Source organism: Xenorhabdus kozodoii (genome assembly GCF_002632875.1).
Lineage (GTDB): Bacteria > Pseudomonadota > Gammaproteobacteria > Enterobacterales > Enterobacteriaceae > Xenorhabdus > Xenorhabdus kozodoii.
Window position 1 is genome coordinate 1 of the sequence record NZ_NJCX01000019.1, and the last position, 93,463, is coordinate 93,463.

General features: G+C 43.9%; 83 protein-coding genes, 1 tRNA gene, 1 other RNA gene and 2 pseudogenes. 44 read left to right on the forward strand and 43 right to left on the reverse strand.

The genetic code is table 11. The features are described from left to right. Positions 1-630: 630 nt before the first annotated feature. Genes Xkoz_RS13130 through Xkoz_RS24100 form a run of 3 tightly spaced genes read right to left on the reverse strand, consistent with a single transcriptional unit; the run spans position 631 to position 3,561 of the window. A complete protein-coding gene (locus tag Xkoz_RS13130; RefSeq protein ID WP_099142594.1) occupies positions 631-3,033 on the reverse strand; it encodes a primase-like DNA-binding domain-containing protein in 2,403 nt (800 codons plus the stop codon). A gap of 2 nt (positions 3,034-3,035) precedes the next feature. Beyond that, positions 3,036-3,443 carry a hypothetical protein gene (locus Xkoz_RS21950; RefSeq protein ID WP_208615267.1) on the reverse strand — a complete coding sequence of 136 codons (408 nt, stop codon included), beginning with the start codon at positions 3,441-3,443 and terminating at the stop codon, positions 3,036-3,038. After that, positions 3,436-3,561 (reverse strand): hypothetical protein, encoded by a 126-nt coding sequence (locus Xkoz_RS24100; protein WP_279627410.1) that lies wholly within the window; start codon positions 3,559-3,561, stop codon positions 3,436-3,438. Before Xkoz_RS24100 ends, Xkoz_RS21950 begins: the two co-directional genes overlap by 8 nt. A 190-nt stretch (positions 3,562-3,751) precedes the next feature. On the opposite strand from Xkoz_RS24100, the gene Xkoz_RS13140 reads away from it, so the two are divergent. Then, positions 3,752-3,940, forward strand: coding sequence for a YlcI/YnfO family protein (locus Xkoz_RS13140; RefSeq protein WP_092521422.1), 189 nt, complete (start codon positions 3,752-3,754; stop codon positions 3,938-3,940). Positions 3,941-4,123: 183 nt separating this feature from the next. On the opposite strand, the gene Xkoz_RS13145 is transcribed toward Xkoz_RS13140, so the two are convergent. From Xkoz_RS13145 to Xkoz_RS13160, 4 genes are all read right to left on the reverse strand, one after another. Next, positions 4,124-4,399 (reverse strand): AlpA family phage regulatory protein, encoded by a 276-nt coding sequence (locus tag Xkoz_RS13145; protein ID WP_071880963.1) that lies wholly within the window; start codon positions 4,397-4,399, stop codon positions 4,124-4,126. Next, positions 4,399-4,614 (reverse strand): helix-turn-helix transcriptional regulator, encoded by a 216-nt coding sequence (locus tag Xkoz_RS13150; protein WP_046973901.1) that lies wholly within the window; start codon positions 4,612-4,614, stop codon positions 4,399-4,401. The genes Xkoz_RS13145 and Xkoz_RS13150 overlap by 1 nt, the downstream gene beginning before the upstream one ends. 224 nt (positions 4,615-4,838) lie before the next feature. After that, positions 4,839-6,053, reverse strand: coding sequence for a tyrosine-type recombinase/integrase (locus Xkoz_RS13155; RefSeq protein ID WP_099142595.1), 1,215 nt, complete (start codon positions 6,051-6,053; stop codon positions 4,839-4,841). A 165-nt stretch (positions 6,054-6,218) separates the two neighbouring features. Then, positions 6,219-6,295 (reverse strand) — tRNA-Arg (locus Xkoz_RS13160). Positions 6,296-6,485: 190 nt separating this feature from the next. On the opposite strand from Xkoz_RS13160, the gene folD reads away from it, so the two are divergent. The 3 genes from folD to sra all read left to right on the forward strand — a co-directional run bounded on the left by folD (position 6,486) and on the right by sra (position 8,344). After that, complete coding sequence (gene folD / locus Xkoz_RS13165; protein ID WP_099142596.1) at positions 6,486-7,361, forward strand: bifunctional methylenetetrahydrofolate dehydrogenase/methenyltetrahydrofolate cyclohydrolase FolD; 876 nt, start codon at positions 6,486-6,488, stop codon at positions 7,359-7,361. Beyond that, the gene (ybcJ, locus tag Xkoz_RS13170) at positions 7,361-7,585 is read left to right on the forward strand and encodes a ribosome-associated protein YbcJ (RefSeq protein ID WP_099142597.1); all 225 of its coding nucleotides are present in this window, start codon (positions 7,361-7,363) and stop codon (positions 7,583-7,585) included. Before folD ends, ybcJ begins: the two co-directional genes overlap by 1 nt. 522 nt (positions 7,586-8,107) lie before the next feature. After that, positions 8,108-8,344: a stationary-phase-induced ribosome-associated protein gene (gene sra / locus Xkoz_RS13175; protein WP_099142598.1), complete on the forward strand. Its 237-nt coding sequence runs from the start codon at positions 8,108-8,110 to the stop codon at positions 8,342-8,344. A 137-nt stretch (positions 8,345-8,481) separates the two neighbouring features. Here sra and cysS read toward each other — a convergent pair whose 3' ends face one another. After that, the gene (gene cysS / locus Xkoz_RS13180) at positions 8,482-9,864 is read right to left on the reverse strand and encodes a cysteine--tRNA ligase (protein ID WP_099142599.1); all 1,383 of its coding nucleotides are present in this window, start codon (positions 9,862-9,864) and stop codon (positions 8,482-8,484) included. Positions 9,865-10,138: 274 nt separating this feature from the next. Between cysS and ppiB the strand changes: the two genes are divergently transcribed. The 4 genes from ppiB to purK all read left to right on the forward strand — a co-directional run bounded on the left by ppiB (position 10,139) and on the right by purK (position 13,154). Then, positions 10,139-10,633 (forward strand): peptidylprolyl isomerase B, encoded by a 495-nt coding sequence (ppiB, locus tag Xkoz_RS13185; protein WP_099142600.1) that lies wholly within the window; start codon positions 10,139-10,141, stop codon positions 10,631-10,633. Between the two features lie 25 nt (positions 10,634-10,658). Then, on the forward strand, positions 10,659-11,381 hold the full coding sequence (gene lpxH / locus Xkoz_RS13190) for a UDP-2,3-diacylglucosamine diphosphatase (protein WP_099142601.1): 723 nt from the start codon (positions 10,659-10,661) through the stop codon (positions 11,379-11,381). A 190-nt stretch (positions 11,382-11,571) separates the two neighbouring features. Then, positions 11,572-12,084, forward strand: coding sequence for a 5-(carboxyamino)imidazole ribonucleotide mutase (gene purE / locus Xkoz_RS13195; RefSeq protein WP_422646060.1), 513 nt, complete (start codon positions 11,572-11,574; stop codon positions 12,082-12,084). Next, the gene (gene purK / locus Xkoz_RS13200) at positions 12,081-13,154 is read left to right on the forward strand and encodes a 5-(carboxyamino)imidazole ribonucleotide synthase (protein ID WP_099142602.1); all 1,074 of its coding nucleotides are present in this window, start codon (positions 12,081-12,083) and stop codon (positions 13,152-13,154) included. The genes purE and purK overlap by 4 nt, the downstream gene beginning before the upstream one ends. Before the next feature lie 66 nt (positions 13,155-13,220). Here the strand turns inward: purK and Xkoz_RS13205 are convergent, their stop codons facing one another. Next, positions 13,221-13,835, reverse strand: coding sequence for a riboflavin synthase subunit alpha (locus tag Xkoz_RS13205; RefSeq protein WP_099142603.1), 615 nt, complete (start codon positions 13,833-13,835; stop codon positions 13,221-13,223). A 211-nt stretch (positions 13,836-14,046) separates the two neighbouring features. Here Xkoz_RS13205 and Xkoz_RS13210 point away from each other — a divergent pair, with 211 nt between their 5' ends. Next, complete coding sequence (locus Xkoz_RS13210) at positions 14,047-15,324, forward strand: MFS transporter (protein ID WP_099142604.1); 1,278 nt, start codon at positions 14,047-14,049, stop codon at positions 15,322-15,324. Positions 15,325-15,481: 157 nt separating this feature from the next. On the opposite strand, the gene ybbP is transcribed toward Xkoz_RS13210, so the two are convergent. Together ybbP and ybbA are read right to left on the reverse strand one after the other, a co-directional pair. Beyond that, positions 15,482-17,914, reverse strand: coding sequence for a putative ABC transporter permease subunit YbbP (ybbP, locus tag Xkoz_RS13215; protein WP_099142605.1), 2,433 nt, complete (start codon positions 17,912-17,914; stop codon positions 15,482-15,484). Beyond that, the gene (gene ybbA, locus Xkoz_RS13220; RefSeq protein ID WP_099142606.1) at positions 17,911-18,597 is read right to left on the reverse strand and encodes a putative ABC transporter ATP-binding protein YbbA; all 687 of its coding nucleotides are present in this window, start codon (positions 18,595-18,597) and stop codon (positions 17,911-17,913) included. The genes ybbP and ybbA overlap by 4 nt, the downstream gene beginning before the upstream one ends. Between ybbA and tesA the strand changes: the two genes are divergently transcribed. The 5 genes from tesA (at position 18,568) to Xkoz_RS13245 (ending at position 22,461) form a co-directional block, all read left to right on the forward strand. Beyond that, positions 18,568-19,200 carry a multifunctional acyl-CoA thioesterase I/protease I/lysophospholipase L1 gene (tesA, locus tag Xkoz_RS13225; RefSeq protein ID WP_208615268.1) on the forward strand — a complete coding sequence of 211 codons (633 nt, stop codon included), beginning with the start codon at positions 18,568-18,570 and terminating at the stop codon, positions 19,198-19,200. The two genes, ybbA and tesA, sit on opposite strands and share 30 nt — an antisense overlap. Positions 19,201-19,266: 66 nt before the next feature. Beyond that, the gene (locus tag Xkoz_RS13230; protein WP_099142608.1) at positions 19,267-20,043 is read left to right on the forward strand and encodes an SDR family oxidoreductase; all 777 of its coding nucleotides are present in this window, start codon (positions 19,267-19,269) and stop codon (positions 20,041-20,043) included. Positions 20,044-20,117: 74 nt separating this feature from the next. Continuing rightward, positions 20,118-20,996, forward strand: a complete 879-nt coding sequence (locus Xkoz_RS13235; RefSeq protein ID WP_099142609.1) for a co-chaperone YbbN — start codon at positions 20,118-20,120, stop codon at positions 20,994-20,996. Positions 20,997-21,044: 48 nt separating this feature from the next. Beyond that, a complete protein-coding gene (locus tag Xkoz_RS13240; protein WP_099142610.1) occupies positions 21,045-21,974 on the forward strand; it encodes an SPFH domain-containing protein in 930 nt (309 codons plus the stop codon). A 25-nt stretch (positions 21,975-21,999) separates the two neighbouring features. Further along, a complete protein-coding gene (locus tag Xkoz_RS13245; protein ID WP_099142611.1) occupies positions 22,000-22,461 on the forward strand; it encodes an NfeD family protein in 462 nt (153 codons plus the stop codon). Here Xkoz_RS13245 and cueR read toward each other — a convergent pair. After that, a complete protein-coding gene (cueR, locus tag Xkoz_RS13250) occupies positions 22,449-22,856 on the reverse strand; it encodes a Cu(I)-responsive transcriptional regulator (RefSeq protein ID WP_099142612.1) in 408 nt (135 codons plus the stop codon). The genes Xkoz_RS13245 and cueR overlap by 13 nt on opposite strands. 80 nt (positions 22,857-22,936) lie before the next feature. Here cueR and copA point away from each other — a divergent pair, with 80 nt between their 5' ends. From copA to Xkoz_RS13270, 5 genes are all read left to right on the forward strand, one after another. Then, positions 22,937-25,666 carry a copper-exporting P-type ATPase CopA gene (copA, locus tag Xkoz_RS13255; protein ID WP_099142613.1) on the forward strand — a complete coding sequence of 910 codons (2,730 nt, stop codon included), beginning with the start codon at positions 22,937-22,939 and terminating at the stop codon, positions 25,664-25,666. A 140-nt stretch (positions 25,667-25,806) separates the two neighbouring features. Then, positions 25,807-26,622 carry a TraB/GumN family protein gene (locus Xkoz_RS13260; RefSeq protein ID WP_099142614.1) on the forward strand — a complete coding sequence of 272 codons (816 nt, stop codon included), beginning with the start codon at positions 25,807-25,809 and terminating at the stop codon, positions 26,620-26,622. Between the two features lie 170 nt (positions 26,623-26,792). Further along, positions 26,793-27,266: a Cys-tRNA(Pro)/Cys-tRNA(Cys) deacylase YbaK gene (gene ybaK / locus Xkoz_RS13265; protein WP_099142615.1), complete on the forward strand. Its 474-nt coding sequence runs from the start codon at positions 26,793-26,795 to the stop codon at positions 27,264-27,266. Positions 27,267-27,532: 266 nt separating this feature from the next. Next, positions 27,533-27,700: a hypothetical protein gene (locus Xkoz_RS20870; protein ID WP_167386591.1), complete on the forward strand. Its 168-nt coding sequence runs from the start codon at positions 27,533-27,535 to the stop codon at positions 27,698-27,700. A 44-nt stretch (positions 27,701-27,744) separates the two neighbouring features. Then, positions 27,745-28,224 carry an acetyltransferase gene (locus Xkoz_RS13270; RefSeq protein ID WP_244183478.1) on the forward strand — a complete coding sequence of 160 codons (480 nt, stop codon included), beginning with the start codon at positions 27,745-27,747 and terminating at the stop codon, positions 28,222-28,224. Positions 28,225-28,359: 135 nt separating this feature from the next. Here the strand turns inward: Xkoz_RS13270 and ushA are convergent, their stop codons facing one another. After that, a complete protein-coding gene (gene ushA, locus Xkoz_RS13275; protein ID WP_099142617.1) occupies positions 28,360-30,018 on the reverse strand; it encodes a bifunctional UDP-sugar hydrolase/5'-nucleotidase UshA in 1,659 nt (552 codons plus the stop codon). 404 nt (positions 30,019-30,422) lie between these two features. Here ushA and Xkoz_RS13280 point away from each other — a divergent pair, with 404 nt between their 5' ends. Next, positions 30,423-31,649, forward strand: coding sequence for an MFS transporter (locus Xkoz_RS13280; RefSeq protein ID WP_099142618.1), 1,227 nt, complete (start codon positions 30,423-30,425; stop codon positions 31,647-31,649). Positions 31,650-31,879: 230 nt separating this feature from the next. Further along, positions 31,880-33,583 (forward strand): YbaL family putative K(+) efflux transporter, encoded by a 1,704-nt coding sequence (ybaL, locus tag Xkoz_RS13285; RefSeq protein WP_099142619.1) that lies wholly within the window; start codon positions 31,880-31,882, stop codon positions 33,581-33,583. 98 nt (positions 33,584-33,681) lie between these two features. Here ybaL and Xkoz_RS13290 read toward each other — a convergent pair whose 3' ends face one another. The 9 genes from Xkoz_RS13290 to apt all read right to left on the reverse strand — a co-directional run bounded on the left by Xkoz_RS13290 (position 33,682) and on the right by apt (position 44,132). Next, complete coding sequence (locus tag Xkoz_RS13290) at positions 33,682-34,992, reverse strand: inosine/guanosine kinase (RefSeq protein WP_099142668.1); 1,311 nt, start codon at positions 34,990-34,992, stop codon at positions 33,682-33,684. Positions 34,993-35,178: 186 nt separating this feature from the next. Further along, positions 35,179-36,294: an LPS O-antigen length regulator Wzz(fepE) gene (gene wzz(fepE), locus Xkoz_RS13295; protein ID WP_099142620.1), complete on the reverse strand. Its 1,116-nt coding sequence runs from the start codon at positions 36,292-36,294 to the stop codon at positions 35,179-35,181. A gap of 165 nt (positions 36,295-36,459) precedes the next feature. Continuing rightward, positions 36,460-37,425, reverse strand: coding sequence for a ferrochelatase (gene hemH / locus Xkoz_RS13300; protein WP_099142621.1), 966 nt, complete (start codon positions 37,423-37,425; stop codon positions 36,460-36,462). Between the two features lie 202 nt (positions 37,426-37,627). Then, entirely contained in the window at positions 37,628-38,275 is a 648-nt protein-coding gene (gene adk / locus Xkoz_RS13305) for an adenylate kinase (protein ID WP_099142622.1), read from the reverse strand. A 167-nt stretch (positions 38,276-38,442) separates the two neighbouring features. Beyond that, a complete protein-coding gene (gene htpG / locus Xkoz_RS13310; protein WP_167386593.1) occupies positions 38,443-40,332 on the reverse strand; it encodes a molecular chaperone HtpG in 1,890 nt (629 codons plus the stop codon). A 190-nt stretch (positions 40,333-40,522) separates the two neighbouring features. Next, the gene (recR, locus tag Xkoz_RS13315) at positions 40,523-41,131 is read right to left on the reverse strand and encodes a recombination mediator RecR (RefSeq protein WP_099142624.1); all 609 of its coding nucleotides are present in this window, start codon (positions 41,129-41,131) and stop codon (positions 40,523-40,525) included. Continuing rightward, positions 41,131-41,460, reverse strand: a complete 330-nt coding sequence (locus Xkoz_RS13320; protein WP_099142625.1) for a YbaB/EbfC family nucleoid-associated protein — start codon at positions 41,458-41,460, stop codon at positions 41,131-41,133. Before Xkoz_RS13320 ends, recR begins: the two co-directional genes overlap by 1 nt. A gap of 50 nt (positions 41,461-41,510) precedes the next feature. Further along, positions 41,511-43,484 (reverse strand): DNA polymerase III subunit gamma/tau, encoded by a 1,974-nt coding sequence (gene dnaX, locus Xkoz_RS13325; protein WP_099142626.1) that lies wholly within the window; start codon positions 43,482-43,484, stop codon positions 41,511-41,513. A 96-nt stretch (positions 43,485-43,580) separates the two neighbouring features. Then, positions 43,581-44,132, reverse strand: a complete 552-nt coding sequence (gene apt, locus Xkoz_RS13330; RefSeq protein WP_099142627.1) for an adenine phosphoribosyltransferase — start codon at positions 44,130-44,132, stop codon at positions 43,581-43,583. Positions 44,133-44,338: 206 nt separating this feature from the next. Between apt and priC the strand changes: the two genes are divergently transcribed. Both priC and rsmS read left to right on the forward strand, forming a co-directional pair. Next, positions 44,339-44,881 carry a primosomal replication protein PriC gene (gene priC, locus Xkoz_RS13335; protein WP_099142669.1) on the forward strand — a complete coding sequence of 181 codons (543 nt, stop codon included), beginning with the start codon at positions 44,339-44,341 and terminating at the stop codon, positions 44,879-44,881. 20 nt (positions 44,882-44,901) lie between these two features. Then, positions 44,902-45,066 (forward strand): pleiotropic regulatory protein RsmS, encoded by a 165-nt coding sequence (rsmS, locus tag Xkoz_RS13340; RefSeq protein ID WP_099142628.1) that lies wholly within the window; start codon positions 44,902-44,904, stop codon positions 45,064-45,066. 66 nt (positions 45,067-45,132) lie between these two features. On the opposite strand, the gene mscK is transcribed toward rsmS, so the two are convergent. The 3 genes and pseudogenes from mscK to acrR form a co-directional block, all read right to left on the reverse strand. Further along, positions 45,133-48,555, reverse strand: coding sequence for a mechanosensitive channel MscK (gene mscK, locus Xkoz_RS13345; protein ID WP_422646061.1), 3,423 nt, complete (start codon positions 48,553-48,555; stop codon positions 45,133-45,135). Positions 48,556-48,602: 47 nt separating this feature from the next. Next, positions 48,603-48,918: pseudogene (locus tag Xkoz_RS13350) on the reverse strand (DsrE/DsrF/TusD sulfur relay family protein). Positions 48,919-48,920: 2 nt separating this feature from the next. Then, positions 48,921-49,571, reverse strand: coding sequence for a multidrug efflux transporter transcriptional repressor AcrR (acrR, locus tag Xkoz_RS13355; protein ID WP_141554421.1), 651 nt, complete (start codon positions 49,569-49,571; stop codon positions 48,921-48,923). 142 nt (positions 49,572-49,713) lie between these two features. Here acrR and Xkoz_RS13360 point away from each other — a divergent pair, with 142 nt between their 5' ends. The 4 genes from Xkoz_RS13360 to Xkoz_RS13375 all read left to right on the forward strand — a co-directional run bounded on the left by Xkoz_RS13360 (position 49,714) and on the right by Xkoz_RS13375 (position 55,323). Continuing rightward, positions 49,714-50,913, forward strand: a complete 1,200-nt coding sequence (locus Xkoz_RS13360) for an efflux RND transporter periplasmic adaptor subunit (protein WP_099142631.1) — start codon at positions 49,714-49,716, stop codon at positions 50,911-50,913. Positions 50,914-50,928: 15 nt separating this feature from the next. Next, a complete protein-coding gene (locus Xkoz_RS13365; protein ID WP_099142632.1) occupies positions 50,929-54,078 on the forward strand; it encodes an efflux RND transporter permease subunit in 3,150 nt (1,049 codons plus the stop codon). Between the two features lie 624 nt (positions 54,079-54,702). Continuing rightward, positions 54,703-55,071 (forward strand): Hha toxicity modulator TomB, encoded by a 369-nt coding sequence (tomB, locus tag Xkoz_RS13370; protein ID WP_099142633.1) that lies wholly within the window; start codon positions 54,703-54,705, stop codon positions 55,069-55,071. Between the two features lie 48 nt (positions 55,072-55,119). Then, entirely contained in the window at positions 55,120-55,323 is a 204-nt protein-coding gene (locus tag Xkoz_RS13375; protein WP_047766794.1) for an HHA domain-containing protein, read from the forward strand. A gap of 88 nt (positions 55,324-55,411) precedes the next feature. On the opposite strand, the gene ffs is transcribed toward Xkoz_RS13375, so the two are convergent. Further along, positions 55,412-55,508: signal recognition particle sRNA small type (gene ffs / locus Xkoz_RS13380), an RNA gene on the reverse strand. A 648-nt stretch (positions 55,509-56,156) separates the two neighbouring features. Between ffs and tesB the strand changes: the two genes are divergently transcribed. Further along, positions 56,157-57,011, forward strand: coding sequence for an acyl-CoA thioesterase II (gene tesB / locus Xkoz_RS13385; protein WP_099142634.1), 855 nt, complete (start codon positions 56,157-56,159; stop codon positions 57,009-57,011). Positions 57,012-57,131: 120 nt separating this feature from the next. On the opposite strand, the gene amtB is transcribed toward tesB, so the two are convergent. From amtB to Xkoz_RS13410, 5 genes are all read right to left on the reverse strand, one after another. After that, positions 57,132-58,412: an ammonium transporter AmtB gene (gene amtB, locus Xkoz_RS13390; protein WP_099142635.1), complete on the reverse strand. Its 1,281-nt coding sequence runs from the start codon at positions 58,410-58,412 to the stop codon at positions 57,132-57,134. A 14-nt stretch (positions 58,413-58,426) separates the two neighbouring features. Then, on the reverse strand, positions 58,427-58,765 hold the full coding sequence (gene glnK / locus Xkoz_RS13395) for a P-II family nitrogen regulator (RefSeq protein WP_099142636.1): 339 nt from the start codon (positions 58,763-58,765) through the stop codon (positions 58,427-58,429). Between the two features lie 167 nt (positions 58,766-58,932). Then, positions 58,933-60,711 carry a SmdB family multidrug efflux ABC transporter permease/ATP-binding protein gene (locus Xkoz_RS13400; RefSeq protein WP_099142637.1) on the reverse strand — a complete coding sequence of 593 codons (1,779 nt, stop codon included), beginning with the start codon at positions 60,709-60,711 and terminating at the stop codon, positions 58,933-58,935. Next, entirely contained in the window at positions 60,695-62,443 is a 1,749-nt protein-coding gene (locus tag Xkoz_RS13405; RefSeq protein WP_099142638.1) for a SmdA family multidrug ABC transporter permease/ATP-binding protein, read from the reverse strand. Before Xkoz_RS13405 ends, Xkoz_RS13400 begins: the two co-directional genes overlap by 17 nt. A gap of 58 nt (positions 62,444-62,501) precedes the next feature. Continuing rightward, a complete protein-coding gene (locus Xkoz_RS13410) occupies positions 62,502-62,975 on the reverse strand; it encodes an Lrp/AsnC family transcriptional regulator (RefSeq protein WP_099142639.1) in 474 nt (157 codons plus the stop codon). 122 nt (positions 62,976-63,097) lie between these two features. On the opposite strand from Xkoz_RS13410, the gene Xkoz_RS13415 reads away from it, so the two are divergent. Beyond that, positions 63,098-64,150 (forward strand): PLP-dependent cysteine synthase family protein, encoded by a 1,053-nt coding sequence (locus tag Xkoz_RS13415; RefSeq protein ID WP_099142640.1) that lies wholly within the window; start codon positions 63,098-63,100, stop codon positions 64,148-64,150. A 32-nt stretch (positions 64,151-64,182) separates the two neighbouring features. Beyond that, positions 64,183-64,881: a 7-cyano-7-deazaguanine synthase QueC gene (gene queC, locus Xkoz_RS13420; RefSeq protein WP_099142641.1), complete on the forward strand. Its 699-nt coding sequence runs from the start codon at positions 64,183-64,185 to the stop codon at positions 64,879-64,881. 72 nt (positions 64,882-64,953) lie between these two features. Here the strand turns inward: queC and Xkoz_RS13425 are convergent, their stop codons facing one another. The 9 genes from Xkoz_RS13425 to bolA all read right to left on the reverse strand — a co-directional run bounded on the left by Xkoz_RS13425 (position 64,954) and on the right by bolA (position 75,494). Next, entirely contained in the window at positions 64,954-65,361 is a 408-nt protein-coding gene (locus tag Xkoz_RS13425) for an acyl-CoA thioesterase (protein ID WP_099142642.1), read from the reverse strand. Between the two features lie 146 nt (positions 65,362-65,507). Then, complete coding sequence (locus Xkoz_RS13430; RefSeq protein WP_099142643.1) at positions 65,508-65,900, reverse strand: ComEA family DNA-binding protein; 393 nt, start codon at positions 65,898-65,900, stop codon at positions 65,508-65,510. Positions 65,901-66,048: 148 nt separating this feature from the next. Then, positions 66,049-67,929 carry a peptidylprolyl isomerase gene (gene ppiD, locus Xkoz_RS13435; RefSeq protein ID WP_099142644.1) on the reverse strand — a complete coding sequence of 627 codons (1,881 nt, stop codon included), beginning with the start codon at positions 67,927-67,929 and terminating at the stop codon, positions 66,049-66,051. A 174-nt stretch (positions 67,930-68,103) separates the two neighbouring features. Next, positions 68,104-68,379: a nucleoid-associated protein HU-beta gene (gene hupB, locus Xkoz_RS13440; protein ID WP_167386592.1), complete on the reverse strand. Its 276-nt coding sequence runs from the start codon at positions 68,377-68,379 to the stop codon at positions 68,104-68,106. Between the two features lie 232 nt (positions 68,380-68,611). Beyond that, positions 68,612-70,966 carry an endopeptidase La gene (gene lon / locus Xkoz_RS13445; protein ID WP_099142646.1) on the reverse strand — a complete coding sequence of 785 codons (2,355 nt, stop codon included), beginning with the start codon at positions 70,964-70,966 and terminating at the stop codon, positions 68,612-68,614. Between the two features lie 205 nt (positions 70,967-71,171). After that, positions 71,172-72,446: an ATP-dependent protease ATP-binding subunit ClpX gene (clpX, locus tag Xkoz_RS13450; protein WP_099142647.1), complete on the reverse strand. Its 1,275-nt coding sequence runs from the start codon at positions 72,444-72,446 to the stop codon at positions 71,172-71,174. A gap of 145 nt (positions 72,447-72,591) precedes the next feature. After that, entirely contained in the window at positions 72,592-73,215 is a 624-nt protein-coding gene (gene clpP, locus Xkoz_RS13455; RefSeq protein WP_099142648.1) for an ATP-dependent Clp endopeptidase proteolytic subunit ClpP, read from the reverse strand. Between the two features lie 273 nt (positions 73,216-73,488). After that, positions 73,489-74,793: a trigger factor gene (gene tig / locus Xkoz_RS13460; RefSeq protein ID WP_099142649.1), complete on the reverse strand. Its 1,305-nt coding sequence runs from the start codon at positions 74,791-74,793 to the stop codon at positions 73,489-73,491. Positions 74,794-75,170: 377 nt separating this feature from the next. Then, positions 75,171-75,494 (reverse strand): transcriptional regulator BolA, encoded by a 324-nt coding sequence (gene bolA / locus Xkoz_RS13465; RefSeq protein ID WP_099142650.1) that lies wholly within the window; start codon positions 75,492-75,494, stop codon positions 75,171-75,173. Between the two features lie 250 nt (positions 75,495-75,744). On the opposite strand from bolA, the gene Xkoz_RS13470 reads away from it, so the two are divergent. The 9 genes from Xkoz_RS13470 (at position 75,745) to Xkoz_RS13515 (ending at position 85,744) form a co-directional block, all read left to right on the forward strand. Next, positions 75,745-76,332 carry a lipoprotein gene (locus tag Xkoz_RS13470; RefSeq protein ID WP_099142651.1) on the forward strand — a complete coding sequence of 196 codons (588 nt, stop codon included), beginning with the start codon at positions 75,745-75,747 and terminating at the stop codon, positions 76,330-76,332. 72 nt (positions 76,333-76,404) lie between these two features. Continuing rightward, a complete protein-coding gene (gene ampG, locus Xkoz_RS13475) occupies positions 76,405-77,934 on the forward strand; it encodes a muropeptide MFS transporter AmpG (RefSeq protein ID WP_099142652.1) in 1,530 nt (509 codons plus the stop codon). A gap of 281 nt (positions 77,935-78,215) precedes the next feature. Continuing rightward, entirely contained in the window at positions 78,216-78,983 is a 768-nt protein-coding gene (locus Xkoz_RS13485) for a nucleoside-specific channel-forming Tsx family protein (RefSeq protein ID WP_099142654.1), read from the forward strand. A gap of 350 nt (positions 78,984-79,333) precedes the next feature. Then, the gene (cyoA, locus tag Xkoz_RS13490) at positions 79,334-80,299 is read left to right on the forward strand and encodes a cytochrome o ubiquinol oxidase subunit II (RefSeq protein WP_099142655.1); all 966 of its coding nucleotides are present in this window, start codon (positions 79,334-79,336) and stop codon (positions 80,297-80,299) included. Between the two features lie 4 nt (positions 80,300-80,303). Next, positions 80,304-82,286 carry a cytochrome o ubiquinol oxidase subunit I gene (cyoB, locus tag Xkoz_RS13495; RefSeq protein ID WP_099142656.1) on the forward strand — a complete coding sequence of 661 codons (1,983 nt, stop codon included), beginning with the start codon at positions 80,304-80,306 and terminating at the stop codon, positions 82,284-82,286. Further along, on the forward strand, positions 82,286-82,897 hold the full coding sequence (locus Xkoz_RS13500; protein WP_099142657.1) for a cytochrome o ubiquinol oxidase subunit III: 612 nt from the start codon (positions 82,286-82,288) through the stop codon (positions 82,895-82,897). Before cyoB ends, Xkoz_RS13500 begins: the two co-directional genes overlap by 1 nt. Next, complete coding sequence (locus tag Xkoz_RS13505) at positions 82,897-83,229, forward strand: cytochrome o ubiquinol oxidase subunit IV (protein ID WP_099142658.1); 333 nt, start codon at positions 82,897-82,899, stop codon at positions 83,227-83,229. Before Xkoz_RS13500 ends, Xkoz_RS13505 begins: the two co-directional genes overlap by 1 nt. Positions 83,230-83,241: 12 nt before the next feature. Next, the gene (gene cyoE, locus Xkoz_RS13510; RefSeq protein WP_099142659.1) at positions 83,242-84,126 is read left to right on the forward strand and encodes a heme o synthase; all 885 of its coding nucleotides are present in this window, start codon (positions 83,242-83,244) and stop codon (positions 84,124-84,126) included. Between the two features lie 244 nt (positions 84,127-84,370). Beyond that, positions 84,371-85,744, forward strand: a complete 1,374-nt coding sequence (locus Xkoz_RS13515; RefSeq protein WP_099142660.1) for an MFS transporter — start codon at positions 84,371-84,373, stop codon at positions 85,742-85,744. Positions 85,745-85,858: 114 nt separating this feature from the next. On the opposite strand, the gene Xkoz_RS13520 is transcribed toward Xkoz_RS13515, so the two are convergent. Beyond that, on the reverse strand, positions 85,859-86,350 hold the full coding sequence (locus Xkoz_RS13520) for a YajQ family cyclic di-GMP-binding protein (RefSeq protein ID WP_099142661.1): 492 nt from the start codon (positions 86,348-86,350) through the stop codon (positions 85,859-85,861). Positions 86,351-86,524: 174 nt separating this feature from the next. Between Xkoz_RS13520 and panE the strand changes: the two genes are divergently transcribed. Both panE and yajL read left to right on the forward strand, forming a co-directional pair. After that, entirely contained in the window at positions 86,525-87,439 is a 915-nt protein-coding gene (gene panE / locus Xkoz_RS13525; RefSeq protein ID WP_099142662.1) for a 2-dehydropantoate 2-reductase, read from the forward strand. Next, the gene (gene yajL / locus Xkoz_RS13530) at positions 87,399-87,995 is read left to right on the forward strand and encodes a protein deglycase YajL (RefSeq protein WP_099142663.1); all 597 of its coding nucleotides are present in this window, start codon (positions 87,399-87,401) and stop codon (positions 87,993-87,995) included. Before panE ends, yajL begins: the two co-directional genes overlap by 41 nt. Positions 87,996-88,119: 124 nt before the next feature. On the opposite strand, the gene thiI is transcribed toward yajL, so the two are convergent. Next, on the reverse strand, positions 88,120-89,568 hold the full coding sequence (thiI, locus tag Xkoz_RS13535; protein ID WP_099142664.1) for a tRNA uracil 4-sulfurtransferase ThiI: 1,449 nt from the start codon (positions 89,566-89,568) through the stop codon (positions 88,120-88,122). Between the two features lie 254 nt (positions 89,569-89,822). Between thiI and xseB the strand changes: the two genes are divergently transcribed. From xseB to dxs, 3 genes are all read left to right on the forward strand, one after another. Then, positions 89,823-90,080, forward strand: a complete 258-nt coding sequence (xseB, locus tag Xkoz_RS13540) for an exodeoxyribonuclease VII small subunit (RefSeq protein ID WP_099142665.1) — start codon at positions 89,823-89,825, stop codon at positions 90,078-90,080. 4 nt (positions 90,081-90,084) lie between these two features. Beyond that, positions 90,085-91,017 carry a (2E,6E)-farnesyl diphosphate synthase gene (gene ispA / locus Xkoz_RS13545; RefSeq protein ID WP_099142670.1) on the forward strand — a complete coding sequence of 311 codons (933 nt, stop codon included), beginning with the start codon at positions 90,085-90,087 and terminating at the stop codon, positions 91,015-91,017. 182 nt (positions 91,018-91,199) lie between these two features. After that, a complete protein-coding gene (gene dxs, locus Xkoz_RS13550) occupies positions 91,200-93,065 on the forward strand; it encodes a 1-deoxy-D-xylulose-5-phosphate synthase (protein ID WP_099142666.1) in 1,866 nt (621 codons plus the stop codon). A gap of 278 nt (positions 93,066-93,343) precedes the next feature. On the opposite strand, the pseudogene Xkoz_RS13555 reads toward dxs, so the two are convergent. Further along, a pseudogene (locus Xkoz_RS13555) lies at positions 93,344-93,463 on the reverse strand (IS982 family transposase); the annotation flags it as partial.

A 93,463-nucleotide genomic window follows, 5' to 3' on the forward strand; every position in this document is an offset into this window, starting at 1 on the left:
CTGTATCTCCTCTTCCCGGCCTGTCTGATAACGATTGCCAATGGATTCAGGCGTTGAACATCCCGCTGAAATTAATCCTTGTTTCTTGCCTTTGAGTGATAAGTAGATAACGTGTGACATCTTGTCTCCTGTGATCTGACTGCCGATAAATATCAGATGAATGAAACAGGATACAACAGGATTATTTATGGATTCCAGTCTGAATAAAAGTCCATCAATGAAATTGTGATTAACGTCTGTTCTTAAATAAAACCAGATAATTACATCATTTAAATTTCAGGTAATACCAAAAAATAAAACTGATACACTACTTATGCTTTCTCTGATTTGTCTGGCTTTTATTTACCTGCCAAAGAGAGTCCCCTAAAAATCTTTTTACGCCCTTCAACTGTGCACCCTATCCACAAATCAGTTAATAAATTGAAAATAAATGATTTTTTAAGTTGGATACCGTGTCCATCGACTATCCGTACTATGCTCCTTTAATTATTCAGAAAAATGAACAGGGTGAATAGTGGGTGTATAGTTAAAGGATAACTATTAACCCTGTTTTTATATTTAAATTCAACAAATTATGATTTTTGTTGCATAGGGTGTACAGTTAAGCATAAAAAGTTTATACAGGGCAGGTTATTTATTCGCTGGTTCAGGCACAGCCGGAAGCCATTCATTCGCCTCGTCCGTTAAATCAATATTGTAATAATAGCCTTTTTTGGTTTTGAATTTCCGGTAGTCCTTCTTATATTCCTGCATTACTTTAGGCAGGGAATCCCCGAATTTCGTTAATGTGAGTGGCCTGTCAAACCCATAGGCTTCCATAAAAGACAAGTAGGCATGGTAAAGGTATATTCTGGGTGCTCTGGGATGAATATTTTTATTCCCCATCTTCATGCCTAGCTCTTTCCCCAACGAGACCAAATAAGCACAGAAATTATACAGCGGATCGGAGTTACTTTTCACCAAGAGTGCTTCGTTAGAATCGCGTTGCGCCTGTAGCAGCTTTTTAGCCTTATTCTGGTCGGCAAATTTGTTCAATAAATGACGGATAATCACAGGCAGTTCCCGGCTGATTTTCTCCGATAATTCCGGGTCTTTTTCTGATTCTTTGACCGGAATATTAAACGGGAATATCACCCGCCGCCGTGCAATCCCGCCATTACGTTCTGTAAAGCTCATCGGTTCGTTATTGGTGGCTAATACCACGGCTTTAATAATGGTGGAAAATTGTTTTTCATATTTCCCGTCAACTTCAATCAGATCGCCGCCTGTAATTGCCTTGATGCCTGCGCCCTCACCGACATATTTAACCTGATCAGGCAATGTAATCAGGCTCTTCCCGACAAACTGATAACGCCCTCTGGCTTCATCCAGCGCTTTCATATTCCCACTGGCGGTATTGTGTTCACCTGCTAATAAAGTCGCAATATAAGTAAACACACTTTTACCGCTACCGCCTTCACCTGTGACCTCAATAAATAACTGCCAGTCATAACGGTTTGCCAGGATCATAAATAAACCCGCATTGATACGCGCCATTTTTTCATTATTATTTCCAGCCGCATGAGACAGCCATTGATAGAAATACGGAGCGTGTTGCCGGATATTTTCCCCGGCTACCGATTCTGTGAATGCTATCCCATTATGGTTCATAAGCCAATGCTCAGGGGCGTGGGGTTTAAACGCCTGTACCGATAAATCATACACACCATTACTGAATCCGATTAACTCCCGTTTCGGTTCACCAATGACAGGAATTTGTAATTTCATCGCACTGATCGCGTTATTAATGCCGTTCGGGCTGTAAGGTGTTTCGTGCTGGTCGAAGATGGCAACCATTGCGCGACGCAGTTCGCTATCCGACACGCTTTCCCATGTTGCACCGTTATAACGATAGGCCATTTCACTTTCAGGATTGACCGCAATTTTTCTGTAATATTCAACCAACAGCGCCCCGCGTTGGCTGGCTGCCATTTGTGCCAGATTGTTATTGGTCTTCTTTGGCTTCGTTTCGTGAATAACCACCGCTTCTGCTTCCATGAGTTTTTTCTCCCCAACCTGATATAACCCGTTACTGAATGCCTGCTTTGCTGCCTTAATGCCGTGATGCTGGCGATAATCGTCCCAATCAGATTTTAATTCCGTAGGCGGTAGTGTTACCCAGCCGTTAATCGCTATAGCGGTCTTTTCTGCCGCTATCTTGCCGACATTCTTTTTTAGCCTACCGTTTTTGTCCTGTTCGCCTTGCTCATGCCAGTCATTATCAGCGGCAAGAATAATTTTTGCGTCTGGCCACTGCGCTCTGACCAGTTCGGCAACCGTGAGTAAATTGCTTTCATCAATTGCCGCCAGTACCATGCCTTCATGTAACTGACTGACAGTTAACGCCGTTGCATAACCCTCAGCAATGATAAAGGTATCGGACGTTCCGGTAATCTCTGACACGGGAATAAAACTGCCTTTCTTCTGAGTCCCTGAAACAAGTCGTTTTTCACCGTTTGGCTTGATGGTCTGCGCACCCGTGATTGTGCCGTCCAGCATCTGAGTCACCAGCAATAAAGCACCATCTTTCAATAACCGTTGATTGGGGCATTGCAGCCCCTTTTTCACCAGATATTGAGATTCGCCCGTAATAGCTGTAGCGAGCATTGTTGCGATGCGTTCAGCAATAGATTTCACTGTTCGTGGTTGTGCTTTGGTGGGCTTAGGTTCAGGTAAAGGCATTACCAACACATTCGCCACCAGCTTAGCCGCTGCAAAGACCGTGATCCCTTTGGTTCTTGCCACCAAATCCAGCCCATCACCGTAACTCGGCTCATCACACTGGCGACAATGCCAATCGCCATGATGGTTATCATCCATAAAGTGAAAACGGTCTGTACCGCCGCAGATTGGGCAAGCGCCGTGTTTGCCTTTTGCCGGAATATCAACACCACAAGCAGGCAACAGGCTTTGCCAACGATTGATGGCTGATGTCTTCACTGTTCGAATAACATCTAATGGGCGGCTTTTCTGATTATTATTTCCCTGACTCATGATCACTCGTCCTCACCATTAACCGCTGCATAAAGCGAATAGTAGACTTCCTGATTAATATCACAGGCCAGTGAAAGCAAATCGTGTAACTCTTCCGAACAGTGTTGGCTGGCCTGTTCAAGAATAACCTCATATAAAGAGGTACATAATCCCGCACGAAATGAAGCCTGACCTAATGGGTCGGATTTCCTGTATACAATGCAATTTAATAATTTATTCATCGGTGGCTGCGGAGCATGTTTCAACAGGGCGCGGTGAACCTCCTGATGAATGCCGTGCGCCAATGCAATCAGATTATTTAAATTGATTTCGCATTCACCTTTGGCTTTTTTGGTAATGAACGTGAACAGTGAAATACCCAAACCTGCACGATATAGCGCCTGTTTTAGTGAGATAGGTTTATTACTCATGGTATGCCCCCTGACGTAATGCGAAGATCAAAGAGGACATATTAGCCAGCCGCTGAGTGCCGGATGCAATTAAGAATGTAAATTTAAGGCGAGTTTGGTTATGCTGTATGTCAGCCATAGCGTAAGTCTCTTTTACGTTGTGGTTAGACGCCTCGACAGTGTTCCAGCACTTCGAGGCGTTGTTATTTTCACTAATCAAATAATTCTTAGTGCACAAACACCTTACACTTTGGTGTACAAACACGTCAAGTGTTTTAATTTCAATTTTTTCGGGTATAGTGTTAGTACACCAACTATGAGAATTCACTATGGCTACGGGATATAAAAATAATCGTTCAACAACAAAAGGCATCCGCTTTCCGCATGAGTTACTTGATGAAATCAATACATATGTGGATGGTGATAAGTCTATAAATCCAAATTCTAATTTCTCAGCATGGGTTATTGATGCCTGTGAAAAAAAGATCAAATTAGAGAAGCGTAAAGTTAAAAGTTGAATCAATCTTTTCTCTTTCAAAGAGGGCAAATAGATCACACCAAGGATAGCATTCACGGTGCTATCCTTTTCCTTCCAACTAATCACTATAGAAATAATTGAAATATCACTTTTCTTATTTTTGGCGTAGGGATATCCGTAACGGTTATTATCCGTCTTTTTATTTTTCATGATTTTTCTTTATTTACTGTGCTTTTCGGCTATATGGGTTGTTTACGTTTTCTACTTTTGGAGGATTGCGTATCCACCATAAAATATCACTTAAAAGCCACGCACAGGAATTACGCCCAAAATGACAACGTGGAGGAAATAAACCCAAGGCTTCTAATTTATAGCAATGTCCTCTTGATATACTCGTTAATCTTTTTCGTTCTGTTTCCCTTATTCTTCTTTCAGATTCACCATAAGCAGAAAGAATATATTTCCTCTGTTCGTCGGTTGGTGAGATGTATTTTTTCATTACATCATCTCACCGCGAGATTCAGCGATACGTTGAGCTATCCAGCTATCAATTTCTGACTCAATAAAAGCTATTGAGCGAGTGCCAATTTTGACTTGCTTCGGAAATTTATCTTCTTCAATGAGTTTGTAAATCCACGCTTTACTGTAACCCGTTCTGCGTTGAACCTCGGACAAGCGAATAAGACTTTCTTTAGATGTGGTAATTGTTGACATATAGTTTCCCCTGTTAGTTTGTCCATATTTGATGTTTCTGGATGTTATTAGAACAGGAGTAATTAAACCGAATTTATAATGTGAGATCATCACGTTGGAATAGTAACTTGCTTCATACAAAGAATGTAATATATCTTACAGTTTACAGACATAACTACTTATGATTAAAAATAACCTTAAGTAGTTATATATTGAACGACAACTATTGTTGTTTATTCACCCAATTAAGCGCGCTTCTTAAATTCGCCATGTAATACATTTTCGCCTTGTTCGAGTACATCCATATAGTCGGCATACCATTGCAACATTTCCCTACGACCATCCAAATATTGGGCGTGATTGTATGTTCCTCTGATACTGTTCTTATCAACATGAGCAAGCTGTGTCTCAATCCATGCGGTGTTATAGCCCTGTTCATGCAAAATTGTACTCATAGTGTGGCGGAATCCGTGGCCTGTTGCCCTGCCATCATAACCAATACGCTTAAGAACCTGATTAATGGCGGCTTCACTCATTGGCTTACCCGCATCATTACGACCAGGGAAAACATATTTCCCGCGCCCTGTAATAGCGTGTAACTTAATAAGAATAGCTTTAACCTGATTTGATAGCGGTACGATGTGAGGACGGCGCATCTTCATACGTTCGGCAGGTATTTGCCAGATATCTTTATCTAAATCGAATTCAGTCCATTCTGATTCTCTCAATTCGATGGTACGCACTCCAGTAAGCATCAGCAAACATGTAGCTGATTGAGTAACCTTACTTCCACTATAATCATTCAAGGCTATCAGGAAGTCATTCATTTGATCTGCTAAAAGGTGTGGGAAGTGTTTTTGCTTTGGTGCCTTAAGCGCGCTGGCAAGATCAGTAACGGGATTGAATTCTGCTCGTCCTGTAATAACGGCATATGTGAAAATTTGCCGACATGCTTGTCTGGTTTTTTTCAATTTATCTAACACGCCGCGTTGCTCCATCTTTCGGAGAACGGCTAACATGTCAGCGGGTTTGATATCAGTAATAGCACGTTTCCCAACATAGGGAAAAATATCTTTTCGCAGGTATTCCAGAATGTCTTCGGCATATCCTTTTGACCAATTAGGGCGCTTATGTTCGTGCCACTCAATGGCGATGGACTCAAAACTATTATTGACCGCAAAAGCTCTGGCGACTTTTTCAGCTTTCTTTTCCTCAAGCGGATCACTACCACCTGATAGCGTTCTCCTTGCCTCATTTCGCTTATTTCTTGCTTCTGCGAGAGATATATCAGGATATACCCCCAATGCGAGCAATTTTTCTTTGCCTGCGATCCGATACTTTAACCGCCAATAACGAGAGCCATTTGGGTTAACCAATAGATATAATCCGCCGCCATCGGCAAGTTTGTAGGGTTTTTCTTTCGGCTTTGCAGTGTCCACCTGTCGGGCTGTTAGCTTCATTTGGGGGTATCTCACTTCATTGAACCTGAACGTACCCCTAAATATACCCCCATAAGATCGTAGATTTCAACATACCTTACTAGACTACGGGAGAACGAAGAATGGCTAATACTGCGTATTTACTGGAGTTTTGTGGACTTTGGAAGACGATAAGATATTAAAGGATGGTACGCCCTACAGGATTCGAACCTGTGACCTACGGCTTAGAAGGCCGTTGCTCTATCCAGCTGAGCTAAGGGCGCATTAGGGGATGCAGAATAAGAAACATTATTAATGCCTTAATGCAGCACCGGATTATACGGGCATAATGGAATGAGTCAATGCCCTTTTCGCTCATATGTTCATTTTATGATTATTAATAAAACTGACAGGCGGTTCATGTTCTGACAAAATAGCACCCATTCCTATACTTAATAATGGAATCTTAACTACATGTCAGCAAAAATTATTGATGGGAAAACGATTGCGCAGACAATCAGAAGCGAAGTTGCAGAAAAAGTCAGGCTGCGCGTTGCCAGCGGAAAACGAGCGCCAGGTCTTGCTGTCGTTTTAGTGGGAGAAAACCCTGCTTCCCAAATTTATGTCGCCAGCAAACGCCGCGCTTGTGAAGAAGTTGGGTTTATGTCCCGCTCTTATGATCTACCTGATACGACCAGCGAAGCTGAATTACTTTCCCTGATAGATGACCTGAATGCCGATGCGCAAATCGATGGTATTTTGGTTCAACTCCCTTTGCCTGCCGGCATTGATAATGTCAAGGTACTGGAACGTATTCGTCCCGATAAGGATGTCGATGGTTTCCACCCCTATAATATCGGCCGTCTGTGTCAACGCGCGCCCAGGCTGCGCCCTTGTACTCCCCGTGGCATTGTCACTCTGCTTGAACGCTGCAAGATTAATACCTATGGGCTAAATGCAGTTATTATCGGTGCTTCCAATATTGTTGGCCGCCCAATGAGTCTGGAATTGCTGTTGGCGGGCTGTACAACGACAGTCACCCATCGCTTTACCAAAAACTTACGTCAACATGTTGAACAGGCTGATTTACTGGTCGTGGCTGTTGGCAAGCCAAACTTTATTCCTGGTGAATGGATTAAGCCGGGTGCGATTGTCATTGATGTTGGCATTAATCGGCTGGAAAATGGCAAAGTCATTGGTGATGTGGATTTCGATAAGGCGTCCGAACACGCAGCTTGGATATCCCCTGTACCGGGTGGTGTCGGTCCGATGACTGTTGCAACATTGATTCAAAATACCTTGCAGGCTTGCGAGGAATATCATGATGTGGATACAACTGAAGGTTATTAATGGAAATTTTTTATTTAGATGGTCACCCTTATGTCGAGTTATGCGATTTACTGAAATTTCAAGGGTGGTGTGAGAGTGGTGCTGCGGCGAAAGCCATGATTGCAGAGGGTTTGGTACAGGTTGATGGTCAACTCGAAACTCGCAAACGCTGCAAGATTACCGCCGGTAAGGTGGTTACCTTTAATGGTGAATCTGTTCGCGTTGAAGAGTCACTCAGTGAATAAACATTACCACTAATACTACACTGTTCGGAAAGACAGCACCTGATGTATTTATATATTTAAGGTGCTGTTTTTTTATAAATAGAATTTAATTCTCTTTTATTTTTCATTTATATCAATCAGCACAAGGTGATATATACCCGTCGCCTTTCAAGATGCGTTTTATATCTCCCGCGCAGCGGGGAGATATAAGCACTTCCATTGGTTTGCAAACTGCAACTTGAAGTTGGATTGGTATATAAATATTTAGGCAATATGATGTCAATCATAACGCCGATGTTATTAGTAAATATCGTTACCATCCTGATTTACAACTTATTTTAATACAAAAAACCAGACAAATCCCACAAGCACATAATACAAGGGTAATAATAGGTGTCGTCGTATTAATGATTCAGGCGGCAAATTTATCTGGGTTTATCTACAGGATATGTGACATTGTCGATATATTGATAAACAATCATATCAATTTTCTAATGAGTTGCTATACTGGGGATCTTATGTACAACTGAAACGGAGTTAATTATGTTAAGTAATAGAGCTGCAAGAAGGTTGTTAGGTTTGTCTTATAAGTTAAGTAATGCTAAACGCAGAGTAAAGATTTCTCTTCTTAATCCGGCTTCCAGTGATAACACACATCAAATACCCGAGCACCTGAGTAATACTTCTTTTATTGCAATGAAACGGGATGCTGTTTCTGGAAAAGTCACCTATCACGCTGGAAATGCTTTCTATCCTGAGCATCTCAATAACCATCGATAAAACTCTCAGTTTTGATTCTGCTCACTGATACAACTCAGTATTCCAACTAAAAAATTTCGCTGTGAAAGCGCAAATACGATAAAAATTGAACCGCCCATCGAAGGGGCGGTTCTGGTGTTCAATAAAGCCAAAATCGATTACTTACGGCGCCATGTTGTTCCTTGGGAACCATCTTCCAACTCAATTCCCATTTCATTTAACTGGTCACGCGCCGCATCAGCCAATGCCCACTCTTTATTTTTACGGGCATCGTTACGCTGTTTGATGAGTGCTTCAATTTGGGCGACGTCGTCGTCCGCCTTAGCCCCACCTTGTAAAAAGTGTTCTGGATCTTGTTCCAACAGACCGAGAAGCCCCGCCAATTGACGCATGCTGGCGGCCAGACCGTTAGCCGCAGCCATGTCTTCTGTTTTCAGACGATTAAGCTCACGCGCCATATCAAACAAAACTGAATACGCTTCTGGTGTGTTGAAATCATCGTTCATCGCTTCAATGAAACGGGCTTCAAACGCTTCTCCACCAGCAGGCTGGGCGGATTTATCCATGCCACGCAGGGAAGTATACAGACGTTCAAGAGAAGTGCGGGCCTGTTTCAAGTTTTCTTCCGTATAATTCAACTGGCTGCGATAGTGACCGGACAACAGGAAATAACGTACGGTTTCAGCATCGTAGTATTCCAGCACATCACGGATGGTGAAGAAGTTGTTCAACGACTTGGACATCTTCTCTTTATCCACCATGACCATGCCGGAATGCATCCAATAATTGACGTAAGGGCCATCATGGGCACACGTTGATTGGGCGATCTCATTTTCATGGTGCGGGAACATCAAATCTGCCCCCCCGCCGTGGATATCAAAGTGGTGACCCAGCGTCTTGCCATTCATGGCGGAACATTCAATATGCCACCCCGGCCGACCGGCACCCCACGGAGAACGCCAGCTCGGCTCACCCGGCTTGGACATTTTCCATAGTACAAAATCCATTGGGTTACGTTTTACATCTGCCACTTCAACACGGGCGCCAGCCTGTAATTGATCCAAATCCTGGCGAGACAGCAGCCCATAATCAGGGTTAGTGTCAATGGAGAACATGACATCACCATTAGCGGCAACATAAGCGTGTCCACGTTTAATCAGTTCTTCCGTGATAGCAATAATCTCTGGGATATGTTGTGTTGCGCGAGGTTCTAAATCAGGACGCAGGATATTTAATGCATCAAAATCGCTGTACATTTCTGCCAACATGCGTGCAGTTAAATCGTCGCAACTTTCATTATTTTCGATTGCACGTTTGATAATTTTATCATCCACGTCCGTAACATTACGGACATACGTCAGATCGTACCCCAGATAACGCAGATAACGGGCAATAACATCAAATGCCACAAATGTCCTACCATGACCGATATGGCATAAGTCATAAATGGTAATGCCACACACGTACATGCCCACTTTTCCTGCGTGAATCGGCTTAAATTCTTCTTTTTGACGACTGAGAGTATTGAAAATTTTTAGCATCAGTGGGTTTTCCGTAAAAATGACTGTACGTGTAATAAAATCAAATGAATTGACTGATTATAGGCTTCTTTATCAGCAAGATAAATAAACGAAAATGTAGAGAAGCCAGACAAGGTATTTCACCCTGATACGCAATGCTTTGCAAGTGCCACAAGCTACCTTGTTCTGATACCGCCTCCAAGTACTGACTCGAAATCTGAGATATGATATAACAGCGGTTGTTCAGAACCCCCTAGATACAGGGTTAACCAAAACTATTATTAGGATTTCTATTATGGTGACTTTCCACACCAATTTTGGCGATATCGTAATCAAGACATTCGCTGATAAAGCGCCTGTAACTGTTGAAAACTTCCTGAGTTATTGCTCAGAAGGTTTTTATGACAACACAATTTTTCATCGTGTTATCAATGGCTTCATGATCCAAGGCGGTGGCTTTGAACCCGGCATGAAGCAGAAAATGGTTAAGTCCCCTATCAAAAACGAAGCCAACAATGGCCTGAAAAATAGCCGTGGCACCCTCGCGATGGCACGTACCAATGATCCACACTCTGCAACTGCCCAGTTCTTCATTAACGTTGTCGATAACGATTTCCTGAACTTCCGTTCAGAACGTCCAGATGGATGGGGTTATTGCGTATTTGCCGAAGTTGTTGAAGGCATGGACGTGGTTGATAAAATCAAAGGTGTTTCCACGGGTCGTAGCGGTATGCACCAAGATGTACCACATGAAGATGTGATCGTTGAACGTGTGACTGTTAGCGAATAATTGTCGTTTAGAGAATCATCGCTATATGAATACGTTGTTTATTGCAGACTTGCATCTCAGTGAACAAGAACCGGCAATTATTGCCGGTTTTCTGCGTTTTTTACGTGAAGAGGCGATTCATGCTGAGAGTCTTTATATTCTCGGTGATTTTTTTGATTACTGGATTGGTGATGATGACCCCAACCCATTACATGCTAAAATCGCCCAGGCACTTAATGAACTGAAACAAAAAGGCATCCCCTGTTATTTCATTCATGGCAATCGTGATTTTTTGCTTGGCTCCCGTTTTGCTAAAGAAAGCGGTTTGATCTTGCTACCACAGGAGAAAGTGCTGGAATTGTACGGTAAACGTATTCTGATCTTACATGGTGATACGCTATGCATCGATGATGTCGACTATCAGCAATATCGTAAACGAGTACACACTCCGTGGATACAGCGGTTATTCCTGTTTCTCCCTTTGTTTATCCGCTTAAAAATTGCCGCCAAAATGCGGGCAAATAGCCAATATGCCAACAGCCAAAAATCCGCATCAATTATGGATGTCAATCAAGAGGCTGTGATTGAGCACTTTAAAAAATACCAGGTTGGTTGGATCATTCATGGGCATACCCATCGTCCAGCAATACACGATATTCAGATTGGCGATAAAACCGTGCATCGCGGTGTATTAGGGGCATGGCATAACCAAGGTTCGATGTTCAAAGTCACAGAAGCGGCTATTGAATTGATATCCTTCCCCTTCTAAACCTGTTTACTTATTTTGTAAAAATCGACAAATCAAGCCACGCAAACGTTTTCCTTGTGCAATGAGCATGATATGATCCGCCGTCTGAAATTTCATCTTTGTTCTGGTAGACACCCAATACAGGAGCATCTGATTTATGACGTCCCGCTCTGATCCCACTACAACTATTCCCCCAACAATGACTTCCCCAATGGAAATAGAAACCCAAAACCACGCCAAAATTGCCATTGTCATGGGTTCTAAAAGTGACTGGGCCACAATGCAGCATGCCGCCGATATCTTGACCGAACTCGCTATTCCTTTTCACGTTGAAATCGTTTCGGCACACCGAACGCCGGATAAACTTTTTCATTTCGCGGAACACGCGAAGGCAAACGGTTTTGCCGTAATTATCGCGGGCGCCGGCGGGGCGGCACATTTACCCGGCATGTTGGCAGCCAAAACGCTGGTGCCTGTGTTTGGGGTTCCTGTACAAAGCGCTGCGCTTAGCGGTGTCGATAGCCTGTATTCTATCGTCCAAATGCCAAAGGGCATCCCCGTTGGTACGCTGGCTATCGGCAAAGCAGGCGCAGCAAATGCCGCATTGCTGGCCGCCCAAGTGCTGGCTTTGCATGATAATGCGCTGTTACAGCGTCTGTCAGACTGGCGCAGTACCCAAACCCAAGCCGTTTTGGATAACCCAGATCCGCGGGAGGGTGCATGAAGCCGGTTTGTGTATTGGGAAATGGACAGTTGGGCAGAATGTTGCGTCAAGCTGGAGAGCCATTAGGGATTGCTGTTTATCCCGTTGGGTTGGATGCCGAACCGGAAGCCGTGCCTTATCAAAGCAGCATTATCACCGCAGAAATTGAGCGTTGGCCCGAAACCGCATTAACCCGCGAACTGGCTCATCATCAGGCTTTTATCAATCGCGATATTTTTCCGCAACTGGCGGATCGTTTGCCGCAAAAGCAGCTTATGGATACGTTAGGTCTGGCGACCGCGCCGTGGAAACTGCTTTCAGCCCCTGACCAATGGCCACAGCTCTTTGCGGAATTAGGCAATTTCATCATCGTTAAACGACGGACAGGAGGCTATGACGGGCGTGGCCAATGGCGTATCCGGCCGGGTGATGAAACAACGCTGCCACCGGAAATTTATGGTGAATGTATTGTCGAACAGGGGATACCGTTTTCGGGTGAAGTCTCGCTGGTGGGTGCCCGCAATGCCAAAGGGGAATCCGTATTCTATACCTTGACCCACAATTTGCATCAGGAAGGTATTTTGCGTACCAGCGTTGCGTTACCTGATAATTGCGCCGATAAGCCATTTCAGCAGCAAGCAGAGCAGATGCTGTCTGCCATCATGAATCACCTGAACTATATTGGCGTGATGGCGATGGAATGCTTTATTGTTGGCGATAAGTTGTTGATCAATGAATTGGCTCCACGAGTTCATAATAGCGGTCACTGGACGCAAAACGGCGCCTCTATCAGCCAGTTTGAACTTCATCTACGGGCGATCTTGAATCTCCCCATGCCACAACCCGAAATCTTCGCCCCCTCCGTCATGATCAATCTGATCGGCACAGAGGTGAATCCCGCCTGGCTGAGTTTGCCACTGGTTCGTTTGCATTGGTATGAAAAAGATGTTCGTCCAGTGCGTAAGGTTGGCCACTTAAATGTGGTTCATGCGGATAAGGGAATATTGAAAACAACGTTGCAAACGTTAGCCTCGCTATTACCAACAGAATATCAAAGCAGCCTTAAGTGGGCACAAGATACATTAAACTGAGTTCACTCTAGAAAGTGGTCATGATGAAAATCAACGACCACTTCCTATTTCCAGTTCGATTAAAGATTACTGCATTCTTGATAATGTTCGGGATAGTGTATCGACAATGGTTCTTGTCGTTTGATCTATTTCATAATTGAGGAAATCACCGACTTTTATCTTGCTGAGATTGGTTATTCTTAATGTTTCTGGGATCAAGTTTAATGCAATGGTCTTGTTTTCTTCATCAATACCGTTGATGGTTAAACTACAACCCTGCAAGCCAATAAAACCTTTCAGGAAAAAATACTTAATGTTGTCCTGAGGAAGCCGAAGAACCAACCGATAAGTTTCACCCGTTGCCGTAAACTCGACGACTTCTGCCATGCCCTCTATATGCCCATAAAGATTGTGCCCGCCATTTTCTTTATGCATCAGATGTGAGCGTTCGATGTTGACTTCATCCCCAATGGAGAGGAACTTTAACGTGGTGGTATCGGCAGTAAAGTCAGAGATATCAAAAAAAACGCTATCGCCACTAAATTGGGTAACCGTCAGGCATGTGCCATCAATGGCGACACTGGCTCCGACCGTAACATCATCAAAAAAATGATTGTGATTGCTAATAATGAGTGTGCTAAATCCATTCTTTTTATTAAGTGATAATACCCTTTCTTTACCTTGTACAATGCCTGTATACATCACTATCCCCTTTTCTGAAGTAAGAATAATCTTGTTGAATAACAAACCTTATGTTCATTAGAACAATACTTATCATCAAGTAAAATAAAAGATACGCCCGGCTTTCGCACGAATCAATTTAGCTATGGTGTGTTTATTCGGTACAGCTTTTTCTCATAAACACATAAAATAGAGCCGTTTTTAATGGTTTATATCCTTCAATGGGGTCACAATGTCCATTCAACACGACAAATTCGGGCGTACTTATCAGTGGGTTTTGCTGATACTTTTAGGCATGGTCTATTTTCTATCCACAGCAACAACCTTTACGTCATTGGGTGTTGTCCTGCCGAGTATGATTCATGAACTGGGCTGGAGTTGGACAAATGCAGGGTTAGGGTTCACGCTGCTTGGCCTGACTTGCGGGCTATCCAGTTTTCTGCCAACGGTATTTATTCGTAAAATTGGCGTGCGTTTCACCCTGTTTATCGGCCTGCTGATTTTTCTGGCAGGTTTCTACAACCTTTATCATACATACGCTATTTCATCCTATTTTATCGGTACGGCTTTAATGGGTGTCGGTTTTACTTTTCTGGCGACAGTGCCGGGCACTTATGTGATTTCACGGCTATATGAGAAACAATCCCTTGCTTTTGGTTTTTACTTCACGATAGGCGGATTGGGGGGAGTCATTGGCCCGTGGATCTATTTTCTGGCGACCCGTGTTTGGGGAACCTGGCGCATGCACTGGATGATTTCCGCCATTATCCTCTCGGTTTTCGTTATCCTGACGATAATGACGCTGCGGGAGGGAAAACGGGAAATTGCCCACGCCAAGGCGGTAAACCAGAAACATAACAATCAGGATACGCCCAGCATTTATCGCACCAGGCAACGTTGGACTGCACATCAGGCATTACGGACATGGCAGTTCTATGTGATTGCTGCAACTTACACTGCCTTTTTATGGTGTGGCATTACCGTCAATAGTTTTGCCGTTGCCCATATGATTGAAAATGGTTTCAGCGAAGCTATCGCCGCGGGGTTATTGAGTATAATGGCTTTTATCAATGCGTTTTCCCGCTTAGCCGGCGGCGCAGTTGGGGAATGGGTAGAACCGAAAAAGTTACTGGTTAGTAGCCTGTCCGTTATTATACTTGGCCTGATTGCCCTGAGTCTCGCCTCTTCATGGCCGTTCCTGATTGCATTTACGCTGTGTGTCGGGATGGGGTATGGCATGACCTTCCTCGCATCCAGTGTGTTGTTGGCTAACTATTTTGGCCGCAAGCCTTATCTGGAGCTGTTTTCTATCATGAACCTGATATCGACGTTGGCTTGTCTGGCGCCTTTTTTGGCAGGTGTCATCAAGGATTATTCAGGCAGTTTTACCGCTGCGTTCTTGATGATGGCTATCCCCGTATTTGTTGTACTTGTCGTCACATTAATGATGAAGCCCCCCGCCCATAAAATAAGAAAACCGCTAGTTGGAAACGCCCCATTTACTGAATAGGAAAAAATGAACTGAGCAAGAATCGCCACTGAATGCGCCTTATCGACAAAATCGGGCGCTTGACTGCCAACATTCAGGGAAGCATTTGCCTGATCATCGCGGGCGGGGGATTGATAAACCTCGTTTAAACCAACGAGGTTTATCAAAGATGTGGGAATTAGTCAGGCAAGCGTCGATATTGCCCTTGTCCGCGTAATAACCTAATTCCTAACCAGCCACCACACAGGGAGAGCAGTAAGCTACTGATGACAGGCAGCAGCAACCACATCTGCCATTGCGGTTGCCACGGAAAGTCAAAGACCTGGGTCTGCAACAACCCAAGCGCCATTTCCGCACCCAATGCCGCCGCTAAACCTGCCATAAAACCAAGCAGGGCAAATTCACTCCACAATGTACGACGCAAAAGTTTTTTGCTTGCCCCCAATGTGCGGTATACCACCAATTCAAGTTGTCGTTGGCTCATACCGACCTGAATTTGTGCCAATAGCAGCAATCCGCCACAAACCATCACTAAAATAACCATAATTTCCAAAGCCTTGCTAACTTGCTGCAAGATGCCTTGTACTTGTTTAAGTATCGAACCAATATCCAGAATACTGATGGTCGGGAAATGGCGGTTAATTTCCGTTAACAAACCGCCATCTCCTGTATAATGGAAACTGGTCAGCCACATTTTGGGCTGATTTTCCAATGTCTCTTTGGCAAAAATAAAAATGAAATTCGGGTTTATACTCTCCCAATCCACCTTGCGAATACTGCTGACCGTCACCTGAAACGTTCGGGTATCTCCGGTGAAGGTGAGCCTATCGCCCAGATTAATTTGCAACCGCTCAGCGACACTTTGTTCCATCGAAACTTCGTTTGGTTTGGGTGGCCAGCTTCCCGCCATCAGGGTATTGAAAGGGGGCAGTTCTGTTTTCCAGGTTAAGTTCAGCTCGCGACGTACTGTCGTGCTATTAGGCTGTTTTTCATTCGCCCAGTCCAGCGCAGATTGCCCGTTCACTTCGGTCAAACGCGCCAACACCACGGGATAAAAATCGGTAGGTTTTACCTGATATTTGGCCAGCAAGTCGTTAACTTGGGCGATTTGCGGTTGGGCGATATTGAGCAGGAAATAATTGGGACTGTCCGGGGGTAATTGCTGCCGCCATTGATTCAATAAATCGCCCCTGACCATGATAAGCAAAGCCAGCAACATGAATGACAGGGAAAATGCCGCCAATTGGGTCATGGTCTGAAAGGGTCGGCATAGTAACCGATTGACCGCCAGACGCAGGCTTAACTGACGGAATGTCACACGACGCAGCAACCATAATCCCCCCCAGCCCAATAACGCCAAAAACAACGCGACAATCGGCACTCCCGCTAATAATGACCATAACAAAGGGTGAGTGCCTGCCAGTAATACCAATCCTCCCGTTATTATTAATGCCACTGCGGGCAAATAATAACGTAATGGCCAGATGGATGCTGTTACATCACTTCTCAATACCCGTGAAGGCTGAGTCGCCATAAGCTGGCGATAAGGGCGAATACCGACCAACACCGCAATACCAAACAAAGCACCTATCGCCCATACCCACGGCCACATGCCCGCCGCCGGTAACAGCTTAGGTAACATCCCGGCCAAAATTCGAATCAATGCGGATTCAAAAGCCAAACCTAAAAGGGAGCCGACCACCATGGCAGCAAGCAAGATGACCAGCCATTGCCCAATGATCCACTGACGCAAGCCCCAACGCCCTGCCCCTAATGTTTTCAGGATGGCAATCAGGTTATGTCGGCTGCGGCAGTAATGCGCCATAGAAACTGCCATAGCCGCAACAGCAAGGAGTAACGTCAACAAAGCTGACAGCAGTAAAAATTGCTGGGCACGTTCAATGGATTGAGCCATGACGCCATTATCCTGTTTCAACGTCAACCAGCGTTGATCGGCCTTTAATTGCGGTTCAACAAATTGTTGGAATGATTGGATGGCGGCGAGAGATCCCGCAAACATATAGCGGTAAGTTAAGCGACTGCCGGGTTGAATCGCCCCGGTTGCCTGGGCATCATCGATATTAATCAAAATTCGGGGGGAAATCTGGAAGGGATTGAAACCACTGTCAGGCTCTTGCAGCAATTCACCGCTAATTTTTAAGGTAGTATCCCCCACGTCAATATTATCCCCAACCTTAACGCCCAATAGTGTCAACAATCGTGGCGCCACCAACACCGAACCTTTTTCCGGTTTTAATCCGTGTGGATGGGTTTCCAGCTCGCCATACAGCGGATAACGCGCATCTGCGGCTTTCACCTGAGCCAGTTGCGGAATATCCCCCGCATACGTCATGGTCGAAAATGAGATTTGGCGACTCAGTGACAACCCTAGCTCTTGTGCCCTTTGTAGCCAGGTTTCATCAACGGGATACGAGGCTCTTAAGACAAGATCACCGGCCAGAAAATCACGGCTTTGGTAATGTACACTTTGATCAATGCGATCCCCGATACGCCCCAATGCCAGTACACAGGCCACCGCTAAGGTCAGGGATAACCAAACAATCAGGAGAGAAGGCGTACGCCATTCACGCCAAAACCAGCGCCAGATCATGCTTCCTCCCGCAATGTTCCATCGACCAAACGTAAACGACGCTGGCAACGTGCAGCCAGTTGGCTGTCGTGCGTCACTAAAATCAATGTCGTGGCGTAATCATGGTTCAGGGAAAACAGCAAGTCGGCGATACGCTCCCCGGTCTGGCGATCAAGGTTACCCGTTGGCTCATCAGCAAACAGGATCTTGGGACGGGTACAGAACGCCCGTGCCAACGCTACCCGCTGCTGTTCCCCGCCCGAAAGCTGGGCTGGCATGTGTTTCAGGCGTTTTCCCAAGCCTAGCTGTTCGAGTAATTCAACGGCTTGTTTGCGGCTTTGGTTTTCCGATCCCCCACGTAATAGTGCCGGAAGCTGGACGTTTTCCAATGCATTCAAGGTGGGGATCAACATAAATGACTGAAAAACAAAACCCACATTCTCTGCCCTTAACTGCGCACGTTGCTCTTCATTCATGCGACTGATATTCTGCCCCAACAGATGAACTTCTCCTGCGCTGCCATCATCCAAGCCAGCAATAATTCCCAGCAGCGTTGATTTACCCGAACCTGATTCACCAATTAATGCAATTGTCTGGGCTGGCTCGACAACTAACTCAATACCCTGCAATATATTAATTACCTGTTCCCCTTGACCGACATGTTTAGTGAGATGATGAACGTTAAGAATACTTTCTACAGCCATGTATTTTTCCTTTTGTTGTTGGTGCTATGCAGTGCAAGAGCAGCGGCGGCGAATACTTTGTTGATATTAGGTGATAGCCTCAGTGCCGGATACCGTTTGCCCATTGAGCAGTCATGGCCTGCCCTCATGGCAAAACAGTGGCAACAATCCGGCAAAAAAACAGCCCTTGTTAACGGCAGTATAAGTGGCAATACCGTTGCACAGGGCCTTGAGCGTTTGCCGGAATTATTGCAACAGCACAATCCAAAATGGGTTTTAATCGAGCTTGGTGCAAATGATGGATTGCGGGGTTTTCCTATTCAAAACATAGAACAAGATTTGCAACAGAGTATTACTTTGATCAAACAAGCCGGCGCACAACCGTTGTTAATGCAAATCCAAATTTCACCTAATTATGGAAAGCGATATACCGAATCCTTTGCCAAAATTTATCCAGCGCTTGCTGAAAGCAACCACATTCCTCTGCTACCCTTTTTCATGGAGCACGTTGCTATCAAACCAGAATGGATGCAAGATGATGGGCTACATCCCAATCAGGCTGCCCAACCTTTCATTGCCGATTGGATGTCCAAAAAGTTGTCGATATACATCAATTCTCCTTAAGTCAATATATTTCTCAATAGTAAATCATTTATTTCCATAAATTGATGCAGATGAACAGGTAAAGTTATGCAAAAAGCGGTTTTTATTACTGGGTGCTCTAGCGGGATCGGTTTAGTTGCAGCCAAGACACTCCATCAACGTGGGTATCGCGTGCTTGCCGCTTGCCGCAAGCCCTCTGATTTGGCTCATATGCGTGAGTTGGGGTTCGAACCCATTGAATTGGATTTAGATGATAAAGAAAGCGTGGAGCGAGCAGCCAGAAAAGTGATCGAATTAACCAACGGTCGTTTGTTTGGGCTATTCAATAATGGGGGATTTGGTGTCTACGGTTCATTGGAAAGTATCTCCCGCGAACAGATGGAAAAACAGTTTTCCACCAATTTCTTTGGCACGCATCAACTGACGTGCCAGTTACTGCCCGCCATACGCGCTTATGGTGCAGGGAGAATTGTCCAGACCAGCTCTGTGATGGGATTGATCTCAACACCAGGTCGTGGAGCCTATGCTGCCAGTAAATATGCGCTTGAAGCCTGGTCAGATGCTTTACGTGGTGAATTAGCTAAAACAGGCATTAAAGTCAGCCTGATAGAACCGGGGCCAATCCATACCCATTTCACGAAGAATGTCAATCAAACCCAGCAAGATCATCCGGTTGAGAATCCAGGCCTTGTTCGACGTTTCACGCTGATGCCTGAGGATGTCGTTTCTAAACTCATTCATGCGTTAGAAAGCCCTAACCCGAAATTACGTTATTCCGTTACGTTATTGACTCATACAGTAAAAGTGTTGCGCCGCTTACTGCCGGAGAAATGGCTCGATAGGATTGTGCGCGGGCAAAGTTAATAGGCATTGAAAAACGGACAAACAAGTCTTATTTATTCATATAATCACCTTACAACGACTCAGAGAAAAATTCCATGGAACCAACCGCGAATACAAACAATAATATTGCTCATATCATTAATATTGATGAATCGAATATTGCCCAAGTTGTGCAACACTCCCTTAACCAGCTTGTCGTATTCTACTTCTGGTCTCCACAAGACCTACATTGCCATGAATTAGAAACTACGCTTGACAAAATAGCTCATGAATACACAGGGCAATTCACGCTGGCTAAAGTCAATTGTGACCCATTTTCCCATCTTGCTGCACAATTTGGTGTGCGTAGCCTGCCTACCGTCATGTTTGTAAAAGAAGCGCGTCCTGTTCAGGGTTTTGAAGGTATCCAGACAGATGACGCCATCAGAAAAATTTTTTCCACGCTTCTTCCCCAAATGGAAAAATCACCATTAGAGCAAGTCAATGAGCTACTGATTGAAGGCAAAGATCAAGAAGCCTTGCCTTTACTGAAAGAAATCCATCAAGAAAACCCGCAAGATACAGAGATTACCCTATTGCTAGCCCAAGTGAACCTGTCACTCAATCATCTTGAAGAAGCCCAAAAAATACTGGATACCATTCCATTAGAAGCACAAGATGAAGGTTATTATGAATTACTCGAACATCTTAAATCCCAGAAAGAGGCTGCTGACTCACCTGAGATTCGACAACTGCAACAAGCGTTGGTAACTCAACCAGAGAATGCAGAATTAGCCGTGCAACTGGCATTGAAATTACATGAAGTTGGCCGTAATGAAGAGGCTCTGGAATGGTTATTGAGCTTTTTGAAAAAGGATCTTTCTGCTGCCGAGGGTGCGGTGAAAAAAACAATGATGGATATTCTCTCTGCTCTGGGCACTGGAGATGTTCTGGCCTCTAAATACCGTCGTCATGTATACTCTTTGCTCTATTAAGTAAAGAAAACTTATAGACGCCATAATTAACTTAATAAGGGAATTGTTATGGATTTACTCTCTTTTGGTGCTGTACCGATTTTAATCGTGGTTGCTGTTGTTATTGTCTTTACCTGTGTCAAGACCGTTCCACAAGGCTACCAATGGACTGTTGAGCGCTTTGGGCGCTATACCCGTACATTAACGCCTGGCCTGCATATCATCATGCCATTTGTTGATCGTATCGGCCGCAGAATCAATATGATGGAACAGGTTCTGGATATCCCATCGCAGGAAGTCATTTCCCGCGATAACGCCAATGTCACCATTGATGCTGTCTGCTTTATTCAGGTTGTCGATCCTGTCCGCGCGGCTTATGAAGTCAGTAATCTGGAGCTGTCCATCATCAATCTGACGATGACCAATTTCCGTACTGTATTGGGTTCGATGGAGCTGGATGAAATGCTGTCCCAACGCGATTCCATCAACAGCCGGTTACTGACAATCGTCGATGAAGCCACTAACCCATGGGGCGTCAAGATCACGCGTATTGAGATCCGCGATGTGCGCCCACCGAAGGAGTTGATCTCCGCAATGAACGCTCAGATGAAAGCAGAGCGTACTAAACGGGCAGACATTCTTGAGGCGGAAGGTATTCGTCAGGCAGCTATCCTGAAAGCGGAAGGGGAAAAACAGTCGCAAATCCTGAAAGCAGAGGGTGAACGCCAGTCAGCTTTCCTTCAAGCGGAAGCCCGTGAACGCGCCGCAGAAGCGGAAGCGCGTGCAACCAAAATGGTTTCTGACGCTATTGCTAATGGTGATATGCAAGCAATTAACTATTTTATTGCCCAAAAATATACTGATGCCCTCACCAACATTGGTGCCTCAAATAACAGCAAGGTCATTATGATGCCACTGGAAGCCAGCAATTTGATGGGCGCCATTGGCGGTATTGCTGAATTAATTAGCGAAAGTAAGAAAAGCAAGCAGGATAAATAACCACAGATAAACAGGATAAATTGTCATGATTGAACAGATCGCTGCTCAGCCGGCCTGGTTCTGGCTCTGTTTTGGTGGCCTGCTTCTGATTGCGGAATTGCTAGGAACAGGTGGATATCTGTTGTGGACAGGAAGCGCCGCCGTTGTTGTCGCGCTGATCACATGGATTTTTCCTAATATGGGCTGGGAATTGCAAGGTATTCTGTTTGCTGTGCTGACCTTGCTTTCTGTTATTGCATGGCGTAGCTGGCTACGCCATCGCCCACGCAAGCCTAGTGATAAGGTTCTCAATCAGAAAAACCACCAGTTAATTGGGATGCATGCCCGTTTAATCACGGATACCGAAAACGGTTTTGGGCGAATCAAGCTAGCCGATGGCAGTTGGCGCGTTCATTGTGACCGTGAGCTTCCGGCCAACACCGAAGTGGAGGTCATCGCGGTCGACGGGATCACATTAAAAGTACGCCCAATCCCTCATCGCGGGTAATGCTTGCAGCAACCCGATAAATGCTCAATGATGGGGCAATCAGCTCCATCATCTCCAGGACATTCAGCCACCAAGGCCAGTAATTTTTCCTTTATCTTCTGCAATTCTAAAATCGTTTTTTCTATTTCTGCCACTTTTTGCAGGGTCGCGGTTTTTACGTCTGCGCTGTGGCGGTAAGGATTGCGAAGTAATCGCAACAATTCACGACACTCTTCCAACGTAAACCCCACCTCTTTCGCCTGACGCAAGAGTATCAGTTCATCAATATGCTTTTGCTGGTAATAACGATAGCCATTATCTCCCCGCCCCGGCGCAGTAATGAGATCTTTTTCTTCATAAAACCGAATGGCCTTGCTGCTTAAACCTGTTTTACGGGCAATTTCACTGATATTCATCATTTCCCCCTTGACCTTCCCCTTGCAGGAAGGTTTAGCTTTAATAATCAGTATATCACTCTGTATCAGGAGATAGTGTTATGTCCACAACCACCATTCTCGCACTTCAAGGCTTAACTTGTATGCATTGCGTCGGCAGGGTCAAAAAAGCACTGGAAAAAATATCCGGCGTTGAACTGACGGAGGTGAATCTCAATTATGCCAAAGTGATCGGTGACGTTTCATCTGATAAATTGATCGCCGCCATTGTTGCCGAAAATTACAAAGCCACGATCGCCACTCAACCTGATGTTGTCTTGCGGTTATCAGGTTTAAACTGCATGAAATGTGCCAATAAGACCCAAAAAGCATTAGATGCAGTGGAAGGGGTTATCGCGACAGAAGTTGATACCCAATCAGCAAAAATCTATGGCAAAGCAGAGAGCAGCGCTTTAATTCATGCCGTCGAACAAGCCGGCTATCACGCCGAATTAGCGGCAGAGGCCGATTTCCCAAAAACGGAGCCGCTGCCACAGACCCCGGCGTCTTTGGCAGCGGCAAGCCCTTCGACGCCGGTAGTAGCAGCGACTAACCAAAATGAAGCGAGTGATAATAATGAAGGCAGTATTCAGCTTTTGCTGGATGGTATGAGCTGTGCAAGCTGTGTCAGCAAGGTACAAAAAGCGCTGCAATCCGTTGATGGTGTGGAGCATGCCAGAGTCAATCTCGCAGACAGAAGTGCATTGGTCACCGGTCATGTATCACCAAACGCCTTAGTTGAAGCCGTGACCAAAGCAGGTTACGGCGCGGAAGTCATTCAGGATGAAGCAGAACGCCGTGAGCGCCAGCAACAAGTGGCACAAACGAATATGCGCCGCTTTCGCTGGCAATCAGCCCTTGCGTTAGTGCTGGGGGTGCCTGTCATGGTGTGGGGAATGATAGGCGATAACATGATACTCACACCCGAAAATCACACTATCTGGCTCACTATTGGGTTGTTGACGCTATTTGTCATGGTCTTTGCCGGCGGGCATTTTTACCGCAATGCCTGGCAAAGCCTAAAAAACGGCAGCGCAACAATGGATACCCTCGTCGCGCTGGGTACAGGTGTCGCGTGGCTCTATTCAATTAGCGTCAATTTGTGGCCAGAGATTTTTCCGTCCCAAGCCCGCCATCTTTATTATGAAGCCAGCGCCATGATCATTGGTTTGGTCAATCTCGGCCATGCGTTAGAACAACGTGCCCGTCAACGCTCTTCCAAAGCCCTTGAGCGATTATTGGATCTCACACCACCAACAGCACGGGTAGTTACCCATGAAGGCGAAAAAACGCTGCCATTGGCCGATGTTATACCCGATATGATATTGCGCCTGACAACAGGAGATCGCGTTCCGGTCGATGGCGAAATTATACAGGGCACAGTTTGGCTAGATGAAGCTATGCTGACAGGTGAACCTCTTCCCCAACAAAAATCAACCGGTGATACTGTCCACGCTGGTACGGTAGTCCAGGATGGTACAGTACTGTTTAAAGCCAATGCGGTGGGTAGCCAAACGACATTGGCACGCATCATCAAATTAGTTCGCCAGGCACAAAGCAGTAAACCGGAAATCGGCCAATTGGCCGATAAAATATCATCAATATTCGTGCCTGTTGTCGTTGCTATCGCCCTGCTGGCTGGCGCCATCTGGTATTTTGTTGGCCCTGCCCCACAAATCATGTACGCACTGGTTATCATGACAACCGTCTTGATTATTGCCTGCCCTTGCGCTCTTGGGCTGGCAACCCCCATGTCCATCATCTCAGGGGTGGGTCGGGCAGCCGAACTAGGTGTCTTGGTGCGTGACGCAGATGCCCTGCAACATGCCAGCCAACTGGATACGATTGTCTTCGACAAAACCGGCACCTTAACTGAAGGCATGCCACAAGTGACAGAGATCCACACCTTTAATGGTTTCACCGAAGAACAGGTATTGCTCTGGGCTGGTGCATTGGAAAGTGGCTCAAATCACCCCTTGGCAAAAGCCATTTTGATGAAGGTTGAAGGGCAAACATTACCCGAAGTCCAAACATTCCGCACCCTCGCAGGGCTGGGGATTAAAGGGGAAATTGGCGACATCACGCTGTTATTGGGTAATCAAAAATTACTTGAGCACCACCAGATCAAAACCGCAGAATTAAGTCCACGCATTGCAGCACAGGCAGAAAAAGGCACAACTCCGGTTATTCTGTCAGCCAATGGGAAAATCGCCGCTCTCTTTTCAATCCGCGATCCCTTACGCCAGGATACTGTCTCTGCCCTGCAACGCTTACATCACCAAGGCTACCGTTTGGTCATGTTGACCGGGGACAATCCCACCACGGCGAATGCGATCGCCCAAGAAGCGGGCATTGACCAAGTTATTGCTGGCGTTTTGCCTGATGGCAAGGCCGCAGCCATTCAGTCGCTTCAATCAGAAGGCCGGAAAGTGGCGATGGTCGGTGATGGCATTAATGATGCGCCGGCATTGGCACAAGCGGATGTCGGCATCGCAATGGGCGGTGGCAGTGATATCGCCATAGAAACCGCAACCCTCACCCTGATGCGCCCTAGCCTGCATGGGGTTGCTGATGCTGTTGAGTTATCCAGAGGCACATTGCGTAATATGAAACAAAACCTATTTGGCGCATTTGTCTACAATACCTTGGGTATTCCAATTGCCGCCGGTATTTTATACCCTTTCACCGGCACCTTATTAAACCCTGTCGTGGCAGGTGCAGCTATGGCATTGTCTTCAATTACCGTGGTCAGTAACGCTAATCGCTTATTACGTTTTAAGCCTAAATCCTGATCTAGCATCCTGGAAATCTGATATCCCCCATGAAAAGCTAAACATATTCGTTTAGCTTTTTATCCCGCACTTTTCTCCCTTTCTTGTTAGCCATTAACCGGTTAGCATACCGCTCAATGCCAACGATGGGAGTATGCAATATGGAAAAATTAATGACATATTTCAGTAATATATTAGGACTCAATTCCCAGCGGCATTATCCCTATCCTGCGTTCGACATCAATTTAAATAAAAATAAACAATTACATCTTGTTGGCAGCATTCATATGGGTGCAAAAAGTATGTACCCACTTTCTGAAATATTGTTGGAACAACTGGAACAAGCGGATGCACTGATTGTTGAAGCCGATATCACTCAAACCGATTCCCCTTTCAGGGAAACGTTTCCTCAGCAAATCGAACTGTCACAACGTTTATCCCCCGAACATTTTGACTGCTTACAACACTATTGCCGGGAAATTCAACATCCTGTCACACGGCTGGACCCGTTGCCATCGTGGCAAGTTGCATTGATATTGCAAGCTGCCCAAGCCCAATATTTGGGATTACATCCTCAATATGGTATCGATTACCAATTACTAAACAGCGCAAAGGCCATCAATAAACCGATTATCGAGTTAGAAGGGACTGATGCGCAGGTTAACCTTCTCGCTAATCTACCAAATGGTGGGCTTTCTTTGCTGGAAGATACAATCGTCCATTGGCACACCAATGCCCGCGCGTTACAGACCATGATTAGCTGGTGGATGAATTACCAGCCTGATGAGAAACAAAATCCGCTATTACCAATGACATTTTGCGAAGAAATTTATCAAACCTTAATGGCTGAGCGTAACTGCCAGTGGAGTGAGCAATTACATCATTTACCGGCAGGAAAATATTTGGTTACGGTGGGAGCCTTGCATCTTCATGGCGAGAACAACTTACGGCAGATGCTGGCGAGACGACAAGCATAGTACTATGTTCATTTATCTTATTCTGAAAAACCCTTATTACGGACAATATACCAGTCGCCTTTCAAGATGCGTCTTATATCTCCCCGCGCAGCGGGGAGATATAAACACTCTCATTGGCTTACAAACTGCAACTTGAAGTTGGATTGGTATAGATCGTTACAGGAAAAAATATGACGCCTGCTATTATTTTGTTGGAAAAACAACAAATCAATTTCAAAATTCACGCTTATGATCATGATGTCAATGAACATAATTTTGGTGATGAAGTGGTTAAAAAACTGGGTCTAGATGCCAACCAGGTTTTTAAGACGCTGCTGGTTGCACTAAATGGTGATCCTAAAAATCTGGTTGTCGCCGTTACGCCGGTCTCTGGGCAACTCGATCTGAAAAAAGTCGCTAAAGTTTTCAAGGCCAAGAAAGCAGATATGGCCGACCCCCAACTTGCACAAAAAGTAACAGGTTATTTAGTGGGTGGCATTAGCCCGCTGGGGCAGAAAAAACGTCTACCTAGCGTTATTGATAGTCAGGCCCAAACCTTACCAACCCTATTTATTTCTGGTGGCAAACGTGGATTAGATGTTGAATTGTCCCCTACAGATTTATGCCAACTACTTAATTGTTCATTTGCTGATATCGCTAAATAGGCTCCCCAAATTATAGCCCACTTTACTGACTCCTCTCTCGGCGAGGAGTCAGTAAACTTCATACTTTGAGTGTATCACTATCATAAAAACCTATTTAGCATTTGAAAATAAGTTGCAATGACCGCTAAATTTTTTCGAGCTGGTTCTATTTTCTTTAACACAGGGACTTGTGATAAATAACAACATCGATATACTTTCCTTACAGCGAAAAAATCATTAATTACCATTTCAATTAACTTGATTCACTTAAATACAAGAGGAATAAAATGGCTACCTCATCATTTTTTCGACAAATTGTTATTACTGATCCCAAAGCAATTAAAATGCTTAGAAGGGCTAATAGAAGACCAAGAAAAAACAATTTTGAGGAAATCGATTTTGAAGCACAGCAAAAAGAGGCTATAGAGATATTAAAACGAAAATTCTCACTCTAAGTAAGATTCTGGCGGCTTTTGGTAGTGACAGAACAAAGGAGTATTTGCGTTCCTTTTCATGCCCAACTAACCATGACGTGGAATTATTTTTACATTTAAAATCAATTAGATTTGAACAAGCGGATGCAGCAAGAACCTACTTAATTTTAGATAAAGAAGGTTCTTTATTAGCTTATTTTTCTTTAACATTCAAGGAACTATCAACAAATAAATTTTCTATTTCCAAGACAAAGATAAAAAAACTTAACGGTATTAGTAAGAATGCAGATTCTTTAAAAGTTTATTTAATTGGTCAAATAGCAAAAAATTTTTCATTACGTGAAAACCCAATAAAACTTAAAGATATTTTATTTCATATCAATATAACCATTGAGAAAGCTCAAGAATTAATAGGAGGAAGAGTCACTATTTTGGAATGCCAAAAAAATTCTAACGTTATCGATTTATATGAAAAAAATGGACTTGAAAAACTACCCACTAAAGGAGAAAAAAATTCATTAATTACTATGCTATTTAATAATTAGGTTATTATTCAGTTTCAACTATTCCTATTTCAGATTATACATAACACTCCCTATTAATCGTAAGCAAAAGACCATCTGTTCTTCAGATGGTCTTTTTATGCAGGTAATTCACAGTAATCTGTTGATTAACTGTTATTACTTATGTGAAATTTCACCTTTTGGCTCATAATCAGAGGATTTCAATGGAGAATGCTTTTCAATATATCCTTTCAATACTTCAGCATCGACAAACCCTGTATCAACGTAACCAGGCAAATTATCAATCCGTGGATAACCATCTCCTCCAATTGCATTGAAATTTAACGTTGCCATACGATAAGTTTTATTTGGCTCCAATGGCTTACCCGCAATTTTTACGTCACTGATATTCTTACCGTCCTTCACGAAACTCACGTTATAGAATTGCCCATAAGCGCCAGAATCCGTTTCCATATTGGCAACCGCCGTCAAATATGGCAAAACTTCACTACCTTTGAAGTCTACATAAACCAGTTGGTTAGCAAATGGATGAACTTTCAGAACATCTTTGTAAGTAATATCCCCGGCTTCAATTGAGTCACGAATTCCGCCACCGCTCATCACTGCAAAATCGGCGTTTGTCCGTTCCATTTGAGCAGCCAATACAAGATGTGCCATATTCGTTTGCACGAAACGTACCTTACTGCGATCGCCTTCTAATTTTTTATCTACTGATCCTATTCTCACATTAAGTATCTGGCTGCCTTTGTCCTGATACGGTGTCAGTAACTTGAGCATCTCAGGATTTTGCTTAATTTCATGCGTATAGTAGACACGTTCCGTACTGCCATCTTCTTTTGCCACCTTTTTCTTTAAGTTGATGGGGATCAATTGATAATGGACCAGCTTGAATTCGCCATTGCGGAATTGAAAATCGGCCCGGCCGACGTATTTCCCCCATTCGTGAGCTTGGACAATCCATGTACCATTTTGGCGATCTGGCGAACAAGGTGTTCCCGGAACATAATCCACTTGTTTATAGTTTTTATTCTCTGCCGACATACACACCGGATCTTGTGAATGACCACCGACAATCATATTCAAATAACCCGCAGGCAAACTGCGTGCCATTTCAACATCGCCTGGTGCATTGGTGCCATGATGACCATCGTCATAGTGCCCCATATGGGTTGCCGCAATAATGACATCCGGCTTTTCATTCTTTTTCAGCTCTTCAATAACTTTTTTCGCTTCTTCGGCAGGAACGCGGAATTCAACATCGGGAAAATTAGCCGGATTACCTATTTTCACTGTATCATCCGTTGTCAGGCCAAGAACGGCTATTTTCACACCTTGTTTATCAAAAATGACATATGGCTTAAATAAGCGCTTGCCTGTACTGGTTTGGTAAATATTGGCAGAGAGAAAGGGGAAACTGGCCCATTTTTGTTGCTGATACAATACATTCAAAGGCTTATCAAATTCATGGTTTCCCAACGCCATTGCGTCATACCCCACCAGATCCATGCCCTTAAAATCCGGCTCAGCATCTTGCATATCTGATTCCGGTACGCCGGTGTTAATGTCACCACCTGACAATAACAATACGCTCCCTCCTTTCTTAGCAACCTCCTGACGAATGGAATCTACAACCGTTTTTTGGGCTGCTAAACCATACTCGCCATAATCGTTATGCCAGAAGTGACCGTGATGATCGTTAGTATGCAAAATGGTAATGTCATAGGTTTTGTCTTTTTCCCAAGCGCTGGCGATTAATGGTGCCAATGACAGAGAAACAGCAAAGGCACATACTGACGCTTTAAACGATAATTTCATGGGGTATCTCCATGTATTTTAAATTATATTGGTTATATGACGGTGATGAATCATCCCTTTCAAGCAACAACTTAAAAGATAAAAGGGAGATATGAAAATTTACATCTATACCATTCAGCTCCAAGAGCTGTTGTTTCTGGTATGGGGCATAGTCCCAAAACAAGGGATGAAGAATGACATACAGCGTAATACCACGTTTTTCTGATCAGGATTACATACTTGTGTCATTAAATAATACCCTCTTTCACCTTTTTGAGATTGCGGTCAAATTATATAGAGTTAAATAAAAGTTTTGTTAATTATCTAAGATGTATTATGGTGTAAAAATTAAACAGAATATCAACAAATCGACGAAATTCACCCCTACAAACTCTATTGATAATGATCTTGGTAAGTGAATAAATATGAGTAAAAAAAGTAAAACACTCTCTTTGCCAACTTCGTCAGTAAAAACACATCGGACAATTTTTTCAATTCTCGGTGCCATCAGCTTATCCCATATGCTGAATGATATGATTCAATCGTTAATTCTGGCGATTTATCCCCTGCTGCAATCTGAATTTAGCCTCAGTTTTATTCAGATTGGAATGATAACCCTGACCTATCAGGTGACAGCATCCCTATTGCAACCGCTTATCGGTTTGTATACCGATAAACATCCGCAACCTTATTCGCTGCCTGTCGGTATGGGATTTACTCTGTCTGGTTTGCTGCTATTAGCTTATGCTGAAAGCTTTCCAATGATATTAATGGCGGCTGCACTAGTGGGTACGGGTTCATCCGTTTTTCATCCAGAATCGTCACGCGTCGCACGCATGGCTTCAGGTGGTCGTTATGGATTAGCGCAATCTTTATTTCAAGTAGGGGGTAATTTAGGCAGTTCACTCGGTCCACTGCTGGCAGCTATTTTTATTGCGCCTTACGGTAAGGGGAATGTCGGTTGGTTTTCTCTGGCAGCATTATTGGCTATCGTCATCCTCTTGCAAGTCAGTCAGTGGTATAAGATGCAACATCAAACCATAACGCCCTTGTCTTCTCGACCCTCACCTCTGCCAAATCTGCCTGGAAAAACCGTCGTAAATTCTTTTGCCATTCTTCTGCTACTGATTTTCTCCAAATACTTTTACCTAACCAGTATCAGTAGTTACTATACCTTTTATCTGATACAGAAATTTGGTGTGTCAATACAAAACGCCCAGATCCATCTGTTTATCTTTTTATTTTCTGTCGCGGCAGGCACCCTGATCGGCGGGCCTGTTGGGGATAAAATAGGTCGGAAATATGTCATTTGGGGTTCAATTCTTGGGGTTGCACCTTTTACCTTGTTGTTACCTTATGCCTCTTTATTCTGGACAAGCATACTCACGGTCATTATTGGCGTAATATTGGCCTCCGCATTTTCCGCCATTTTAGTCTATGCCCAAGAGCTTATTCCCGGTAAAACAGGCATGATTGCGGGTTTGTTCTTTGGTCTGGCCTTTGGCATGGGAGGCATTGGCGCCGCGGTACTTGGCTATGTCGCAGATAAGACCAGCATAGAGCTGGTTTATAAAATTTGTGCTTTTCTACCACTTCTTGGCATTTTTACTCTATTTTTGCCAAATATAGAAAGAAACACGGGAAAAAGATAAGAAAATCACTCATTAGTAACCATAATTAGCATGCCATATTCCTTTGTAAACATGCGTAAATAATGGCAAAATATACATTAAATTACATTAAAATAGTACTTATGCAGATTATGCTCAATTTAGCCACTCAACATATTTTTTTGTGATCTTATCTTTAAGTATTTATAAAATATATTATTACCTCGCCTAACCATACAATTTATTATATTCACAACCCAGAAGGAGCCTTGATGGAGCATTCGACACCTCTTATCACGACCATTGTTGGCGGTTTTGTTCTTGCCTATCTGCTTGGCATGCTTGCACAGCGCCTGAAAATCTCACCTCTGGTAGGATATCTTATAGCAGGTGTACTAGCGGGTCCCTTTACTCCCGGTTTTGTTGCCGATACATCTTTAGCTCCAGAACTGTCAGAAATTGGCGTGATCTTACTGATGTTTGGTGTCGGTCTACATTTTTCACTTAAAGATTTGTTAGCCGTCAAATCAATTGCCATCCCTGGTGCTATTGCCCAAATTGCCGTCGCAACTTTATTGGGTGTGGGATTATCAATGCTACTCGGTTGGGATCTACTTAACGGCATTGTATTTGGCCTTTGCCTGTCCACTGCCAGCACAGTGGTATTGCTCAGGGCATTAGAAGAACGACAGCTCATTGATAGTCAGCGAGGACAAATTGCCATTGGTTGGTTAATTGTTGAAGATCTGGCGATGGTGCTGACATTGGTATTACTGCCTGCCGCAGCAGGAATTCTAAACAACCACAACGCCGATATTGGCCAATTGCTGTTCAAGCTATCTCTTACCGTTGGCAAAGTCGTTGCTTTTATTTTGTTGATGATTTTCGTCGGACGACGTGTCATTCCTTGGTTACTGGCGAAAACCGCGGCGACAGGCTCCCGTGAATTATTCACGTTGGCGGTACTTGTCATTGCATTAGGTGTTGCTTATGGTGCGGTGGCACTATTTGATGCTTCATTTGCCCTCGGTGCCTTCTTCGCTGGCATGGTGCTGAATGAGTCAGAGTTAAGCCATCGGGCTGCACAAGATACGTTACCGTTAAGGGATGCTTTCGCAGTGCTTTTCTTTGTTTCGGTTGGCATGCTGTTTGATCCTATGGTTCTATTCCAACAGCCTCTGGCGATTTTAGGCACCCTTGCCATTATTATCATCGGCAAATCATTGGCTGCCATGCTACTGGTGAAAATGTTCGGGCATTCACGACGCACCGCCCTCACCATTTCAGCCAGTCTCGCCCAAATTGGTGAATTCGCTTTTATTCTCGCCGGGCTTGGCGTCACGTTAGGATTCCTGAATGGAGAAGCCCGTAATCTTGTACTGGCAGGTGCTATCATTTCAATCATGTTAAACCCTGTTCTGTTCAGTTTGCTGGATCGTTATTTGGAAAAAACAGAAACCATTGAAGAGCAGTTACTCGAAGAAACACTGGAAGAAGAAACCCAGATCCCTGTCAATATCTGTGGTCATGCTATTGTGGTGGGTTATGGTCGAGTGGGCCGGCAGCTTTGTCAGCGGTTACAAGAAAAAAATTATACGGTCGTGGTGATTGAGGATACTCGTGCCCGATTCGAAGAGTTAGGCGAAATAGGTATCAGTGCCATAATAGGTAACGCCGTTAATAAAGAAATTATGGCGCTGGCACGGCTCGATTGTGCTTGTACGTTATTCCTGACCATCCCTAACGGTTATAAAGCCGGTGAAATTGTTGCGAGTGCCAGGGAAATCAGGCCAGATATCAGTATTATTGTTCGAGCCCATTATGATGATGAAGTCGCTTACATTACGGAGCGTGGCACTAACCACATTATCATTGGTGCACATGAAATAGCTCGGGCCATGGCGGATGCACTCCCTGAGTATGAAGAGGGTTGTCCAATGGAGCCTTATTCACCAGCAACGACATCATCAACATAATTTAGGCACCAAGGAATATCCCCATAACATGGGGATATTCCCGTCAAACCAATAAAAAGAATTAAGGCGGCAGACGATATTCAGGTTACTTACCCGATTCAACGTTCCCAGTAAGACTCTTCCAGACTATCTTCCTTCTCCGGCAATCCTCTGGTCAGGCGCGGGGAATGCTGGCTCAATACCTGATAACTCACTCTATTAGCATATTTACATACCTGAGCCAAAGAAGAGTAAGTTAAATAGGTGTGCGCATGCTTGCTGGAATTGGGTACATTCATGCGATGATAACTGTTGGCAGTAATATCATGCAGTAATGCAGATAGTGCGCCATCTCCGGCACCATTGGTGTTCATGATTTTTTCAGGTCCTCCCATATAAGGTTCAATATGGGAATAGACTCGCATTGGGTTTTGGCAATCTGCCTTACGCATCGCCCGGCTGAATTCATAACGATTAAATTCTGCAATCGCACCAGGTAATAAAGGATGCGATGTTTGGCGTTTGCGCCCTTCCTCGGTGTAACCCGCCATATATAACCCTGCAGGTCCAGCAGTACATAACACCAAATCCACCCAATTGAGCGCCATATCAGCCGCTAATAGCGGATCACTGAAACCTGTCAATTCACAAGCTTCGTCTTCATTCATTGCAACAACGGAAATATTTTCAGCCAGAAAATCACGCCACCACTGCGGATCGTCCGCAATGACGTATTTTGTGCCTAACGTCAATACAACAGGGACGTTATACTTTTTCGCATATTCAACGGCTTTCATCGTTGCTTCCGGCATTGGCTCACCCGATTTACAACGCACCAAATAAGCAGTAATCACCAAAGCGGATGCTTCTGCAATAATGTGTTCAGGAATATTTTCTGGACGAAGCTGATTCATTAAGCCTGGGCTTATAGCAAATGTCCTTTCGCCATTTTCCGTTACTAAGGTAAAACAGCGGCCAATGGGTCCATCAACCCCCTGTAGGTGATTTAAATCCATCCGGCTGGAGGTATTGCAGAGATAACAATAGGCATAGCTTCCTATTTGGATGTTATTACACATCGCCCCAAGCAGAACGGATTTATCGTCGGCCAGCACAGAATAGTTATGCAAGGTATTGCCAATAGTGCCACCCGCAAATTCGTGGCTAATAAGCCCCTTATCTGCCAATTCCTTATAGAGCGCCTCAGCGACATCATCTTCAATGACTAAGGAGTGTCCCTGGCTCAGGTTATAACGCTGGATAAAATCTTCATCAACCTTAGCTTCAATATCAACCAGTGTCTGGTCAATACCCACAATATAGGCTTGGTTCTTTTCGGTATCCATCGTTTCTTTGATGGGCTGAAGCAGAGGATCTCTTAAACTGACAGGAAAATAATGTTTAGATTTACGCTTACCAGGGAATTTCATAATTAGTTGCTGCTGTAGAGCCAAAATAAGCGGCATGTTAGCACAATATCTTGCATATAATACAGTGTGTCACAATACCGGATCGGAACAAAAAAATAGGGCGCCAAAAATAAGGACAGCCAATGCTATTACAACATTGGCTGTCAAAACATCAGCGATCAGAACATCATCTATAACGTATTGGGGTTAAGCTTCTTGTTTCTGACGGCTGCGTACCATGTGGCGTAACAAAACATACATGATGGATAAGATGAAACCAATAAAACCGGCGCCAATCAAAATCAGCAAGCGCTTAGGTGAATCTTTTGAGGTTGGTTCATAAGGTTTCTGCATGTATTTGAATGGCACAAAATCAACCGTATCCACATTCACTTTTTCCAGGCTTTTGATATACAACAGGCGGTTACGCAGATCGACATCGATTTTAGTTGGATCGGTAATTTCTTCAGTAATCTGTAGCTTACGTTCTAGTGCATCGGAACCCAACGCAATCGAATAATCCGGGTCATCCTTGATGATAGCCCCACCATTCGATACCGGTTTTTTAATGCCGGCAGAATTAGCAATAGAAATCGCAAACTTCAATCGCTCAGCATCTACACTACGCATATTCGCGATACGTTCCAAATCGAGAGAATACAGCTTTCGCGAATACTCCAGCTTTTGGTGAACCATATCACTGAGTTCCTCTTTCACTTGATCACGAACCACGGAAGAGGCGAACTTGATATAGCCATTTAATAGATTGTAAGCATCTTTTGCATTATCAGAGCTGAAAGAGAGGTTAGCTTCATCGACAGTTTCATCCTCTTTCTCTTTCTTAGGCAATGAAATGGTAATGTCTTTATTAACAATTTTCTCGATCAGTTTTCTTTTTTCCTGCTCGGAATCACTATGATTCTTAGCGAGCAACGCCTTAAAATAATCGGTATTAACTAAATATTCTTCACGCAATACACGTGAGTTATAGTTTTCAATGAACCGATTATACAGTGACTTTTCTGTCACCTTAGGCTCCAGGCTCAAAACATGCAAATCCGTTAATGCATTTTTCAATGGCTGAAATTCTTCCAACCCTGGTTTCACCACAATGGCTGTACTGGTCCATTTTTGAGGTAAAAATGAGGCGATACCAAAACCAATAATTGCAAAAACGAAAGATATTGCAATGATCAAATATTTTGATTGGAAAAGTACTGAGAATAATTCAAACAAATCAATTTCGTCCTCCCGTTCTGGATGATAATAGTTTGTCTGTTCTTGGTAAAAATCGGGATGCTTAATAGGTTGTTTATTACTCATTATCTATATGTCCAATCCAAATAATTTTGCTTTTCATTGATATATAAGCCTTTTTTCTCACTTATCGTACTCATTGGTTTAAAATCCATAACCTGACGATCATACGACAATCAATGTCTGCCATTCATCATGTGCGATAATGTCCCCATAACCCGCCATCGCAGGTTATTTCATGACATTATTGACTAACTGTTCAAACAAAGAAATGTGTGTCTCATTATCATTAAGTGCAGAGATATATTCAAACTTTTTCCCACCTGCCGCTAAAAAGATAATTTTATTCTGTTGCTTAATTTCTTCCAATGTCTCCAGACAATCTGCCGCAAACCCCGGACACACCACTTGAACATGTTCCACACCTTGGCTCGGCAATGATGCCATGGTCTTGTCTGTATAAGGAGATAACCACGGTAAATAACCAAAACGTGACTGATATGTCATCATAATTTTATCCGCTGGATAATCCAGTGCCTGGCTTAGCCGTTCAGTGGTCGCTTTACAATCCTGTGGATAAATATCCCCCATCTTTGCCAGACGCTCAGGAATACCGTGATAGGAAACAATTAATCGATCAGGCTGGCCATGTTTTTCAAAGCTCTGTTCAATGGACTCTTTTAGTGCTGCAATATAAGCAGGATGAGCAGCATAACTCCGCACAAAATGTAGAGCAGGGATTGTCTGATATTTTCGCAATATTTTACTGATCTGGTCAAAAACTGCGGCCGAAGTCGTACTGGAGTATTGAGGGTAAAGTGGCAATATAATGAGATTATCAATCCCTTGTTGTAGCAAACTCGCGACGGCCTGAGATAGAGAAGGGGAGCCGTAAGTCATTCCTAAAGCCACTGGGATATTCGCCAACTTTTCACCCAACAACTGCTGCTGACGGCGACTATAAACTAATAAAGGGGAGCCTTCTTCCATCCAAATGTCCTGGTAAAGCTTAGCAACTCGCGAAGCACGGAAAGGAAGAATAAAACCCTTCAATACAGGCTTCCAAATAAATGGGGGGAGATCCACCACCCTTCTGTCACTCAGAAACTTTGCCAGATAACATCTTATTGCTGCTGGTGTTGGCGCATCAGGTGTACCAAGGTTAACTAATAGGACACCGTACTTCTTGCTACTCATTCCTCAGAGCTCCATTAAAATGACTGACAGCCTAGTATAAAACATGAATGATAGTGACATGTAACATTTCATGGAGTAAATTTTTCATAGGGTAGCGCGAACGATAAAAAATCAGGCGGCACAAAGTCCGCCTGCTCAATACTTCAAAAGTATCCCTTCTTGCAAGCAACCGCCTGCACTCTCTTGGGAGCCCTTATTAAAATCATTCGCCCAAAATATTCGCCAGCTCTGCGCTCACTTCCACGACCTGACGGGTGCCATCAAGTTTGAAGTATTCCGTGTTACCAGCCTGTGCTTCTTGCTGATAGTAAGAAACCAAAGGTGCCGTTTGTGCGTGGTATTCAACCAGACGTTTACGGACTGTCTCTTCCTGATCATCTTTGCGGATAGTCAGCTCTTCGCCGGTAACATCATCTCTGTTTTCCACTTTTGGTGGATTGAATTTGATATGGTAAACACGGCCTGATGACGCATGTACACGACGACCAATAATACGTTCAACGATGATGTCGTCAGGAACATCAAATTCCAGAACATAATCAACCTTGATACCCGCTTCTTTCATCGCATCTGCCTGAGGAATGGTGCGTGGGAACCCATCCAACAAGAAGCCATTATGACAATCATCTTGTTTGATGCGCTCTTTAACCAACGCGATGACCAGCTCATCAGTGACCAGCTTGCCGTTGTCCATCAACTCTTTTGCTTTCAAACCCAATTCGCTGCCCGCTTTTACTGCGGCACGCAGCATGTCACCTGTCGAAATTTGGGGAACCCCATATTTCTCCATGATAAATTGTGCCTGAGTCCCCTTACCAGCGCCTGGCGCGCCCAGTAGAATAATACGCATTGCGTAAATCCCCTTGCTATTTTTTCATATTTTAAAGAAAACGTACCACCATACCATCTGCATGGGGGATGGCTCAAGAAAACAGGTAAACGTTTTCGCATCAACTAAAAAATAAACCACGCCTCATTTTTCGTTGAGGCGTGGTTTTTATTATTATCTCAGTAAGTTTAAGCTTTTTCAGCTAATAATAATTGATTCATGCGACGAATAAACTGGTTTGGATCATCCAATGTACCACGTTCAGCAAATAGTGCTTGATCCAACAGCAACTCTATCCAGTCAGCAAATTGGGTATCATCATCAATATCAGCTGCTTGTTTAACCAGAAGGTGATCTGGATTCAGCTCAAAGTTGTAACTCACTTCTGGCACAGACTGGCCTGCGGCTGCAAACAGCTTCGCCATTTGGGTGCTCATGGCATTGGCATCCGTTGTGACGATAGCCGGCGTATCTGTCAGGCGATGAGTCAGTTTGACTTCCTTCACGCGATCACCGAGCAGAGTCTTCACCCGCTCAATAAATGGCTCCAATTTTTTGTCTGCTTCTTCTTGCTCGGCCTTGTTTTCATCTGCCAGTTTGTCGAGAGATTCATCAGCCTTACTGACGGATTGGAGTGATTTACCATCAAATTCAGTCAGGTAACTCATCATCCATTCATCAATACGATCAGACAGCAACAGAACTTCAATGCCTTTATTACGGAACAGCTCCAGATGTGGGCTATTCTTCGCCGCGGCATAACTATCCGCAGTAATGTAATAAATTTTCTCTTGCCCTTCTGCCATGCGGCCAACGTAATCTTCCAAAGAAACGGTTTGAGCGGAGCTATCATTGTGGGTCGTCGCAAAGCGCAATAATTTAGCAATAGATTCTTTGTTTGCGCCATCTTCGGCTGGCCCTTCTTTCATCACCAGGCCGAACTGTTGCCAGAAGGTTTGATATTTTTCTGCGTCGTCTTTTGCCAGTTTATCCAACATCTGCAATACACGTTTAGTCAGTGCACTGCGCAGGTTACGTGTGATTGAACTGTCTTGCAAAATTTCACGGGAAACGTTCAATGGCAGGTCGTTGGAATCAATCAGGCCACGGACAAAGCGCAGATAGTTTGGCATGAATTGTTCCGCTTCATCCATAATAAATACACGCTGTACATAGAGTTTCAGTCCATGCTTATGTTCGCGGTTCCACATATCCCACGGTGCCTGGGAAGGGATATATAACAGGCTGGTGTATTCTTGCTTACCTTCGACGCGGTTATGGCTCCAAATCAGGGAGTCAGTAAAGTCATGGGAGATATGCTTATAAAACTCTTGATACTCTTCATCACTGATCTCAGCTTTATTACGCGTCCACAACGCTTGGGCTTTGTTGATTTTTTCCCATGTGACGGTAACTGAGTCGTCTTCTTCGTTTTTAGTTTGGGTTTCAATTTCAACTGGCAAAGCAATGTGATCAGAATATTTGCCAATGATAGAACGCAGACGCCAGTCATCGAGGAATTCACTTTCCTCATCCCGCAGATGCAGCGTAATTTCTGTCCCACGTTCGGCTTTTTCAATATCAGCAACGGTGTAATCACCTTCTCCCGTTGATTCCCAGAACACACCTTGTTCAGCCGATGCCCCTGCTACGCGAGTACGCACGGTCACTTTGTCCGCAACGATAAATGCAGAGTAGAAGCCTACGCCGAATTGTCCAATCAACTGGCTGTCTTTTGCCTGATCAGATCCAATGGATTCAAGAAATGCTTTAGTACCCGATTTTGCAATCGTTCCCAGATTGTCGATCACTTCATCACGGGACATGCCGATACCATTATCGTTGATGGTGATGGTTTTCTGTTCTTTATCAACAGCCAAACGAACACGCAACTCACCATCATTTTCATACAACTCAGGAGCAGACAATGCACGGAAGCGCAATTTGTCAGCCGCATCAGATGCGTTTGAAATCAATTCACGGAGAAAAATTTCTTTATTGGAATAGAGAGAGTGGATCATCAACTGTAATAATTGTTTGACTTCAGACTGAAATCCACGGGTTTCTTGACCTTTCATACTCATTTGTTACCTCAATCTAAATCCAGTTCAGATATGTAAAATCGGACGATGATAATCAAATGGGGATAGATATGGAGAGTTTCAAGTTCCGATAACCAGAAGAATGTAAAATTAGTTTGATGAGTGAGTCGATCAGCTATGGATGGCGGCAAAATCAGCGGCACCATCCATTTTAATGGGGCCTAAATTACAAATCCGTGATTTTTTGACGGCCAGCCAGCGAATGGGACAATGTTGTGCCATCCACCATTTCAAGCTCGCCACCCACCGGAACACCATGGGCAATTCGGCTGGCTGTCACACCATATTGAAAGCACATTTCTGCAATATAGTTTGCCGTTGCCTCTCCTTCGACAGTTGGGTTGGTCGCCAGAATAATTTCTGACAATGTTTCAGAAGATAGACGCGCTTCTAAACGATCCAAACCTATATCCATGGGTCCAATACCATCCAGCGGCGACAAATGTCCCATCAGGACAAAATAACGTCCCGCAAACTGCCCTGTTTGTTCGATGGCATGAATATCTGCCGGGCTTTCCACGATACAGATCTGGCCATTTTGCTGACGGCGGGGATTGGTGCAAATCGTACACTGCTCCTGCTCCGTGAATGTCCGGCAATCCTGACAGTGACCAATTTCAGACATCGCTCGCGTCAATGCCTGTGCCAATCGCATCCCACCACTGCGATCTCTCTGCAATAGATGAAATGCCATCCGCTGTGCAGATTTTGGGCCTACGCCGGGCAAACAGCGCAGAGCTTCCATGAGAGATTCAAGAAGAGGACTGGTTTGCATTAGAATGGCATCTTAAACCCAGGTGGTAATTGCATTCCGCTGGAAACACCGGCCATTTTTTCTTTCTGGGTTTCTTCAATACGGCGAGCGGCATCATTGAATGCCGCTGCGATCAGATCTTCCAGCATATCTTTGTCGTCGTCCATCAAACTTGGATCGATTTCAACACGGCGGCAGTTATGTGCACCATTAATCGTGATTTTTACCAGACCCGCCCCAGATTCGCCCGTGACTTCCAGACTTGCAATTTCTTCCTGCATTTTCTGCATTTTTTCTTGCATCTGCTGAGCCTGTTTCATCAAATTGCCCAAACCACCTTTACCAAACATAATTTTCTCTCTTTGCTAGAGCCACAGCATAAAAAAATACACTACGGCAGTTAAACAGGCCGGATACTTTCTTCATCCAATTCTGCATCAAATAGTTGCTGAAGTGTTTGAATCGTTTTATCCGAAATAATGGATTGACGCGCTTGTGCCAATTTTTCTTCATAAATGGCTTGTCGCCACTCCAGAGGCGTTTTTACCGCAGGATTATCATCTTCAATGATACTGAGTTCAATCGATTTTCCACGTAATGCACTTAATGCTTCGGCTAACGCTTTCTGCGCCGATGCTGAATTAAGGTGACGCTGCTTTGAACGTAAATGCAGGCAAAGACGATTTTCATCAATCTGTTCTTTAAACGCATTCAGTGCTACCTGCTGAACCAATTTTGGAATATCCAGTTTATCAATTTCCGCCGCCCATGCGTCTCTTTGTTTCGATTCAATAGCCAGCTTTTCTGCTAATTCTGCGGTTTTTTCGTGCTCCAGTGCCGCCTTAATCGCTTTTGGCGTCGTCGTCGAGCGCGGCTTCTCTTTGCCGGCACTCGTCGCCCGCCAGCGATAGGCTTCTTTCTTTACCGGATTAACCGAGTTAGGCTCCCGTGTTTTAGGGAGATGGGTTTGAGAACGGTGCTCGGCCACTGCCACCAGTCGTTCCAGCGCCGAACTCGCCGGCTTCGCCTTCGCAGACTCTGCCGGCTCAGGCTTTTTTGCTGGCGTGCTTCCCTGACGGATCAGTGAATTTCTCGCTTGCAATAGTTTCGCTGTTGGGCTGTTTACAATGGACTCATTCTCCGCCGGTTGGGGTATCCTTTGCCCGGAGCGTTCGTTTTCCCCATTGTCTAAGGGGTTAGGAGAAAACTGAACCGAAGGTGTTGCGGCGGCCTCAAATGGCGCTACAGGTTTTTCCGCCGCAAGTGGGGGTGTTTCCTCAATAACGGTTTTGGGGTGAAAAGCCAAGGCGCGCAATAACGCCATCTCTACGCCCATCCGTCGTTCTGGCGCATAAGGAAGTTCCTTACGGCCTACCAATAACGCTTGATAATAAAGCTGCAAATCCGTCGGAGAGATTGATCTTGCCAGCAAACGCAAACGTCCTTCTGTTGAAGAAGGCTCGCTTTCTGGTTGCTGAGGCAATAGCTGGAGCATCGCGATCCGATGCAACAAAGACAATGTTTCGACCAGCAGGTTTTCCCAATCTACACCGCGAGTTGACACTTGTTCCACCAGAGCCATCATTTGTTGACCATCTGCACGTACCAACGATTCAATGATCGCCAATGGTTGGTCATCATCCAACGTTCCCAACATCTGGCTAACAATATCCGATGTCAGTTTTCCACCACCAAGAGCAATGGCTTGATCCGTTAAGCTCAAGGCATCACGCATGCTGCCATCCGCTGCACGAGCAAGCAGTTGCCGGGAACGAACGTCGCTCTCTATGTGTTCTGCATTGAGGATATGTTCCAATTGACCACTGATTTGATCCACATCAAGTGATTTCAAATGGAATTGCAGACAACGCGAAAGAATAGTGACCGGCAGTTTCTGGGGATCGGTTGTTGCCAAAAGGAATTTCACATGTTCTGGCGGCTCTTCCAATGTCTTCAACAAGGCATTGAAACTATGGCGAGAAAGCATGTGAACTTCATCAATAAGGTAAACTTTGAAACGACCTCTGGCGGGCGCATACTGGACGTTGTCCAATAACTCGCGGGTATCTTCTACTTTTGTTCGGGAAGCGGCGTCAATTTCAATCAAATCAACAAACCGACCCTGTTCAATTTCAAGACAGTTGGTACACTGACCGCACGGAGTCTTGGTTATACCCGTTTCGCAATTCAACCCTTTTGCTAACAGACGTGCAATAGTGGTTTTCCCCACACCGCGAGTGCCGGAAAAAAGATAAGCGTGATGGAGGCGTTGGTGTTCGAGACCATTCGCCAACGCAGTCAACACGTGCTGCTGACCAATCACATCAGAAAATATTTGTGGGCGCCACTTACGGGCCAGTACCTGATAGCTCATGAATACCGAGGAAATTGAACATGATTGTCTATCATGCTAGCACAGCCTCACCATTAACGGCGAGGCTGATATATTAATATGTGTCAATAATGCCAATCAGTGACCAGGAAATTCAACGAGGGTGTAGCTGTTAACGCCTTGTTTTTCCAAGCGTTCAACGCCGCCTAAATCCGGTAATCCAATGACAAACGCCGCTTCAGAAACTTGACCACCCAGACGACGAATCAAGCGTACTGTTGCATCAATCGTCCCCCCCGTTGCAAGCAGATCGTCAATAACCAAAACCTGATCCCCTTCGTTGATACTGCTTTTATGAATTTCCAATATATCTGTACCATATTCCAGATCGTAAGTTTCGCTCAGCGTTTCACGCGGTAATTTACCTTTTTTACGAACAGGAACAAAACCCACCCCCAGACGCAGTGCAACAGGCGCTCCGAATAAGAAACCACGAGCTTCAGTACCCACAATTTTCGTGATGCCTTGATTCTGATAACGCGCCACCAACAGATCTATCGCCATTTGATAGGCCGCAGGATTGTCGAGCAGTGTGGTAATGTCACGAAAAAGTATTCCCGCCTTTGGATAATCAGGGATTGTTTCGATACTATCTTTAATTAATTGCAGTTGTTGTGCGTTAGCGGTCATAATCGATGCCAGCCAGGTTATAAAAAGAAAACGGTAAAATCTATTCAAACTACCGAGAAAAAGCAACAGCCAGGCAAGTTGCTACTTGCAGTTTGTTGACTTAAGTCAAGCTTAACACCTGGCGGATTCAGGTCATTATGGCCGAATCTATGCAGCCAATTAAAATGGGCTTTAACAGACGGATTATTAATGATAATGAGATGCTAATGGGCATACAAAATTTATTAGGTGCACTTGAAAAACAAGTCAGTATTCTGGAAAAAGAACTCGCTTTATTGCCCGACATCCCTTTTTCCATCGCCCGTTTTGATCAAACATTATTCCACCACCACAGCAATAAACTCAGTGGATACATGCAAGAAATCAGTCACAATATGGAACAATTGAAAGCCTGTGTAAACGATTATCGAATTGAACAGGTGAAATTCCTTGCCGAGCGTTTAGTGACGCAAATAGAGGCACTGAAACGCGAAATATCAACCCAAGCGCTGCGAAAAAAGGAAGATAAATTTGAGCGCCGCTCGCAAGGACAAGATCTTTACCAACGTCTGGCAGAACATCAAGATTATGAACGCCGTTTAATGGCAATGATTGATGACAGGGAATTACAATTAAACAGACAAACGACACTTGCCAATCAGCACAAACTGCAAAAAGAAATTGCAACGTTGGCCGGCAGGCTCGCCCGCTGTCGCCAAGCATTAATGCGGATCGAAAAATCGATAGAAAAGCAAGAGAATTCAGATTAATCCCAAGGAAAACAGCAACCATGACTTTGGAACAAGCGTCACCTGAAATACAACTCGCAGTCGATCTTATTTATTTGCTTGAATGTAACAAAGTTTCCCCTGCGATCGCACTGGCAGCATTAGAAATCGTCAAACACGATCTTCAAAAGAAATTGCAAAAACAGACTCAGCAGTCTGAGGAATAAGCCTACTCCTCAGACTGCGTGTCTAAACGAAAAACCGCTTCAACAAAAACAAGTGAGCAAAATGGCTTACGGTAAAAATGGCTTGTCACCCGCTGAAAATTTTTTCTCTGGCTGGCGATCCCCATCATTCAATGGCTTTTGTATTTCTTGCCAACGTTCACCTTGCTGATTGTGCAAGTAAACTTCTAGCTGATTAAATGCAATATTGATATCGTTTTCCCGACATAATTTATCAATACTGCGGTTAACTTCATCGACAGTACGGCTGCGATCACCCAATTCTCGGACATAGAGCCTTAACTCATGATCCAGTGTACTGGCACCAAAATTCATAAAGTAGACTTGTGGCCCAGGCTCACTCATTACGCGGGGGTTTTCACTTGCTGCTCTCAGCAAAACCGCTTTGACCTTATCAAGATCAGAGCCGTATGCAACACCAATCTTAATAATAATTCGCGTGATGGTATCAGAAAGTGTCCAATTAATCAGACGCTCCGTCACAAATGCCCGGTTAGGAATAATGACCTCTTTGCGATCAAAGTCGGTGATCGTCGTTGCACGAATACGGATTTTACTGACTGAACCGGAATAAGTTCCTATCGTGACTGTATCGCCAATACGAACCGGACGTTCGAACAAAATAATCAACCCCGAAACAAAGTTAGCAAAAATTTCCTGTAGGCCAAAACCCAGACCGACTGAAAGTGCCGCCGCCAACCATTGTAATTTATTCCACGAAACCCCCAATGTTCCTAACGCCGTAATGACGCCAACACCAATAATCAGATAAGTCAGTGTCGTTTTAATCGCATACGAAGAGCCTTGTTGCAACTGCAAGCGGGATAACACCAACACTTCCAGCAGGCCCGGCAAGTTTCTCATCATGACCCAGGAAATGACCAACATCGCGATTGAAAGTACCAAATCTTTCAAGGTTACATATTTCAGGGCATTACCCAGTTCTGTTGTCGTGCTGTATTGCCACAAGTTGACCCCATCAAGGTAGGAAAAGACCGTCACCAAATCAGACCAAATCCAATAAAATGCACCTAAAAAGATCAAAAACAGCACCATGGTAGTTAAACGTAATGATTGCTGATTGATGCGATCCAAGGCCATTGGCGGCTCATCTATGACTTCACCTTCCGCCCCTTCTTTCGTCAGGGACTGACGCCGGGCGACAGCACGTCGATAAGCAATGCGGCGGGCGGCAATTCCCAATCCACGCAAACAGGCCTGATAACTGATATGCCAGAGGAACAGTAAATACAAACTATAGAGCCAACGTTCTGCCAGGCGTAAGGTTGTGTAGAAATACCCTGATACCATTAACACTATCAGAACCAGTGGGGCAAAAGTGAGTGCCGTCACTACGATGGTACGGATCATATGCGAGCTTTTTTCACGCCACACATAGCGGCAGAATGGAAAAACAAACAGAAAGGTAAAGAACAGACAGATCAATACCGTGCACTGACCAATCACATCATCAGACAAGCGCAAAGGATATTTAGCGCCCAATGTTACCCAGAACAAAATGGGCAATAGCGCGATCGACAAGCGAACCAAGTTCTTGCGGAATAAGTGACAAACCACGTTGTCCAGAGAAAAATGCCGTTCTCCAATGCCATCTTTCACAAGGATCTGGTAACTGCAACTATACATAATCCAAAAAAGCGCCAACTGACGGGAGAAGCCCCAAATCAGGCCACCAACGTCATCTCCCGATTTCGAATACCAATAACCTATCGCTAATAGGATAAAAGCGAGGGGCAACGTTTTGATTAATGTCAGTATCAGTGCCAATGGCGTATGTAGTTGACTATCGCGGCGAAATTGCCCCACTTCACCCGCTATTTTTTTCAACTGCTCATTAATGCCTTTGGTTTGCCAGCGTAAAAACAGGCCAACTAACACGAGGGGAATGACGAAATGGACAGAATTTTTCAACCCTGTCATCAGCCCGCTCAATGTCAATCGAATATCCAGGTGGCTCAGTTCTTCTTGGATCTGTGCTGGCAGGGATTCTAACCAGGCCACGTTCATCGGTTTATTGCTGTTAACCCAAAAGATTTGCTGGACAAGAGTCTGTTCCAGCGATTCAGAGACATCTAATAACTGCTGCTGATCCATCTGTAAATTAATGGCATGGGTGATCTGGTTTCCCAACTGGTTATTAAGCTGCTCTAAAAGCTCACAATGAACGTCCAGGATCTGGTTGATCGCATGATGGATTTCATCCACCATCTCCTTGGATGCATTTTTTATTTGGTCATTATTTAATAACTTATTAACATAGCCATTCCCTTGACAAAGCTGATCTCGTTCCTGATTAATTTCGAATTGCTCCAGACGCAAGTCTGCTATTTTTGTTGGCAAATCTTTTGTCAGTACATCATGGGGTATTTTTAACTGTTCCTGAAACAGGATACGAGATAACAGTAAACTGCCACGTAAGACCTTAATTTGCTCTTTAAGATTACGTTCTGATTGGATGGTTCGTTCCAGAAAATTCTTAACGCGGATACTTTTCTGCGCCAGTTGGTTACTATCACGGGTTACGGTAATCAATCGCTTACTAAGTTCGCTATTATGCTCAATTTCCGCCTGAACTAATGCGTTATCTTGAATATGTAAATTTTTGCCATCTTTAGTTTGTGCTTCTTTCGCGGTTTCCTCAGAAAGCGTCAACCGTTTGCCACTCATCACATTTTGAATAAATTGGATATTACGTTCCAACTGCTCAATTTGGAGAGTCGTATAATCCCGCTGCCGCTGTAAAAGCGCTTGTAACTGAGTATTTGCCTGTAGAGATTCTCTTTGATACTCATTTTGCTGCATCAGAAAAAGCTGTTCTACCTGCAATGACTCTACCTGGGTAAGGCTCGATTCTGACTGCTCAGTCAAAGCATTATTGAGTTGGTTACGAATTTGCTGCAATCTCTGCATATTGCGAAACAGCACATTTTGCACGCGTTCTGGCTGAGTTTGCAGCCCAATCAACTGACTATTGTAACTGGCAAGATTTTCCTGTGCTCGCTGTAAGTTATACCACGCGCTATTCAATTTTGATTCGAGCTGCTTTAAGGATAGGGTGCCCAACATCTGTTGATAGGCATCTTGCTGATCACCATTTTTCAGATCCTCCAGCTCAGCCATAACCTGATGTGATTTTTGTGGCACATTTTGCACATTTTTCCTGAGTAGATCGAAATCCAGCTTCAGTTGTTCTATTTTGTCAAAGAAAGAGAGTGCTTTTTCCAAATCAGCTATCGATATCTTTTCCTCAGCCGTATGTTCCTTACGTTCTGTCAGGATCTTAAGCTGATTTTGAATATCATTACGGGTTGGAACATCACCACTGGAAGCTGCATGTGCAGAAAAAAAGAAAGGTGACAGGAGAAAAAACAGACTCACTATCAAAATAAAGCGAAAAAATAGTATCGTAGGAAAGCGTATTGAGGAGAATTTGTTACACAAACTCGCCATATTGGGTAAAGCACCCAAGTATTGGTTAACTGAAACCATGAATTCATCTACCCATCATTTGCCACACCATCAACCAATGCCAGTTTATTAATTCCTCTGGCATCAGAGCCGGTTTTGCACAACTTAACCTCGACACCTTGTGCTGTCAAAATTTCCAGCATTCGTTGTAAATTATAGCCCTCTTTAGACCGTTGCCCTGCCAAACCAGCAACCACATCATCAGACATTAAACATAATTTCAGTTCACTGTGAGCTTGGCTCTTTAAGCGCAATGGATAATCTCAGTGCATTAAAAAGAGACTCATTACCATAGGCACCACCACTGGCAATGATCAGAATGGGTTCTATTAATATTGACCTCATATTCAAGATTCGTTTTTTTCACTGTGCCGCAAGTGGTGGCTGTATTTAAGTGTATCAATGAAACTATCCACCAAATGAGCAGACTGCTCTTGAATATTAAAACTGTCTGGTGAGAATGACCAGTTCTCAAGCATTCCAGTCATCAATGCTCTTACCATGATAGCAGAACGCTTGAAATCGAGATTATAGGGTAGTTCTCCAGATTGAATACAAGCAACTAACGTTTTTTCAATCTTCTTGTAATCAGAAATACATATTTCCCTAATATCCTCCACTAGTGGAGATATTTCTCCAACGAATTCACATTTGTGGAAAAAAATTTCCATTAATTGACGAATTTGAGAATCATTAATCATCATTTGCAATATCGAAATTAATAAAGATCTCAACGCAATAAGTGGATTATCAGGATATTTTGATTGATACTCTTTCTCTAGTTCGTCTATTTTATGCGCTGGCATTCTACAAACAACAGAAAGTAAATCTGTTTTATTTTTAAAGTGCCAATAAATAGCTCCGCGTGTTACACCTGCGGCAGTTGCGATATCTGATAGTGAAGTAGCAGAAACACCACGCTCAGAAAAAGACTTTATCGCAGCATCTATAATTTGCTGACGAGTTTGATTGGCTTGCTGTTTAGTTTTTCGTGCCATTTCAGTGCCATAAACTTTGTTTTTGACTGAGGCTGATTTACATACATTCATGTATGTTTGTACTATAGCACCCATTAACCAACAAAGTAATGATTTCACTTGTTAGATTAAAGAATCAACATTGAAAAATTGAGGTTTACTTATGCGAAAGAACAGGGGAGTTTTGCCTCTGGCCACATTACTGGTAATTTCAGGCAGTTTCATCTTTTCAGGATGTAATGACAATAACAATACACAGCAAGGGGCTGCTGGCCAGCATGCTCCTGAAGTGGGTATCGTCACGCTGAAGGCTGAACCTCTAGCGGTTATCACAGAATTACCAGGCCGTACATCGGCTTATCGTGTGGCCGAGGTTCGTCCCCAAGTCGGCGGCATCATACTGAAACGTAACTATAAAGAAGGAAGAGATGTAATTGCTGGTGAATCATTATACCAAATAGATCCAGCCACTTATCAAGCAGAATACAGTAAAGCCAAAGCGAGCCTGGCCAGAGCACAAGCCAATGAAAATGTTTCCCACTTAACGGTTGAACGTTATAAGTCCTTGTTAGGCACACAATATGTGAGTAAGCAGGAATTCGATAAAGCAAATTCAGAATATGCTCAGGCAAGAGCAGATGTTCAGTCCGCCCAGGCCGCATTGGAAAATGCCAGAATCAACCTGGCATATACCAAAGTGACATCCCCTATTTCTGGGCGTGCGGGTAAATCCACCATCACAGAAGGTGCACTGGTTTCTGCTGGTCAGCCAACGGCTCTCACGATTGTTCAGCAGTTAGATCCCATCTATGTTGATATCACTCAATCAAGTGACGATTATCTGCGGTTCAAAAATGAAATTGCAAAAGGAACAGTTCAAAAAGAGAGCAAAAAAACTAAAATTCGTCTAATCACTGACAGCGGTCAGGAATACAGTCAAGAAGGTTACCTTGAATTTTCTGATGCCACGGTTGACGAAACAACTGGCTCTATCACTATGCGTGCGGTGTTTCCAAACCCAAATGAAGAATTACTGCCAGGTATGTTTGTTCGCACCAAGTTAGAAGAGGGTGTGCGCAAAAATGCGATTTTGGTTCCCCAGCAAGCAGTTACCCGAACACCTCGTGGCCAAGCAACCACACTGATTGTCGATAAAGATAACAAAGTAGAATTGCGTAATATCAATGCTACTCAGGCAATCGGTAACAAGTGGTTGGTCACAGAGGGTTTGAAAGCTGGAGATAAAGTTATCGTCACAGGGTTGCAGAAAATAGCACCGGGCATAACAGTCAAGCCAACGGAAACAGATTTAGATGCCAATCCTGCGGCTAATCAAGCTGAGTCTACAAAAAAGCCTCAATAAAGGAGTCGGTGATTCATGCCTAAGTTTTTTATCGAACGGCCAATTTTTGCATGGGTAATAGCGATTATCACCATGCTATCTGGCCTGCTGGCAATTATGAAATTACCCGTGGAGCAATATCCTGCCATTGCACCACCCGCCATTTCCATTTCAGCAGCTTACCCAGGCGCTGATGCGACAACAGTACAGAATACCGTAACACAGGTTATCGAGCAGAACATGAATGGCATCGATAACCTCGTGTATATGTCTTCCAGCAGTGACTCTGCGGGGCACATGAATATCATGCTGACCTTTGAAGCAGGTACAGACCCAGATACCGCGCAAGTCCAGGTTCAAAATAAGCTGCAATTGGCAATGCCATTATTGCCTCAAGAAGTTCAGCAACAAGGTATTAGTGTTGATAAAACCACCAGCTCGTTTTTAATGGTGGTCGGTTTCATCTCTCAAGATGGTTCCATGTCCCAAGATGATATTGCCGACTATATCGGCGGCAATGTCAAAGATAACTTAAGCCGGGTTACTGGCGTAGGTGAAGCAACACTCTTCGGTACACAGTATGCTATGCGTATCTGGCTCAACCCTGACAAACTGCTCAACTATAAGCTCACCACTCAGGATGTTATCAGTGCAATCAGGGCTCAGAATAATCAGGTTGCAGCCGGACAGTTAGGAGGAACACCCTCGGTTCCAGGACAGCGTTTGAATGCGTCGATCATCGCACAAACCCGCCTGAATTCAGCAGAAGAATTTGGCAAAATTTTGCTGCGCATGAATCCTGATGGTTCACAGATTCGCTTGCATGATGTCGCAACCATTCAATTGGGAGCTGAAAATTACGATATCATTGGCCGTTTCAATGGTAAACCGGCATCAGGGATTGGTATCAAACTGGCAACGGGTGCCAATGCACTGAATACCTCCAAGGCCGTTAAAGAAGCACTGGCGGAGATACAACCGTTCTTCCCGCATGGATTGACCGTTGTCTATCCCTATGACACCACGCCATTCGTTAAAATTTCTATTTTCGAAGTGGTGAAAACATTGACAGAAGCTATTCTGTTAGTGTTCATCGTCATGTACCTGTTCCTGCAAAACCTCCGGGCTACCTTAATCCCAACGATTGCCGTTCCGGTCGTACTGCTTGGTACATTTGCTATTCTTGCTGCGTTTGGTTATTCCATCAATACATTAACCATGTTTGCTATGGTACTCGCCATCGGCCTGCTTGTGGACGATGCCATTGTTGTGGTGGAAAACGTCGAACGGATCATGCAAGAAGAGGGGTTATCGCCCAAAGAAGCCACCAAAAAATCCATGGGACAGATCCAAGGTGCTCTGGTCGGTATCGCACTCGTGCTTTCCGCGGTATTTGTACCAATGGCATTCTTTGGCGGTTCAACCGGCGCGATTTACCGCCAGTTCTCGATCACGATCGTTTCAGCAATGGTATTGTCTGTATTGGTAGCCTTGATCCTGACGCCTGCGCTGTGTGCAACGATGCTCAAACCTGTTGCCAAAGGCAGCCATGGGGCACAAACAGGATTTTTTGGTTGGTTTAACGATCTATTTGAAAAATGCACACATCATTATACTGATAGTGTCGGCCGGATGTTACGAGGCACAGGGCGTTACTTAGTCATCTATGTCATCTTGCTCTCTGGCATGGCCTTCATATTTAAAAACCTGCCATCTTCCTTCTTGCCTGAAGAAGATCAGGGCGTTTTACTGGCAATGGTTCAATTACCCCCTGGCGCCACTCAGGAACAGACACAAAAGGTATTGAACGAAATCAACGATTACTTCTACACCAAAGAGAAAGATGTTGTTAAATCTGTGTTTACAGTTAATGGCTTTGGCTTTAGTGGTCAGGGACAAAATACCGGTTTGGCATTTATCAGCTTAAAAGATTGGGCACTACGTAAGGACCCGAAAGATAAGGTTCCAGCCATTGTTGAACGAGCAAATGCGAACCTCTCTCAAATCAAAGAAGGTCTCGTCTTTACGTTCAATATTCCTTCAATTGTAGAGTTGGGTTCTTCCAGCGGATTTGACCTCCAGTTGATTGATAGAGGAAATGTGGGACATGCAGCATTGACCGCAGCACGCAACCAATTACTTGGTATGTCTGCACAACATCCAGATATGCTGATGGGTGTTCGTCCTAATGGACAAAATGATACACAACAATATCGCGTTTATATCGATCAGGAAAAAGCAGAAGCCCTGGCTGTATCCACAACCAATATCAACACAACCCTGAGTACGATGTTTGGTGGCGCTTACGTCAATGACTTTATCGACCGTGGTCGAGTCAAAAAAGTCTATGTTCAGGCTGATGCCCCTTATCGGATGTTACCAAGCGATATCAGCAAGTTGTATGTTCGTAACTACCATGGGGAAATGGTGCCGTTTTCCGCATTCGTAGATGTATCAAAAGAGCCATGGATTTATGGTTCACCACGCCTGGAGCGCTACAACGGTCTCCCTTCTATGGAAATTGTGGGCGAAGCGGCACCTGGCCAAAGTACTGGTGAAGCAATGGCTCTTATGGAACAGCTAGTATCACAGTTACCACCAGGAATTGGCTATGACTGGACCGGAATGTCTTATCAAGAACGTCTATCCGGTAATCAGGCTCCAGCACTATACGCGCTATCATTGATTGTCGTATTCCTTTGTCTGGCAGCATTATATGAAAGCTGGTCTGTTCCGTTCTCGGTCATGCTCGTCGTCCCTCTGGGGGTTCTCGGTGCATTATTGGCAACATCAATACGTGGATTGGATAACGACGTTTACTTTAAGGTTGGTCTATTGACGACCATCGGGCTATCAGCGAAAAACGCTATTCTTATCGTCGAGTTCGCCAGGGATTTAATAGAAAAAGAAGGTAAGGGATTGATAGAAGCAACTCTTGAAGCAGTGAGAATGCGTTTACGTCCAATCCTGATGACTTCTTTAGCCTTTATGCTTGGCGTTATGCCTTTGGTATTAAGCAATGGCGCAGGTTCAGGCGCACAAAATGCCGTAGGCACGGGAGTATTGGGCGGTATGATTGCAGCGACATCATTGGCAATTTATTTCGTTCCCGTATTTTTCGTTGTCATTAAGAGACGGTTTACGAAGAAAAATGAGGAGATTGAACACATTTCAACGCCTCACTAAATTCAACTATGCTAAAAAGGCCACTTAATGTGGCCTTTCAAATGGGTAAAAAAACTTCGAACAGCAAATGAAAACATCACAATATCGCGTTAAAATTTATTTATAGTCTAATTAAAATAAACACTTATGAAAGACAAGTTAGGTATAAAGGTAACATCTTCTATTTTTTTATAATAAACAGAAGATAAATTAGTAACTCTCCTTGTTTTTCTCTTGATTACACCTTTAATGGTAAAAAGTGTTCCATCTTGATGGTGACATATGTAATAATGACACTATATTGATTTTGAAAGTCGCAATACAATCGCCTATAATGATTTCTGTGCTATTGCTACAGCATCTACTGTATTAGTATAATCCAGTATATTTAGTAGCACATGTTGTTATGACTATCCTTCGTAGTAGAATGCCGGCACTTGCCAGTACTAAGCGTTTTTGTCATAACTCAGCGTAAACGAGCCATTGTGAAAAAAATCAGTTGGCAGATATGCAAAATAGAGCTTTACTTTAATATTAATAAATAATAATCATGTTTTGATAGGCTCTATTCTAAAAGAATGGCTATAATAATTACATGTATAAGCCTTAGTTTAAATAAGCTATGCATCGTTTACGGAGGTGATTATGGATGAATATTCACCAAAAAGGCATGATATTGCTGAATTAAAATACTTATGTGAAAATTTAATTCATGACGCGTTTTCGGTCCTGAATCGTACTGATAATCATTGGATTCATGACCTAACTTCCGAGAAAAGTTTAAAACTAAACGAATTGATTGAACACATTGCAGCTTTTGTCTGGAGCTTTAAAATTAAATACTCAGACAACCACACGTTGAGCACCTTAATTGATAACTATCTAGATGAAACATATAATTTATTTGGAAGCGATAAGATAAGCTTTCTTGAACTTACGAAATGGCAAAAAACAAACGAGCACTTAACTAACATTCTGTTACATGATTTGAACGCTTCTTTAAGCAAAATCTGATAAATATATTTCTAACTATTTTTTCATACCAAATAAGATAAGGCGATTATGACTAAAACTGACTATCTGATGCGTTTAAGAAAATGCACTTCTATTGAGACACTGGAACGAGTAATTGAAAAAAATAAATATGAGCTATCGGAAGATGAACTTGAATTGTTCTACTCCGCAGCTGATCACCGTTTGGCTGAACTTACCATGAATAAACTCTATGATAAAATTCCATCGTCTGTTTGGAAGTTTGTCCGCTAAGCTGTAATGTTCAGATAGAAAGTGACTAAGCCGGTAGTTATTATCGGCTGACAATATGAGTAAATGATAAGCGTGAAATTGGTGAGGGCTCTGCCAGCTACATCCCGGCACACGCATCCCTTGCTATGGCTGCTTCCTTCCGGACCTGACCAAGTTAACAAGTTAGCATTGCGGGAGAACCAGCAGAGCCCTCATTGACGTTAGCTTCAAATTTCGAAGCGGTGGTCATTATCTTTCAAACATGATGAAATAGCAAGGCAACTTCATTTGAATGTTGCTTTATTACTCATAACGTTGTAAAAAACATCAAAGTGGTGTCAAAAACTGAAATTTTGATACTGAAAATTTTCCTGTCTACTATTTAGCTCTTACCCATTCTGTCCTTTAATCATTTTGCTTAACAGAATGCATTAGCATTTTTCCTGGCTCTAAATTATCTTCAACTTTTTTCTTAGGCTACAACTCATGGTAGACAAACCGTAATCAGTTGCAACAATAAATATATTTAATAACATCAATAAATCATTTCCATATTCATATAAAAACCAGATAACTTCAACTTAAGTTAAATGCCCATTTAAATACCATTCTACCTATCCTTAACATTTAAAATAAAAATACCTATACCAATCAAAAGGTAAACTTACAAAATAATACATTCGCATTATTTGATAAGTATTGATAAAATTATCTGTGATAATTCACTTCTAAAATAAAAACACAAGGATAACTTTATTTACAACTTAATCCATTTATTTTCAAATAAATAAAAATTTATCATCCATAACTTTTCATTTATACTTTTCAAATGCGCTTAAAAGTAAAGGCATGTTATGAGTCAAGCATTACAAAACTTAATTAACTTGATACACTTAGAAAAAATAGAAGAAGGAATTTACCGAGGACAAAGCGAAGACTTAGGTTTTCCTCAGGTTTTCGGCGGGCAAGTCATAGGCCAGTCGCTATATGCAGCAAAACAAACCGTCGCAGATGATAGAATGATCCATTCCTTTCATAGCTATTTTTTACGTCCAGGTGATAGCCATAAACCCATTGTTTATGATGTTGAAATATTGCGTGACGGGAAAAGTTTCAGTGCCCGCCGTGTCAGTGCAATACAAAATGGTCATCCTATCTTCTACATGACAGCATCCTTTCAAGGACATGAAGAAAGTTTTGAGCACCAAAATACCATGCCTCTGGTTCCTTTTCCCGAAGAGTTAGATCCCCAAGAAGACATTATGAAAAAAATGGCTAACTCACTCCCGACCAAACTAAAAAAAGTTTTTTCTACGCCTCCCCTGGAAATGAAACTCGTCCCTCTTCAAAATCTACCCAATCGTTCATCCCAAGTCCCTGTGCGTTATGTCTGGTTCCGTAGCAATGGAAAAATGCCAGAAGATCCATTCATTCATCACTGTTTGCTGGGCTATGCATCAGATTTTAATTTCCTCCCCACGGCACTACAGCCCCATGACGTAAAATTCATGGGAGAAAATATGCAAATAGCCACAATTGATCACTCAATGTGGTATCACCGCCCTTTCAATATGGATGACTGGTTACTCTATTCAATCGAAAGTCCGTCAGCATCAGGCGCTCGTGGTTTTGTTCGTGGACATATCTATAACCGTGCTGGTGTACTTATCGCTTCTGCGGTTCAGGAGGGAGTCATTCGCAAGCTATAACCAAACCATATGCCGTAATAACAGAAATAGACGCCATTCTTTTACTGCACTCTATCACTGCTTTTTGTTACTCATTTTTCTGTTACTACGGCACGCTGATTTTCAAACAAGTAAAAGTGCTTAGTTATAAGCGCTTTCACCATGTGAAGTAATATCAAGCCCTTCCCTTTCAGACTCAATACTAATACGTAGACCAACCAATTTATCAGCGATCTTAAATGAAATATAAGCCGCTATTGATGACCAAACTATACAGACCAATATACTAATAACCTGAATACCGAGCTGCTTCAGCATTGTCATTCCTTCAGCAAACCCTGTTCCACCTAAAGCAGATGAAGTAAAAACACCAGTCAATATACAACCTACGATGCCACATACTCCATGTACCCCAAAAACATCACAAACATCATCGATGCCTAACCATCTCTTCAATATGACCACCCCCCATAAGCCTGCAATACCGGCAATCAATCCCATCACCAATGCACCACCAATGCCAATTGTTGCCGCCGCCGGCGTAATCGCCACTAAACCTGAAATACACCCAGAACATGCCCCTAAAAGTGAAGGCTTCTGGCGAAATAACCATTCACATAAAGTCCATGACAATACCGCTCCCGCCGTTGCTACCATTGTATTCACTAGCGCTAACGCGGAGGTAGCATTCACTTCACCAGCAGATCCCACATTGAAGCCAAACCATCCAATATACAGGATCGCTGTCCCAATAAAGGTCATGGGTAGGTTATGGGGTTTAAATGCTTCCCGTCCAAAACCCGAACGCTTGCCAAGTAAATAAGCACCAACCAATCCTGCCGCCGCCGCATTAATGTGAACAACAGTCCCACCAGCAAAATCCAAAGCGCCATCCTTCGCAAGCCAACCGCCTCCCCATACCATATGTGCCATAGGGATATAAGATGCTGTCAGCCATAACACACTAAAAATCAGCAAAGCAGAAAAACGAACTCTTTCACATAAGGCTCCAACAACCAAAGCAACAGTAATACAGGCAAATGCACCCTGGAAAACAACATGAATCAATTGATAGAAACTGCCAGTGAGATCAGTTATGGATATATTTTTCAACATAACCTGACCAAAGCCACCCCAAAAAGAGTTACCGGCCTCAAAGGTCATGCTGTACCCATAAATAATCCAAAGCACACAAACCAATGAAAAACTGACAATCACTTGTGACATCAATGACAACACATTTTTACTGCGCAGTAATCCCCCATAAAACAGGGCAATGCCGGGGATAGTCATAAAAAGTACAAGTATCGTATTTACCAACATAAATACGGTATCGGCTTTATTGAGATTATTTTCCGCAGCAACAGCAAATGAAGGCAAACCGGCCACAATGTACGCTATGAATAAAAATCTTTTCTTCATTTTTCCGCCTCCATTTACAGGGCTTCATCATTAACTTCACCCGTCCTGATCCGGACGGCATGCTGTAATTCAAAGATAAAGATTTTTCCATCCCCCATTTTTCCGGTGAAAGCCGTCTGCTGGACAATATGGATAATTTCTTCAACTCGTTCATCATTGGTAGCAATATCGATTTTAACCTTGGGCAAAAAATTAACGTTATATTCAGCACCGCGATAAAGTTCAGAATGGCCTTTTTGACGTCCAAATCCCTTTACTTCTGTTATGGTCATACCTTGTATGCCTATATCAGCAAGCGCCTCCCGTACTTCCTCCAGCTTAAATGGTTTGATGATGATGGTGATAAGTTTCATATTTTCCCCCGTTTTTTTGCGACGTTTGCACAAGGGATATTTGCAAGGGATATGCCAAAAGTTAAAAATGATATTTAATCAAGGCACTATAGAAGAAAACGCTAAGGAAAAGGGAAAAGGGAACAGAAAAGCCCCTCTGTTCCCTATACACAGAGTAAATATGCACACTAAACGTGCACAGGTTCATTCAAGGTCTCACCAACTTGCTGGAGTTGGTACATTTGATAATAGCGCCCACCCCTTGCCAGTAGCTGTCGATGCCGCCCTTGCTCAACAATTGCACCACGATGTAGCACTAATATGGAATCAGCTTCAGTAATGGTTGAAAGACGATGAGCAATAACCACTAATGTTGTCTGTTTACGGATCATTCCCAGCGCTTTCTGTACTGCTTGCTCTGTTCCAGAATCAATATTCGCGGTTGCCTCATCCAAAATAAGGATCTGTGGCGTTTGCACTAAAACCCTAGCCATGGCTAAAAGCTGTTTTTGGCCTGCGGAAAGCGTATTTCCTTGTTCTCCCAAAACAGAATACAAACCATCAGGTAAGTTACGTACAAAACCCGCTAATTGAACCAACTCTAACACTTCCCATATCTTCTCTTCGCTGATATCCCGCCCTAACGTGATATTGTTGAAGAATGAAGCGGCCAAAATAACAGGATCTTGCTGCACCATTGCCACCCCATTACGCAGCACAGTATGGGAAAGTGAAGATATCGGGCGGTCATCAAGATAAATCTCACCGTCCTGCCACGGATAGTACCCCATAATCAAATTAGCCAATGTGCTTTTACCACTCCCTGTATGCCCAACCAAAGCCACAAACCCATGTGGAGGAACATGCAAGTTAATATCACTCAGGACAAGCCTGTCACCACGATAAGCAAAATTTACATTTTCAATATCAATTTTGCCACTTTTTAAGGCCCGCAAATCATTGCCATATTGCTGCTGTGGGCTATCCATCAGTTCGAAAACGCGTTCTCCTGAAACCACTGCCTGCTGCAACACCGATTGTTGTGAAGTCAATTCAATCAGGGGTTCATTCAATCGCCCAAGGTAGTTAATAAAAGCGTACAGTACACCAACGCCAATAACCTCAGTGCCTTTGATACCAAACAAGAAAAGCAAACCACACAATATTGCGGCAGATAGGAAGCTCAATAATGGCCTTAATAAGATGCCATCTAAGCGTAAAGCCTGCATACGAGCCTGATAATGTGCCCGGTTGGTAGCCAACATTTTCTCCCCAAAACGCGCTTGCTGGCGAAGCTGCTGAATCACGGTCATTCCATTAATGGCTTCATTGAAACCATCATTAATGTCAGCCAGATAACCACGAACCCGCCTAACTATTGGAGTGCTAAGACGTTGATAAATGACGATGACAAACAAGACTGCCGGGAATATTACGATCGCAACACATGCCATACGCCAATTTAAAACAAACATAGCTATCAGCATGGCACCAATGAGTGCAACACAGCGAAATACCGCGGGGATCACATTAACAAACAGATCCTTAATAACCTCAGTATCATTTGTTACGCGGGATATGAGTTGCCCAACGGGTTGAGTATCAAAAGCACTTAATGGCTGACGTAATGCTGAGTTCATCACATCAGTACGCAGTTTCTGCACCACACCCACAGATGCCTGATTAAAAAATAAGGTTTGATAATAATGTAAAGCGGCAGCAACGAGCTGCAAAATCAAGAACAATGCAGCAAGCCCACCGACAATATCAAGGGGCAAATTTCCCGTTGCAACCATATTGTCGATAAAATAGCTCACAAGCAGAGGCCCGCTCACTTCTGCCAATGCAGCAATCCATAACATTAATACGGCTATTAGCATCGGCTTGCGGTGATCTTTGCCGTAAGAAAGCAGACGCCTTAATGATGGCCATAGCTTACTCATATGGGTTTTAGTCATCTTCTCCATCCAATGCAGCTTCTAATTGTTGGTAACGGTACATATCGGAATACCAACCTGATTGATCGATAAGCTGCTTATGCTGGCCAAGCTGTGCAATCGTGCCATGTTGCATAACCAAAATATTATCGGCTTCCGTTAATGCCGACAGCCGATGCGCACTGATAATAATGGTGCGTTGCCGCCGCCATTGACTCAGATTTTTCATGATCTGGTGTTCTGTATGCCCATCAACGGCTGACAAAGCATCATCAAGGATTAAAATCTCCGTATCTAGCAGTAAGGCCCTGGCAATGGATATACGCTGTTTTTGTCCACCTGAAAGCATCACCCCGCGTTCTCCAACTTCCGTTTGATAACCTTGAGGCAGGCGCAAAATATCATCATGTACGCTTGCCAAACGAGCGGCTTCTTCTATTTGCTCTTGGGTTGCATCTGGGCGTCCCAACGCAATATTCCCTGCCACCGTATCCGAAAACAGGAAGGGAGTTTGGTTGACAATAGCCAATCGTGAACGCCACTCTTCCATTCGAAGAGCAGAAATATTTTTTGACTGGAAAAGAATCTCCCCATCGGTTACATCAAACTGCCGTTGCAACAAGGCCAATAAGGTACTCTTCCCTGCCCCCGTTGGCCCACAAAGCCCCAATAATTGCCCAGGCTCTAGCTGGAAATGGATACTTTCTAAAACAGGTTTAACACTTTGAGGATAGGTAAATTTGTTGATATTTGCCCGCAAGCTTCCTCGCCCTGAAGACAGCGACATCACGCCATCTTCAATGACCAGTGGTTCCTGCAACAAACTGCGAATACGTGTATAAGCGGCACTTCCCCTCTCAACGATGTTGAACATCCATGCCAATGCCAACATAGGCCAGATCATCAATCCCAGATACATCACAAAACTGGTCAGTTCACCAAGGGTCATGGAGCCATTCACCACCATCCAACTCCCTCCACCGATAGCCAAGAGGTTTGCAACAGCGATAGTAATGAAAATGGTGGGGTCAAAACGCGCATCTACACGCGCAACATGCATATTTTTACGCCCAGCATCAATAGCAACCTCTTCAAACTGATTGGATTGACGTTTCTCCAGTCCAAACGCTTTTATCATGCGGATACTCGTCAAACTTTCCTGCGCATGGTTGTTCAAAACAGAAAATGCGCCTTGTGCAGATTTAAAACGGTGATGAAGTTGATCGCCATAATGTTTAATCGCTAAGGCCATAATGGGCATCGGTAACAATGATAACAATGTTAATTGCCAACTGATTTCTACACTCATTACAATCAGGACAGAGCACCCCATGACTAAAGCATCAACCAGAGTAAGTACTCCCTCACCTGCCGCAAAAACAACCCTGTCAACATCATTTGTGGCGCGAGCCATAAGATCACCGGTTCTATGGCGCAAATAAAATTCAGGATCCTGGCTACTCAAACGCCAATAGAAATCACTACGCAGCTTAACTGCCAGACGATAAGAAGCACCGAATAACCACACACGCCAGACATAACGCAGACCATAAATGGCCAAAGCAATAAATAACATTATCCCTAGCCATGCTGAGAGCTGACGGAAGGTCATTGTTTTTGTGCTAATACCATCAACGATGATCCCAACCAAGCGGGGAGGAATGAGTTGCAGCACTGCAATCAAAACGAGGAAAATGACAGCCCCCAAATAGCGCCGCCATTCACTAATAAAATACCAGCTTAATTGTGAAAATAATCTCACACACTTGTTCCTGAGGTAAAAATAAAAGAGTTAACGCCCGGCCGACCAAAAGCGATCTTTATGATGTTATTGAATCGGGTATTGGCAGCGCCGTTGTATATTTTATCGTTTCCATGGCGAAGTTAGAGGTAACATCAATCAAACCAGAAACCCCGTTTACCATACGTTTGTAGAAGCGATCATAACTTTTCATATCAACAACTTCTACATGCATTAGGTAATCATATTCACCCGCCATGCGGTAAAACGTTAAGACTTCCGGCATCTCTTTTATAAAGGAGACAAACTGTTCATACCATTCACTGTTATGCTGCTGAGTTTTAATCATCACTATCACTGTCAGGCTCAGGCCAAGTTTTACCCCATTTAACAAGGCAACTTTGCCAACAATATAACCTTCATCTTCAAGTCGTTTAAGGCGCTTCCAGCAAGGTGTCGACGTCAAATTGACGGCTTCAGCCAGCGCATTCAAGGATAGACTACAGTCTTGTTGGAGCAGTTCCAGTAGCTTACGGTCTATTTTATCTAACATATCTAAATCCTATAGAAATATTTCCCAAATATAGTGGATAATCCCAGAAAAATAACAATCTATTTCTCCGAATGTAAGGTTAATCTATATACCACTACGGTATTATTATTTAAGGTCAATTTATGTCGTCTTTATGGGCTACAAATGCCATAAAAGCTATCCAAGCTGATTATCAACGCAGTGCTGATACACATCTCATTCGTCTTAACCTCCCAATGTTTTCGGGTATTCATCTCTATCTCAAAGATGAGAGTACGCATCCCACTGGTAGCCTCAAACATCGGCTTGCACGTTCCTTATTCCTTTATGCACTCACTAATGGGTGGATTCAGGAAGGAACCCCGATTATTGAAGCCTCATCTGGAAGTACTGCGGTATCAGAAGCCTATTTTGCCCGCTTACTTGGTTTACCTTTTATTGCGGTCATGCCCTCCTGTACGGCTAAGCGCAAAATTCAGGAAATTGAGTTCTATGGTGGTAAATGTCATTTTGTAGAACATTCTGCCTTGATTTATCAAGAATCAGAGCGTCTGGCAAAAGAGCTTAATGGCCATTACATGGATCAGTTTACCTATGCCGAGCGAGCGACTGACTGGCGAGGAAACAATAATATTGCAGAAAGCATTTTTCGCCAGATGCAATTGGAACCTTTCCCTGAACCAACCTATATCGTGATGAGTGCAGGAACCGGTGGTACATCTGCGACACTCGGTCGTTATATCCGCTATCGGGGACATGACACTAAACTCATCGTTGTTGATCCAGAAAACTCCGTCTTCTACGATTGCTATCATCAAAACCGCCGTGATATTTGTGGAAGTATTGGCAGCAAAATAGAAGGTATTGGCCGCCCACGAGCAGAGCCTTCTTTTATTCCTACGGTTATCGATGACATGATCCAGGTTCCCGATCCCGCCACAATTGCTACCATTTACTGGCTTGAAAAATTAATTGGCAGAAAAACTGGGGCTTCAACAGGAACTAACGTCTGGGGAGCGTTACAACTCGCCAGGCAAATGCATGATAACAACCAGCAAGGGGCAATTGTGACATTACTCTGTGATAGTGGAGAGCGTTACCTTGATACTTATTACAACCCAGAGTGGGTTAGCAATAATATCGGCGATATCACACAGTATCTAACACAGCTACCCAAGTTAAACGGTTATGAGTAACATATCTCCTTCAATTTACATAGGTAGGTATCATGAAACGAGCCGTTGTGGTATTCAGTGGTGGGCAGGATTCCACCACTTGTTTAATTCAGGCACTCCACCAATATGATGAAGTTCACTGTGTCACTTTTGATTATGGACAGCGCCATCGTGCTGAAATTGACGTAGCCTGTCGTATAAGCAAAGAGTTGGGAGCCGCGGCCCATAAAGTCCTTGACGTTACTTTATTGAACGAGCTGGCAATCAGCAGCCTGACAAGAGACAATATTCCTGTCCCCGATTTCAGTGAAAGTGAAAAAAGTGGCCTCCCAAGTACTTTTGTGCCTGGCCGTAATATCTTATTTTTAACTCTGGCGGCAATTTATGCTTATCAGGTTGAAGCTGAAGCCGTTATTACTGGTGTTTGTGAAACCGATTTTTCGGGTTACCCTGATTGCCGTGATGAGTTTGTGAAAGCGCTCAATAAAGCTGTTAGCCTTGGCATCGCTCGTGACATTCGTTTCGAAACGCCCCTAATGTGGTTAAACAAAGCGGAAACCTGGGCATTGGCAGATTATTACCAAAAATTGGATTTTATCCGCAATAAAACACTCACTTGTTATAATGGTATTCAAGGTGATGGATGCGGCGAATGCGCTGCCTGCCACTTGAGGGCTAAAGGGTTAAATCATTATTTAAACAATGCCCAATCCACGATGTTAGCTATGAAATCTAAAACACACCTCAGTTAACCAAAACGTTTTATCTCATTAACGTTATTTGTGAGAGGTTCCATGAACCTCTCACTTCGCACTTCTATTTTGTTATTTGGCATTATTTTTATAGGCTTCCATTCTTTCTCTCAATTCACCTTCTAAAACTAATGCTTTTTGCGTTTTCAAATCAATGCAAGCAAATGTCGTTAAAGCATCTGCAATAATTTGATTATCACTCCTGCGTATAATTTCCTGAAAAAATGTACCGCTTTTGTTACGTAACTCCCGCATGGACGATTTCACTTCCAGTTCATCGGTAATCACGGCTGGATGACGATAATTAATATTGATATTCACCACAACAAAACCAATATTTTTACGATTTAACCATGCCAGCGTGTCACCTTCAGTCAGTAAATCCCAGCGAGCAGCTTCCATAAATTCCAAATAACGGGCATTGTTTACATGCTGGAAGAGATCAATATGATAACCCCTAACTTTGATAATCGTGCTCATTGCTATTTTTCCCTACACTCATCCGACCAGACAAAACATAACAATAGCAAAACAATTTAATTACAATAGTGTTTGATGAATTATTCTTGATCGATATCACAGCCCTCTTGATAAAACTACTGTGAATTCACAAGAGGGCTTAACACCTAATAAGTCAATTTATCTCGATTTTTTTCGATAAAAATTGGGCCAATACCTTGTACTTCCTGTAATTGCTCTATTGCCGTAAAAGGGCCATATTTTTCACGATATTCAATAATAGCCTGTGCTTTTTTAGCCCCAACTCCATTAAGCTCTTTCGCTAATTCTTCAACACTTGCAGTATTAATATTAACAACACCCTTTTCCGATATTTGCTGGCCTGCAACTGATTCTCCGCCCTCTTTCACTTTACTGTTTTCAATGGTGGTCTTATGTTGATTAACAGGCTGTTTCACCGTTTTATCAGTAGGTTCATTCACTGTAGCAGCATGAGATAACGGCATGCTGATACACAGCGCCATCATGAGTGAGTTAAATACTATCCTTAAATATTTCATGTCAATCTCTCCATGTTTTGTTGGTAAGAGAAAGATTGCCATAACAAAATTTTCGGGCAACAGGTAAGGTTCAGATATGCGAAAGGCCACGAAAGTGGCCTTTTTTAATTACGATTTTGCAAAAACAGATGCGAGTTACTTCGCAATTTTATTCAAGCTGACCGAATTTAATATCCGCCTCATCACGTAAGTTCGTAATAAGTGATTCCAGCATGATATTACCTGTCTGATATTGATAACCCACTCTATATTGTTTGAGCATCTCATCTGTAACCGTTCCCGGAACAACTTTATCCAATTGGATAAGTACAGCATTACCTAGCTCATCTTGAGCTAATCCATATACCGGCTTACCCTCTTTAGGATGCGGTAAAGTGAATGCCACGTCAGTAGCCTGATTGGCTTGTGACTGGTGCTTTATCACAGTAGGTTGCTCGAATTGAACGCCTGCGTCTTTCAATGCCTGCGCACCCTTACCTTCTTTCAGGGCCACCAGTAGTTTTTCACTTTCCACCTGAAGTTGTTTTTCTGCTTTTTGGCGTTTCATCAATTCAGTCACTTCAGGTTTAGCCTGTGCAAACGACTGGACTGTCTCAGGTTTCACATCGTCAACACGCAGAATAAAGGCGTTATCACCCTCAACCGAAATCACATCAGAGTTAATGCCTGTTGTACCTTTATCATCCATCAAATTGCCAGAGAAAATAGCCTGAACAACTTGGTTGAAATTAATGTCAGCGGGGACATGGTCACGATCAAACCAGTCAGTGGTCACAGCCTGATAACCTGCTGCCTTTTCTGCGGCTGCCAGGGATTCATTATCATTAGCTGCGGCATCACTCACTTTTCTCTGTAATGCATAAAACGCATCAACCGCTTTTTCCTGCTCAACAATTTTCGCTATTTCCGCACGCACATCTGCCAACGGTTTGACTTCCTGAGGCTTAATATCATCCAAACGGAAAATTGCATATCCGTTAGTTAATTTGATCACATCCGAAAGTTGCCCTTTCTGGGTCAAATTTGCTGATTTGAGTTCATTAGGCAAAGAATTTTCTTCCATCCACCCCAAATTACCGCCTTTTTGAGCAGAAAATTTGTCAGTCGATTTTTCTGACGCCAATTGACTAAAATCGGCTCCTTTCTTTAGCTCATCTAAAACCGACTTAGCGGCAGCCTCTGAATCCAGTTGAATAAAGCTATATTTCTTCTGTTCAGGTTTGGTGTATTTTGTCAGATTACTTTTATAATATTTTTCAATATCCGCGTCAGATACAGTGACGTTTTTCAGTTCACTGGCAGCATCCATTTTGAGGTAACTGACTTTCACTTTTTCTGGCACAGTGAAATGCTTACTATTTTCGTCATAGTATTTTTTCAGCTCTTCATCAGTCACTGTCTGCTTCTCTTCAATTTTTTTCAATTCAAGGGTAGCAAAACGCACTGTCCTTTCTTGCAGAAGTAACGCGGCTTCCTGTTTTACTTCTGCTGGTAATGCAATTTCCCCATCGATAACCGTTTGTTCCAATTGACGATTAATCAGCGCCTGACGAACTTGTTCCGCAAAACTATCAGGACTGACGTTTGAGTGGGAAAGCCAATTCAAATACTCCTGGTATTTATTGTTATCAAATTGACCATCAGTCTGGAGAAACGGTAGGTTACGTATCTCCTGCGCAACTTGAGCATCGCTTGCTGATAAACCTAGCTTACGGGCATATTGTTCAATCAAAGTGGCATTAATCAGCCTCTCTAATGACTGGTGCCGAAGCTGCTGTAGCCTCTGTTCATCGCTTAACAAAGTTGAGAATTCATCTCCCAGCTTCTCCTGCTGAGCATTTTTTTCTTGTAAAAATGCTTGCTCTAGCTGAGCGCGACTAATGGTTTGGCCATTCACTTTGGCAGCATAACTACCACTTTCGCTTGACAGGTAACCTGTTACACCTGTCAGCAAAAAAGTCAGGATAATTAGAGCCAACACAATTTTGAGCACAGGACCGTTTGCCGCCGTGCGTAGGTTGTCCATCATAAAGACGTAAAACTCCGCTTTAGTGAAAAAGAAACTGTCATATTACGCTAATTCAAACGCTAAGAGAAAAAAAGCGCACCAATCAATTGATGCGCTTATATTCTAGCCTATCAACACGACCTAGTCAGTTGAAGTTTATCGCAATAACAAAAACCCGTGCCTGTTATCTGCTTATTAAGCATTAACCGCATCTTTTAAACCTTTTCCGGCTCTAAAAGCAGGTACTTTTGCTGCTGCGATCTTGATTTCCTTGCCTGTCTGAGGGTTACGACCTGTACGCGCTGCACGTTCACGGACAGCAAACGTACCGAACCCTACTAAAGCGACATCATCACCGTTTTTCAATGCACCAGATACTGAAGAAATGAATGCATCTACTACACGTCCGGCGGCTGCCTTAGAAATGTTTGCATCAGCAGCAATTTTGTCGATCAGTTGTGATTTATTCACTCTTAACATCCCCATTTTAGTTTTACTATCGTAACGGAAACCGATTTATAACAGATAACACGACAGTTACGCCGTAATATCAATCCTTTTCCAGTATTAGCAAGAAATCATAGAACAGCAAAATATTTAATCAGATATTTAGACTGATCTAACTTAATGACACAAAAAAAGGCTGGCAAGTCTGAATTTACTCACCAACCTGAATTTTAGGCATAGTTATTGAATTAGCTCACTATTTTAGTGATACCACTTCTGCACCAAATGCGGGTTCCTGCAATGCAAGAGCTAAAACATCTTCTATACGCTTAACAGGATGGATTTCCAAATCCTGGATCACATTTTGTGGAATTTCTTCCAGATCGCGTTTATTGTCGTCTGGGATCAAAACGGTTTTAATTCCCCCACGGTGCGCGGCCAGCAGTTTCTCTTTCAGGCCACCGATTGGCAGAACTAAACCACGCAGCGTAATTTCCCCTGTCATAGCCACGTCAGCACGAACAGGATTACCTGTCAGGCAAGAGACCAACGCAGTGCACATTGCAATCCCCGCACTTGGGCCATCTTTTGGTGTCGCACCTTCGGGTACATGAACATGAATATCACGTTTTTCATGGAAATCGGAACTGATGCCCAGTTTATCGGCACGAGCACGGACGACTGTCAATGCCGCTTGGATGGATTCCTGCATCACTTCACCCAATGAACCGGTATAAGTTAATTTACCTTTACCGGGTACACTGGCTGTTTCAATCGTCAGTAAATCACCACCCACTTCTGTCCACGCCAGACCAGTTACCTGACCCACTCGATTTTCTGTATCAGCACGGCCATAATCCACTTTTTGCACACCCAGATAATCTTTCAAATTACCGGCATTAATTTCGATGTGCTTAAGCTCCTTATCCATCAATAACGCCTTGACCGCCTTACGACACAGTTTGGAAATTTCACGTTCCAAACTACGAACGCCAGCCTCACGCGTGTAGTAACGGATAATGCCAATAATGGCATCATCAGCAATAGTCAATTCGCCCTTTTTCAGCGCGTTACGCTCAATCTGTTTTGGTAACAGATGACGTTTGGCAATATTCAATTTTTCATCTTCGGTATAGCCCGATAGACGAATAACTTCCATACGATCCAACAATGGGGCTGGAATATTCATGGAGTTAGATGTTGCCACAAACATGACATCAGAGAGATCGTAATCGACCTCAAGGTAATGATCGTTAAATGCGATGTTTTGTTCAGGATCAAGCACTTCTAACAATGCTGAAGCAGGATCACCACGCATGTCAGATGACATTTTGTCAATTTCATCCAATAAAAACAGTGGGTTTTTAACCCCGACTTTGGACATTTTCTGGATTAATTTACCTGGCATTGAACCAATATAGGTGCGGCGATGACCACGAATTTCTGCTTCATCACGTACGCCACCCAGTGCCATACGCACATATTTACGCCCGGTTGCACGGGCAATAGAACGACCCAATGAGGTTTTACCCACACCAGGAGGCCCTACCAGGCAAAGTATTGGTCCCTTGATCTTGCTCACACGGCTCTGTACCGCAAGATATTCAAGAATACGCTCTTTGACGCGCTCCAAACCATAATGGTCGGTATCCAGTACTTGCTGGGCTTTGACTAAATCTTTTTTTACCTTGCTACGTGAAACCCAAGGAACTTGTACCATCCAGTCAATGTAACTGCGAACAACGGTGGCTTCTGCTGACATCGGAGACATCATTTTTAATTTCTGCAATTCAGCTTCCGCTTTTTCGTGCGCCTCTTTCGGCATTTTCGCGTCTTCGATCTTGCGTTTCAGCGTCTCATACTCATCAGGTGCATCATCCATCTCACCCAATTCTTTCTGGATCGCTTTCATTTGCTCATTCAGGTAGTACTCGCGCTGGCTTTTTTCCATCTGTTTTTTAACGCGATTGCGAATACGTTTTTCTACCTGTAGCAGATCGATTTCAGATTCCATCATTGCTATCAAGTATTCAATACGCTCAACGACATTGGACATTTCCAAGACTGTCTGTTTGTCATTGATTTTCAAAGGCATATGTGCAGCGATGGTATCTGCCAATTTTGCTGAATCTTCAATACTGTGCAACGATGTCAATACTTCTGGCGGGATCTTTTTGTTCAGTTTGACATAACCTTCAAACTGATTAATGACTGTTCTTACCAGTACTTCTTGCTCACGCTCATCAACCTCAGGGGATTCAAGGTATTCAACTTGTGCATAGAAATACTCGCTATTATCCGTCAACGTGGTAATACGAGCACGCTGCAAGCCCTCAACCAGAACTTTTACGGTGCCATCTGGTAACTTCAACATCTGTAAAATAGAAGCCACTGTACCTACGGAGAAAAGATCATTGACTCCCGGCTCATCAGTAGATGCTTCTTTTTGCGCGACCAACATGACTTTTTTGTCATGTTCCATTGCTGCTTCCAGGCAATGAATCGACTTCTCACGCCCAACAAACAGAGGGATCACCATATGTGGGTAAACCACTACATCGCGCAAAGGCAATACAGGGATTTCTATGCGTTCGGAACGCTCAGGATTCATAGAGCTCTCTCTTCGTTTAGCTTTCGCCAGTTTTAGGAATCTCGTGAAACACGGTTTTCACGAGTTTCACTTCAAAGAATACAAAATATATGGGGACAGGAATCTGACATTCAATAGCCTAGACCGGCAAAAAACAAAATGAGGGAGAATCCCTCATTTGTTTTTTCAATGCGTATTGATAATCAGCACTTCCGACCCTATTTCTTCACTCACCAGAAACTTGGGCATCCGGCTTGCTATATATCAATAATGGTGCGGAGTTATCTTCAACAACCGTTTCATCAACGACAACTTTCTCTATATGTTCCATCGATGGCAGATCGTACATTGTATCCAGCAAAACACCCTCAACAATGGAGCGAAGGCCACGGGCACCCGTTTTACGCGCCATGGCTTTTTTCGCGATGGCAGCCAATGCTTCTTTTCTGAACTCCAGTTCAACACCCTCAAGATTAAACAGGGCTTGATACTGTTTGGTCAGCGCATTTTTGGGTTCCTGTAGGATTTGGATCAGTGCTTCTTCATTAAGTTCAGTCAATGTTGCCACGACGGGCAAACGACCGATGAATTCAGGAATTAACCCAAATTTGATTAAATCTTCCGGTTCAACCTGGGACAGCAATTCACCTTCTGTTGCTTTCTCCGATTCCCCTTTAACTGTAGCACTAAAACCAATGCCTGAAGTGATATTCAAACGCTGGCTGACAACTTTATCCAAACCGGCAAACGCACCGCCACAGATGAACAAGATCTTGGAAGTATCAACTTGCAAGAACTCCTGCTGTGGATGCTTACGGCCACCTTGAGGAGGAACCGCTGCCACAGTGCCTTCAATCAGTTTCAACAGGGCCTGTTGAACCCCTTCTCCTGAGACATCACGGGTAATTGATGGGTTATCAGACTTACGGGAAATTTTATCTATTTCATCAATATACACGATACCACGTTGTGCTTTCTGCACGTCGTAGTCACATTTTTGCAGCAGTTTTTGGATAATATTTTCTACATCTTCCCCAACATAACCGGCTTCGGTTAATGTCGTGGCGTCTGCCATAGTAAACGGAACGTCTAAATAGCGAGCTAATGTCTCTGCCAACAACGTCTTACCGCTACCTGTCGGGCCAATCAACAGAATATTACTTTTACCGAGTTCCACACCGTTAGTGGCAGATTCGCCATTACGTAATCTCTTGTAATGGTTATAAACCGCAACCGCTAACACTTTTTTCGCTGTTTCCTGGCCGATAACATAATCATCCAGATGTTGGCGAATTTCATGAGGAGTAGGCAATGCGCTACGCTCGCGATGTGGTATCAGCTCTTTAATTTCTTCGCGAATGATATCATTACATAAATCGACACATTCATCGCAGATATACACTGACGGGCCGGCTATTAATTTCCGTACTTCATGTTGGCTTTTCCCGCAGAAAGAGCAATACAGCAGCTTTCCTGAACCGTCTTTGCGCTTATCTGTCATCAGTCAACCTCACTTTATGAACTGTTATCCCAGTCTGTCCGGCATAACAGAAAAAACGCTGTCATTACTCCACCTAGCTTGGCGTCAACATCAAGAAACGCTCAGAGAAAGACTAGCATCGGAGTAATAAAGTAATTATTAATAATTAGCCGCGCTGGGTGAATATACTATCAACCAACCCGTATTCTACGGATTCTTCGGCTGATAAGAAACGATCGCGTTCGGTATCCTTAACGATCTTCTCAAGGGATTGTCCGGTATGTTTCGCCATCAATTCGTTCATCCGCGCTTTAACCTTGAGTATTTCCTGTGCATGGATTTCAATGTCAGTCGCCTGTCCCTGAAAACCACCGAGTGGCTGGTGGATCATAACCCTGGAATTTGGCAGACAGAAACGCTTCCCTTTTGCTCCAGCGGTCAGCAGGAATGCCCCCATTGAACAGGCCTGCCCCATACAAATAGTACTCACATCTGGTTTGATAAACTGCATTGTGTCGTAAATAGACATGCCTGCCGTAATAACCCCACCCGGTGAGTTGATATATAAATGAATATCTTTTTCTGGGTTTTCTGCTTCCAAAAATAGCATTTGGGCAACGATCAAATTCGCCATATGATCTTCAACAGGCCCAGTCAGAAAAATAATACGTTCCTTTAATAAGCGGGAATAGATATCAAATGCACGCTCTCCACGCGCTGTTTGTTCAACCACCATCGGCACCAAAGACATGTTAGGTGCATATTGATCTTGCTTGCCACTGTATGACATTTCCGTCTCCTAATAGAACTCACGCTGGTGCCATTCATAACTGATTCTACTTGAGATAAGCGATGATGACTATGATCCAAAGTTAACTAACAAGGGGACCTTCCCCCTCTAAAAAGTAGTAAGCTCTTACATAATAGTAAGAAAGGATATGAGGTTAAATCTGTTTTTTTCAAGAACAATAAAAAAAACCCGCAAGCGTAGCCTGCGGGTTTACTTCGATTCACTGCATTGAGAGTGAGAGTTTCATCATCTCAGGCAATCAATAAATGAAACTTATGCCAATTGATTTTGGTTCATCAGTTCATTGAAGCCAGCTTCTTTTTCAGAAACTTTCGCTTTGCCCAGAACAAATTCAACAGCCTGCTCTTCCAGAGCAATGTTGCGAATGTTGTTCATCATTTCTTTATTTTTGTTGTAGTACTCAACAACTTCTTTTGGATCTTCATAAGCGGCTGCCATCTCTTCGATCAACGTAGTCACGCGATCGTCTTCGACTTTCAGCTCATTGCTGCTGATCACTTCGCCTAACAGCAAGCCAACAACAACGCGGCGTTTAGCCTGCTCTTCGAACAGTTCACGTGGCAGAGCCATAGCTTGTTCTTCTTTGCCGCCAAAACGCTGAGCAGCCTGACGGCGCAGTACATCAATTTCACTATCAATAACGGCCGCAGGAACGTCAATGTCGTTAGCCTTAACCAGACCATCAAGAACCTGAGTTTTGATGTTGTTACGGACGGCATTTTTCAGTTCGCGTTCCATGTTCTTACGAACTTCAGCACGCAGACCTTCAACAGTTGCCTCGGCAATACCAAAACGTTTGATAAACTCTTCAGTCAGTTCTGGCAGTTCACGTTGTTCAACTTTTTTCAGGTTGATCACGAACTTCGCAGCTTTACCTTTCAGGTTTTCTGCATGGTAATCTTCTGGGAAATTCACATCAATGGTAAATTCTTCCCCTGCTTTGTGACCAACGATACCGTCTTCAAAACCTGGGATCATACGACCCTGACCCATTGCCAGAACGAAATCCGTTGATTTACCGCCTTCGAATTCTTCACCATCAATGGAACCCGTGAAATCAACAGTTACGCGATCTTCCGCAGCCACTGCTTCATCGGTTTCTTTCCAATCTGCCTGCTGTTTACGCAACGTGTCCAGCATGCTGTCGACGTCTGTATCTTTGACTTCAACAACCGGTTTTTCAACTTCGATTTCTTCCAGACCTTTCAGTTCAATTTCTGGATAAACTTCAAATTCAACTGCGTAAGTGAAGTCTTCGCCTTCTTTAAACTGTTCAGGCTTGTAGCTTGGCGCACCTGCTGGATTGATTTTCTGTTCAATGATCGCATTGATGAAATTGCGTTGCATCAGATCACCCAGAACATCCTGAAGAACAGAAGCACCGTAACGCTGCTTAACGATCTTCATTGGCACTTTGCCCTTACGAAAGCCGTCGATACGGGCTTTCTTTGCTACATTAACCAGTTCACTGTCAACTGCTTTTTCGATATCGGCAGCAGGTACGGTGATTGACACACGACGCCCAAGGCCTTGAGTGGTTTCAACAGAAACTTGCATCTTGTTACCTCAAAAAAATCATAGTGCTCGGTCAACTTCAGAATGACTGCAATGCTTAAGACAAGCTCATTGCAGTACTCTTTAAGAACCGGGGCGGTCGCATTTAAAAACCGAGAATCCCTGTGATCAGAAGCGTCCCGAAACCATTCTAAAAATTTAGACGCAGCATTATAGCGGCGCAGACAGTATGAGTCGAGAATTGCAGACAAAAGCATGCACGATTTGTTGACTTATGTGATAGACGTTGCTCAATGACTGCATCACGATATTGTTTATCCAATATAGATAAACAAAAAGACAGCCCGAAGGCTGCTGGATAAAATTAAATCTGGATTAATAAAACAAAGGCAAATACGTGATTTATTTATCCAGAAAAATTATAATGTTGAGGTCGTTGTACTTCCACCACGACACGCCGGAGAAGCTAAAACGGTGTCTTCTAATTCGATCCACTCTTTTTCCGTATAAGTATGAAGCGCCAAAGCGTGTACACCTTCCTCTAATTCTTTGACCAAGACGCTATACACTGCACGGTGGCGATTAAGCATTTTTTGTTCAGCAAATTCATTGCTTATGATAATGATTTTAAAATGGCTTTCAGAACCCGCAGGCACATTGTGACGATAACTTTCATCGATCACTTCCAGGTGAGAGGGCTTGAATGCCGCCTGTAACTTTGTTTCTATTTCTTGACGAACCATCCCATTCTCCTAAATCACCAAAGGTTATTTATCAACCACATTATTGATTCTAGTTTATTTCCCGTGATTTATAACATCATGAGTAACTAAATCTTTTTAACATAATTTACCTAGGGTATTTCTCGCTATATTTTAAACCGTGTTTCCAGCATCAGGGATATGCCGCTCCCAATGGCGATGCTATGATTACTGCGGTTTAAATTACCTGTATTAATATTGAGTATCTGAATCTTAAATTGAGAAAACCTAAATGCTAAAGAAAATATTTATTCCATTGATTACGCTTTTCTTTTTATCTGGGTTATCTGGCTGCGCTGACTCAGGCAATACATTAGCCATTCAACCCAAAATTGCCCTGCCACCAGCAGATCCAACCATGAAAGCGATTACAGTCAGTATTAGTGGGGTCGATCATCGTCAATCTCAAGCCCTGGCGCAAATTAATCGTGATGCACGTTTAGTGACCTTGGTTCCTTCCCGTGACTTACGCTTTTTATTGCAAGAAGCACTGGAAAAGCAAATGGTGGCTCGCGGCTATATGATCGGTTCTCCCGCCAATGCCAATTTGCAGATTGTTGTAAATCAACTCTACGCTAATGTGCAAGAAGGTAGCCTTCGGCATGATATTTCGACCAAAGCTGACATCTCTATCATTGCTTATGCGCAAGACGGGAGTAAACAAACCAAAAACTATCGTACCAGCTACAATGTTCAGGGGCCATTAGGTGCAACAAACGCAAAAATTGCTGATGCGGTCAATACTGTCTTATCTGACGTGATTGCAGATATGGCTCAAGATGCGTCAATCAGCACCTTTATCAAACAAAACGTCCGCTAATAAGGATAATAAATAAACTTTCTGCCTAATTCTGACAAAACGAGATGATATGCAGAAAGTTTTGGGAGGCTCATGACTAACCACCGTTATTTAAACCTATCTGCACTACGCAACTACCGAACCCTTCTATTACTGGGCTTTGCCTCAGGTCTGCCTCTTGCACTCACGGCTGGAACGTTACAAGCATGGATGACTGTCGAAAATGTCGATATCCGCACTATCGGTTTTTTCACTTTGGTTGGTCAAGCCTATGTTTTTAAGTTTCTCTGGGCGCCTGCGATGGATCGATATACCCCGTCATTTTTGGGACGCCGACGGGGATGGATGCTCACGACTCAACTTTTATTAATAGTCAGCATTGCGGCAATGGGGTTCCTTCAACCTTCCCAACACCTGTGGTGGCTTGCAGTATTGGCTGTTACTGTTGCATTCTTCTCAGCTTCCCAGGATATTATTTTTGACGCCTATAAAACCGACTTGCTGTCACAGGAAGAGCGAGGTTCGGGTGCCGCCATTTCCGTGCTGGGCTATCGGTTGGCTATGCTAGTTTCTGGGGGATTAGCCTTGCTGCTCGCCACCTATATTGGCTGGCAAGGTATGTATTGGGTTATGGCTGTCATGATGCTGATTGGGGTTTATGCCACGCTCACCGCGAAAGAACCCGACATTAATACAGCACCACCAAAAACATTGCGTCAAGCGGTATTGGAGCCACTGGTTGATTTTTTCAGCCGTAACAATGCCTGGCTTATCCTGCTACTCATTGTATTGTACAAGCTGGCAGATGCTTTCGCCCTCTCGCTCAGCACCCCTTTCCTGATCCGGGGTGTTGGTTTCAGTCCAGCCGAAGTCGGTATGATCAACAAAACCCTCGGACTCGCAGCAACTATTGTCGGTGCATTATACGGTGGCTATTTGATGCACAGGCTAAGCCTGTTCCGTGCCCTGATGATCTTTGGCATTCTTCAAACCGTTTCAAACTTCGGTTATTGGATACTTGCCATTACCCCTAAAGATATCTACACAATGGGGGCTATGGTTTTTCTGGAAAATATCTGTGGTGGCATGGGAACCGCAGCGTTTGTTGCGCTTCTAATGACTTTATGTAATAAATCATTTTCGGCAACACAGTTCGCGTTGCTTTCTGCATTATCAGCCGTTGGCCGCGTTTATGTCGGCCCTGTCGCAGGATGGTTTGCACAGGCTTATGATTGGCCAATGTTCTATCTATTTTCTGTGGTTATCGGATTGCCGGGGCTTATATTGTTGCTCGTCTGCCGTAAGACACTGGCTTATACCCAGCAAAATGATGATTTTCTCCCACGAACACGCTTCAAAAAGGCTTACAAATCAGCCTTTATTATCATGATATTGGCTGCGCTGATGTTCATAGTTTGGTTAATTATCAACAGCGTACTGTTTATCATCACTCATTTAGTCTCTCTGATATACACCCTATCACCAGAAAGTATGCTGTATCTGCATGAAGTCAGCGAATGGATATCCCCACTGTTATCCTGGAGTGTCATGATTGGAGCCTCAGGCTTTCTTTTAGGAGGAATACTGGATTATTTAGCGTTAAGGAAAAAGAAACTCATTTAGTCTACTACCTCACTTGATGCTTTTTCCTATCTGTCTACAGCGGAAGGCTGCAAAGTTCAGTCTTCTGCTGTCAGTTCATGTTGCTGGCTTGTTTATATTGCAAGTTTATAGTGACCAACTTCACAAGAAGAACAAAAACTCGCAATTATGTGGCCTGAAAGACATTTTTTTCAAGGTGAAATTATTTATATTTTAACTAACAAATATTATTATTTGAACGCATATTATTTCGAGCTATTCGAAATATCATTAACTACCACAGAACCATATAAAGGGAATTTATGAAAAGACGTATTTTGACACTCACCGCCGTTGCCGCAGCCTTAGTTTCTGCTTCAGCCAGCGCGGAATACCAGTGGGGGTTTGGCAATGTCAGCATGAACTACCTTGACTGGAACAAACATACTACTCATAAAACCGGACAAACCTCGCATAAGGATGATTTTGCTTATTTAGAACTGGAAGGTGGAGCAGGATTTAGCTGGGGCGAGCTATATGGTTTTGCTGATTTAGAGAATCCTTTTAACAGCAAAACAGCCCAGCCAGGTGATAACCAACGTTACACTTTCAAGACAACCGGCCGCTTCTATCTGGGTGAGACGGGTTTCAACCTTTATGGCCATGTCTATGGAACCTATTCATTACCGGGTAAAGCAAACGGTGGAAACTTCCATGAAGTAAATACCCTTTACGGATTAGGCTATAACGCGAATATTGCTGGCCTGTGGTTCAAACCTTTTGTCGCCCTGCACTATGTTGACCAAACTTTCTATTCAGGAAATAACGGTTATGTCGTAGGCTGGGTTGCAGGATACGATTTCAACCTTTGGGAACAAAAATTTAGCGTGACAAACTGGAATGAAATTGAATTAAACCGTAATGAGCGCTACGGCAACGGCGGACGCGAAGGCATCAATGGAGCCATCGCATTATGGTGGACACCAACACCTTCTTTGACAACTGGAATTCAATACCGCTATGCGGATAACAAACTGGGAGAAGACTTCTTACAGGATGGTATTGTTTACAGTATAAAATATAACTTCTGATAACCAGTTTAATTGGTGAGCAGCCTGATGCTGCTCACTGAAACCGATAAATAATAATTATCTTACCCATAACAAAGCGTATTTCAGCTTTTTTTCTTTGATTTTTACCAGAATTTTTCTTTTTAAAATAGAGAGTTATTTGGAATTAACGCTCTATTTTGATTTTTTAGTTAAGATAACCAACCGAAATTAACGTTTTGTTAAATTTAGAATCACATGTGATCCCTCTAACATAAAAAGCCTACAAGCCAACCTGCTTCTATTACAATTGTTTACACTCCGGTAACCTTACCGTAGAATGCCCCCACTGATGAAACGACAATAAAGCTTTTGTTATCTGGGGTCGCTCAATGAGACTTATGAAATACAAAAAAATTATTGGGTTATCGTCACTACTCGCAGCCACGTTAATGCTAAGTGGTTGTGATATGGTATTGATGAATCCCAAAGGTGCGATCGGCGCCGAACAAAAAACGCTGATACTGACGGCGTTTGGCTTGATGCTGATCGTTGTTATACCGGCTATTGTAATGGCAATCATTTTTGCCTTACGCTACCGGGAAGCCAATAAATCTGCAACTTATCGTCCAAACTGGGCACACTCAAATAAAATTGAGCTTGTCGTTTGGACAGTGCCTATCCTGATTATCATCATCTTGGCAACGATTACATGGAAAACGACTCATGAACTCGATCCATATAAGCCATTGGACAGTGATGTAAAACCGGTGACGATTGAAGTTATTTCCCTTGATTGGAAATGGCTGTTTGTCTATCCGGAACAGGGTATTGCAACTGTAAATGAAATTGTATTCCCTAAAGATGTTCCAATTAACTTCAAAATCACCTCAGACTCTGTGATGAACTCTTTCTTCATCCCACAGTTGGGTGGTCAGATTTATGCAATGGCGGGCATGCAGACAAAATTGCACCTAATTGCTAACTCAGCGGGTAAATACGACGGATTCTCAGCAAGTTACAGTGGTCATGGCTTCTCAGGCATGAAATTCACTGCAACCGCGACTGATGATCGTGCAGGTTTTGAAGAGTGGGTGCAGAAAGTTAAAGCATCACCTAAAACCCTGGATACCGTGCAAGCATTCAATGAATTGGCTAAACCTAGCCAAAACAACCCAGTTGAATACTTCTCAAGTGTGAAACCAAAACTGTTCCAAGAGACTATCGCCAAATTCATGGGTGACATGGGTCATGGTGGTATGCATGGCATGGCGAGTCATGGCAAAACAGGGCAGGGTGAAGCTGCGGGTCATAATATGAATATGAGTCAGCCGGCTCATTCAGCTGTTGAGGAATAAAGGCATGTGGGGAAAATTAACACTGGATGCGATCCCATTACATGAACCCATTGTTGTGGTGACATTGTTGGGGATCCTGCTTGGGGGACTGGTCGTTGTTGGTTCCCTGACTTATTTCCGTAAATGGAAATGGCTCTGGAGTGAATGGTTAACCAGCGTTGACCATAAGAAAATTGGTGTCATGTACATCGTCGTTGCCATGGTGATGATGCTCCGTGGTTTCGCTGATGCCATCATGATGCGAGGACAGCAAGCCCTGGCTTCCGCAGGTGAAGCCGGTTTCCTGCCCCCGCACCATTATGATCAGATCTTCACCGCCCACGGCGTTATCATGATCTTCTTTATGGCGATGCCTTTCGTTGTCGGCCTGATGAACATTGTTGTTCCTCTGCAAATCGGCGCACGCGACGTTGCATTCCCATTCTTGAACTCTTTGAGCTTCTGGCTATTTGTTGTCGGTGTCGCACTGATTAACATCTCTCTGGGGGTGGGTGAATTTGCCCAAACGGGCTGGTTGGCATATCCACCGCTATCGGGTCTGGAGTACAACCCAGGCGTCGGTGTTGACTACTGGATATGGAGTCTCCAGCTCTCTGGTGTCGGCACATTGCTGACAGGCGTTAACTTCTTCGTGACCATCCTGCGCATGCGTGCACCCGGTATGTCCATGATGAAAATGCCCGTCTTCACTTGGGCATCACTGTGCACCAACATCCTGATTATTGCTGCGTTCCCAATCCTGACTGTAACCATCGCGTTGCTCACCCTGGATCGTTATCTGGGCACCCATTTCTTTACCAACGATATGGGCGGCAACATGATGATGTACATCAACCTGATTTGGGCTTGGGGCCATCCTGAAGTTTACATTCTGGTTTTGCCTGTCTTCGGTATTTTCTCCGAAGTCACCGCAACTTTCTCGAAAAAACGCCTGTTTGGTTATACCTCTCTGGTATGGGCGACCATCGTTATTACCATCCTGTCGTTCATTGTATGGTTGCACCACTTCTTTACCATGGGTTCTGGCGCGAACGTCAACGCCTTCTTTGGTATCGCCACGATGATTATCTCTATCCCAACTGGGGTTAAGATCTTCAACTGGCTGTTCACCATGTACCGTGGTCGTATTGAATTCAAAACTCCAATGCTATGGACGGTAGGTTTCTTAGTGACCTTCTCCATTGGTGGTATGACCGGGGTTCTGCTGGCCGTACCAGGCGCAAACTTTGTTCTGCACAACAGTTTGTTCCTGATCGCTCACTTCCATAACGTTATCATCGGTGGTGTGGTATTCGGCTGCTTCGCAGGGACAACTTACTGGTTCCCGAAAGCATTCGGCTTCACACTGAATGAAAAATGGGGTGTTCGTGCATTCTGGTTCTGGATCACGGGTTTCTTCGTTGCCTTTATGCCACTGTACGCGCTAGGCTTTATGGGGATGACTCGTCGTCTGAGCCAGGATATCAACCCAGAATTCCACCCTCTGCTGGTGGTTGCCGCGGGCGGCGTTGTCTTAATCGCCTTAGGCATTCTGTGTCAGATTACCCAATTCTACGTCAGTATCCGTGACCGTCACCAAAACCGTGATCTGACTGGTGATCCGTGGGGTGGCCGTACTCTGGAGTGGTCAACTTCATCTCCACCGCCATTCTATAACTATGCCGAGGTTCCACATATTCAGACTCGTGATGCATGGTGGGACATGAAAGAAAAAGGCACTGAATATAAGCGTCCAGCGAAATATGAAGAAATTCATATGCCGAAAAATACCGGCGCAGGTGTGATCATCAGTGCTTTCTGTCTGACCTTAGGCTTTGCTTTGATCTGGCATATCTGGTGGATGGCTATTGCAAGCTTCGCTGGCATCATCATCAGTTGCATCGTGAAAAGCTTTGACGAGGACGTTGATTATTACGTTCCTGTCGCTGAAGTCGAGAAAGTTGAAAATCAGCGTTACGAAGATCTGAGAAAGGCAGGTGTGAAATAATGTCGACTCAAACCCTTAACAACACAGCCGCCCATGAGCATCATGGGCACCACGACACTGGAGCCAACAAGATCTTTGGCTTTTGGGTCTACCTGATGAGTGACTTGGTTCTGTTTGCCAGTCTGTTCGCTACCTATGCAGTGTTAGTTAACGGCACTGCGGGTGGCCCATCTGGTAAAGATATTTTTGAACTGCCATTTGTATTGGTCGAAACCTTCTTGCTGCTATTTAGTAGCATCACCTATGGTTTCGCCATGCTGGGCATGAACAAAGGTAAAACGAGTCAAGTTAATTTGTGGCTATTTATTACCTTCCTGCTTGGCCTTGGCTTCATTTCAATGGAAGTTTACGAATTCCATAAACTGATCTCAGAAGGTTTTGGTCCTGACCGCAGTGCATTCCTGTCGGCCTTCTTCACACTGGTTGCCACTCACGGTCTGCACGTTACGGTTGGTCTGATTTGGATCGTTATCCTGATGATCCAGGTTTCACGCCGTGGCCTGACTGATGTGACCCGTATGCGTCTGAACTGCCTCAGCCTGTTCTGGCACTTCCTTGACGTTGTATGGATCTGTGTATTTACTGTCGTTTATCTGATGGGAGCTATGTAATGAGTCATCCAACTACTTCTCATTCCGGCGCAAGCCACGGTAGCTTCAAAACCTATATGATTGGTTTTGTTCTGTCAGTCATACTGACCGTGATCCCATTCTGGATGGTGATGGATGGCACTGCTGCACACAGCACAATCCTGGTGACAGTAGTCGCTATGGCTGTGATTCAGATTTTTGTCCATTTCATCTGCTTCCTGCACATGAATACATCGTCTGAAGAGCGTTGGAACCTAATTGCCTTAATATTCACACTATTGGTCATCGCTATCGTTGTTGTTGGCTCCCTGTGGATCATGTACAACCTGAACATCAATATGATGGTTGATTAAGAGTTGATTTGAATGATTAAGCAATACCTGCAAGTGACCAAACCAGGAATTATTTTCGGAAATCTAATTTCTGCGATTGGTGGTTTTCTACTCGCTTCCAAGGGCGTAATAGATTACCCCTTGTTCTTTGCTACGATGGTCGGGGTATCGCTGGTGGTAGCATCAGGTTGTGTATTCAACAACTATATCGACCGCGATATTGACCGAATCATGGAAAGAACGAAAGAAAGGGTCCTTGTGAAAGGACTTATCGATCCGAAAATCAGCCTGATTTACGCCTGCGTGTTAGGTATTGCTGGCATCGTGCTGCTCTATGTAGCAGCCAATGCCCTGGCAATGCAGTTAGCTCTCATCGGGTTTGTCATTTATGTTGGGGTTTATAGCCTCTACATGAAACGAAAATCTGTATACGGCACGCTGGTTGGTAGCTTGTCAGGCGCAGCACCTCCCGTGATTGGTTACTGTGCAGTAACGGGACATTTTGATACAGGCGCGTTGATCTTGTTGTTGATTTTCAGCTTGTGGCAAATGCCCCACTCCTACGCCATTGCCATTTTTCGGTTCAAAGATTATCAAGCGGCCAACATCCCAGTATTGCCAGTGATTAAAGGTATCTCCGTCGCGAAAAACCATATCACTCTATATATTCTGGCCTTTATGGTTGCCACTTTGATGCTCGCCATCAGTGGTTATGCAGGTTATAAATACCTTATCGTCGCTGCTGCAGTCAGTATCTGGTGGTTGGGTATGGCATTATCAGGTTATAAAACCGCTAATGACCGTATCTGGGCCCGTAAGTTATTTCTGTTTTCTATCGTTGCTATCATGTCATTAAGCGTCATGATGTCTGTAGATTCAGCAGCATCTCCAGAAAACCTACTGACTTACGTCTGGTAATATTTAGATGGCAGGGTTTACCCTGCCCTCTTTTCCTTTCTCTTCTCTCTGTGTTCAATGACAACTTATTCGATGACAAACATTTCTTTTTCGTTTGTTCTCACCTATACCCATCCAACGTCAAGGTGCCGCTTGCAAACCCATGTGAGTGTTGATATCTCCCCGCTGCGCGGGGAGATATCAGACGCATCTTGAAAGGCAACAGGTATAATCGCAATGTCATATCAGATTTTTTGAGGTATCCATGAACGATAATAAAATGACTCCGCTTGAACTTCGGGCGACATGGGGCTTAGGTTCGGTTTTCTCCCTGCGCATGTTAGGCATGTTCATGGTTTTACCTGTGCTAACCACCTATGGTTTAGAGTTACGTGATGCGACTGAAGCACTTATCGGAATAGCAATTGGCATCTACGGCTTAACCCAAGCAATATTTCAGATCCCATTTGGGCTTCTTTCAGACAAAATTGGCAGGAAGCCTTTAATCATCGGCGGGCTTCTCATTTTTGTATTAGGCAGTATCATTGCCGCCTTAAGTGACTCTATTTGGGGGATTATTATTGGCCGAGCCTTGCAAGGCACCGGAGCAATTTCTGCCGCTATCATGGCATTACTTTCAGATCTGACTCGTGAACAGAATCGAACAAAAGCAATGGCATTTATCGGTATTAGCTTCGGCATTACATTCGCCTTTGCCATTGTCGTTGGCCCTATTATCACCCACCAAATTGGGTTAAATGGCCTCTTTGCAGCCATTGCAATCCTTGCTGGCTGTGGGATTTTTATCACCCTGTTTGCCGTACCAACGACACACCATCATTTGCTAAATCGCGAGTCAGGTATCGCACGTGGCAGTTTCAAACGGGTGCTTTCAGATCCCCAACTCGTCAAACTCAATTTTGGTATTCTCTGCTTGCATACCCTATTGATGTCGAGCTTTGTTGCCCTGCCCCTCGTTATGGAAAAAGCCGGTTTTCCTGCACAACAACACTGGAAAGTCTATTTAATTACCACACTCATCTCTTTTGTCGCTGTTCTGCCTTTCATTATTTATGCAGAAGTAAAACGTCGCATGAAGCAGGTCTTTTTACTGTGTATAGCGATGCTATTCATCGCTGAAGCTGTTTTATGGTCTCAAGGCTCGCATCTTTGGGGGATTTTTGCAGGCATTCAAATTTTCTTCCTGGCATTTAATATCATGGAGGCTATTTTGCCTTCACTTATTAGCAAAGAAGCGCCTGCGGGTTACAAAGGCACGGCTATGGGCGTGTACTCAACCAGCCAATTCCTTGGCGTTGCTTTGGGAGGCAGCCTTGGGGGAATGCTTTACGAATGGCAAGGCGCATCGCTCGTCTTTATGGCAGGTATCGCGCTGACCGCAGGCTGGTTTATTATCAGCCTGACTTTACGGCAACCCCCTTATGTCAGCAGCATCCGGCTCATTTTGCCAGAGCAGCTAAGCAATCCTGACATTTTGGAGAAAAAGATATCAGCGCAAGCCGGTGTAAAAGAAGTTGTTATCGCGCCAGAAGAGCTTAGTGCCTATATCAAAGTCGATACCAAACTCACTAATCGCGAACAGTTAGAACAGCTTGTGTTATCTCATAATAGCTTGTGATATGTGTAGTCATTAATTATGAAGGGAAGCACTCATTTTTATTGAAATTACCCGGCTTCCCTTTAGTCGTTAAATGCGTCCAGGAGGACGCATTTATTTTATTCAAAATAGGCATTAATCGCGGAAATTAGTGAACTGGAAAGGCTGCCCCAGTTCTGCACCACGAACCAATGCAATGACACCTTGCAAATCATCGCGTGCCTTACCTGTGACCCGCACCTGCTCACCTTGGATCTGAGCCTGTACCTTCAATTTACTGTCTTTAATCAGCTTCACAATCTTCTTCGCTAACGGTGTATCAATACCTTGCTGTAAGGTTGCTTCAACACTGTACGTTTTGCCGCTATGAACCATATTTTCAGGAACATTAAGTACGGAACCATCAATTCCACGTTTAGCAAATTTTTCCCGCAAAATATCGACAAGTTGGTTCACCTGAAAATCAGACTCACTGGCAATTTTGATTGATTCATTCTTTTCATTTAACTCAAAACTTGCGTTGACGTTGCGGAAATCCCACCGACTACTTAACTCCCGCTGTGCGTTTTCGACTGCATTACGCACTTCCTGCATATCAACTTCGGAAACAATATCAAATGATGGCATTACCCGTCACCTCCAGCTAATCAATAAATCGGCATGATAACCGCTTTCCATTATTGGCAAAAGCTCTATACTCGGAAAGCCCAACGATCTCTCTGCAATTGCCCTATTTTGAGATCAATTAGCGTTAAATGACGAGCCGAGGTAGCCCATGAAAGCGTCCCTCAAGGAAGAAATATGAAAATAACCGTTCTTGGCTGTGGCGCTATAGGTAAACTGTGGCTTGCCGCCTTATCTCAACAGGATCATCGTGTTCAGGGCTGGCTAAGAGTTCCACAACCTGTGATTTCCGTCCAGCTCGAAAACTTTAATGGTCAGGTTTTTAAGCAACAATTTCCTGCCAACGACGAAAAACACCTTGCTGAAAGCAAGTTACTGCTGGTTTGTTTAAAAGCATGGCAAGTTTCTGATGCAGTTAATCACCTTGCCGGCAAACTTTCCCCTCATTGCCCCATTCTGTTATTGCATAATGGGATGGGAACCCAAGAAGAGTTAGCCCCTCTGCCCAATCCCATTTTACTGGGTGCAACAACGCATGCTGCCTATCGAGAAAATGACATTGTGTACTATAAGGCACAAGGAATGACTCACATTGGCGCCGTGACAGCGAATGCCGCCAAACTCAGCAATCTGGCCGATATTTTACACAGCGCCCTGCCCGATGTAGCCTGGCACAATGAAATACATGCTATCAGTTGGATGAAACTTGCCGTCAACTGTGTCATCAATCCCCTCACCGTTATCTATGACTGCAAAAATGGTGAATTACGGCATCATCAGCCACAAATTCAGGCATTATGTGACGAAATTTATCAGGTTATGAAACATGACAATATCCATACCACCAAACAAACACTGATTGATTACGTCATGAATGTGATCGAGCAAACCGCTGACAATTATTCATCCATGCTGCAAGATATACGGGCACAGCGACATAGCGAAATAGACTACATCACAGGTTATTTAATACGTCGGGCCCGTACTCACGGTTTGCCTATCACAGAAAATACCACTATTTATCATTATATTAAGAGCACGGAGGAAAAATATGAGCACCTCAGCCCTTATTTGTCTCGCTCACGGCAGTGAAGAGATCGAAGCTGTCACGACGATTGATTTACTTGTTCGGGCGGGGATCTACGTTACCGTAGCCAGCACAGAAACCGATGGTTCTCTCACATTAACCTGCTCACGCGGCGTCAAAATCGTTGCCGATGTCCCCTTGGTGGCGGTTGTTGATGAAGATTTTGATGCCATTATTCTGCCAGGAGGCATAAAAGGTGCAGAATGTTTTCGAGACAGCTTACTGGTAGTAGAAAAAATTCGGACAGCACAAAGCCAGGGAAAAATCATTGCAGCAATCTGCGCATCTCCTGCAATCGTACTGGAATATCATCAACTATTTCCTGTTGGAAATATGACCGGCTATCCCAGCATGCAGGATAAGATTGCGCCAGAAAAATGGATTGATAAACGGGTTTATTTTGACGAAAGGGTTAATTTATTGACCAGCCAAGGGCCTGCCACGGCTTTTGATTTCGCCTTGAAGCTGATTGAGCTGTTGAAAGGAAAAGAGAAAGCCGCAGAGGTTGCCGCTCAACTCGTTTTACCGCCCGGCATTCATCATTACCAAAACGTCCTGTAATCATCTCACCGCAACACATTTCAAGTTGCCGGCCAAGAAAGGTAGAAGAACAACTTGAAACATCTTGGGCGAGATACTTAGGCTGCCTATCGGATCGGTTCCGTAAGCAGCCCTTGACGGCAAATTAAGGTCGATACACCTTCACATTATCGAAGCCTTGTTCACGCAGATAAAGTGCCTGCAAACGGCTCATCACACCACGATCACAATAAAGCAGATACGTTTTTTCTTTCGGCAGATCACCAAACTGGGTGCCCAGCTTATAGAAAGGCAATGACTGAATTTCAATACCATCGATCTTTAACGGGCGGTCATCCTGCTCATCAAGCGAACGGATATCTAACAACACATCATTAGGGGAAAGTGCCGATACCATTTCCACTTCCACCACTTGCTCACGGGTTTGCTCTGCAATTTGGCGGATATCCAGATTCTGGGCTTCACTAATCACCCGCTCTAAGATCTCAAAATCAAAATTGTCTTCTTCTGCTTCAATTTTGGCTTTAACCGCTTTCACTGTTGGGCTTTTAGATATAACACCACAAAATTCTGGCATAGTGCGGGCAAAATCCTCGGTGCCAATCTCGCGAGCCAGCTTAATGATATGCTCTTTATCATGGGAAATTAGGGGACGAAGGACTAACGTATCCGAAACATTGTCAATCAACCTTAAGTTAGTCAAAGTCTGGCTGGATACCTGCCCCAAAGCCTCACCGGTGACGATCGCCTGCACACCATAGCGCTCTGCAACTTTAGACGCCGCCCTGACCATCATTCTTTTCAGCACAACCCCCATCTGACCATCATCCACTTTTTCCAGAATTTCAGCCACGACAGGCTCGAAATTGACAGCAACGAAACGGACTTTGTGCGAACTGCCAAACCGACTCCACAAATAATGGGCAACCTGTTTGACACCAATTTCATGGGCTGCGCCACCAAGATTAAAGAAACAGTAGTGCACACGGCAGCCACGACGCATCAACATATAACTGGAAACACCAGAATCAAACCCGCCGGAAATCAACGACAGTACATCTTCCTGCGTACCGATAGGAAAACCACCAATCCCTTCATGACGGGCTTTAACCAGAATCAGCTTATCCTGATCAATTTCCAGATTCACGGTGACATCAGGCTGGGTCAGTTTCACTTTGGCTGAGTCAATATGTTGATTCAGCCCGCCACCAACATAGCGTTCGACTTCGCTGGAGGTAAAACTGTGTTTACCGCGACGTTTTGCGCGAACACAAAATGTTTTGCCATGCAGTAAATGGCCATACGCTTCGTGAGCTTGCTCAAAGATATGATGCAGATCACGAAAATCCCGCTCTTCTACTTGCAGGATATGGTGAATACCTGGAATACGTGTCAGTGCGTCACAAATTTCTGCACCGAGGTTTTCATTCTTAACCCGAACTTCGATATTATCCCAATGACGAACAACAGCAATGCCCTCGCCAAAGGTTTTCAACACATTGCGAATATTGCTGGCAAGAATTTTAATGAAGCGCAACCGGACGGTCTGGCTCTTGATCGTAATTTCTGGGAATAATTTAATGATAAACTTCATAGTAAGATATAGTAGTCATTCAATGTTGAACTATCACAAACAATATCAATGATTGTTCTTAAGTGTTCAGTTGGATAGGGCGCAGAGTATAACACCATCTGACTATATCACCTGTAAAAAATCGACTGCAAAAGCCAACTATAAAAAATAGTGGTAGCGCATGATTTATTTTTCTTGGTGTAGTAGGGTACTCTGCAATTCTGTAACGAACTTGCTTTGCTGTAATTCGTTAAATAACCATAAGTTAAGTCATTATGTCTAAAGCAAATCAAACATCAGCAACCGAACAAGTGCCAGCATTCGAGACCTCTCTCAAAGAGCTGGAAGAGATTGTTATTCGGCTAGAATCCGGGGAACTCCCATTAGAAGATGCGTTGAATGAATTTGAACGTGGTATTCAACTTGCAAGACAAGGACAGAAAACGCTTCAACAGGCAGAGCAACGAGTGCAAATTTTATTGAACCATGATGCACAATCGCCACTTGATGAATTTTCGTCCGATGCTGAGTAAATTTATGTCTGAACAATATAAGGCTTCTTTTGCAGAGCAATCTTTTGAAGAAAGATTGCATGCGTGTCAGCAACATATTAATGACAAGCTGACGGCACTATTTTCTTCATTGCCCTTTTTAAACAGCTCATTAGGCACAGCAATGCAATATGGTGCGGTATTGGGTGGAAAACGGCTGCGCCCGTTTTTAGTTTACAGCGTGGGAGACATGTTTGGCCTCCCCAAAAAGAGTCTTGATGCCGCCGCCCTCGCGTTAGAGTGCATCCATGCCTATTCATTGATCCATGATGATTTACCTGCAATGGACAACGACGATCTACGTCGCGGGCAGCCCACCTGCCATATCAAATTTGGTGAAAGTCAGGCGATTTTAGCCGGTGATGCATTACAATCACTGGCTTTTGAAATTTTGGCAAAACAGGACATGCCAAATGTGGCCTTATCCGATCGCCTTGCCATGATCGCAGAGCTGGCCAGCGCCAGTGGATTTGCCGGCATGTGTGGTGGACAATCACTGGATTTGGCAGCAGAAGGTCAACAGATCGATCTTGCCGCGCTGGAACAAATCCACCGACATAAAACAGGTGCATTAATACGTTCAGCCGTCCGGTTGGGCGCTTATAGTGCAGGGCAACCTGGTCGTGAAGTACTGCCCTTGCTGGAGCAATACGCTCAAGCCATCGGTCTGGCATTTCAGGTACATGATGATATTCTGGATGTCGTTGGCAATACTGAAGTTATTGGCAAGCGTCAGGGCAACGATCAGCAACTCGGCAAAAATACCTACCCTGCATTATTAGGTTTGGAACAAGCCCAGAAAAAAGCCAGGGATCTGTATGAAGAAGCGCTTAATGTCCTTACGGAACTGGAAAAACTGTCCTATGACACCGCAACTTTGAAGAAATTGGCGGGTTTTATCATTGAGAGAAACAGCTAAAGAAACCGGTCATATTGATTGATAGATTAATATGACCACAAATTTATACCCCCAATAGATGACAAGTTGCGGCTCGGCAGTACAAAGCGCCTTATGGGGTGAACCCAAAAATTACACACTGATAATAACAGGGTTCTTAATATTCAACTTCTAACGGATATAGCATTTTATACAGGCATAACATGAGCATTGATATAGCGAAATATCCAACATTGGCATTGGCGGAAACTCCAGAAGAGCTGCGCTTGCTACCCAAAGAAACCTTGCCAAAGTTATGCGATGAACTGCGTCAATTTTTGCTGAACAGTGTCAGCCGCTCCAGTGGTCACTTTGCTTCCGGCCTTGGCGCTATCGAATTAACCGTCGCACTCCACTATGTTTATAAAACCCCTTTTGACAATTTAGTCTGGGATGTTGGTCATCAGGCCTACCCGCATAAGATTTTGACTGGGCGTCGTGATCGCATTAATACGATTCGCCGAAAAGATGGCCTTCACCCCTTCCCGTGGCGAGAAGAAAGTGAATATGACACTTTGTGCGTCGGTCACTCATCCACGTCAATTAGCGCCGGTTTAGGTATGGCTATTGCGGCCAAACACGAAGGCAAAGGCCGCAAGACGGTATGTGTCATTGGCGATGGCGCCATTACGGCGGGCATGGCGTTTGAAGCCATGAACCATGCCGGCGATATCGATCCCGACATGCTGGTTATTCTCAACGACAATGAGATGTCTATCTCTGAAAACGTAGGAGCATTGAATAATCATCTGGCACAAATTCTGTCTGGCAAGCTGTATACCACCCTGCGTGAAGGTGGCAAAAAAGTTTTTTCCAACCTGCCGCCGATCAAAGAGTTATTGAAAAAAACGGAAGAGCACCTGAAAGGTATGGTGGTTCCTGGGACGCTGTTTGAAGAGCTTGGGTTCAACTACATCGGCCCTGTTGATGGTCATGACGTACTGGCGCTGACCCAGACGTTGAAAAACATGCGTGAATTAAAAGGGCCACAATTGCTGCATATCATGACTAAAAAAGGTCGTGGTTATGCGCCAGCGGAAAAAGATCCTATCAGCTGGCATGCGGTTCCCAAATTTGATCCGGCGACAGGTTCTTTGCCCAAAAGCGCGGATACTCGCCCGACATTTTCCAAAATCTTTGGTGACTGGCTGTGTGAACAAGCGGCCCATGATAAAAAACTGATGGCGATCACCCCAGCCATGCGGGAAGGCTCAGGTATGGTGCGTTTCTCGCGTGAATATCCTGAGCAATATTTTGATGTTGCAATCGCTGAGCAGCACGCCGTCACCTTTGCCGCAGGTTTGGCGATCGGCGGCTACAAACCTATCGTCGCCATTTACTCCACCTTCCTGCAACGTGCTTATGATCAGGTGATCCACGATGTCGCCATCCAAAACCTGCCCGTCTTGTTTGCCATAGATCGTGGCGGCATCGTCGGTGCAGATGGTCAAACCCATCAGGGGGCATTTGACCTTTCTTTCCTGCGCTGTATCCCGAATATGGTCATTATGGCGCCCAGCGATGAAAATGAATGCCGCCAGATGCTGCATACCGGATACCATTATCAAGGCGGTCCGACGGCTGTCCGTTACCCTCGTGGTGCGGGGACAGGCGCTGAACTCCAACCGCTGGAAACATTGTCCATCGGCAAGGGTGTGATCCGCCGTCAGGGAGAACGCATTGCGATCCTCAACTTTGGTACATTTTTACCTTACGCGCTGCAAGCGGCTGACTCACTGAATGCAACCGTTGTGGATATGCGTTTTGTCAAACCTCTGGACAAAGAGCTGGTACTGGAAATGGCCGCCAGCCACGAGCTGCTGGTGACGTTGGAAGAAAACGCCATTATGGGCGGTGCCGGCAGTGGTGTAAACGAACTGCTGATGCAGGAAAAATTATCGGTTCCTGTATTAAATCTGGGTTTACCCGATGACTTTATACCACAAGGAACGCAGCAAGAACTTCACACTGATTTAGGACTCGATGCAGTGGGTATTCAAAATAATATCGAGAAATATCTGGCTCAATAATCACTAATAATGGATGAGTGTTTTTATTAAACATTCATCCAATTTCATTTCTTTTTTCAATTCTCACCCCCTTATCTTTTCTCTTTCAAACATATTATTTATTACAGTTCCACTATTTATAATTGCAGAAAAATAATCATTCATATACCAGTCGCCTTTCAAGATGTGTCTTATATCTCCCCGCTACGCGGGGAGATATAAGCACTCTCATTGGCTTGCAACCTGCAACTTGAAGTTGGATTGGTATATAACCAAGATGTAATTAACCCGAATTCTGCTTAAGCCGTCATTGAAAAATTGTCTTCTGAGTAGAAAACTTTCAGTGATGGCTTCTTTAATTTAAGGCAGTAAGCAATCAATCCCCCTAAGACGCACAACAGAAAGCCTTTTATACTTCG

Bases quoted from the DNA above. Each gene is read 5' to 3' on its own strand.
- Xkoz_RS13210 (WP_099142604.1), top strand. From the start codon at position 14,047: ATGTCCATTCAACACGACAAATTCGGGCGTACTTATCAGTGGGTTTTG.
- tig (WP_099142649.1), bottom strand. From the start codon at position 74,793: ATGCAAGTTTCTGTTGAAACCACTCAAGGCCTTGGGCGTCGTGTGTCA.
- thiI (WP_099142664.1), bottom strand. From the start codon at position 89,568: ATGAAGTTTATCATTAAATTATTCCCAGAAATTACGATCAAGAGCCAG.
- ybbP (WP_099142605.1), bottom strand. From the start codon at position 17,914: ATGATCTGGCGCTGGTTTTGGCGTGAATGGCGTACGCCTTCTCTCCTG.
- cueR (WP_099142612.1), bottom strand. From the start codon at position 22,856: ATGAATATCAGTGAAATTGCCCGTAAAACAGGTTTAAGCAGCAAGGCC.
- Xkoz_RS13470 (WP_099142651.1), top strand. From the start codon at position 75,745: ATGCTAAAGAAAATATTTATTCCATTGATTACGCTTTTCTTTTTATCT.
- Xkoz_RS13415 (WP_099142640.1), top strand. From the start codon at position 63,098: ATGTCGTCTTTATGGGCTACAAATGCCATAAAAGCTATCCAAGCTGAT.
- dnaX (WP_099142626.1), bottom strand. From the start codon at position 43,484: ATGAGCTATCAGGTACTGGCCCGTAAGTGGCGCCCACAAATATTTTCT.
- Xkoz_RS13290 (WP_099142668.1), bottom strand. From the start codon at position 34,992: ATGAAATTCCCTGGTAAGCGTAAATCTAAACATTATTTTCCTGTCAGT.
- Xkoz_RS13425 (WP_099142642.1), bottom strand. From the start codon at position 65,361: ATGAGCACGATTATCAAAGTTAGGGGTTATCATATTGATCTCTTCCAG.
- cysS (WP_099142599.1), bottom strand. From the start codon at position 9,864: ATGCTAAAAATTTTCAATACTCTCAGTCGTCAAAAAGAAGAATTTAAG.
- ybcJ (WP_099142597.1), top strand. From the start codon at position 7,361: ATGGAAATTTTTTATTTAGATGGTCACCCTTATGTCGAGTTATGCGAT.
- bolA (WP_099142650.1), bottom strand. From the start codon at position 75,494: ATGGTTCGTCAAGAAATAGAAACAAAGTTACAGGCGGCATTCAAGCCC.
- lon (WP_099142646.1), bottom strand. From the start codon at position 70,966: ATGAATCCTGAGCGTTCCGAACGCATAGAAATCCCTGTATTGCCTTTG.
- Xkoz_RS13400 (WP_099142637.1), bottom strand. From the start codon at position 60,711: ATGGAGAAGATGACTAAAACCCATATGAGTAAGCTATGGCCATCATTA.
- sra (WP_099142598.1), top strand. From the start codon at position 8,108: ATGTTAAGTAATAGAGCTGCAAGAAGGTTGTTAGGTTTGTCTTATAAG.
- ppiD (WP_099142644.1), bottom strand. From the start codon at position 67,929: ATGATGGACAACCTACGCACGGCGGCAAACGGTCCTGTGCTCAAAATT.
- Xkoz_RS13155 (WP_099142595.1), bottom strand. From the start codon at position 6,053: ATGAAGCTAACAGCCCGACAGGTGGACACTGCAAAGCCGAAAGAAAAA.
- Xkoz_RS13145 (WP_071880963.1), bottom strand. From the start codon at position 4,399: ATGAAAAAATACATCTCACCAACCGACGAACAGAGGAAATATATTCTT.
- purK (WP_099142602.1), top strand. From the start codon at position 12,081: ATGAAGCCGGTTTGTGTATTGGGAAATGGACAGTTGGGCAGAATGTTG.
- queC (WP_099142641.1), top strand. From the start codon at position 64,183: ATGAAACGAGCCGTTGTGGTATTCAGTGGTGGGCAGGATTCCACCACT.
- acrR (WP_141554421.1), bottom strand. From the start codon at position 49,571: ATGGCACGAAAAACTAAACAGCAAGCCAATCAAACTCGTCAGCAAATT.
- yajL (WP_099142663.1), top strand. From the start codon at position 87,399: ATGAGCACCTCAGCCCTTATTTGTCTCGCTCACGGCAGTGAAGAGATC.
- cyoB (WP_099142656.1), top strand. From the start codon at position 80,304: ATGTGGGGAAAATTAACACTGGATGCGATCCCATTACATGAACCCATT.
- Xkoz_RS13375 (WP_047766794.1), top strand. From the start codon at position 55,120: ATGACTAAAACTGACTATCTGATGCGTTTAAGAAAATGCACTTCTATT.
- Xkoz_RS13230 (WP_099142608.1), top strand. From the start codon at position 19,267: ATGCAAAAAGCGGTTTTTATTACTGGGTGCTCTAGCGGGATCGGTTTA.
- adk (WP_099142622.1), bottom strand. From the start codon at position 38,275: ATGCGTATTATTCTACTGGGCGCGCCAGGCGCTGGTAAGGGGACTCAG.
- lpxH (WP_099142601.1), top strand. From the start codon at position 10,659: ATGAATACGTTGTTTATTGCAGACTTGCATCTCAGTGAACAAGAACCG.
- Xkoz_RS13150 (WP_046973901.1), bottom strand. From the start codon at position 4,614: ATGTCAACAATTACCACATCTAAAGAAAGTCTTATTCGCTTGTCCGAG.
- glnK (WP_099142636.1), bottom strand. From the start codon at position 58,765: ATGAAACTTATCACCATCATCATCAAACCATTTAAGCTGGAGGAAGTA.
- Xkoz_RS13245 (WP_099142611.1), top strand. From the start codon at position 22,000: ATGATTGAACAGATCGCTGCTCAGCCGGCCTGGTTCTGGCTCTGTTTT.
- Xkoz_RS13280 (WP_099142618.1), top strand. From the start codon at position 30,423: ATGAGTAAAAAAAGTAAAACACTCTCTTTGCCAACTTCGTCAGTAAAA.
- Xkoz_RS24100 (WP_279627410.1), bottom strand. From the start codon at position 3,561: ATGGCTGACATACAGCATAACCAAACTCGCCTTAAATTTACATTCTTA.
- cyoA (WP_099142655.1), top strand. From the start codon at position 79,334: ATGAGACTTATGAAATACAAAAAAATTATTGGGTTATCGTCACTACTC.
- Xkoz_RS13430 (WP_099142643.1), bottom strand. From the start codon at position 65,900: ATGAAATATTTAAGGATAGTATTTAACTCACTCATGATGGCGCTGTGT.
- panE (WP_099142662.1), top strand. From the start codon at position 86,525: ATGAAAATAACCGTTCTTGGCTGTGGCGCTATAGGTAAACTGTGGCTT.
- Xkoz_RS13410 (WP_099142639.1), bottom strand. From the start codon at position 62,975: ATGTTAGATAAAATAGACCGTAAGCTACTGGAACTGCTCCAACAAGAC.
- Xkoz_RS13320 (WP_099142625.1), bottom strand. From the start codon at position 41,460: ATGTTTGGTAAAGGTGGTTTGGGCAATTTGATGAAACAGGCTCAGCAG.
- mscK (WP_422646061.1), bottom strand. From the start codon at position 48,555: ATGGCGAGTTTGTGTAACAAATTCTCCTCAATACGCTTTCCTACGATA.
- Xkoz_RS13505 (WP_099142658.1), top strand. From the start codon at position 82,897: ATGAGTCATCCAACTACTTCTCATTCCGGCGCAAGCCACGGTAGCTTC.
- Xkoz_RS13365 (WP_099142632.1), top strand. From the start codon at position 50,929: ATGCCTAAGTTTTTTATCGAACGGCCAATTTTTGCATGGGTAATAGCG.
- hemH (WP_099142621.1), bottom strand. From the start codon at position 37,425: ATGAGTAGCAAGAAGTACGGTGTCCTATTAGTTAACCTTGGTACACCT.
- copA (WP_099142613.1), top strand. From the start codon at position 22,937: ATGTCCACAACCACCATTCTCGCACTTCAAGGCTTAACTTGTATGCAT.
- ybaK (WP_099142615.1), top strand. From the start codon at position 26,793: ATGACGCCTGCTATTATTTTGTTGGAAAAACAACAAATCAATTTCAAA.
- ispA (WP_099142670.1), top strand. From the start codon at position 90,085: ATGTCTGAACAATATAAGGCTTCTTTTGCAGAGCAATCTTTTGAAGAA.
- tomB (WP_099142633.1), top strand. From the start codon at position 54,703: ATGGATGAATATTCACCAAAAAGGCATGATATTGCTGAATTAAAATAC.
- tesA (WP_208615268.1), top strand. From the start codon at position 18,568: ATGAACGTTAAGAATACTTTCTACAGCCATGTATTTTTCCTTTTGTTG.
- Xkoz_RS13500 (WP_099142657.1), top strand. From the start codon at position 82,286: ATGTCGACTCAAACCCTTAACAACACAGCCGCCCATGAGCATCATGGG.
- ybaL (WP_099142619.1), top strand. From the start codon at position 31,880: ATGGAGCATTCGACACCTCTTATCACGACCATTGTTGGCGGTTTTGTT.
- recR (WP_099142624.1), bottom strand. From the start codon at position 41,131: ATGCAAACCAGTCCTCTTCTTGAATCTCTCATGGAAGCTCTGCGCTGT.
- Xkoz_RS21950 (WP_208615267.1), bottom strand. From the start codon at position 3,443: ATGAGTAATAAACCTATCTCACTAAAACAGGCGCTATATCGTGCAGGT.
- priC (WP_099142669.1), top strand. From the start codon at position 44,339: ATGGGCATACAAAATTTATTAGGTGCACTTGAAAAACAAGTCAGTATT.
- ppiB (WP_099142600.1), top strand. From the start codon at position 10,139: ATGGTGACTTTCCACACCAATTTTGGCGATATCGTAATCAAGACATTC.
- Xkoz_RS13520 (WP_099142661.1), bottom strand. From the start codon at position 86,350: ATGCCATCATTTGATATTGTTTCCGAAGTTGATATGCAGGAAGTGCGT.
- folD (WP_099142596.1), top strand. From the start codon at position 6,486: ATGTCAGCAAAAATTATTGATGGGAAAACGATTGCGCAGACAATCAGA.
- Xkoz_RS13515 (WP_099142660.1), top strand. From the start codon at position 84,371: ATGAACGATAATAAAATGACTCCGCTTGAACTTCGGGCGACATGGGGC.
- tesB (WP_099142634.1), top strand. From the start codon at position 56,157: ATGAGTCAAGCATTACAAAACTTAATTAACTTGATACACTTAGAAAAA.
- amtB (WP_099142635.1), bottom strand. From the start codon at position 58,412: ATGAAGAAAAGATTTTTATTCATAGCGTACATTGTGGCCGGTTTGCCT.
- clpX (WP_099142647.1), bottom strand. From the start codon at position 72,446: ATGACAGATAAGCGCAAAGACGGTTCAGGAAAGCTGCTGTATTGCTCT.
- htpG (WP_167386593.1), bottom strand. From the start codon at position 40,332: ATGAAAGGTCAAGAAACCCGTGGATTTCAGTCTGAAGTCAAACAATTA.
- Xkoz_RS13240 (WP_099142610.1), top strand. From the start codon at position 21,045: ATGGATTTACTCTCTTTTGGTGCTGTACCGATTTTAATCGTGGTTGCT.
- Xkoz_RS13130 (WP_099142594.1), bottom strand. From the start codon at position 3,033: ATGAGTCAGGGAAATAATAATCAGAAAAGCCGCCCATTAGATGTTATT.
- Xkoz_RS13485 (WP_099142654.1), top strand. From the start codon at position 78,216: ATGAAAAGACGTATTTTGACACTCACCGCCGTTGCCGCAGCCTTAGTT.
- dxs (WP_099142666.1), top strand. From the start codon at position 91,200: ATGAGCATTGATATAGCGAAATATCCAACATTGGCATTGGCGGAAACT.
- Xkoz_RS13360 (WP_099142631.1), top strand. From the start codon at position 49,714: ATGCGAAAGAACAGGGGAGTTTTGCCTCTGGCCACATTACTGGTAATT.
- ybbA (WP_099142606.1), bottom strand. From the start codon at position 18,597: ATGGCTGTAGAAAGTATTCTTAACGTTCATCATCTCACTAAACATGTC.
- rsmS (WP_099142628.1), top strand. From the start codon at position 44,902: ATGACTTTGGAACAAGCGTCACCTGAAATACAACTCGCAGTCGATCTT.
- Xkoz_RS13140 (WP_092521422.1), top strand. From the start codon at position 3,752: ATGGCTACGGGATATAAAAATAATCGTTCAACAACAAAAGGCATCCGC.
- ampG (WP_099142652.1), top strand. From the start codon at position 76,405: ATGACTAACCACCGTTATTTAAACCTATCTGCACTACGCAACTACCGA.
- Xkoz_RS13205 (WP_099142603.1), bottom strand. From the start codon at position 13,835: ATGTATACAGGCATTGTACAAGGTAAAGAAAGGGTATTATCACTTAAT.
- purE (WP_422646060.1), top strand. From the start codon at position 11,572: ATGGAAATAGAAACCCAAAACCACGCCAAAATTGCCATTGTCATGGGT.
- clpP (WP_099142648.1), bottom strand. From the start codon at position 73,215: ATGTCATACAGTGGCAAGCAAGATCAATATGCACCTAACATGTCTTTG.
- xseB (WP_099142665.1), top strand. From the start codon at position 89,823: ATGTCTAAAGCAAATCAAACATCAGCAACCGAACAAGTGCCAGCATTC.
- Xkoz_RS20870 (WP_167386591.1), top strand. From the start codon at position 27,533: ATGGCTACCTCATCATTTTTTCGACAAATTGTTATTACTGATCCCAAA.
- Xkoz_RS13260 (WP_099142614.1), top strand. From the start codon at position 25,807: ATGGAAAAATTAATGACATATTTCAGTAATATATTAGGACTCAATTCC.
- Xkoz_RS13235 (WP_099142609.1), top strand. From the start codon at position 20,118: ATGGAACCAACCGCGAATACAAACAATAATATTGCTCATATCATTAAT.
- ushA (WP_099142617.1), bottom strand. From the start codon at position 30,018: ATGAAATTATCGTTTAAAGCGTCAGTATGTGCCTTTGCTGTTTCTCTG.
- apt (WP_099142627.1), bottom strand. From the start codon at position 44,132: ATGACCGCTAACGCACAACAACTGCAATTAATTAAAGATAGTATCGAA.
- cyoE (WP_099142659.1), top strand. From the start codon at position 83,242: ATGATTAAGCAATACCTGCAAGTGACCAAACCAGGAATTATTTTCGGA.